The 115,343-nt window shown below is 45.1% G+C and carries 113 protein-coding genes, 3 tRNA genes and 1 pseudogene (2 of these 117 cut by a window edge); 97 read left to right on the top strand and 20 right to left on the bottom strand.

Annotated elements, in window-relative coordinates; all coding sequences use genetic code 11:
• The 3 genes in view from der to DHBDCA_RS04835 are tightly spaced (at most 36 nt apart) and all read left to right on the top strand, a layout consistent with a single transcriptional unit that may run on beyond the window.
• Positions 1 to 1,007 carry the 3' portion of a ribosome biogenesis GTPase Der gene (gene der, locus DHBDCA_RS04845; RefSeq protein WP_015043054.1) on the top strand. 325 nt of this gene lie to the left of the window's left edge, so only the last 1,007 of its 1,332 coding nucleotides appear in the window; the start codon falls outside the window, past its left edge; it ends in the stop codon at positions 1,005 to 1,007.
• Between the two features lie 36 nt (positions 1,008 to 1,043).
• A complete protein-coding gene (gene plsY, locus DHBDCA_RS04840) occupies positions 1,044 to 1,637 on the top strand; it encodes a glycerol-3-phosphate 1-O-acyltransferase PlsY (protein ID WP_015043053.1) in 594 nt (197 codons plus the stop codon).
• A 7-nt stretch (positions 1,638 to 1,644) separates the two neighbouring features.
• Positions 1,645 to 2,655 carry an NAD(P)H-dependent glycerol-3-phosphate dehydrogenase gene (locus tag DHBDCA_RS04835; RefSeq protein ID WP_015043052.1) on the top strand — a complete coding sequence of 337 codons (1,011 nt, stop codon included), beginning with the start codon at positions 1,645 to 1,647 and terminating at the stop codon, positions 2,653 to 2,655.
• A gap of 115 nt (positions 2,656 to 2,770) precedes the next feature.
• Here the strand turns inward: DHBDCA_RS04835 and DHBDCA_RS04830 are convergent, their stop codons facing one another.
• Positions 2,771 to 2,950, bottom strand: a complete 180-nt coding sequence (locus DHBDCA_RS04830) for a hypothetical protein (protein ID WP_015043051.1) — start codon at positions 2,948 to 2,950, stop codon at positions 2,771 to 2,773.
• Between the two features lie 252 nt (positions 2,951 to 3,202).
• On the opposite strand from DHBDCA_RS04830, the gene spoIVA reads away from it, so the two are divergent.
• From spoIVA to DHBDCA_RS04810, 5 genes are all read left to right on the top strand, one after another.
• On the top strand, positions 3,203 to 4,684 hold the full coding sequence (spoIVA, locus tag DHBDCA_RS04825; RefSeq protein ID WP_015043050.1) for a stage IV sporulation protein A: 1,482 nt from the start codon (positions 3,203 to 3,205) through the stop codon (positions 4,682 to 4,684).
• Positions 4,685 to 4,854: 170 nt separating this feature from the next.
• Positions 4,855 to 5,010: a hypothetical protein gene (locus DHBDCA_RS15410; RefSeq protein ID WP_021315529.1), complete on the top strand. Its 156-nt coding sequence runs from the start codon at positions 4,855 to 4,857 to the stop codon at positions 5,008 to 5,010.
• A 184-nt stretch (positions 5,011 to 5,194) separates the two neighbouring features.
• Positions 5,195 to 6,592 (top strand): group II intron reverse transcriptase/maturase, encoded by a 1,398-nt coding sequence (gene ltrA, locus DHBDCA_RS04820; RefSeq protein ID WP_015042619.1) that lies wholly within the window; start codon positions 5,195 to 5,197, stop codon positions 6,590 to 6,592.
• Between the two features lie 145 nt (positions 6,593 to 6,737).
• On the top strand, positions 6,738 to 7,184 hold the full coding sequence (locus DHBDCA_RS04815; protein WP_015043049.1) for an ACT domain-containing protein: 447 nt from the start codon (positions 6,738 to 6,740) through the stop codon (positions 7,182 to 7,184).
• Between the two features lie 111 nt (positions 7,185 to 7,295).
• Positions 7,296 to 7,372 (top strand) — tRNA-Pro (locus DHBDCA_RS04810).
• A gap of 127 nt (positions 7,373 to 7,499) precedes the next feature.
• Here the strand turns inward: DHBDCA_RS04810 and DHBDCA_RS04805 are convergent.
• Entirely contained in the window at positions 7,500 to 9,551 is a 2,052-nt protein-coding gene (locus DHBDCA_RS04805) for a methyl-accepting chemotaxis protein (protein ID WP_015043048.1), read from the bottom strand.
• A 590-nt stretch (positions 9,552 to 10,141) separates the two neighbouring features.
• On the opposite strand from DHBDCA_RS04805, the gene DHBDCA_RS04800 reads away from it, so the two are divergent.
• From DHBDCA_RS04800 to tatA, 10 genes are all read left to right on the top strand, one after another.
• On the top strand, positions 10,142 to 10,492 hold the full coding sequence (locus tag DHBDCA_RS04800; RefSeq protein WP_015043046.1) for a toprim domain-containing protein: 351 nt from the start codon (positions 10,142 to 10,144) through the stop codon (positions 10,490 to 10,492).
• A gap of 370 nt (positions 10,493 to 10,862) precedes the next feature.
• Positions 10,863 to 11,651, top strand: a complete 789-nt coding sequence (locus DHBDCA_RS04795) for an electron transfer flavoprotein subunit beta/FixA family protein (protein ID WP_015045138.1) — start codon at positions 10,863 to 10,865, stop codon at positions 11,649 to 11,651.
• A gap of 14 nt (positions 11,652 to 11,665) precedes the next feature.
• A complete protein-coding gene (locus DHBDCA_RS04790) occupies positions 11,666 to 12,862 on the top strand; it encodes an electron transfer flavoprotein subunit alpha/FixB family protein (RefSeq protein ID WP_015043044.1) in 1,197 nt (398 codons plus the stop codon).
• A gap of 69 nt (positions 12,863 to 12,931) precedes the next feature.
• The gene (locus DHBDCA_RS04785; RefSeq protein WP_193352138.1) at positions 12,932 to 15,004 is read left to right on the top strand and encodes a (Fe-S)-binding protein; all 2,073 of its coding nucleotides are present in this window, start codon (positions 12,932 to 12,934) and stop codon (positions 15,002 to 15,004) included.
• 201 nt (positions 15,005 to 15,205) lie between these two features.
• Positions 15,206 to 15,967, top strand: a complete 762-nt coding sequence (locus DHBDCA_RS04780; protein ID WP_015043042.1) for a polyprenyl synthetase family protein — start codon at positions 15,206 to 15,208, stop codon at positions 15,965 to 15,967.
• 193 nt (positions 15,968 to 16,160) lie between these two features.
• Entirely contained in the window at positions 16,161 to 16,946 is a 786-nt protein-coding gene (gene tatC, locus DHBDCA_RS04775; RefSeq protein WP_015043041.1) for a twin-arginine translocase subunit TatC, read from the top strand.
• Positions 16,943 to 17,281, top strand: a complete 339-nt coding sequence (locus DHBDCA_RS04770) for a Sec-independent protein translocase subunit TatA/TatB (RefSeq protein ID WP_015043040.1) — start codon at positions 16,943 to 16,945, stop codon at positions 17,279 to 17,281. The genes tatC and DHBDCA_RS04770 overlap by 4 nt, the downstream gene beginning before the upstream one ends.
• A 3-nt stretch (positions 17,282 to 17,284) precedes the next feature.
• Positions 17,285 to 18,253: a polyprenyl synthetase family protein gene (locus DHBDCA_RS04765; protein WP_015043039.1), complete on the top strand. Its 969-nt coding sequence runs from the start codon at positions 17,285 to 17,287 to the stop codon at positions 18,251 to 18,253.
• 267 nt (positions 18,254 to 18,520) lie between these two features.
• Positions 18,521 to 19,312, top strand: a complete 792-nt coding sequence (locus DHBDCA_RS04760) for an SDH family Clp fold serine proteinase (RefSeq protein WP_015043038.1) — start codon at positions 18,521 to 18,523, stop codon at positions 19,310 to 19,312.
• Positions 19,313 to 19,380: 68 nt separating this feature from the next.
• Positions 19,381 to 19,584, top strand: a complete 204-nt coding sequence (gene tatA / locus DHBDCA_RS04755; RefSeq protein ID WP_015043037.1) for a twin-arginine translocase TatA/TatE family subunit — start codon at positions 19,381 to 19,383, stop codon at positions 19,582 to 19,584.
• A gap of 102 nt (positions 19,585 to 19,686) precedes the next feature.
• Here the strand turns inward: tatA and DHBDCA_RS04750 are convergent, their stop codons facing one another.
• The 4 genes from DHBDCA_RS04750 to DHBDCA_RS04745 all read right to left on the bottom strand — a co-directional run bounded on the left by DHBDCA_RS04750 (position 19,687) and on the right by DHBDCA_RS04745 (position 21,475).
• Positions 19,687 to 20,112 (bottom strand): CBS domain-containing protein, encoded by a 426-nt coding sequence (locus DHBDCA_RS04750; RefSeq protein WP_015043036.1) that lies wholly within the window; start codon positions 20,110 to 20,112, stop codon positions 19,687 to 19,689.
• Positions 20,113 to 20,322: 210 nt separating this feature from the next.
• Entirely contained in the window at positions 20,323 to 20,460 is a 138-nt protein-coding gene (locus DHBDCA_RS15405) for a hypothetical protein (RefSeq protein ID WP_015043035.1), read from the bottom strand.
• A 49-nt stretch (positions 20,461 to 20,509) separates the two neighbouring features.
• Positions 20,510 to 20,650, bottom strand: coding sequence for a hypothetical protein (locus DHBDCA_RS15400; protein ID WP_015043034.1), 141 nt, complete (start codon positions 20,648 to 20,650; stop codon positions 20,510 to 20,512).
• Positions 20,651 to 20,938: 288 nt separating this feature from the next.
• Positions 20,939 to 21,475 (bottom strand): epoxyqueuosine reductase QueH, encoded by a 537-nt coding sequence (locus tag DHBDCA_RS04745; protein WP_015043033.1) that lies wholly within the window; start codon positions 21,473 to 21,475, stop codon positions 20,939 to 20,941.
• Between the two features lie 143 nt (positions 21,476 to 21,618).
• On the opposite strand from DHBDCA_RS04745, the gene safA reads away from it, so the two are divergent.
• Positions 21,619 to 22,254, top strand: a complete 636-nt coding sequence (gene safA / locus DHBDCA_RS04740) for a SafA/ExsA family spore coat assembly protein (protein ID WP_015045137.1) — start codon at positions 21,619 to 21,621, stop codon at positions 22,252 to 22,254.
• A gap of 157 nt (positions 22,255 to 22,411) precedes the next feature.
• Complete coding sequence (locus DHBDCA_RS04735) at positions 22,412 to 23,470, top strand: acyltransferase family protein (RefSeq protein ID WP_015043030.1); 1,059 nt, start codon at positions 22,412 to 22,414, stop codon at positions 23,468 to 23,470.
• A 28-nt stretch (positions 23,471 to 23,498) separates the two neighbouring features.
• On the opposite strand, the gene DHBDCA_RS04730 is transcribed toward DHBDCA_RS04735, so the two are convergent.
• Positions 23,499 to 24,077: a flavodoxin family protein gene (locus DHBDCA_RS04730; RefSeq protein WP_015043029.1), complete on the bottom strand. Its 579-nt coding sequence runs from the start codon at positions 24,075 to 24,077 to the stop codon at positions 23,499 to 23,501.
• Between the two features lie 215 nt (positions 24,078 to 24,292).
• Between DHBDCA_RS04730 and cax the strand changes: the two genes are divergently transcribed.
• From cax to DHBDCA_RS04700, 6 genes are all read left to right on the top strand, one after another.
• Positions 24,293 to 25,471: a calcium/proton exchanger gene (gene cax / locus DHBDCA_RS04725; RefSeq protein ID WP_081580503.1), complete on the top strand. Its 1,179-nt coding sequence runs from the start codon at positions 24,293 to 24,295 to the stop codon at positions 25,469 to 25,471.
• Between the two features lie 466 nt (positions 25,472 to 25,937).
• Positions 25,938 to 26,504, top strand: coding sequence for a PsbP-related protein (locus DHBDCA_RS04720; protein WP_015043027.1), 567 nt, complete (start codon positions 25,938 to 25,940; stop codon positions 26,502 to 26,504).
• 41 nt (positions 26,505 to 26,545) lie between these two features.
• On the top strand, positions 26,546 to 27,715 hold the full coding sequence (locus tag DHBDCA_RS04715; protein ID WP_015043026.1) for a glycerate kinase: 1,170 nt from the start codon (positions 26,546 to 26,548) through the stop codon (positions 27,713 to 27,715).
• Between the two features lie 27 nt (positions 27,716 to 27,742).
• Positions 27,743 to 28,714 (top strand): D-2-hydroxyacid dehydrogenase, encoded by a 972-nt coding sequence (locus DHBDCA_RS04710; RefSeq protein WP_015043025.1) that lies wholly within the window; start codon positions 27,743 to 27,745, stop codon positions 28,712 to 28,714.
• A gap of 241 nt (positions 28,715 to 28,955) precedes the next feature.
• Positions 28,956 to 29,366, top strand: a complete 411-nt coding sequence (locus tag DHBDCA_RS04705; protein WP_015043024.1) for a hypothetical protein — start codon at positions 28,956 to 28,958, stop codon at positions 29,364 to 29,366.
• Positions 29,363 to 30,199, top strand: a complete 837-nt coding sequence (locus DHBDCA_RS04700; RefSeq protein ID WP_015043023.1) for a hypothetical protein — start codon at positions 29,363 to 29,365, stop codon at positions 30,197 to 30,199. The genes DHBDCA_RS04705 and DHBDCA_RS04700 overlap by 4 nt, the downstream gene beginning before the upstream one ends.
• Positions 30,200 to 30,330: 131 nt before the next feature.
• Here the strand turns inward: DHBDCA_RS04700 and DHBDCA_RS04695 are convergent.
• Positions 30,331 to 30,417 (bottom strand) — tRNA-Leu (locus DHBDCA_RS04695).
• A gap of 472 nt (positions 30,418 to 30,889) precedes the next feature.
• Entirely contained in the window at positions 30,890 to 31,036 is a 147-nt protein-coding gene (locus DHBDCA_RS15395; RefSeq protein ID WP_019226506.1) for a hypothetical protein, read from the bottom strand.
• A 676-nt stretch (positions 31,037 to 31,712) separates the two neighbouring features.
• Here DHBDCA_RS15395 and lepB point away from each other — a divergent pair.
• The 3 genes from lepB (at position 31,713) to DHBDCA_RS04680 (ending at position 34,970) form a co-directional block, all read left to right on the top strand.
• Positions 31,713 to 32,258: a signal peptidase I gene (lepB, locus tag DHBDCA_RS04690; protein ID WP_015043021.1), complete on the top strand. Its 546-nt coding sequence runs from the start codon at positions 31,713 to 31,715 to the stop codon at positions 32,256 to 32,258.
• Between the two features lie 99 nt (positions 32,259 to 32,357).
• Positions 32,358 to 33,704: a DNA recombination protein RmuC gene (gene rmuC, locus DHBDCA_RS04685; protein ID WP_015043020.1), complete on the top strand. Its 1,347-nt coding sequence runs from the start codon at positions 32,358 to 32,360 to the stop codon at positions 33,702 to 33,704.
• 177 nt (positions 33,705 to 33,881) lie between these two features.
• Positions 33,882 to 34,970 (top strand): hypothetical protein, encoded by a 1,089-nt coding sequence (locus tag DHBDCA_RS04680; protein ID WP_015043019.1) that lies wholly within the window; start codon positions 33,882 to 33,884, stop codon positions 34,968 to 34,970.
• A gap of 97 nt (positions 34,971 to 35,067) precedes the next feature.
• Here DHBDCA_RS04680 and DHBDCA_RS04675 read toward each other — a convergent pair whose 3' ends face one another.
• Positions 35,068 to 36,432 (bottom strand): VWA domain-containing protein, encoded by a 1,365-nt coding sequence (locus DHBDCA_RS04675; RefSeq protein WP_015043018.1) that lies wholly within the window; start codon positions 36,430 to 36,432, stop codon positions 35,068 to 35,070.
• Complete coding sequence (locus DHBDCA_RS04670) at positions 36,413 to 37,291, bottom strand: AAA family ATPase (protein ID WP_015043017.1); 879 nt, start codon at positions 37,289 to 37,291, stop codon at positions 36,413 to 36,415. The genes DHBDCA_RS04675 and DHBDCA_RS04670 overlap by 20 nt, the downstream gene beginning before the upstream one ends.
• Positions 37,292 to 37,440: 149 nt before the next feature.
• Here DHBDCA_RS04670 and DHBDCA_RS04665 point away from each other — a divergent pair, with 149 nt between their 5' ends.
• The gene (locus tag DHBDCA_RS04665; RefSeq protein WP_015043016.1) at positions 37,441 to 37,941 is read left to right on the top strand and encodes a DUF1003 domain-containing protein; all 501 of its coding nucleotides are present in this window, start codon (positions 37,441 to 37,443) and stop codon (positions 37,939 to 37,941) included.
• A gap of 55 nt (positions 37,942 to 37,996) precedes the next feature.
• Here DHBDCA_RS04665 and DHBDCA_RS04660 read toward each other — a convergent pair whose 3' ends face one another.
• Positions 37,997 to 38,893 (bottom strand): RluA family pseudouridine synthase, encoded by an 897-nt coding sequence (locus tag DHBDCA_RS04660; RefSeq protein WP_015043015.1) that lies wholly within the window; start codon positions 38,891 to 38,893, stop codon positions 37,997 to 37,999.
• A gap of 213 nt (positions 38,894 to 39,106) precedes the next feature.
• Between DHBDCA_RS04660 and DHBDCA_RS04655 the strand changes: the two genes are divergently transcribed.
• From DHBDCA_RS04655 to DHBDCA_RS04640, 4 genes are all read left to right on the top strand, one after another.
• A complete protein-coding gene (locus tag DHBDCA_RS04655; RefSeq protein WP_015043014.1) occupies positions 39,107 to 40,222 on the top strand; it encodes an aminopeptidase in 1,116 nt (371 codons plus the stop codon).
• A 222-nt stretch (positions 40,223 to 40,444) separates the two neighbouring features.
• Positions 40,445 to 41,383 (top strand): D-2-hydroxyacid dehydrogenase, encoded by a 939-nt coding sequence (locus tag DHBDCA_RS04650; protein WP_242824966.1) that lies wholly within the window; start codon positions 40,445 to 40,447, stop codon positions 41,381 to 41,383.
• A 96-nt stretch (positions 41,384 to 41,479) separates the two neighbouring features.
• A complete protein-coding gene (locus DHBDCA_RS04645; protein ID WP_015043012.1) occupies positions 41,480 to 43,063 on the top strand; it encodes a CCA tRNA nucleotidyltransferase in 1,584 nt (527 codons plus the stop codon).
• A 55-nt stretch (positions 43,064 to 43,118) separates the two neighbouring features.
• Positions 43,119 to 43,781, top strand: a complete 663-nt coding sequence (locus tag DHBDCA_RS04640) for a flavin reductase (RefSeq protein ID WP_015043011.1) — start codon at positions 43,119 to 43,121, stop codon at positions 43,779 to 43,781.
• A gap of 221 nt (positions 43,782 to 44,002) precedes the next feature.
• On the opposite strand, the gene DHBDCA_RS04635 is transcribed toward DHBDCA_RS04640, so the two are convergent.
• On the bottom strand, positions 44,003 to 45,166 hold the full coding sequence (locus DHBDCA_RS04635) for an aminotransferase class I/II-fold pyridoxal phosphate-dependent enzyme (RefSeq protein ID WP_015043010.1): 1,164 nt from the start codon (positions 45,164 to 45,166) through the stop codon (positions 44,003 to 44,005).
• Positions 45,163 to 45,660, bottom strand: coding sequence for an Lrp/AsnC family transcriptional regulator (locus tag DHBDCA_RS04630; RefSeq protein ID WP_015043009.1), 498 nt, complete (start codon positions 45,658 to 45,660; stop codon positions 45,163 to 45,165). Before DHBDCA_RS04630 ends, DHBDCA_RS04635 begins: the two co-directional genes overlap by 4 nt.
• 301 nt (positions 45,661 to 45,961) lie before the next feature.
• Here DHBDCA_RS04630 and DHBDCA_RS04625 point away from each other — a divergent pair, with 301 nt between their 5' ends.
• The 5 genes from DHBDCA_RS04625 (at position 45,962) to DHBDCA_RS04605 (ending at position 48,568) form a co-directional block, all read left to right on the top strand.
• Positions 45,962 to 46,162: a helix-turn-helix transcriptional regulator gene (locus DHBDCA_RS04625; protein WP_015043008.1), complete on the top strand. Its 201-nt coding sequence runs from the start codon at positions 45,962 to 45,964 to the stop codon at positions 46,160 to 46,162.
• 2 nt (positions 46,163 to 46,164) lie between these two features.
• Complete coding sequence (locus tag DHBDCA_RS04620; protein ID WP_041225765.1) at positions 46,165 to 46,596, top strand: hypothetical protein; 432 nt, start codon at positions 46,165 to 46,167, stop codon at positions 46,594 to 46,596.
• Between the two features lie 31 nt (positions 46,597 to 46,627).
• Positions 46,628 to 47,584 (top strand): ComEC/Rec2 family competence protein, encoded by a 957-nt coding sequence (locus tag DHBDCA_RS04615; RefSeq protein WP_015043006.1) that lies wholly within the window; start codon positions 46,628 to 46,630, stop codon positions 47,582 to 47,584.
• Positions 47,585 to 47,626: 42 nt separating this feature from the next.
• Positions 47,627 to 47,839 carry a DUF3006 domain-containing protein gene (locus tag DHBDCA_RS04610; RefSeq protein ID WP_015043005.1) on the top strand — a complete coding sequence of 71 codons (213 nt, stop codon included), beginning with the start codon at positions 47,627 to 47,629 and terminating at the stop codon, positions 47,837 to 47,839.
• A gap of 135 nt (positions 47,840 to 47,974) precedes the next feature.
• Positions 47,975 to 48,568 (top strand): HD domain-containing protein, encoded by a 594-nt coding sequence (locus tag DHBDCA_RS04605; protein WP_015043004.1) that lies wholly within the window; start codon positions 47,975 to 47,977, stop codon positions 48,566 to 48,568.
• A 275-nt stretch (positions 48,569 to 48,843) separates the two neighbouring features.
• Here the strand turns inward: DHBDCA_RS04605 and DHBDCA_RS04600 are convergent, their stop codons facing one another.
• Positions 48,844 to 50,766, bottom strand: coding sequence for an aconitate hydratase (locus DHBDCA_RS04600; protein WP_015043003.1), 1,923 nt, complete (start codon positions 50,764 to 50,766; stop codon positions 48,844 to 48,846).
• 228 nt (positions 50,767 to 50,994) lie between these two features.
• Between DHBDCA_RS04600 and DHBDCA_RS04595 the strand changes: the two genes are divergently transcribed.
• From DHBDCA_RS04595 to DHBDCA_RS04555, 10 genes are all read left to right on the top strand, one after another.
• Entirely contained in the window at positions 50,995 to 51,471 is a 477-nt protein-coding gene (locus tag DHBDCA_RS04595; protein ID WP_015043002.1) for a tRNA (cytidine(34)-2'-O)-methyltransferase, read from the top strand.
• 162 nt (positions 51,472 to 51,633) lie between these two features.
• Complete coding sequence (locus DHBDCA_RS04590; protein WP_015043001.1) at positions 51,634 to 52,809, top strand: glycosyltransferase family 4 protein; 1,176 nt, start codon at positions 51,634 to 51,636, stop codon at positions 52,807 to 52,809.
• Positions 52,806 to 53,501 (top strand): metal-dependent hydrolase, encoded by a 696-nt coding sequence (locus tag DHBDCA_RS04585; protein ID WP_015043000.1) that lies wholly within the window; start codon positions 52,806 to 52,808, stop codon positions 53,499 to 53,501. Before DHBDCA_RS04590 ends, DHBDCA_RS04585 begins: the two co-directional genes overlap by 4 nt.
• Positions 53,502 to 53,691: 190 nt before the next feature.
• Positions 53,692 to 53,826: a hypothetical protein gene (locus DHBDCA_RS15545; protein ID WP_015042999.1), complete on the top strand. Its 135-nt coding sequence runs from the start codon at positions 53,692 to 53,694 to the stop codon at positions 53,824 to 53,826.
• A gap of 16 nt (positions 53,827 to 53,842) precedes the next feature.
• Positions 53,843 to 54,061: a small, acid-soluble spore protein, alpha/beta type gene (locus DHBDCA_RS04580; RefSeq protein WP_015042998.1), complete on the top strand. Its 219-nt coding sequence runs from the start codon at positions 53,843 to 53,845 to the stop codon at positions 54,059 to 54,061.
• Between the two features lie 80 nt (positions 54,062 to 54,141).
• Positions 54,142 to 55,449 (top strand): DRTGG domain-containing protein, encoded by a 1,308-nt coding sequence (locus DHBDCA_RS04575; RefSeq protein WP_015042997.1) that lies wholly within the window; start codon positions 54,142 to 54,144, stop codon positions 55,447 to 55,449.
• Positions 55,450 to 55,452: 3 nt separating this feature from the next.
• Positions 55,453 to 58,866: a DNA polymerase III subunit alpha gene (locus DHBDCA_RS04570; RefSeq protein WP_015042996.1), complete on the top strand. Its 3,414-nt coding sequence runs from the start codon at positions 55,453 to 55,455 to the stop codon at positions 58,864 to 58,866.
• A 98-nt stretch (positions 58,867 to 58,964) separates the two neighbouring features.
• On the top strand, positions 58,965 to 59,450 hold the full coding sequence (gene coaD, locus DHBDCA_RS04565; protein ID WP_015042995.1) for a pantetheine-phosphate adenylyltransferase: 486 nt from the start codon (positions 58,965 to 58,967) through the stop codon (positions 59,448 to 59,450).
• A 21-nt stretch (positions 59,451 to 59,471) separates the two neighbouring features.
• On the top strand, positions 59,472 to 59,669 hold the full coding sequence (locus tag DHBDCA_RS04560; protein ID WP_015042994.1) for a DUF2007 domain-containing protein: 198 nt from the start codon (positions 59,472 to 59,474) through the stop codon (positions 59,667 to 59,669).
• A gap of 110 nt (positions 59,670 to 59,779) precedes the next feature.
• Positions 59,780 to 59,866, top strand: a tRNA-Leu gene (locus DHBDCA_RS04555).
• 166 nt (positions 59,867 to 60,032) lie between these two features.
• On the opposite strand, the gene DHBDCA_RS04550 is transcribed toward DHBDCA_RS04555, so the two are convergent.
• The gene (locus DHBDCA_RS04550) at positions 60,033 to 60,182 is read right to left on the bottom strand and encodes a small, acid-soluble spore protein, alpha/beta type (RefSeq protein ID WP_015045136.1); all 150 of its coding nucleotides are present in this window, start codon (positions 60,180 to 60,182) and stop codon (positions 60,033 to 60,035) included.
• A gap of 307 nt (positions 60,183 to 60,489) precedes the next feature.
• Here DHBDCA_RS04550 and DHBDCA_RS04545 point away from each other — a divergent pair, with 307 nt between their 5' ends.
• From DHBDCA_RS04545 to DHBDCA_RS04475, 15 genes are all read left to right on the top strand, one after another.
• The gene (locus DHBDCA_RS04545) at positions 60,490 to 60,792 is read left to right on the top strand and encodes a hypothetical protein (protein WP_015042992.1); all 303 of its coding nucleotides are present in this window, start codon (positions 60,490 to 60,492) and stop codon (positions 60,790 to 60,792) included.
• A 379-nt stretch (positions 60,793 to 61,171) separates the two neighbouring features.
• Positions 61,172 to 61,837: a nucleotide-binding protein gene (locus DHBDCA_RS04540; RefSeq protein ID WP_015042991.1), complete on the top strand. Its 666-nt coding sequence runs from the start codon at positions 61,172 to 61,174 to the stop codon at positions 61,835 to 61,837.
• Positions 61,825 to 62,049, top strand: a complete 225-nt coding sequence (locus tag DHBDCA_RS04535) for a 4Fe-4S dicluster domain-containing protein (protein ID WP_015042990.1) — start codon at positions 61,825 to 61,827, stop codon at positions 62,047 to 62,049. The genes DHBDCA_RS04540 and DHBDCA_RS04535 overlap by 13 nt, the downstream gene beginning before the upstream one ends.
• A 5-nt stretch (positions 62,050 to 62,054) precedes the next feature.
• Positions 62,055 to 63,119: a 3-methyl-2-oxobutanoate dehydrogenase subunit VorB gene (gene vorB / locus DHBDCA_RS04530; RefSeq protein ID WP_015042989.1), complete on the top strand. Its 1,065-nt coding sequence runs from the start codon at positions 62,055 to 62,057 to the stop codon at positions 63,117 to 63,119.
• 2 nt (positions 63,120 to 63,121) lie between these two features.
• Complete coding sequence (locus DHBDCA_RS04525) at positions 63,122 to 63,865, top strand: thiamine pyrophosphate-dependent enzyme (RefSeq protein WP_015042988.1); 744 nt, start codon at positions 63,122 to 63,124, stop codon at positions 63,863 to 63,865.
• The gene (locus tag DHBDCA_RS04520) at positions 63,865 to 64,404 is read left to right on the top strand and encodes a 2-oxoacid:acceptor oxidoreductase family protein (protein WP_015042987.1); all 540 of its coding nucleotides are present in this window, start codon (positions 63,865 to 63,867) and stop codon (positions 64,402 to 64,404) included. The genes DHBDCA_RS04525 and DHBDCA_RS04520 overlap by 1 nt, the downstream gene beginning before the upstream one ends.
• 280 nt (positions 64,405 to 64,684) lie before the next feature.
• Positions 64,685 to 65,236 (top strand): helix-turn-helix domain-containing protein, encoded by a 552-nt coding sequence (locus DHBDCA_RS04515; protein WP_015042986.1) that lies wholly within the window; start codon positions 64,685 to 64,687, stop codon positions 65,234 to 65,236.
• A 14-nt stretch (positions 65,237 to 65,250) separates the two neighbouring features.
• Positions 65,251 to 66,939 carry an AMP-binding protein gene (locus tag DHBDCA_RS04510; protein WP_015042985.1) on the top strand — a complete coding sequence of 563 codons (1,689 nt, stop codon included), beginning with the start codon at positions 65,251 to 65,253 and terminating at the stop codon, positions 66,937 to 66,939.
• 244 nt (positions 66,940 to 67,183) lie between these two features.
• Positions 67,184 to 67,666, top strand: coding sequence for a bactofilin family protein (locus tag DHBDCA_RS04505; protein ID WP_015042984.1), 483 nt, complete (start codon positions 67,184 to 67,186; stop codon positions 67,664 to 67,666).
• 305 nt (positions 67,667 to 67,971) lie between these two features.
• Complete coding sequence (polA, locus tag DHBDCA_RS04500) at positions 67,972 to 70,773, top strand: DNA polymerase I (protein ID WP_034378554.1); 2,802 nt, start codon at positions 67,972 to 67,974, stop codon at positions 70,771 to 70,773.
• 12 nt (positions 70,774 to 70,785) lie between these two features.
• Positions 70,786 to 71,607 carry a DNA-formamidopyrimidine glycosylase gene (gene mutM / locus DHBDCA_RS04495; protein ID WP_015042982.1) on the top strand — a complete coding sequence of 274 codons (822 nt, stop codon included), beginning with the start codon at positions 70,786 to 70,788 and terminating at the stop codon, positions 71,605 to 71,607.
• Between the two features lie 74 nt (positions 71,608 to 71,681).
• Positions 71,682 to 73,556: an ABC-F family ATP-binding cassette domain-containing protein gene (locus DHBDCA_RS04490; RefSeq protein ID WP_015042981.1), complete on the top strand. Its 1,875-nt coding sequence runs from the start codon at positions 71,682 to 71,684 to the stop codon at positions 73,554 to 73,556.
• Positions 73,557 to 73,664: 108 nt separating this feature from the next.
• Positions 73,665 to 74,327, top strand: coding sequence for a sporulation membrane protein YtaF (ytaF, locus tag DHBDCA_RS04485; protein WP_015042980.1), 663 nt, complete (start codon positions 73,665 to 73,667; stop codon positions 74,325 to 74,327).
• Positions 74,328 to 74,335: 8 nt separating this feature from the next.
• The gene (gene coaE, locus DHBDCA_RS04480) at positions 74,336 to 74,920 is read left to right on the top strand and encodes a dephospho-CoA kinase (protein WP_015042979.1); all 585 of its coding nucleotides are present in this window, start codon (positions 74,336 to 74,338) and stop codon (positions 74,918 to 74,920) included.
• Positions 74,921 to 75,075: 155 nt separating this feature from the next.
• The gene (locus tag DHBDCA_RS04475) at positions 75,076 to 75,660 is read left to right on the top strand and encodes a lytic transglycosylase domain-containing protein (protein WP_015042978.1); all 585 of its coding nucleotides are present in this window, start codon (positions 75,076 to 75,078) and stop codon (positions 75,658 to 75,660) included.
• Here DHBDCA_RS04475 and DHBDCA_RS04470 read toward each other — a convergent pair.
• The 3 genes from DHBDCA_RS04470 to DHBDCA_RS04460 form a co-directional block, all read right to left on the bottom strand.
• Positions 75,632 to 77,182, bottom strand: coding sequence for a hypothetical protein (locus tag DHBDCA_RS04470; RefSeq protein ID WP_015042977.1), 1,551 nt, complete (start codon positions 77,180 to 77,182; stop codon positions 75,632 to 75,634). The genes DHBDCA_RS04475 and DHBDCA_RS04470 overlap by 29 nt on opposite strands.
• A 245-nt stretch (positions 77,183 to 77,427) precedes the next feature.
• Positions 77,428 to 78,327 (bottom strand): homoserine kinase, encoded by a 900-nt coding sequence (gene thrB, locus DHBDCA_RS04465; protein WP_015042976.1) that lies wholly within the window; start codon positions 78,325 to 78,327, stop codon positions 77,428 to 77,430.
• A 265-nt stretch (positions 78,328 to 78,592) separates the two neighbouring features.
• Complete coding sequence (locus DHBDCA_RS04460; protein WP_015042975.1) at positions 78,593 to 79,882, bottom strand: homoserine dehydrogenase; 1,290 nt, start codon at positions 79,880 to 79,882, stop codon at positions 78,593 to 78,595.
• A 381-nt stretch (positions 79,883 to 80,263) separates the two neighbouring features.
• Here DHBDCA_RS04460 and ilvE point away from each other — a divergent pair, with 381 nt between their 5' ends.
• From ilvE to DHBDCA_RS04355, 23 genes are all read left to right on the top strand, one after another.
• On the top strand, positions 80,264 to 81,130 hold the full coding sequence (gene ilvE, locus DHBDCA_RS04455) for a branched-chain-amino-acid transaminase (protein WP_015042974.1): 867 nt from the start codon (positions 80,264 to 80,266) through the stop codon (positions 81,128 to 81,130).
• Between the two features lie 222 nt (positions 81,131 to 81,352).
• Complete coding sequence (gene ilvD / locus DHBDCA_RS04450; RefSeq protein WP_015042973.1) at positions 81,353 to 83,050, top strand: dihydroxy-acid dehydratase; 1,698 nt, start codon at positions 81,353 to 81,355, stop codon at positions 83,048 to 83,050.
• Between the two features lie 4 nt (positions 83,051 to 83,054).
• On the top strand, positions 83,055 to 84,806 hold the full coding sequence (gene ilvB, locus DHBDCA_RS04445) for a biosynthetic-type acetolactate synthase large subunit (protein ID WP_015042972.1): 1,752 nt from the start codon (positions 83,055 to 83,057) through the stop codon (positions 84,804 to 84,806).
• Positions 84,806 to 85,285: an acetolactate synthase small subunit gene (gene ilvN / locus DHBDCA_RS04440; protein WP_015042971.1), complete on the top strand. Its 480-nt coding sequence runs from the start codon at positions 84,806 to 84,808 to the stop codon at positions 85,283 to 85,285. The genes ilvB and ilvN overlap by 1 nt, the downstream gene beginning before the upstream one ends.
• Positions 85,286 to 85,319: 34 nt before the next feature.
• Positions 85,320 to 86,315, top strand: coding sequence for a ketol-acid reductoisomerase (gene ilvC, locus DHBDCA_RS04435; protein WP_015042970.1), 996 nt, complete (start codon positions 85,320 to 85,322; stop codon positions 86,313 to 86,315).
• 405 nt (positions 86,316 to 86,720) lie between these two features.
• Positions 86,721 to 88,256, top strand: coding sequence for a 2-isopropylmalate synthase (locus DHBDCA_RS04430; RefSeq protein WP_015042969.1), 1,536 nt, complete (start codon positions 86,721 to 86,723; stop codon positions 88,254 to 88,256).
• Positions 88,257 to 88,390: 134 nt separating this feature from the next.
• Positions 88,391 to 89,665 carry a 3-isopropylmalate dehydratase large subunit gene (gene leuC, locus DHBDCA_RS04425; RefSeq protein ID WP_015042968.1) on the top strand — a complete coding sequence of 425 codons (1,275 nt, stop codon included), beginning with the start codon at positions 88,391 to 88,393 and terminating at the stop codon, positions 89,663 to 89,665.
• A complete protein-coding gene (locus DHBDCA_RS04420; protein ID WP_015042967.1) occupies positions 89,658 to 90,146 on the top strand; it encodes a 3-isopropylmalate dehydratase small subunit in 489 nt (162 codons plus the stop codon). Before leuC ends, DHBDCA_RS04420 begins: the two co-directional genes overlap by 8 nt.
• A complete protein-coding gene (gene leuB, locus DHBDCA_RS04415; RefSeq protein ID WP_015042966.1) occupies positions 90,139 to 91,197 on the top strand; it encodes a 3-isopropylmalate dehydrogenase in 1,059 nt (352 codons plus the stop codon). The genes DHBDCA_RS04420 and leuB overlap by 8 nt, the downstream gene beginning before the upstream one ends.
• Before the next feature lie 205 nt (positions 91,198 to 91,402).
• Positions 91,403 to 91,834 (top strand): MarR family winged helix-turn-helix transcriptional regulator, encoded by a 432-nt coding sequence (locus DHBDCA_RS04410; protein WP_015042965.1) that lies wholly within the window; start codon positions 91,403 to 91,405, stop codon positions 91,832 to 91,834.
• Positions 91,835 to 91,889: 55 nt separating this feature from the next.
• Entirely contained in the window at positions 91,890 to 92,918 is a 1,029-nt protein-coding gene (locus DHBDCA_RS04405; RefSeq protein WP_015042964.1) for an epoxyqueuosine reductase, read from the top strand.
• A gap of 719 nt (positions 92,919 to 93,637) precedes the next feature.
• The gene (locus DHBDCA_RS04400; protein WP_041225764.1) at positions 93,638 to 93,823 is read left to right on the top strand and encodes a hypothetical protein; all 186 of its coding nucleotides are present in this window, start codon (positions 93,638 to 93,640) and stop codon (positions 93,821 to 93,823) included.
• 237 nt (positions 93,824 to 94,060) lie between these two features.
• Entirely contained in the window at positions 94,061 to 94,225 is a 165-nt protein-coding gene (locus DHBDCA_RS15575; RefSeq protein ID WP_015045134.1) for a hypothetical protein, read from the top strand.
• A gap of 218 nt (positions 94,226 to 94,443) precedes the next feature.
• Positions 94,444 to 95,733, top strand: coding sequence for a group II intron reverse transcriptase/maturase (gene ltrA / locus DHBDCA_RS04395; RefSeq protein WP_015042961.1), 1,290 nt, complete (start codon positions 94,444 to 94,446; stop codon positions 95,731 to 95,733).
• 426 nt (positions 95,734 to 96,159) lie between these two features.
• The gene (locus tag DHBDCA_RS04390) at positions 96,160 to 96,570 is read left to right on the top strand and encodes a hypothetical protein (protein ID WP_041225763.1); all 411 of its coding nucleotides are present in this window, start codon (positions 96,160 to 96,162) and stop codon (positions 96,568 to 96,570) included.
• Between the two features lie 300 nt (positions 96,571 to 96,870).
• Positions 96,871 to 98,169 carry an SIR2 family protein gene (locus tag DHBDCA_RS04385; protein WP_015042960.1) on the top strand — a complete coding sequence of 433 codons (1,299 nt, stop codon included), beginning with the start codon at positions 96,871 to 96,873 and terminating at the stop codon, positions 98,167 to 98,169.
• Complete coding sequence (locus DHBDCA_RS04380; RefSeq protein ID WP_015042959.1) at positions 98,166 to 99,941, top strand: ATP-binding protein; 1,776 nt, start codon at positions 98,166 to 98,168, stop codon at positions 99,939 to 99,941. The genes DHBDCA_RS04385 and DHBDCA_RS04380 overlap by 4 nt, the downstream gene beginning before the upstream one ends.
• Before the next feature lie 11 nt (positions 99,942 to 99,952).
• Complete coding sequence (locus DHBDCA_RS04375; protein WP_015042958.1) at positions 99,953 to 100,174, top strand: KTSC domain-containing protein; 222 nt, start codon at positions 99,953 to 99,955, stop codon at positions 100,172 to 100,174.
• A 283-nt stretch (positions 100,175 to 100,457) separates the two neighbouring features.
• Positions 100,458 to 100,844: a DUF5071 domain-containing protein gene (locus DHBDCA_RS04370; protein ID WP_034378510.1), complete on the top strand. Its 387-nt coding sequence runs from the start codon at positions 100,458 to 100,460 to the stop codon at positions 100,842 to 100,844.
• Positions 100,845 to 101,077: 233 nt separating this feature from the next.
• On the top strand, positions 101,078 to 101,548 hold the full coding sequence (locus DHBDCA_RS04365) for a VOC family protein (protein ID WP_015042956.1): 471 nt from the start codon (positions 101,078 to 101,080) through the stop codon (positions 101,546 to 101,548).
• A gap of 332 nt (positions 101,549 to 101,880) precedes the next feature.
• Complete coding sequence (locus tag DHBDCA_RS14830; RefSeq protein ID WP_081580502.1) at positions 101,881 to 102,075, top strand: hypothetical protein; 195 nt, start codon at positions 101,881 to 101,883, stop codon at positions 102,073 to 102,075.
• A 57-nt stretch (positions 102,076 to 102,132) separates the two neighbouring features.
• Positions 102,133 to 103,479 carry a group II intron reverse transcriptase/maturase gene (ltrA, locus tag DHBDCA_RS04360; RefSeq protein ID WP_015042955.1) on the top strand — a complete coding sequence of 449 codons (1,347 nt, stop codon included), beginning with the start codon at positions 102,133 to 102,135 and terminating at the stop codon, positions 103,477 to 103,479.
• Positions 103,480 to 103,706: 227 nt separating this feature from the next.
• Positions 103,707 to 104,123 carry a formylglycine-generating enzyme family protein gene (locus DHBDCA_RS04355; RefSeq protein WP_015042954.1) on the top strand — a complete coding sequence of 139 codons (417 nt, stop codon included), beginning with the start codon at positions 103,707 to 103,709 and terminating at the stop codon, positions 104,121 to 104,123.
• A 79-nt stretch (positions 104,124 to 104,202) separates the two neighbouring features.
• On the opposite strand, the gene DHBDCA_RS04350 is transcribed toward DHBDCA_RS04355, so the two are convergent.
• On the bottom strand, positions 104,203 to 105,645 hold the full coding sequence (locus tag DHBDCA_RS04350) for an IS4 family transposase (RefSeq protein ID WP_015042633.1): 1,443 nt from the start codon (positions 105,643 to 105,645) through the stop codon (positions 104,203 to 104,205).
• A 62-nt stretch (positions 105,646 to 105,707) separates the two neighbouring features.
• On the opposite strand from DHBDCA_RS04350, the gene DHBDCA_RS04345 reads away from it, so the two are divergent.
• The 10 genes and pseudogenes from DHBDCA_RS04345 to nuoF all read left to right on the top strand — a co-directional run.
• Positions 105,708 to 106,094, top strand: a complete 387-nt coding sequence (locus DHBDCA_RS04345) for a formylglycine-generating enzyme family protein (protein WP_081580501.1) — start codon at positions 105,708 to 105,710, stop codon at positions 106,092 to 106,094.
• Between the two features lie 387 nt (positions 106,095 to 106,481).
• Complete coding sequence (arr, locus tag DHBDCA_RS04340; protein WP_015042952.1) at positions 106,482 to 106,916, top strand: NAD(+)--rifampin ADP-ribosyltransferase; 435 nt, start codon at positions 106,482 to 106,484, stop codon at positions 106,914 to 106,916.
• A gap of 571 nt (positions 106,917 to 107,487) precedes the next feature.
• A complete protein-coding gene (locus DHBDCA_RS04335) occupies positions 107,488 to 108,279 on the top strand; it encodes a DUF3102 domain-containing protein (protein WP_015042950.1) in 792 nt (263 codons plus the stop codon).
• 176 nt (positions 108,280 to 108,455) lie between these two features.
• Positions 108,456 to 108,659 (top strand): annotated as a pseudogene (locus DHBDCA_RS15680) (TfoX/Sxy family protein); the annotation flags it as partial.
• 92 nt (positions 108,660 to 108,751) lie between these two features.
• A complete protein-coding gene (locus DHBDCA_RS04325; protein WP_015042948.1) occupies positions 108,752 to 109,597 on the top strand; it encodes an undecaprenyl-diphosphate phosphatase in 846 nt (281 codons plus the stop codon).
• Between the two features lie 505 nt (positions 109,598 to 110,102).
• Positions 110,103 to 110,903 (top strand): pyrroline-5-carboxylate reductase, encoded by an 801-nt coding sequence (gene proC, locus DHBDCA_RS04320; RefSeq protein ID WP_015042946.1) that lies wholly within the window; start codon positions 110,103 to 110,105, stop codon positions 110,901 to 110,903.
• A complete protein-coding gene (gene proB / locus DHBDCA_RS04315) occupies positions 110,904 to 112,019 on the top strand; it encodes a glutamate 5-kinase (RefSeq protein ID WP_015042945.1) in 1,116 nt (371 codons plus the stop codon).
• Positions 112,020 to 112,150: 131 nt separating this feature from the next.
• On the top strand, positions 112,151 to 113,404 hold the full coding sequence (locus tag DHBDCA_RS04310; RefSeq protein ID WP_015042944.1) for a glutamate-5-semialdehyde dehydrogenase: 1,254 nt from the start codon (positions 112,151 to 112,153) through the stop codon (positions 113,402 to 113,404).
• Positions 113,405 to 114,020: 616 nt separating this feature from the next.
• A complete protein-coding gene (nuoE, locus tag DHBDCA_RS04305; protein ID WP_015042943.1) occupies positions 114,021 to 114,530 on the top strand; it encodes an NADH-quinone oxidoreductase subunit NuoE in 510 nt (169 codons plus the stop codon).
• A 27-nt stretch (positions 114,531 to 114,557) separates the two neighbouring features.
• Positions 114,558 to 115,343 carry the start of an NADH-quinone oxidoreductase subunit NuoF gene (gene nuoF / locus DHBDCA_RS04300; RefSeq protein ID WP_015042942.1) on the top strand. It continues 2,301 nt past the right edge of the window, so the window shows 786 of its 3,087 coding nt (coding positions 1-786); it begins with the start codon at positions 114,558 to 114,560; its stop codon lies beyond the right edge, outside the window.

The following is a 115,343-nucleotide window of genomic DNA, read 5'->3' as shown; positions in this document are numbered from 1 at the left end:
TGCGGAAATCGAGCAAACCGGTATTGCTGGTCGCGAATAAAGTAGAAAAATTTACCCGGTTTGAGGCAGAGGCCCATGAATTTCTGCCGCTGGGTTTCGGTGATCCGATTCCAGTTTCGGCCGTTCACGGTATGAATACCGGGGATCTTCTCGATACGCTTGTTTCGGTCCTGCCGGAAGATGCCGCGGCCGACTATGACCCGGATGTGATCAAAATCGCCGTGATTGGCAGACCGAATGTCGGCAAATCATCGATTGTCAATATACTGCTCGGGGAGGAACGGGTCATTGTCAGTGACATACCCGGAACGACCAGGGATGCGATCGATACTCCGTTTACGTATGAAGACAGAAATTATGTATTAATCGATACGGCCGGCATCAGGCGCAAGAAAAAAATCTCCGAAGTTACGGAGAACTACAGTGTGGTGCGTTCTTTCCGGGCTGTGGACAGGTCGGATGTCGTACTGATGGTGATTAATGCCATCGAAGGCGTAACAGACCAGGACAAGAAAATTGTCGGCTATGCACATGAAGCAGGAAAAGGTCTCATCCTTGTGATCAATAAATGGGATCTTGTGATCAAAGATGAGAAAACCATCAATAAATATGAAAAAGATATCCGGGAAGAACTGGCTTTTGTCCTTTATGCACCCACGCAGTTCGTTTCGGCCAAGACAGGCCAAAGAATCAATAAAATTATGGATCTGGTGGAATTTGTTGCAGAGCAGACCAGCAGACGTATCTCGACCAGCACCTTAAACAACCTGCTCCGGGAATGGGTGCATCTGAATCCGCCGCCATCGGATAAAGGCGTGCGGCTAAAGATTTTATATGCAACACAAAGCAGTGTTCAGCCCCCGACCTTTATATTCTTTGTGAATGATCCGGAGCTTGTTCACTTTTCGTATAAGCGCTATCTGGAAAATCAGCTGCGTAAGAACTTTGGCTTTGAAGGTTCGCCAATCAGAATGATCATGCGAAAAAGAGACGAAGAAAAACAATAATCTGCAAGTAAGAGAAATGAAGGAGAAAGTTTCATTATGTTTGCGTATCTGATTTTTTTGCTTGCTTATCTTCTGGGAGCACTACCATCTGCTTTTCTGGCAGGCAAGATCAAAAATATAGATGTTCGGAAGCATGGAAGCGGCAATATGGGAGCTACAAACACCTTCCGTGTTCTGGGTCCATTGTGGGGAATCGGCGTATTGGCTGCGGATGCGCTTAAAGGCGGCCTTGCAGCTTACCTTTGCTGGCTGGTCTTCGGCCCCTGGGGCGGCATTGCCGGTGGTCTGCTTGCGATGCTCGGGCATAGCTTTAATCCGTATTTTGGTTTTAAGCGAACCGGTAAAGGTGCTGCCTGCGGTTTGGGTGTCATTGTTGTTCTGGTGCCGAAGGTAACGATTGTTGCCCTGGTGGTTTTTATTCTGGTTGTGCTCGTAAGCAGGTACGTTTCGTTGGGATCAATTCTAGCCGCGGTTACCGTGATTATCATGGCTTTTGTTTTTCAGGAGCCGCTCGCTTATAAAGTACTGGCCTTGGCAGGCGCATCAACAGTGATTTTCCTGCATCAGTCCAATATTCAAAGAATCCTTAACGGGACTGAAGCTAAGTTTGGTAAAAATAAAGGGGAGTGAAAACAAAGTGAAAAAAATTGCAGTGTTTGGTTCAGGGAGCTGGGGAACAGCAATTTCTCTTCTGCTGGTCAGGGCAGGACATAAGGTCTCCCTTATCGGGATTTTTTCAGATGAGATAGAGCTGATGAAACGAAAAAAGGAAAATATTCAGTATCTTCCGGGATGCTTTTTGCCGGACGAGATTACCCCGACGACGGACTTAAAAGAGATCGATGCTGAAGCCGTCTTCGTCAGCGTACCTTCCCACGCGGTCAGAGAAAGCGCACGTCTGATCAAGCCATACTTAAGACCTGGCTGCATCATGATTAATACGGCCAAAGGACTCGAAGAGAATACAGGGTTAAGGCTTTCCCAGGTGCTTGAGGAAGAACTGCCGGGTCATCCGATTGCGGTCTTATCCGGCCCGAGTCATGCGGAGGAAGTCGGCAGAGATGTTGTTACAGCCGTCGCCATTGCCGCCAAGGATATCAAAGTGGCCGAAACCGTCCAGGATCTGATCATGACTTCGAAATTCAGAGTGTACACAAATCTTGACATGATCGGCGTTGAGATGGGCGGGTCGCTCAAAAATATTGTTGCGCTCTGTACCGGTATCCTGGATGGGATGAACCCAAAAGATAATACCAAAGCAGCCTTAATGACCAGGGGACTCGCTGAGATGACCCGACTCGGGGTCGCCATGGGCGGTCAGCCTGAGACTTTTTACGGGCTGGCCGGAATAGGAGATCTTATTGTGACTTGCACAAGCCTGCACAGCCGTAACCTGCGGGCAGGAAGGGCACTGGGCGCCGGTAAGCCGCTCGATGAAGTCCTGAGGGAAGTCGGCATGGTCGTGGAAGGCGTTCGCGCGACAAAAGTAGCCTTTGAGCTGAGTAAAAAATATGGTATTTCTATGCCGATCACCGAACAGGCCTACAAAGTACTGTTTGAAGGACTTAGTCCGAGCGAAGCACTTGAGAACCTCATGATGAGAGGCAGAAAACATGAAACAGAGGATATGGGGATATTCGGGCGTTAAGTCTTGGGATATAGTCCTGAGATAAGCTTAGCATGCATTTTAGAGTTGACAAGGTACTAGGCTGCTGACAAATTTGTTAGCAGCTTTTTGCTTTGCTTATTTCTTTTAGTTTAATTTAGTTTGCTTTGACGCGTCCTGAGATCTGATGCGGTTCATCCTCCCAGCTGTTCTTCACAATATATATTTCCAATGCCTTGTGACAAAGAAATCCGAGTTTGATACATAATGCCAGGAAAAAGATCCCGAACATAAGCATGATGATGGTTCCAATAATGATTAACAGTGACGAGATCATATTCAGCACACCTCCGTTTTGTTGTGGATACTGTGTTCTTGCCTATATGTATTGCAAATAGCGGAAGATATTCTTGAGTCCTCAGAAAAAATGGATAAATAATTTAGACATAAATTTGTTATTTCTTCAATATAAATATAATGCTTGAGGTGCTAGTCCTGTTGTTAAGTGTGAGAAGACAAAACAAGCAAAAAAAGTAGATTTCAGGTCCTTGCTGGAAGGACAGCACACTAAAAGGGAGGGAAAAGATCTATGCAAAACTATGATATTTTCAGCGATATTGCTGAAAGGACAGGAGGGGATATTTATTTCGGTGTTGTCGGTCCCGTCAGGACTGGAAAATCTACATTTATTAAACGTTTTATGGAACTCCTGGTCTTACCGAACATAGTCAATGTATTTGAGCGGGAAAGAGCACGGGATGAGCTTCCGCAAAGTGGCGCGGGCCGCCGAATCACAACGACGGAGCCCAAGTTTATTCCTTCTGAGGCGGTTGAAGTTGTTTTGAAGGATACGATTCATATGAATGTCAGAATGGTGGATTGTGTCGGATACGCTGTGAATGGTGCACTTGGTTATGAGGGGGAAGAAGATGAACCGCGAATGGTTCATACCCCCTGGAATGACGAACCGATTCCTTTTGAGGAAGCGGCTGAAATAGGTACCCGCAAAGTGATTACCGACCATTCTACCTTGGGTATCGCCATCACGACAGACGGATCGATATCCGAAATTCCGAGAGAAAACTATCTTGAAGCGGAGCAGCGGGTCGTTTCCGAACTGAAGGAAATAGGCAAACCATTTATTCTGCTGCTGAATACGACCAAACCCTACGCGGAAAGCACCATGGAGCTATGCCGCGGCCTGGAGCAGGAATACCAGGTGCCGGTCATTCCGGTAGACTGCATGGAAATGAACTTAAATGACATTTCTCAGATCCTTGAGGAAATTCTGTATGAGTTCCCTGTTGCCGAAGTCAATATTGAACTCCCCAAATGGGTTGAAGAACTGGACCTTTCCCATCCGATCCGGGCCGAGTTTGAGAACGTCATTCAGAAATCGGTTGGGGATATCAAGCGGATCAGGGATATCGATCATGCCCTGGAGATATTGTCTGAATGTCCGCATTCCAAAGACATTATTCTGAAAGAGACCGATCTCGGAACGGGCCATGCCGAAATTGAGATCACCACCGAAAAAGATCTGTTTAAACAAGTCCTGGAACAGCTGACGGGAATTAATATTGAAGGCGATCATACTCTTTTAAGAATGATTTTGGATTATAGCAAAGCCAAAAAAGAATGGGATAAACTCTCGAAAGCTTTTGAAGAAGTCAAAACAAACGGCTATGGTGTTGTCACACCGCAACTGGACGAAATGTTTCTGGAAGAGCCTGAACTGGTCAAATCCGGAGGTCATTTCGGAATCAAGCTTAAAGCAAGCGCACCGTCCCTGCATATTCTGAGGGCGGATGTCACGACGGAAATAACGCCGCTGATCGGGACCGAAAAGCAGGCCGAAGAACTAGTCAAGTATCTTCTGGAAGAATTTGAATCTGATCCGAAGAAATTATGGGGGTCCAATATTTTCGGTAAGTCCCTGCATGACTTGGTTAGGGAAGGAATTCAGAACAAGCTTTACAAAATGCCGGACAATGTCCAGATCAAACTGCAGGATACGCTGCAGCGTATCGTGAATGAAGGACACGGCGGTCTGATCTGCATCATTATTTAGAGGCGCATGAACAGATTTTATCTTCGTTTTTTTGAAAGAAAGGGAAAGCCCCACATTAGGCTTTCCCTTTCTTTAACTAAGTGCGCCCGGCATGGGCAACAACTCGGCGGTGAGAGTCCGCTGCACGCTTGGTAGTAGGAAGTGCTAGCCGAACGGCAAGGGTGTCCATCGTGAGGTGGAATCTAAAGGAAGCCGTAAGCAAAGTCCTGAACCGACGAACAGAAACCGCATATAAGGCTGAATCAGGGTGGACGAGTTTGCTTAATAAAACAAAGTCCAATACTACCCGAACCCTGTACAGTAAATGCGGCGGTTACATGGGATGAAGGTTGTTGTTCTTACCCGGGGAGATCTCATACCACGCTCCCGACAAGAGGGACGCATTCGACGACCCACAGGAGCAAACCGCGCAGTGATGTGTAGCTGAGGCATGAGAAGTCAGCAGAAGCTATAGTACCGCGGAAACGCGGGAAGGGCTGAACAGTAGTAGTCTTTTGAAGAAGGAAGAAGGTGGACGATGTGAAGAAGGCAGAATACGAGGGAAACCTTGGCTGCCGCCCGGAAGATAGGGTGGAACCCGAAGACAACGGCGGAGCGCGGAGCATCGTTGAACGAGAAACCAAGGAAAAAGACGGTGCAGTCGACCTAATGAAAAGACTTCTGGACAGAGAAAACCTGAACAGGGCTTTCAAAAGGGTTAAGTCAAACGGTGGAGCAGCAGGAGTCGACGGAATGACCGTGGATGAAATGCTGCCCTGGCTCAGGAAACACAGAGAGGAGTTGCTACAGAGTTTAGGAAACGGGATGTACAGGCCTCAACCGGTTAGGAGAGTAGAGATACCCAAACCGGATGGAGGAGTACGAAAACTTGGTGTGCCAACGGTCATTGATCGGATGGTGCAACAGGCATTGGTGCAGATATTGCAACCAATCTTTGAACCGCTGTTTTCGGAGGCAAGCTACGGCTATCGACCGGGGCGCAGCGCACAGCAAGCCATGAAGGAAGCGAAAGAGTACTACGAACAGGGATATACCCGCGCAGCGGATATCGATCTGTCAAAATACTTCGATACGATGAATCATGAACTGCTGATGAATATAATACGCAAAGAAGTAAAAGATAAGCGGATTATAGACCTCATCAAGAAGTTTCTGAAAAGCGGAGTCATGGAGAATGGAGTGAAAAGCAAGACGGAGGAAGGCAGCCCACAGGGAGGCCCGTTATCTCCGTTACTTTCGAATATCTACCTCAATGAATTCGACAAGGAAATGGAAAGACGGGGGCACAAGCATTTGCGATACGCGGATGACATTGCTGTCTACACCAAGAGCCGCAGAGCAGCAGAACGTGTATTAGAAAGCTGTAAGCAGTACCTTGAGAAGAAACTAAAGCTGAAAGTGAACTCGGAAAAGAGTAAAGCGGGATCACCGCTGAAGCTTAAGTTCCTTGGCTTTGCCTTGTACAGGACGGGCAAAGGTACGGGAATACGGGTGCATGAAAAGTCAATGAAGAAATTCAAGGAAAAGCTCAAAGGCATCACAAAACGGAATCGCGGAAGGGCCATTCAACAGATTCTGAAGGAACTGAAGCTATATACAACGGGGTGGCTTAATTATTACGCTATTGCCGGTATGAAGAGCAGAATTCAGGAACTGAACAGGTGGCTGAAACGACGGATACGGATGTATATCTGGAAGCAGTGGAAGAAACCAAAAACCCGAATCGGGAACTTGATAGCACTCGGCATGTCGGTTTACTGGGCACACAAGAATGGGTACACTGGCAAAGGCTACTGGAGAGTAGCCGGGAGCGGGATACTTAATCATACGTTGACTGACAAATACCTCGAATCCCTCGGCTATGATGACATAGCCAAGAAATACGAGGTACTGCACTTAAACTATTGAACCGCCGTACGCGGAACCGCACATACGGTGGTGTGAGAGGCCGGGGGCGAGACGCCCCCTCCTACTCGATTCTGGTTGTCAAAACCGTCAGAAAATGATTATAATAGATGAAACAGCATGCTAAAAAAGTTGGGAGCTGAATTGTGTGAGCAAACAGAAAAAAGATTTTCTGTTGGTAAGCAAGGAGATTCTTCCTGAGGCGATTACGAAAACAGCTCAGGCTAAAGAACTTTTGGCGAAATTTGATGTGCTGACCGTGAATGAAGCCTGTGAGAGGGTCGAAATAAGCCGGAGCGCATTTTATAAATATAAAGACGGAGTTTTTCCGTTTTATGAAGCAAGTAAAGAAAAGATGATTACGCTGTCCTTGCTGCTGATGGACAAAGCAGGGATTTTGTCGAATGTTTTAAACTATGTCGCCTCCGTCTCCGGAAATATCATTACCATCAATCAGGGGATTCCGCTGCAGGGGATTGCCAATGTCTCCATTTCGATCGAAACAGAAAAAATGGAAGAAACTGTGGAAAGCCTGGTGTCAAATCTGGGTGAGCTGGATGGTGTACGTAAAATTGAATTGATTGCTAAAAGTTGAAACGCACAATCAATGTTATTTGTTTTTTGTAATTTGTTTTTTGCCGAATTTTGCTTGATTTTTTACCCCCGGTATGATAGATTGTATTAGTGTTTCGCAAGGGACAGATGTCGGGGCGTAGCTCAGCTTGGTAGAGCGCTACCTTGGGGTGGTAGAGGCCGCACGTTCAAGTCGTGTCGCTCCGACCAGTAATTACATTACAATGTTAAAGGCTAAATAAACATCAAATGCCATAAGAAAAACCCCGGAAAATTTTATAATTTTCCGGGGTTTTTCTTATTCAGGAATGATTAATTTAATTCATTTGCTTTCTTCTTACAAAGAGAACCTTGAAACCAGCTGATTCAACTGATGGGCACTTTCAGCCAGTGTCCCGGAAGACTCGGCAATTTGGGCAATTGAATTTGTCGTGATTTCTGCCCCTTTCGTGATCTCTTGAGCTCCCCTGGCGCTTTCATTCATATTGACTGCCACGGATTCAATTGCTTTGCTGACTTCATTCACGGTCATGAGCACTTGATTGCTCATCTCGGTTATTTTGCTCGTTGTCCGGTAGAAGGTTTTGGCATCTTCAGCATAGCCCGCGCCGATATTGACCAGCGTTTCGTAATCTTTAACGACTTTATTGTTTATGAACTGAAGGACTTCACCGCTGTTATCAATCAGATTGGCGATAGAATTCTGCACATCCTGCGTTGATTCTTTAATTTGCTCAACGGTGGAAGAGGATTCTTCTGCAAGTTTACGAACTTCTTCGGCGACGACCGCGAATCCTTTGCCGTGTTCACCGGCTCTGGCTGCCTCGATGGCTGCATTGAGTGCAAGCAGATTCGTTTGATCGGCAATCGCAGCAATTGTATCCGCCAGTGTGGATATTTGTTTGACGATGCTGGCATCTTCAATCGCTTTGCTGAGCTTAACCTTAATGTCTTTGTACAGATCTGTAGCTTCCTGCTGGGCTTTCTGGGCATTCTGCTGGATCCCTAAAGCTCTGGTCTCTACCTGCTTGGCAGTATCAGAACCTTCTTTGGATTCACTGGCAAGCTTGGTCAGGGCTGTTGTCATTTCTTCTCCGGAAGAATTGATTTCTTCTGTCGAAGCCGATACGGTCTCCATGCCGGCTGAGATTTCTTCCACTGAAGCCAGGATCTCTTCCATCGTCGAGGATACATTCTCGGCGGTGGAGGAGAGTTCTTCACTCGATGCACCTAAGTCTTGGGCACTGGCCGAGATCTGGCCAACCAGCTCTCGTAAATCTTTGACCATCGCATTATTTGCTTCGGCCAGTTTACCGAATTCATCATTGGTTGTAATATCGGCTGTACTTTGTAAATTTCCTGAGGCAATACGCTGCATGGTTTCAACCAATCCATTGACAGGTCTGACGGCAGAAGCGATCAGCCAATAGAGAATCAGAATTATCAAAATAAGCCCAATGACAGCGATGACAAGGGTGATTGCTAGCATAGAGTTAATGCCCGCCAAGGCTTCTGATTTATCGATTAACATCGCTATTGTCCAGTCCGCATTGCTGATTGGCGTGGAAAACAGCCAGCTTTCATTGCCGTTAAATGGATTGGAGACCGTTTTATACATGGTTTCTGATGTTTTCAGGATATCGGAAAAAACTGCCGCCGTCTGGGTATTTTCATTGATGTTTTTGCCGAGGAGTTGCTCATCCGGAGCGGCAATAAAAAGGCCGGAAGGACTGAGCAAGACAAACTGGGCTGATTTATACGGTTTGTATTTTAATAAATTTTCCTGGATGGAAGTCAGGCTTCGGTCAACTCCACCAATACCGGCAAAATTATTATTGATCATAATTGGAGCTGTATACGAGGTCATCAATACACCTTCATAACTAAAGGGCTCGATGATTACTGGTTTTGATGTCTGTTTGGGTAACTGATAGAAATCACTGGCATCCATATCGACAATAGGATCCAGTGCCTGTGTACCGCTCAGCCTATTCCAGTAAGGCGCAAAACGCCCGCTGGAATCACTGCCGGCTTGTCCTTGCCAGGCTTTATCCTGCCCGTCGGCATTTGGTTCATAAGCAACATAGCTGCCGATAATGGTTGCTGCGTTCGTATCTAGAATACGCTTTAGGGCGTTTGTCGTCTCTTTCCTTTTGCCAAAGATTCCTGTTTCCTGCGAGATCACGATATCCTCTGTAATTTGCAGGGCCAAATCATTTTCTCCTGCCAAATCACCGGCAATTTTGTTTACGATCTCTTTGCTGTAGGATATGGCATCATCCATCTGATTGTTTCTGGCATTAATCGCCATATATGTAATGATGCAAGAAGTCACAATGATCACTGCTATACTGGCTCTAATAGATATTTTCTGCTTAATTGTTGTCATTCCATTTCTCCTCTCTCTTCGCAAAAAATAATGGTGTATTCGGCCAGGATTATTAAGTTATCCTGAGTACAAATACTTTCTAATTCTAGAATATTCTAGTTGATTGCATTTTTCAACAATTTTCTATAAACACTTCAGAAAGTAAAAGGCTTTTGCGTAGGACAATAAAGTAGGGAGCTGTATCCATTTTGAGAAGTAAGCATAGACGGGTTGTAGAAGGACATACTACTTAGGGAGTGCGTAATAGCAAACGATGAAAGGACAGCCGGCATGGGTAAACATAAAAAAAATGCAAGAGCCAAATCGTCTCTGACGGTAAGTGATCCACATTTTACAGATTATGATGTTCAAAAGGAACGTAATATCCAACAGACACAAGCCGACAAACCGAGCCATTCCTGAAACGAAGATATCGATCATAATCCGGGGGAACCCGGATTATTTATGTATATGATTTATTTAGGACATTTTTTATGACTTCCATTAATTATTATTCATTGATGATATTAATAAATGATTTATAATAAGAGAAACATATAAAGCAGATCAAGAATACCAGATACGGGATAAAGGATATCAGCAAACAAATCTTGGACAAAAGAAGTGATGAAGTGAATAAAGCCATTATTGTTGAAGGGAAGACAGACAGGGAGCAGCTGCTGAAGGTACTGGATGAACCTGTCGAAATCATCTGTACGTACGGAACCATTAATCAAACGAACCTTGAAAGGCTCATTGACGAAGAGAAATACGATGAGATTTATGTGCTGGTCGATGCGGACGAACCGGGAAATAAGCTCAGGCGGAGCATCAAAAACATTTTCCCGAATGCCCGGCATATGTATACCAGAAGAATATACCGGGAGGTGGCATCAACCCCGCTTGAGGAAATATATGATATCTTGAAAAATGCTCACTTTGATGTGAAAGAAATACTTTAACAAGAGAAATCCAGCCTTGTAACAAAAAACATTAATAATCCCCAAAAAATATCAAAATTCGCTTGTGTTATTCTTCACTTTCTGATATTATTTCGATAAGTAGTATATACAAATATATATATTTGTATGTATAAATATGTTTCTTCCTAAGGTATTCTAAGGGGTTGATCCCTAATAAAAATATCTTTGTTAGCATATTGTAAAATACTAATGTGAAAAATTTCACAAAGACATTATGAGGTAAAACTACCCACAGAATGTACCTGCGATTCATTATTTGGTCAAAAGGGGGACACGAGCACTTTTTATATAAATACTCTCAGTTTTTTTGTATTAATGTAAAAAGCAACGCAAGGAAAGGATGAAGAAAGTGGAAATCGTTGTTTGTATTAAACAAGTACCTGATACTACCGAAGTAAAGATTGATCCAGTTAAAAACACGTTAATCCGTGACGGTGTTCCGAGTATCGTGAATCCGTTTGACGAATATGCGGCTGAAGCTGCTATTAAAATCAAAGAACAATACGGCGGTAAAGTGACCGTCTTAACCATGGGACCGCCACAGGCGGTATCTGCGCTGCGCAAATGTTTGGCAATGGGCGCGGATGAAGCAGTACTGATCAGTGACCGGGCGTTTGCAGGCGCCGATACTTGGGCTACTTCCTATTCGCTGGCTAAAGCCATTGAGAAAATTGGCAAACCGGATATCATCTTCTGCGGAAAAATGGCCATTGATGGAGATACCGCCCAGGTGGGGCCTGGTATTGCCGAGCATTTACATCTTCCCCAAACAACCTATGTTCAAAAAATCAGAGAAGTCCATGAGGATCATCTCGTTGTTGAACGCGCCTTTGAAGGCGGATTTGAAGTAATCAAAGTTCAATTGCCTGCGGTCATCGCAGTCGATAAAGCAATCGGCGAACCAAGGTATCCGAGTGTTAAAGGTTCGATCAAAGCCTCAAGAATGCCGGTATCAACTTGGTCAGCTGCTGATATTGAAGCTCCTGCCGAAAAGACCGGACTGAACGGCTCCTGCACCCAGGTTATGCAGATCTTCACGCCTGAAGTTAAAATTCAGAGTGAAATGCTTAAAGGTGAAACAGACGAACAATTATGCAATTTGCTGATTAAGAAGCTGCAGGCTGCTGAAATCATATAAGGAGGAGCAGGAAAATGAGTGTAAAGATCCTAGAAAATCAATGTAATGGCTGCGGCGCTTGTGTTGATAGATGTCCTTTCGGTGCTATAGAGATCGTAGCCGGCATCGCAAAATTAAAGGAAAATTGTACCGGCTGCGGAGCCTGCGGCAAAGCTTGTCCGAACAATGCCATAGAAGTTACCAAAAAAGCCAAGAGAGCTTCTAAAAACAACGATGAATACAAAGGTGTATGGGTCTTTATCGAACAACGCAACGGCAAGATTGACACCGTAGCGCTCGAGCTGCTTAGCGAAGGCCGCAAGTTGGCCAATGAGCTGAAGGCGGAACTGGCCGGCGTGCTTCTTGGTGAAAATGTTGACGAATTGACTAAAGAGTGTTTTGCTTACGGCGCTGAAAAAGTCTATCTGGTAGACGGCCCTGTGTTTAAGGATTATCGTACCGATTCCTATACGGATGCGATTGTTGAAATTATTAATAAATATAAACCGGAGATTCTGCTGTTTGGCGCGACCAATAACGGACGTGATTTTGCAGCACGTATCGCAGTCAGGATTACCACCGGCCTTACGGCGGATTGCACCGCTCTTTCCATTGATCCGGAAACACGGCTTTTAAGACAGACCCGGCCTGCATTTGGCGGCAATGTTATGGCGACCATTCTTTGCCCGAATCATCGTCCACAGATGGCCACGGTCCGTCCGAAGGTCATGAAAATGGATGAGCCCGATTACAGCCGGACAGGTGAAGTTATCCGCTGTGAAAGCTCCGTCAAAGAAGCGGATATGACCACCAAGATTTTAGATATTATCCAAAGCATATCTCACACCGTCAATCTGCAGGATGCTGAGATTATTGTCTCCGGCGGCAGAGGCATCGGCGGGCCGGAAAATTACCGTTTGATTGAGGAACTTGCTGAAGCTCTTGGAGGCGTAGCCGGTGCATCCCGTGCAGCAGTTGACGCAGGATGGGTTCCGCATTACCGTCAGGTAGGGCAGACCGGAAAAACGGTTGCTCCGAAACTTTATATTGCCTGTGGTATTTCAGGCGCTATTCAGCATCTTGCCGGGATGAATACCTCCGATATCGTTGTTGCAATTAACAATGATCCCGAAGCTCCCATTTTCAACATCGCGACCTATGGTCTTGTTGGGGATCTTCATCAAATTGTGCCGATGCTGACCCAAAAGATCAAAACGTTAAAAAGGGCGTAATAAACGATCTTTAAGGGCATAATGAACGATCTTTAATGATAAGATGATCCGGCTGACGGATAAAATAGGATGAGTAGGAAAAGGAAGGTGTTAGGATTGCTTTCTTTAAAGCTGATTATATTTTTAGTACTGACAGGACTTGCAGTTTATGCGTTTGTTCACGCCTTAAGTAAAAAAATCCGTATTTTGACTTTAGGCGCGAAAGAAAACAGGTTTGACAACCCGGGCAAACGTTTAAAGAATTTTATCGTGAATGTTTTATTGCAGGGCAAAATGCTCAGGGAATTTTACGGCTATATTCACTTGTTTATCTTCTGGGGATTCATATTCATTGCCTTAGGAGAAATCCCGTTTATGATCGAAGGACTGTTCCCATCTGTCCATGTTCCTTTGCTCGGAACAAGTCCCTACTTCTATCTAATTAAAGACATTCTGTCGACACTCGTATTTGTCGGTTTAATTATCGGTGTGATCCGAAGATGGATCGTCAAGCCTAAACGTCTCTATCGAACACCAGAAGCCGCGATCATCGTCATTCTGATCTTCCTGGTTATTATCACCGAATGGCTGACCAGTGGAGCCAAAGTTGTCTTAGATGCAAACTCCGCTTATAACCTGGCCTTCATCTATCATCTGTTTGCCGGACTGTACCAGGGCTACAACGCTGAAACGCTCAGTGTCATCATTGAAATTTGCTGGTGGACCCATGTGCTGATCATTCTCGGGTTCCTGGTCTATATCCCGAACTCCAAGCACATGCATTTGCTGGCCTCGCCGTTCAATGGCTATTTTGCCACGTTGAAACCTGCCGGCGGCCAGATTCCGGCAATGGATCTGCTAGACGAAAAGGTTACGGAGTACGGTATAGGAAGAATCGAAAACTTTACCTGGAAACAGCTGCTGGACTGCTTCTCATGCGGGGAATGCGGCCGTTGTATGGATAACTGTCCGGCCAATATCTCCGGTAAACCGCTGAATCCAAAAAAGCTCTTAAGCAGAGAGCTGAAGGATCATCTTCTGGAAAAAGGCGCTGAGATGACCAAGCTTGGTCTTAAATCCACAGCTGATTTAACAGCTGTGGATTTCAGGAAGATTGCCAAGGAGGACCGCGAGTGTGCGGAAATACTTCAAAAGCATTTAATCGGCGATGTCTTTACACGCGATGAACTCTGGTCCTGTACGACCTGTTCAGCCTGTCAGACTTTATGCCCGGTATCGAACGAACATGTCAACAAGATCATTGATATGCGTCGGTATGAGGTGATGAATGAAAACAACTATGCACCTGAACTGCAGCTGGCTTTCCGTAATGTTGAAAGCAAATACAATCCGTGGGGTGTCAGCTGGAGCGAGCGTGCCGGCTGGGCCAAAGACCTTGATATTCCAGTCATGAAAACAGCAGAAAATCCGGAGTATCTATTCTGGGTCGGCTGTGCCGGTTCTTTCGACAACCGCGCGAAGAAGGTTTCCGTAGCTACTGCCAAGATTCTTAAGGCTGCCGGCGTCAACTTTGCGATCCTTGGCAGAGAAGAGAAATGCTGCGGTGATTTTACCCGCCGTGCCGGCAACGAATATCTCTTCCAGTTCATGGCCAAAGAAAATGTAGGCATCCTGAATAACTATGGCGTGAAGAAGATTATCGCTACCTGTCCACACTGCTTCAATACCCTGAAAAATGAGTATCCGGAACTTGGCGGCAATTATGAAGTGATTCATCATACCCAGTTCATTAACCAGCTTATCAGAGAAGGCAAGCTGAAACTGAATAAAGACATTCAGCTGCCGGAACAAAAAATTGTATACCATGACTCCTGTTATCTCGGGCGCTACCAGCAGGAATATGATGCACCGAGAGCACTCTTCAATAGGATTCCAGGGGTTCAGCTCGTTGAGATGGACCGCAACCATGACAAGAGCTTTTGTTGCGGTGCAGGTGGAGCCAGAATGTGGATGGAAGAAAATCTGGGTGACCGTATCAACAACCTAAGAGTAGAACAAGCACTTTCCAAAGATCCTCAAGCCATTGGCGCCAACTGCCCATTCTGTATTACGATGCTGGAAGACGGCGTCAAAGATAAGGCTAAGCCTGATCAAGATGTTCACGTTGTCGATCCAGCCGAACTCATTGCAAAAATGATCTAACAAAAAAGATAGACCTTTGGCAGTCTCGGGATTGCTAAAGGTCTATTTACTTGATACAATACATACATTATGTATAGAATTATGTCGTTTCTTGAATAATAGACAGAAACAACAGGGCAGGATTTTTATTTTTAATCACGAATAATGTAAAATAACACAGAACTATGTGGAATACTTAGGATTTCTGGAGGGGAATCAAAGGTGATCGAAGTTTATAGCGTTGAATCGGAACTAAAAACAGTTGAAACGGAAATGAATAAAGAAATGCAGTTTAATTCATCAACGCTAGATGATCTGTTGAACCTGCCAATGAATAATCTAGACAGGTATATGAGTCCGGCCTTGGTTTTGTCTGTAAGCTGTATGACCGGAAAAATCAGCAAAACAACTCTTTCCCTTGCAACCGTTTTTCAATATGTTTTCTTGGCGCATCATATTCATAAACTGATTACTGATGAGGATATGTCCGAGCATTCCAGGCAGTTTCCCGTACTGACAGGGGATTTTATGTTTGGACAAACCCTTAAGAAGGTATGTCAGGAAGATATATTCCCATATGCCGGTCAGTTTGTCAAACTAATCAAGACGATCAATGAAGGCATCCTGATGCGCTGGCGGTATAAAAATAAGCGTATCCCTTTCCAGGAATATAACATGATCTTAGGCAATGAAAGAGCTTCTCTGACGGCGCTGGCTGTGAAACTCAGTGCTAAGCTTTCCGGGATTCCCCAAACTTATATCGATAAACTGGAGAACTTTGGGTACTGTATAGGGATGGCCTGGGCAGCTTCGGAAGAACCAGCCTGTGCTTCAATATTACAGGAAAATCTCAGTAAAGCAGAAGAGAACCTGGCTCAAATCCGCGATTATTTACCGATCAAGCCTTTGCAGGAATTAATGGAATTTCTATCCGCGGAAATCGAGCGAAACAAAAAAGCCGGTACAGGGGTCTTACAACAATAAATATCCTGCGTGAAGATCTTGGAGCTCTCAAGCCACTGAGAAACATTTTTATATATCAATCTCAGACCTGAGCTTTTTTTTGTCTGACACGAATAAGAAACTTTCCTAGAATATAGAAAGTATATTTGGTATTCTTTAAATATCGTGATAGAATAATTAATGGCTCGTATTTAGCTGATGGAGGAGCGAAATAGTGCAACGCAGAAAAAAAAGAAACTTAGAAATGAGCCTTGTGGGACATGTTAAAGAATTAAGAAAAGTACTTCTTATTTCTTTGTATGCGATTGCTATTGGAACGGTTATCGGGTATATTTTCAGCGACTATGTATACGGTTTTCTGGCAGAGCCTGTCACGGAGATGGCCGGAGTAAGCTTTATTACCACAACCCCGATGGAGCCGATTATGGTAAAGCTGCAAATATCGGTAGTAACCGGTATCATTATTGCCCTTCCAGTTGTGTTGTGGCAGATATGGAGCTTTATACTTCCAGGTCTCAAAAAAAATGAACGTAAGTATCTTTACTATATCGTTGCGTCATCGTTTATTCTTTTTATTGCCGGCGCCGCTTTTGCCTACTATCTTGTTTTGCCGGTCTGTTTGAAGTTTCTGTTGCTTGCAGGAGGAGGAGCCGTAGATTCTACGCCTTTTGTGACTAAATCCTCTTATTTGAAATTTATTTTAACGTTTATGGGGACTTTCGGAGCAGTATTCCAACTGCCGGTTGTGCTGCTTTTCCTGATGAGAACCGGACATCTGTCTCCAAAAACGCTTGCCAAATTTCGCAAATGGGCTTTCTTTGCCATTATTATACTTACCGTAGTTGTATCCCCGACACCGGATCTCTTAACTCAGCTGCTGATGGCAGGCCCAATATACATGCTTTATGAACTAAGTATATGGCTGGGCTATCTCATTACGAGAAAGAAAAAAGAACTTCAGCCTTCCGAAGCCGAAGAGGGAGGGGGACAGAACCAATGAGTATGACTGAAATTGCGCTGATATTAGTCATCGCTGTCGTTCTATTTGGTCCGGATGATTTGCCCGTTGTGGCGAGGACTTTGGGCAAAATGATATTTAAAGTACGAAAATTCACCGATGAAGTCACCAGAGAATTTAAGAGTACACTTAGTGCTCCCAACGGTCTAATTGAAAATGCTTTTAAAGACTATCCTCCTAAAGACCATCCTTCTGAAGATAAACCGGCTCAGTCTAAAAAAATAGCGGAAGATGAAGAGCTTCTTTCCTATCAGGAAATTGAGGAATCGTCTCCCGATAAACAAGTGAATCAGAAAGACATGCAAGCGGGTGAATAATAGTTGAAACGTCAGAAATTATTTAGAGAAATCAATGCAGATCTGAAAAAAGTAGAAAAGGAACTTGATAGATTTCTTAATGTCGATGATCCTATGTTTTCGCAAACTTGTCTTTACCTTCTACAAGCTGGCGGAAAAAGGCTACGTCCGAGTTTTACGCTTCTTGCCGGAAAATTTTTTGACTACCGGTTTGAGAAGCTTCTTCCTGTTACAATGGCCCTGGAAATTATACATATGGCAACATTGATTCACGACGATGTCGTTGATGCATCCCTTACCCGCCGAGGACGTCCAACCCTGACCGCAGGCTGGGGAAATACCGTATCGATGGCAACAGGGGACTATCTGCTTGCGAAGGCCTTAGAACTGATTGTGAAGATTGATAATCCCGCTGTATCCAGCATCTTGGCTGATGTCTGTATTGAGATGTGTCAGGGTGAAATTCAGCAAATTAAGACTTCCTATGATACAACGCAGACCTTGAAGCAGTATCTCTATCGCATTCAGCGAAAAACAGCGCTGCTGATCGGCTTATGCTGCAAATTAGGCGCCAAAGTATCCAATGCCAGTCCGAGACAGATATGGCTGATGAGCAAGTACGGCAATTACCTCGGTCTTGCGTTTCAAATTGTCGATGATATCCTTGATATAACTGCAAATCCAAAAGAACTGGGAAAACCAGTCGGGGGAGACATCCGCCAGGGGATCATTACCCTGCCGATGATTTTTGCATTGAAGGATTCTCCGCAGAAAGAAAGATTAAAGGAACTTTTGGGTCAGAAGACGAAAACGGATGCTGAAGTAGCCGAGGCAATCCAGCTGATCATCCAGGCAGGCGGAATCGATAAATCAAGAAAAATTGTCGAGCAGTATATAGACAAAGCCAAAGCAAACCTTCAGGAACTTCCCGATGTTCCGGCCAAGGATGCTTTAATCGAGTTGGCTAATTACATGGGTGAGCGAAGTTACTAAGGTGCGAAGTTGTGAAAAATCTGCTCACCTTCAGATGATAATTTTAGGACTCACAAGATACTAAAAAAATATCAAATTAAATTATAATAATATAATGATAGAGACGCTGCAAAACGAAGAAGTTTACTGCAGCTCTTTTTTTGCTTCAAACTACATTAAGAGCCGCCGCAGCGGCTTTGGTTATTTTTTCAAGAGATACAAACACTCATTTGTATGGAAAAAAATACTATATTATACATGAATTACTAAGTGAGGAGCTGTGTATTTTTGAATGACCAAAGAAGGAAAGTGTTATTGGAAGAAATAGAAAAGATACGGCATTCCAAAGTTATTGTCTATTTTTCTTATACACCTCTCGACGATGGAATCCTGGTTCCGTTGTATCAAGAATTGAATAAAATTGGAAGAACCCAAAAAATTGACCTCTTCTTGCACAGCTATGGCGGCGCGGTTGATACACCATATAAGGTTGTCATGCTGATCAGGGAATTTTGTGAAGAGTTTTCAGTCATCGTTCCTTTTTCAGCGAAATCAGCAGCTTCAATGATTGTTCTGGGAGCGGATGAAGTTGTGATGGGCCCAATATCCGAGCTGGGACCGATAGATCCACTGGTCAAGCATCCATTGTATAAGGACTTCTGGATACCGGTGCAGGCCCTGCGCTGCTGCTTCGAATATATTGAAGAACTCATCGAAAACAACTCGAATATGGAGGTCTCTGAGATCATCGTCAATTCGGTTTTGAATAAACTTGATCCGTGGCTGATTGGGGATTATGAGAAAGCCTTAAAGGCTTCCAGACAATATGCCGAATCCCTGCTTTCCAAATATATGCTGAAAAATGATAAGGAAAAGGTGAAAGCGGTCACGCAAAACCTTACAAACGGTTATTTTTCGCACGGTTATCCGATAGGCCGGGCCGAAGCCAAAGAGATGGGCATTTGCGTAACTGAGGCTACAGGAGAACTGTGGGAATTAATCTGGGAATTATATCTTGTCTATCAATCCATGTTTTCTGGCGAAAATGCTTGTAATTTTTCTCTTTCTACGATAGGATGATGTAGGGTAAAGAAATTGGTTTTTTGTAGAGTTCATGATATAGTAATATGAAAAGGAGGGTGACAGAAGTGCAACCTATTTTTGGAATGATTGCTCCCATGACATTAGTCATCGTTTTAGTCGTTGTGTTGATCATTTTTGGCCCGGGGAAACTTCCTGAATTGGGTAAAGCTATGGGCAAAGGCATTAAAGAGTTTAAGTCTGCGACCGATGATCTGGAAGACAGCGTCAAAGGAACCAAGGATTCGTCTGAAGAGAAGAAAGAAGTATAAGAGTCCATCGAACCATCATATGATCCATATAGAAATGTTTAGGACGTTACCGCGTTGCTATAACTGGCAAGGAGCGGCAACGTCCTTAAATTATTTCCTGGTTTATATGATTCTAAGATTATTTTCATTTAGTAGTTTCGCACAATATTCGATAATTTCGCGGCGTCGGACGATCCCGATAAAAATTCCCTGATCGTCAATCACGGGAACAAAATTCTGCTGGATCGCCCTGGAAATAAGATCATTGATCTGTGCATTGATCGAAACGGCTGTATTCTGGGTGCGTTGTTCAATCTCATCGAGGTGTATATTTTCCGTGTTGCTGAACGCCAGATCAGGGGTATTTTTCAGCTTCCAGAGGAGGTCGCCCTCTGTTACAGTTCCCGCGTAATGCCCTTTGGAATCCACCAGAGGGATTGCTGCATATCCGTGGTACTCCATACGCTCAAGCGCCTGACGCATCGTAGCATTTTTTTTAAGAAAGATAACATCTTTTTTCGGGATAAGAAAAAATGCAATATTTTTCATAGCAAAACCTCTGACACTTTTATTATGATGACCGTTTATTTAAATTATTCCATAGAAACTGCGGAATTCCTTCCCGGTTTCAAAAGCTTTTTGACGGTAGATTAAGTATCGCGGCTTAGGGGAACAAAGGGACGTATTATTTATTTCCAATCAAAAAGGGGGACAAAAGATACGTTCCTTTGTCCCTCTTTTATTAGTTTTGCCAATTTTTTAGAAGATTACACCCAGAGCAATAAGGATAAGAATCGCAATAGCGATAATACCTACACCTACACCGCCAGATATCGGAGCCATCGGGGCAACCGGAGCCACCGGGGCAGTTCTGCAGCAGCATCCATAATTGTACATCTATTTTCACCTCTTTTACAGTCAGATCAAATAATAAGATTTTAGATCCTTAAAACAAAATACCCATCGCAATCAAGAGCAGAATAATCACTGTTACAATAGCAATTCCGCAAAAATTAGGCGTACAGCAACAACCACCAACTGCGCCTTCTGTTACAACACCACCGGCAACTGCACCTTCGTAAGCCATAATCGCAAGACACCCCCTGTATAATTGGTATGAATTGGTACTTTATGCAATATATGTAAAGGTACTTGCAATGGTGTATTTTCTGACAGTCAAAAATAATCGAATAAAATAATAGAAGCTCCCGCGTCCGGGAGCTTCTTGCGCAAAGTCCAAAGACAACTGCGGCTAGATTTTATACCTAGACATCAATTATCTAGAGACTCTTCAATAAAAAATTAACATGGAAAAGCCTTAAAGTCAACGATTATAAACAAAAATCTAGTAGTTAAGTTTTGGTTATTTTGTTATTCAACGAACGGAATAAACACAGCCGCAATATTTTTGCCGGTAGAAATTTTGGGATCGGGCGATCTCCATCGTCTTTTTGTAGCCATCCTGTTTCTTGAAATTTCTGGCCAGGAATTTGAGGCAGTTTTCATCAGCAATCTTTTGACCTATCTCCAGAATGTGTTGGCTGCTTTTATGAGGGCTGATGGTCAGAGTGGTTGTAAAGATGCCAATATTATTTCTCGAAGCATACGCGGCCGTTTTTTGAAGTCTCAGAGCAAAGCAGCGGTCACAGCGGAGTCCTTTCTCCGATTCATTCTCCAAACCTTTCACTTGTGCCAGCCACTGCCGGGGGTCATAAGGATCCTCAATAAAAGATATGTTTTGGGCAGCGGCATATTTCTGCAGTTCACTACTCCGGAGCACGTATTCTTCCTCCGGATGAATGTTAGGATTGCAATAGTAGATGACCGGAGTGAAATCCGCAGAAAGCTGCTCCAGGACATAACCTGCACAGGTGGCGCAGCAGGCATGAATCAAGATCTTTTCTTTGGCCATCGTTTCAACCTCCCAATCATGATGCTAAAACATATCTCTAGGGGAATAAGTCTTACTGGCAAAATTATAGGCCTGCTGCAGCCTGAATGCAAGATGGGAAAGTTGTTCAAAATAACTGAAGGACAATGAAGGAGGTAAATTTGATGAAAAAAAATATAGTCAATCGGAATGTTATCATTCCTGCTCTAGGGTCGTTATTTTTGTTGTGTGGCCCTGGACAAGTTTTTGCTCAATCGACCCAGTATAGCGTTCAGGCCGGAGACAGTATGTGGAAAATTGCAGTACGGTATGAAATTGGATTAAGCGAATTAGCCCAGGCCAACCCGCAAATCCAAAATCTGAGACTGATCTACCCCGGACAGAAGGTTATGATCCCGAATATTGACAGCATTAAAGCCCTGGAGACGGAAGTAATCCGGCTTGTCAATGTTGAACGGTCTAAAAAAGGATTGCAGCAACTGAAACAAAATTGGGAAGTATGCAGGGTCGCAAGATACAAATCACAAGATATGATCGACAAAGGATACTTTGCCCACGAGTCTCCGACCTACGGGTCTCCTTTTAAAATGATGGAGTCTTTCGGCATCAGATTTTCAGCTGCGGCGGAGAATATCGCTTATGGTCAGCAAACACCGCAGGAAGTCATGAACAGCTGGATGAATTCTGCCGGCCATCGCAGTAATATCCTAAGCCCGTCCTATCATGAAATAGGTGTTGGAGCTGCAAAGGATAGTGAAGGTAATATTCACTGGACCCAAATGTTTATAAAGCCGCTGTAATAAGCATTGTCGGATATGTACTTTCTTAAAAATGCGGACATGGTAGCCTTTAATAAAATGCTGGTTCATCGTTTAGGACTGTGATAGACTAGTACTGTTGTTAGTCCCAGTCACATATCTGGTGACAAGGGACGATATTCAGCTGAAGGATGATTTGATGACAGTGCAGGGAATTACCGCGGAAAAAAATGATAACCGGATCATTTGGCTGGATGTGATGAAAGGAATCGGAATACTGAGCGTCGTCTGGGGACATGCTGGTCATCCGTATTCTTTTTTGATGTTCTTCTTTCATATGCCTTTGTTTTTCTTTATCAGCGGCTATCTGTATCGATCTGCCGGGGCTAGGACACCATTGCAATATCTCGTCCGGCGGTCAAAACAGCTTCTGGTCCCTTATGTATTCTATATAGTTCTGATTACGGTATTCCTGGCCGTTTTAAGTGCGCTTAAAGGCCAATCGGCCGATATCAGCTGGACAGCCTTGGTTCTGGGCGGAAGCAAGCTGGAAGGCGCTTACGGAACCTTCTGGTTTGTGACCTGCTTATTCTTTGTCCAGATATTTTTTGACTGTGTCATCCGGAAGATTCGTCCAAGGTGGCTTGTCGTGCTGGTGATCGCAGCATGTTTTGTTTTTGCCTTCTGGGAATCACGCTTTCACCAAGATTTCTTTGTTCCCTGGAATATGGATGTAGCCCTTTTTGGAATCGTTTTCTATGCGCTGGGTTTCCTTTTTAAACAAAAAAAATGGCTGGTAAATACCCAGCTAAACAAAATCATTCTTTTATTATCAGCAGTCTTTCTTGTCCTGTTCTTATACGCCTATTTTCAGGATTACCTGAGGTTTGGTCTGGACTTTAAGCACCGTCAGTATTACTTTTTCGGTACGAACATCCTTGTGCCGATGGCTGCAATCCTGTTGATCTCCGGCCTAAGCAGGATGCTAGCCAATTGGACGTTTTGCAGAAGGGTATTAAGTTCCCTGGGCCAAAGCTCGATGGCGATCATGTTTCTTCATTTGTTTGTGAATTCAGTGATAGGCGGTTTTATTACGATTAGTCCTTGGCGTTTTCTTATTATCGGAATATTATTCCCTTGGCTGTGGTTTGAATTTGCTTCGCGAATACCTGGTCTGCGGTTTCTGGCCTTGGGAATAAATCCTAAAAGACCGGCCATTGGTATTGGAATCTCAGGCAGATCGGATAGAAGCATCTGAGAAACTGCAGTAACATTGTTGTTTATGACTATTCCTGATTGATCTTCTTTAGAAGCCAGGCCATATTTTTGCCAAGTGTCTGAAATGTCCGGATGCCTTCCTCGTCCTGCTGCACATTCCCGGGTTTATGGGCAAGTGTCATATTCCAGTAGCTGGAACCTACGGTGATCATTTCGGTGATGCCAAAGAATAGATTGATCGAAGAAAAAACGAAATTTGTACCAGCTCTCCGGGCAGCCACAACGGTGGCACCAACTTTTCTGGTCAATAAACGGCCATTGGCCCCGTTAACGATGCCGCAGCGGTCAATAAAGGCTTTGACTTCGGGGGTCATGTTGCTGAAATAGCTTGGGGAACCGATCAGAATGCCGTCAGCTTCAAAGACTCTTTGTAGAATCGGATTCAATTCGTCGTCATGGCCCGGGCAGCTTCTGTCTGTGCTTTGAGCGCATTTTCCGCAGACCTTACAGCCGAAAATCGGTTTTCCCCCTAATTGCAGCAGTTCGGTCTGAATGCCCTCCTTTTCTAATTCCTGAAGAACGATTTTAAGACTTTGAGCCGTATTTCCATTGGGTTTTGGGCTCCCATTAAGTGCAACAACCAACATGGCATGTTCCTCCTGATTTTGGGTGTTTTTTTGATTATTCAGATTCTTTTTATGTAATATAATTGTAATGAATAATTCGAGATCAACAGTGGTGTTTCCTGCAGCGGATTTTAGAGACGATCAGTACCTGGGGAAACCCGCTAAAGCTATAATGCTGATGGTAGAGGGGACATTCAGAATCTTTGTCTGACACTACTTTTGTTTAAGAATTGAAAATGTATCTCATTTTGTATATAATGGCAGTTAGCGCTTTGGGTCTTGTACAATCAAAACCAGCTGGAACTTATATTCGCGGAACTGCAGCCCGGAGGGACTATAATATTCTAGCATATTCGAAAGGAACGAAAAAAGTGAAGATTTTACGTTACATGCTTATATTTGTGCCGATCACTTTTGTAGGTGAATTTTTGCACTGGACACCAACCCTGATGTTTGTCTTGACAGCACTGGCCATTATCCCTTTGGCTGCGCTGATGGGCGAAGCGACAGAGGAAATTTCCTTCTATTCAGGGGCCAAGATAGGTGGGTTTCTGAATGCAACGTTTGGCAATGCGACAGAACTGATTATTTCTTTCTTTGCGTTAAAAGCAGGTCTTTTTGAGGTTGTCAAAGCATCCATTGCCGGATCAGTCATCGGTAATATTTTACTCGTGCTGGGTGCCAGCATGCTCTTGGGCGGAATCAAATACAAGTCCCAGCGTTTTAACCAAAAGGTTATTGACAACAGTGCCAGCATGCTGTTATTTGCGGTTATTGGTTTAACGATTCCAGCTATTTTCATGCATACGCTGGATCCGGCACTCCTGAGTACGCGTTATGAGGGACTCAGTGTCATTGTCGCAGTCATCATGATTCTCATCTACATTTTGAGCTTAGTCTTTTCTTTTTACACGCACAAAGATATTTATTCGGTCGACCACTCCCAGGAAAGCTCTCCAAAGTGGTCCATCAAAAAAGCAGTTGCCGTTTTGGTCGGAGCCACTGTGCTGATCGGGCTGGAGAGCGAGTTCCTGGTCAGTGCTGTTGAGCCAATGTCGGAAGCGATCGGGCTAAGCGAATTTTTCGTCGGTATTATCCTTATTCCGATTATTGGTAATGCTGCTGAACACAGCACGGCGATTGTCATGGCAATGAAAAATAAAATGGATGTCGCTGTTGAGATTGCAATCGGGTCAAGCCTGCAGATCATCTTGTTTGTAACGCCTGTATTGATTTTCCTGAGTTTGCTGTTTACACCGATGAGTATTGTTTTTAATGAATTTGAACTTGTAGCCCTTATCTTTTCGGTTCTGATTGCCAACAGGGTAGCGACAGATGGTGAATCAAACTGGATGGAAGGGGTTCAGCTGCTAGCAGTATATTTGATTATTGCTGTGGCGTTCTTTGTTTTGTAGGATCCAGCTTCTTGATCCTATGATTTAGGTTTGCAGATTCTGTGAGGGTACGTAATGTGCCCTCATTTTTTGTGGGCTTATACTGCTTAATTGCTTAAGTGCGTGCTAAAAGGCTTTTGGGCTTGTCTGCGTGCCACAATACCACTTTCGGCCGTTGCGTCCTCCTTGACGCAAAAGGCCGCGCTACGCAATCCTTGCTCCGCTTGTCGTGGAACTGTGCCACGCAGACTAATCGATAGTAATTGGGGCTTGTCTGCATGAAAAACTTGTACTCCATATATATTTTCACAATGAAATCTTGTGTTATCGTTAAGAATAATTTATTAAAATTAAAAAATGCAGACATTGATAATAAGCGCTAACGGGTTAAAGGTGATTCGTATATTTCATCCTCGTTTGATATTGTATCAGGGAATAAAATAATGCTATGATAAAGCTGATTCCGGAAGGAAGGGGAGGGGTAGCTATGAAACGGTTTGGTTTCTATTTAATAACTTTGGTTTTGGGACTGGGAATTTTGACGGCTGGCTGTGCAAACAACGATCAAATGAATGGTACGAATCAGGAAACAAATCAGACAGGTCAGACAAACGGCTCAAACGAGGCAAACGAAGACAACAATCTGGTGATCTATCAGAACACGGTGTATGGCTTTAATTTTACGTTGCCGGACAGTTGGAAGGGCTACTCAATTGTAACTGAGCAATGGGAAGGTATTGCTGTGGATGGTCCGCAAAGCGGTCAAGTGATTGAAATGGGTCAGCTCATTCGGATTCGTCATCCGCTATGGACTTCGGAGCAGTCTCGTCAGGATATTCCGATTATGATATTTACACTGGACCAATGGACAGACTTACTGAATGAAAAATTCAGTGTTGGTGCGGCACCAATGCCGCCAAGCGAGCTCGGCCGAAATTCCAGATATGTATTGGCGCTTCCTGCGCGTTACAATTATGCTTTCCCCGAAGGATTCGAGGAAGTGGAGGATATTCTCGCAAACAGTCCTTTGGAAGCAACTGAAAACTTTAAGTAGGGAATGTCGGATTTCTTGCTTGAATTTTTTGGGAGGGTATCATGAAAATTGTTGTTGCACCTGACTCTTATAAAGGCAGTATGAATGCGCTGAGCGCTGCCAGGGCAATCGAAAGAGGCATTCGGAACGTTGAACGGGATATTGCTGTAAAATTGATCCCGATGGCTGATGGCGGCGAAGGTACCGTAGAGGCGATAATTGCGGCTTTGGGTGGTGAGATCATACCTGCCAGAGTGAAAGGGCCTCTGGGTGAAACGACGGATGCTTTTTTTGGTTTGTTAGAAGACCGAACAACAGCTGTGATTGAACTGGCAGCGGCGGCAGGCTTAAATTTAATTCCTGCAAAGCTTAGAAACCCTCTGCTGACGACATCCTATGGTGTTGGAGAGCTAATAAAGCATGCCTTGGACACTGGAGCTAAAAAGTTAATTTTGGGTATCGGCGGGAGCGGCACGAATGACGGAGGAGCCGGAATGGCCACGGCCTTAGGGGTAAGACTCCTGGACCGGCATGGTCAGGAGATTCGTTTTGGAGGCGGCCATCTGACTGAAATAACGGATATAGATTTTTCTGGCTTTGACCCCAGACTGAACGATATGGAAATAATGGCTGCATGTGACGTGACCAATCCGCTATGCGGACCGCAGGGGGCCTCGGCAGTCTATGGCCCGCAAAAAGGAGCAACACCGGAGATGGCTGCCCTATTGGACAAGAATCTCCGGCATTATGCTGAAATCATTCAGAAAAGAACCGGCCTTCAGGTGCGGGATATACCCGGTGCCGGAGCTGCAGGAGGTGTTGGAGCGGCTCTGATTGCTTTTCTGAAGGCGGATCTGCAACCCGGTGCGCAGCTCATAATGAGGGCGGCAGATATGGATAAAGTTCTGACCGATGCGGATTTAGTCATAACAGGTGAGGGTTTGACCGATTACCAGACGCTCTTTGGCAAAGTGCCGCTGGCCGTAGCTGAAAAAGCTGTAAAACATCAAGTCCCAGTCGTCTGTTTGTCCGGCGGGCTGACGGAAGATGCCCAACAGCTTTACAAACATGGTTTTTCCGGTGTATTTAGCATTACGGAAGGGCCTGTTAGCCTGGCAGACGCAATCCGGAATGCGGAAGCGCTGCTGGAGAGGGCTGCTGAAAGGATCCTGCGTCTGTACCTGGCTGGACGATCATTCCAGCATAGAGGGTCATACTCAAAAGATCATTAACGCTCAAAATCGTACAGGGAGGACACTATGAAGATCGTCGTTTTGGATGGATATACGCTTAATCCCGGAGATATATCATGGAGCGGGCTGGAAAGGCTTGGGGAGCTTACCGTCTATGACCGCACCGCCTATCATGCCGGCAATGAAGATTTGATCATGGAAAGGATTGACAGGGCGAAGATTGTCTTTACCAATAAAACACCTTTATCCAGAACAGTGCTGGAAAACGCACCTGATTTAAAATTTATCGGGGTTCTCGCAACAGGCTATAATATTGTCGATGTTGAGGCAGCCAAAGAAAGAGGAATTGTCGTAACGAATATTCCAGCCTACGGGACGAATTTTGTCGCGCAGATGGCAATTGCGCTGCTACTTGAAATGTGCTGCCATGTCTGGCCGCACAGCGAATCGGTTCGGAGAGGAGAATGGTCCGGCAATCCGGACTGGTGTTACTGGAACTACCCGCTCATAGAACTGGCGGGAAAGACCATGGGAATCATCGGTTACGGCAGAATTGGCCAGGCAACTGGAAGAATAGCTCAGGCTTTGGGGATGAGGATCCTGGCTGTTGACAGTAATCCCGATCCGTCCTTGGAAAGCCCTGATATGAAATATGCCGATATGGATACACTACTTGCTAAATCCGACGCAATCATGCTGCACTGCCCGTTGTTTGAAAATACTAAAGGAATCATCAACAAGCAGAGTATTGCTAAAATGAAGCCCGGTGTGATGATCGTGAACAATGCAAGAGGACCTTTAATTGTTGAGGAGGATTTAGCCGAGGCCCTGAACAGCGGAAAGGTTGCCGGAGCCGCGTTGGATGTTGTGTCGACAGAACCGATTCAAATGGATAATCTGCTGCTTCAGGCCAAAAACTGCATTATTACACCGCATATTTCCTGGGCCTCGCTGGAGGCAAGAATCCGGCTGATGGATTTGGCTGTGCGCAATCTGGAACAGTTTCTGGCAGGGTTTCCCGAAAATGTGGTCAGTTGAACCGGTAATCGTTTAATCATATAGTCACACAATTGTCACAATTGAATTGTATAGTAACGATGTAAACTTTTTCGTTTCATTTTTCTATCCCATTATTGGCCCGGCTTTGGTCGGGTTATTTTTTTAGATGATAAGCGGAAAAAGATTTTACATTTTACTGGAAAATTAATGACAAACTTGATTAATTCCTTTATTATGTAAGATATGTAAAATATTCTATGGTTTAAGGTGGATACATCGTATGGCTAGAGTAAACGTTCCATATATTATGGCGTGTGAAGATGTCATTAATGAAAATGAATCCTTAACTTACAAAAACATTCTTTTCACAAAAACAATCAAAGCTTTGTTTGAAAAAATATCTCTTAATATTGTCGTCGGAGTTCAAGTTTTTGAGTCGGAAGACGCTGAAGAAAATGAGGGTGATATCATACTTGAAATGACAGTAAAAGATGATAAAGATGAGTATGTCACCAAACTGCCGTTAAAAATTGAAATACCAACAGGAACAAAGGATATTTCGGTAAAGATCTTATTTAACGATATGCTCATAAAATCACTCGGATCATACAAGTTTGTTGTCAGTAAAGGGAGGAAGAAGCTCAACGAATATCGAATATTAATAACGATGGAAGAAGGAGAAAAAGAATGAATACGCTCACAATGGATGTAGACTTTAATAAAATATCAAAAGCTAAAGCTTCCCCTGAGAGTAATCATTCGGATTTTATATCTGCTATAAAAAGCTTCACTTCACCAAATAATATAGAATTAATATCTAGCGCGGGAATTCATGGGCTGAATGTTGATGCTTATGAAAAACATGAAGTTTTATTTGCCGAATATACAGTGATTTTTACGGATGAAAAAAGTTTTGAAATAAGGTCAGGGTATAAAGAACCAAAGTCATTGAATAAACATAATAGTGTTCTATCAAGGATTGGTGGTGCTATTATGGGATGGCTTGCTTGTTCTCCAATTGAATCTTTCGCTGAAGAGATTAAAAATTCTTATACGCAGCATGTCGGCTTAATTGCCTCTCTAGCGGCTCTAGGTTCTGCTTTTGCGGCTTGGACTGGTATTCCTATTTTTAGTATTATTGGAGGGTTTATTGGACTTGCCGTTTTTGACGCAGTAATAAGCTTAATACCTGGAGCGGTTAAAGAAGGGAAGGAGAAAGATCATAGCTTACAGGCCAAGCTATGTGCTTTTTGTGTAAACTTAGCAGCAATTATGGTTGGTGTTATTGCCCATAATTACTTTGTCGACTTGACTTCCGGGCTAAGTAGCATTGAATACTATCCCGCCAAAGTCGTATCCAATGTCCATTATTTAATTGTCTTTTGGGTAGGGATGATTTATGTTACAAGAGTCATCGGATATGTAGCAAAAATAAATAAGGTACCGCTTCCATGGTTTGCCAATACACTGAAAGGAATTGGCTCAAATAAAGAAAAAGGAAAAAAGGCAAATAAAGATCTATAATCCCGGCAGACCATCGTCAGGCGGGAATAGATACCACTGAATTTAATAAAGATAGGATAATAAGAAAAAGACCCGATCAAGGGTCTTTTTTTATCTGGTGTATATCTTGGTGTATATGATTGATTTCAAACTGGTGCGGCCGAGAGGACTTGAACCTCCACGAGCGTTAGCCCACTAGTACCTGAAACTAGCGCGTCTGCCAGTTCCGCCACGGCCGCATCGACAGATTACATTATATTTGATGGTTCTATGCTTTGTCAACACAAAAGCGTAAAATACGTAATTGTTCGTTTTTCTGAAACCATTAGTTATAATTAAATCCCCCTGAGTGACTATTTTGTACTGAAAAGATGATTTAGCTTAATGTTAGTTATATCTTTTTTATAGTCCGAATAAGTAAATTAAGCATATAATACATTACATATATTACCAACAGCTTAGAAAGGAGTGTTAAGAAATGTTCTTCTTCCCATTATTTGCTGGATTTGCTCTTGGAAGGTTATGGTCTCGTAACTACTATTGGTAAAATTTCTTATAAAGGGGCTAAGAGGTTAATTCCCTTAGCCATAAACATATAATGAATTAACCATGAAACTTAATGGAGCTTACGGTGCATATGGATTGCTATAACCAAAGAAAAGAAGGGCATTGAAACCCCACTTTTCTTATTTCATTGAAATTTTTTAGAATTTAGAAGATAACTCCTAAAGCAATTAAAATTAATATTGCAATGGCAATGATCCCGACTCCAGCTCCGCCATAAATAGGAGCTACGGGAGCAACCGGAGCTACAGGTGCCATAGGTCTGCAACAACATCCACCGCCGTATCTAAACATAATATTCTCCTCCTTTCAAAATTGATTAAAATTAGAAAACAATACCCAAAGCGATTAACAGAAGAATAATTACAACAACGATTGCAATACCACAACCACAACCACCGAGACCTCCTGCTGCGCCCCCAACTACTCCATCATAAGCCATTTTGGATGCCCCCTTTCCTCATAAAGAATAAACAGCTAGAGAATATAGCTCATAAGAATATCATAAGAACTTTATAGGCCAACCGATCTAATTTTATTTAGAGCCATTAACGTGTAAGTTAAATAAGTTTATTCTCTAGTGTCCTTACACTATATGAGACACGGCTAAGAAATGGCACTATATGGAAAAATGATAATGACTGCTAAAATGTTCGGGGCATATACGTTTGGAGTTTTACTAGGATTTTTATTAAGGAAGCTTAAATAGGCTGAGTAACTGGTATTAGTTTCTTTATCAATAAAAAATGGAATTTTTGATCCTTGAAAACATGTGTATAGCGCGACGGGATAAGGCTTTTGTTCGAGCCTTGCTTTTCATTATGGTTTTTGTTATCCTTTTCCATTGGGGGCATTTTGTTCTTTTCAGATAGTTATAGGCAGGAATATATAGATTAATAGAGAAAGTAACTTAGGTTTGGGCTAACCTTTGAAATTTGAGATATTGAAGAAATGTGGAAGGTGATTTGTGTTGAAGGGTTTTATGAAATCGTTGTTTGAATGGGTCGTCATCGTTGCAATTGCTTTTGTTCTCTCTATGGTGATCCGAAATTATTTGATTGATACCCGAATCGTCCCGACCGGCTCGATGCTGCCTACGATTCAGCTTCAGGATCGTTTAATCGTGGATCGGTTCTTTTATAAATGCGGTGATATCAAGCGCGGAGATGTTATTGTTTTTGAAGCTCCCGAATCCATAATGAAGGATGAGGATCTCGTCAAAAGAGTGATCGGTTTGCCCGGTGAAAAACTTGAAGTCAAAAACGGAAAAGTCTATATCAATGACCAGGCCCTGGATGAGCCTTATGTCGAATATCCGGCCGATTATGAGTTTGGGCCTGAGACCGTGCCGGATGATTCTTATTTCATGATGGGGGATAACCGTCCCGCCAGTTACGACAGTCATCGTTGGGGGGCCTTGCCCGAGGATAAGATATTGGGAAGGGTCTGGATCAGGTACTGGCCTTTGGACGGATTTGGAACCCTGACCAAACTGCCTGAAGACTATTTGAAGTAGGATGCGTAGATGATACAGCACTTGGCATAAATAGATTACGATTATCAAACCGCAAAAACGATAACGCCAATAATAATATGGATTTGCGAGGGATGCCGGATGGATCCAGTCTTCCTTTATGTCATCAGCGCAGTCATGGTCGGGATCATTCTCGGATTTGGGACAGGATTCAGTATCCGTGGAGGCCAAGCCAGAGGACTACTGGAAAAAGCACGGACGCTTGAACAGGAGAATGAAAGGCTGCATGCGGAACTGAATCAGGAATATGAAAGAAGAATGCAAAATTCCGCTGTCATTTCTGAACTGCGTACCCGGCTTGAGATGGAGCAGACAGCGTCTGAAGAGAAATTAACGCTTCTCAGTCATGCAAGGGAGGAGCTCAGTAACGGCTTCAAGGCCTTATCCGCTGAAGCGCTTAAGAATAACAATCAGTCCTTTCTCGAATTGGCAAAAGTTGTGCTTGAGAAGACCCAGGTCCAGGCTTCGGCTGATCTGGAAAAAAGGCAGACTTCTATCGATGAACTCGTAAAGCCTTTGCGGGAGTCGCTCGACAAAGTTGATCTGAAGATTAACGAACTGGAACAAAAAAGAGCAGGGGCTTATGAAGGACTGCTTAAGCAAGTCGAAAATATGGCGTTCGGGCAGGAAAAGCTACAGCGGGAGACCTTGAAGCTGACTTCTGCTTTGAAATCGCCGACTGTCAGAGGCCGCTGGGGAGAAATCCAGCTGCAGCGGGTTGTAGAACTGGCCGGCATGGTGGAGTACTGTGATTTTTACCAGCAGGAGGAAGTCAGCGGGGAGTCCGGTAGGCAGCGCCCAGATATGATTATTAGGCTTCCGGGGAATAAAACGATCGTCGTCGATTCCAAGGCTCCGCTCGCGGATTATCTCGAAGCTGTGGAAGCCCTCGATGAAGACCAGAAGAGAACAAAGTTGTCGGGTCATGCCCGGCAGGTCAAAAATCATATTACCAAACTTGCCGCGAAGTCTTACTGGAACCAGTTCGATTTTACGCCGGAATTTGTTGTCATGTTTCTGCCGGGTGAAACCTTTTTCAGTGCCGCGCTGCAGTCAGATCCGGAGCTAATCGAATACGGCGCCGGGCAAAGGGTTATCCTGGCGACCCCGACAACGCTGATTGCGCTGCTTAAAGCCGTGGCTTACGGCTGGAGCCAGGAACAGATCAACGAAAATGCCCGCCATATCAGCGAGCTCGGTAAACAGCTCTATGACAGGATCAGCGTTTTGACCGAGCATTTGTTGGACATCCGCAAAGGACTCGTTCAGGCCACTCAGGCTTACAATCGGGCCGTCGGCTCCTATGAGAACCGGGTACTCGTGACCGCCAGGAAATTCAAAGAGCTTGGGGTTGCCGGAGATAATGAGATCGGTGAGATGGAGATCATCGAGACCGGGCTTCGGGAGATTGCGGCAGGAGATAATTAATATTTGGGAAAACAGTCCGACTTCTCAGTCGAATGCTACGTGATTATTAAAAAGATGTATGATTGCATCTTTTTTTGATTCCAAGAAAATTTCAAAATAATGTCTCCATGGGTCTTAAGAAAACTAAAGATCTCTACGATAATAATAAGGAAGTCTAATATCCATGGAGGGATGAAGATGAAGGTTTTAAGTTCAGCTGTTGATCTTTATTCGGACTACAAGCTGGAACAGCAAAAGACCGTTAATGAAAGGCTGAAAGCCTGGGTTGACGGACAGGGCACGGATGCAAACGATGAAACAGAGCCAACTGTGGATTCGCTGACACTTTCGGGTGACGCTTTGGCTAAATTACAGGAAGATCCCGCAGTGAGCAGCTCAGAAACAACTGCTGAGTCGGAAGATGAATTTTTTGAACTCAGCCCTAGGGAGAAAGAAATTATCTCCCTGTTAGAAAAATTTCTTTCCAAACTGTCCGGGAAGAAGGTAACGATTGATGTACCGGACAAACTAACTCTTTCAGGTCCGGGTAACAGTGATTTTGGTCACCTAATGGCAGCAAAGAACGACGGCAACAATAATGGGAACGGAAGTCAGAGGGTTGGCTGGGGCATTAATTACCACTATGAAGAGTCCTATACAGAAAAAGAATCCATGAACTTTTCAGCCCAGGGCACAATTCTTACCGAAGATGGCAGTGAAATAAAATTTAAGCTGAATATCGCTACAAGCCGCGAGTATACAGCCTATCAGCGTATCGATATCAAAGCTGGAGATGCTTTGATCGATCCGTTAGTGGTTAATTACGGTGCAGGCGGCGCAAGCCTGTCAGGATTTAAAACGGATTTTGACCTTAATGCCGACGGAACGCAGGATACAATGTCTTTCCTGGCTGAAGGCAGTGGGTTCCTTGCTTTGGATGAGAACAGCGATGGAGTCATCAATGACGGCAGCGAGCTCTTCGGACCGACAAGCGGAGATGGTTTCGGGGAATTAGCTGAATATGATAACGATCAAAACGGTTGGGTCGATGAAAACGATTCCATCTACAAAGAACTTAGCCTTTGGATTAAGGATGCCGCCGGCAACGACCAGCTACTAGCCTTAAGTCAGGTTGGAATTGGCGCAATCTATTTAGGCAATGTCGATTCGCTATTTTCACTGAAAGATACGGATAATCATTTAGACGCGCAGATCAAGGAAACTGGCATATTTCTGAAAGAGAACGGAGAAGCTGGGACAATCCAGCACGTAGACTTTGCGGTATAGCGAGAGGATAAGCTAATACAAAGGGACGAATTTTTTATTCCCTCAATTAAATAATGGGGATAAAGATTCGTCCCTTTCATTTCGCGGTTGTCTTAACCTAAAGAGAGTTCAGAAATTGTTCCAGTTCTTCAATATTCGCTACAGAAAATGCACCGGTACAATACTCCCGGTATTTCGTCATCAGACAGTCGCCCTTGTCCCACTGATCCTTGCTTAGGGGGTTCAGCCAGTACAAGGCTGCGGCTTTTTCTTTTATCTGGGCCAGGACTTCACTGCCATCCAGTCTGTTCCGGTTGTTTTTGCCGTCCCCTAAAATTAGTACCGTGGTTTTCTTCGGCAGGAAAGGCAGATAGAGGTCGAGAAACTGCAGCAGCACATTACCATAATGGGAATAGCCTGTACGGTTATAGCCGCTAACCTTGCGTAGATTGCTGAGTGATCCTGTCCAGTCCTGCTCCTGAAAATAATCTGTAGCTTCCACGAGCTGATCCACGAATAGAAACGAGCGGATGTTGGCATAGCGCTGCTGGGTCGCAAAGACAAACATCAGCATGAAGTAAATAAATTTGCTAACGGAATTGGACATGTCACAGAGCAGCCAGAGGTCGGGTTTAGATCGCTTTCGCTGCATCTTTATCAGGTTCAGCGGGATACCACAGGTTTTTAGGGAATGTTTGATGCTTCGGTTCAGATTGATAGTGCCGTTTGGACCTACTTTGCGGCGCCTTCCTTTGCGGACGGCCAGTTTTCGACCTATCTTCTGGATTTCCTGCGACATTTGAGTGATCTGCGCGTCGTCGCAGTCCAGAAACGAAACCGTTCGTGGATTTCGTTTTTTCATTTCCTGGACCAAATGTTCCATACTCATATTTCTAGCCAGCTGGCGTTCAGTTTCATCTTTGAGTAAATGGTTCCATTCTTCAAGGGTTGCCCGTGCCGCCTGATATTCCGCTTCAGATAGTTCATCCTGTTGGTAAGCCTTTTCAATATGGTTGGCTGCTTCATTCCAACCGCTCTGGGTCCGAAAAATAGCCAGGCCTTTCTCGCGGTCCTCGATGCTGAGTTCAAGATTCAGGTTCAGGCCCTGCAGGACAGCATAAATCAGATCGATTTCATTGTTCAGCACAGCCTCAATCAATAGCTCTAGCGGGACAGTTTTGCCGGCACTTCCTCCGTGGCCTTCTTCCTGGGAAAAGCAGCCCTGGCTTTTCAGAATCCCCAGATGGTCCGACGACATTTCCAGGTCAGGGCCAAAATACAGCTCGATCAGCCATAAAGCATAATCAGGGCCCCAAGGAAATTTGATCAGCGTCGTATTAATGAGCTGATAAAAGGTATATTTATCCATTTTATCAAGATCGAGCATTTTCAGCAGTCGGATGCAGTCGGATATTTCATCTGAATTTACGTTAATGCCGGACTCTCTGAGCAGCCTGGCTATTTTAAGAATGAAGTATTCCATCAAACCAATCCTTTTGGTTCACCTTTTCTAGGACATGCTGGCAGTCATCCTGGTATTTGAAAAGGATGTTCAGCGTGCTGGAAGCTACCTCCGCCGTTAGTTCTTCGACCTGTAGCTGTTCCAGTATGTTGACCCAATCGATCACTTCGCTGATGCTGGGGTGTTTTTTGAACTTTTCAAGCCGCAATTTGCGGATGAAAGTAACCGCCTGTTTGCCAAGGCTCTCCTTCAGATTCGGGAAGTGGATCTGAAGAATCTCGAGTTCTCTCTGCTCGTTCGGGTAATCCAGATGAAGGTACAGACATCTTCTTCTTAGCGCCTGACTTAAGTTTCGCGTGCTGTTGCTGGTCAGCAGAACGGAAGGGATGCTCACAGCAGGAATCGTCCCAATCTCAGGTATGGAAATCTGCCAGTCCGAGAGGATCTCCAGCAGAAAGCTTTCAAATTCCTCGTCGCTTTTATCGATTTCATCAATCAACAAAACGGAAGAGGTTTCGCCTGTTATGGCCTTCAACAAAGGCCTTTTCAGCAAAAATTCATTTGTATAAATATTCTCACTCGTATCAGACCACTCGTTGGTTCCCGGTCCTTTAGTCTGAATATAGAGCAGCTGTTTCTGGTAGTCCCATTCATAAAGAGCTTTGCTTTCATCGATGCCTTCATAGCACTGAAGGCGGATCAACTCTCTATCAAGGTCCTGGCTCCAGGCCTTGGCAAGTTCGGTTTTTCCGGCTCCGGCCGGACCTTCAATTAACAGGGGTTTATTCAGCAGTAAGGAATATAGCAGGATCATGGCGGTACTGTCATCGGCTATGTAGCCGTGTTGGCGTAATCCTTGCTTGATGTCATCTGCGTTCATGGTATCCAGTTCCTTTCTTGCTTAATATTATCATTATAATTTGAATGTGAATTTTATCAATGGCTTATACCATAAAAACTTGTTTTGGTTATAGAAATAGATTATCATTGGAAAAGAAGCTTTTCAGTTAATTTGAAGAGGGTGAATTCGTGAAAAACATTGAAAATAAAACCATTGAGGAACTTGCCGAAGCCCGTCATTCAAAAAATATCTTTGAAGCACATGAGGAAGGTCTTTCTTTTGGTGAAAGGCTGGCGGATAAGCTTGCAGACTTCGCAGGCAGCTGGACCTTTATCATCATCTTTATTTCCGTCCTTTTAACCTGGATCGTGGTCAATTCCGTACTTCTCTTCGGTTATGCATTTGACCAGTACCCTTTTATTCTGTTAAATCTTGTGCTATCCTGTATCGCTGCAATGCAAGCACCGGTTATTATGATGAGTCAAAACAGGCAGGAGAACAGGGATCGACTAAGAGCAGAGCATGATTATGAGGTTAACCTGAAATCGGAGATCCTGATTGAGGAAGTACTGAAACGTTTAGATGTAATTGAGAAAAAACAGGAAGACATACTTCAAACGTTACAGCGGAAGTCAGGAATCACACAAAAAAATCCTGAAAATGAGTACGAAATAAATCATCAGATTTAGCTGTTTTTTTGAACGCAGAAACGAATACCGCGCTGCCAGATGGCAAGGAGCGGTATTATTTTTTGCTTTGGATAAGCATAGCGATATCCTCCGGTACCGGAGCCTGGATTTGAAGAGGCTGCATAGTTAAGGGATGCATGAAACCATAGCGATAACAGTGCAGGGCTTGCCTTTGCATATATTTCATACTGCCGCCATACAAATCATCTCCTAAAAGGGGATGGCCGGCGGCTTGAGCGTGTACTCTGATCTGGTGCGTCCGACCGGTGACTAGGGTGAATTCCATCAGGGTATAGTCCGGGTAATGCTGCAACGTTCGAAACAGCGTCAGCGCCGACTGTCCGTCCGGATGAGCTTCCCGTATAATCTTGCTGCCCGGTTTAAGCCGGATTGGGAGGGGCCATTCGCCCTGCTCCAAAGGAAAATTCCCTTCCACAATACCGAGATATTTCTTTTCAACTTTGTTTCTGATAGCAAGGGCGGCCAGCTGCTGGTGGGCATAGCGGGATTTGGCGATCAGCACAACGCCGGACGTATTGCGGTCGATCCGCGAGACTGGCCGGAAAGGCCTGGTTTCACCTTTGCTTTCCCAGTAACCGACTACCGCGTTCGCGAGCGTTCCGGTCCGATACCTCGAGTTGGGGTGGATGACTTGGCCGGGTGGTTTGTTGACCGCGAGGAAGATTTCATCTTCAAAGAGAATCTCAATAGGCAGCGTTTCTCCGGAGACCGTTGCCGGCTCTTCTTCCAGGATATTCACGACCAGGGTCTGTCCGGTTTTGCCCCGGGCAGTCAGGTAGGTGAATTTGCCATCAATCCAGACATTTTCACCGACTTTCAGCTTTTGCAGCACCTTGCGGGAAAAATGGAAGCGTCTTAGAAGTATGTCCTGGTATTTCCTGCCGTCATCTTCGGGCGTTAAAGTGTATGTGAATAATTTATTTGCATTCATATTCTTCTCCTAATAGAATAAGCATCATCTGATAGACATATATTATGATTTAATAGAATAATTTAGCAAGATGTTGCGTAAAGAAACCAAAAATATATTATAATAATGACAGTAAAAATTAACCAATATAAGTCAGTTCTATAAAACAAGCAGGATTTCCAAGAATTATCCCCGAAGGCAAAACGAACAAGCAGAAAAGAGGTTAACTACAGCATGAATGATCAAAGAATAGACATATTGGCGAAAAATTTAATCCATTATTCCATTGAGTTAAAGGAAGACGAACATATCCTGATTGAGCTGTCAGGGCTGGAAATTCCTTTGGCCCGGGCGCTGGTCAGAGAGGCTTATGAAGCTGGCGCGCAGCCTTTTCTTAATATTACTCATCATACCCTGCAACGTGAAATATTAAAAGGACTTTCAGTCGATCAGGCTCAAAGCCAGGCAAAGTGGGAAGTCGCCAGAATGAAGGACATGCAGGCTTATATCGGAATACGCTCTGGAGAAAATATTAACGAGCTGGCCGATGTTCCAGCGGATAAAATGCAAATCTACATGAGCCATTACTCGAAACCACTCCATTCAGAGCAAAGAGTCAAGCATACCCGCTGGTGTGTACTCCGCTATCCGAATCCGTCAATGGCGCAGCTTGCTGAAATGAGTACGGAAGCTTTTGAAGATTTTTACTTTAAAGTCTGCAATCTGGATTATTCCAAAATGTCCAGAGCGATGGATCCACTGAAAGAACGGATGGAAAAGACAGACATTGTAAGGATTACAGGTCCCGGAACGGATCTTTCGTTTTCAATCAAGGGGCTGCCAGCGATCAAATGCGACGGTAAGATGAATATCCCCGACGGGGAGCTTTTCACAGCGCCGGTCAGAGATTCGGTCAACGGTGTCATCGCCTATAACACCCCGGCTGTTTATCAGGGATTTACGTATGAATCAATCGTACTGGAATTCAAAGACGGCAAAATCATCAAGGCTTCAGCCAACGATACCGAAAGAATTAATAAGATTCTCGATACCGATGAAGGCGCGAGGTATATCGGTGAGTTTTCATTCGGCTTTAACCCTTACATTCAGAAGCCGATGAAAGATACATTGTTTGATGAGAAGATCGACGGAAGTTTTCATTTCACCCCAGGCTCGGCCTATGACGAATGCGACAATGGCAACCAGTCCGCAGTCCATTGGGATCTGGTATGTATCCAGAGACCGGAATACGGCGGAGGAGAGGTCTATTTTGACGGGGAACTGATCAGGAAAGATGGCAGGTTTATGCCGCCGGGGCTGCAGGTCCTGAATCCTGAAAACCTCAGATAACGTATCTAGTACAACATTCTTAAATTCTCTACTCAAATAATTTCATACAATCCTGATTACCCCATATTGGGTCTGGGTGCCACAAGTTCCGGCGTCAAGCGGAGCATGGATGCGAAGCGCGGCAGTTTATGCCATGGAGGGCATAATCTGCCGAAAGCGGAATTGTGGCGCACAGACCAGACCCAAATAAATATATTTGTCAAACAAGAGGAGAAAAATACAATGAAGATCCTGAGCAGTATAAAAATATCGGATGATCTTTTGAAAAAACTATTGGCGATTCGACCGGGTGCTCAGATCGTTCAGGTGAGAGACTTTACGGAGGCAGACCCGGAAGCGGATGTACTGCTTACGTATGGCTGGGATATTAAAAAGGATACAATTGATCTGTATCCGAGTCTCAAATGGATTCAAACCTTAAGCGCAGGGGTCGATATGCTGCCTCTGGACCGGCTTGTTTCGAGAGGCGTCATGCTTGCGAATGTCAAAGGCGCCCATAAGATCCAGATGGCCGAGCACGTCATCTGGAGTATCCTGATGCTCTTAAGACAGGGCAATACATTTGTGTCACAGCAGGAACAGAAGATATTCAGCGTAAACCCGAAGATTTCCGAAATGTACGGCAAATCGGTCTGCATCGTTGGGGCAGGCACCATTGGCAAAGAGATTGCCAAACGGTGCGGGGCTTTTGGGATGACAGTATATGGCGTGTCACTCCATGGCGGTCAAGACCAGGCTTTTGCGAGGATTGTGACCCCGGAGGAAATGCCCGGGATTCTGTCGGTCAGTGATGTAGTCGTAATCGTCCTGCCGCTGACATCAGAAACGAAAGATTTTGTCAATGCAGACTTTATCCATCAGATGAAGGACGGAGCACGATTTGTCAATGTGGCAAGAGGACAGGTCGTTGACGAGGATGCCCTGATCGAAGCACTTAAAAGTAAGAAGATAGCCGCGGCGGCGCTTGATGTATTCAGGAAAGAGCCGCTGCCGGAAGACAGCCCGTTCTGGGAACTGGATAATGTCTTCCTTACGCCGCATATCGGCGGCAGGACCATTCAAACCTCTGAACGCATGTGGGAAGTGTTCCAGACAAATCTGGTCAAATATCCTGACCCCGGTCAAATGATCAATATTATAGACTATATGGCAGGGTATTAAAAAAACACATACTTGAATATAGAACGCTTAACTAAGTAGGAACTCAGAATATTGAAACGTGAGAAACAGGCATAAAAAGAGAGCCGGAGGAGTCCTATGAATGACTTCCAGAAAAGTGTTATCGAACAATTGTCCCGCCATACCCGCATCTGGATCGTAGGAGGAGCGGTACGTAACCAGGTTCTGGGACTGGAGTCTCCGGACATGGATTTGGTGTGTGGGCTCAGCCCTGAAAAGGTCCAAGATATCCTCCGCGAGCAAGGCTTCTCCGTTCAGATCATTGGCAGGCGGTTCTCGACAGCCAGCATTTTTACGGAAGGTTCCAAAGTGGATGTCGTGCAGGCCGAAGAACTAGAGAAAGATGCCCAGCGTCGGGACTTCACCATTAATGCGATTTATCAGGATCCGGTGTCGGGGGAATTTTATGACCCGATGGAAGGCAGAAAGGATCTGGAAGCCAAAATTCTTAAAGCCTGCGGTAAGCCTGATGAACGGTTCCGGGAAGATCCTGTCCGTATTTTACGGATGGTTAAATTCGCGGTGAAGTTCTCGTTGGAAATCGATCCCGATACCTGGGAGCAGGCAACGGACCATCTTTCTTTTCTGAGCAGCACATCCCGGGAAAGAATTACGGCGGAACTTGCCGGGATTCTTGTTTTGGCCGAGGCTGAAAAGGCTGTGCGGATGTTGGACAGGATCGGTTATTGGAATATGTATTTACCTGAGTTGGCCAGGCTGAAAGGCCTTGAACAGAATCAGTACCATTCCCTGGATGTCTGGGAACATACCATGGCCGTATTTCGGAATACCCCTGAAGATCTTTATCTGCGTCTGGCAGGCCTGTTTCATGATTCCGGCAAGTGGGAAGTAGCTAGCCGGGAATGCCATGTATCCGGGACGCTAAAGTTTGCCGACCAGAACTACTTGCTTGAGGGATTTAAAATCGTCGGGACAAGAGGACCCCGGGAACTGGAATATAAGCTGAAGTCTTTAATTGGAAAAAAGATCCGGATCCTTGGGGCAAGACTGGACCAATACCCGGAAATTGTGCAGTTTAAAAAGGTAATAGACGGTGAACCGACCAATTTTGGTCTTATGTACGTCGAAAACGGAAAACGACATTTCCTGATGCATGAAGCGGCAAGCGCCAGGCTTCTGGCCGATGTCCTCAAACGCTATACGTTTTCGATGGTTTTTGACGGGATCGGCAAAAAACAGGAACAAAGGCTTATAAAACTTGTTGAGAATCATATGCAGGCAACACTCGTATTCATGCCGGAGTTCAGAGGAGAATTTGCCAAGCGGTCTTTCAAGAACAGAGCGGCGGAGCTCGTTTGGAAAGTCTGTTGGGACGGCAGAAACTTTGAATTAAAGAACATCCATGATTTCTTGATTTTATGGAAAGCAGATTATCAGGCCGGAAAACTTCATACCACTACTCAGAACAATATTTTTGAAAGAATTTTTGCCGAATTGATCGCGGTGGCTTTGTGGCAGAAAGAAAACCTGATGCAGCTTGACTGGAAACTATTCCGGCAGTATGCGATACAGCAGGGATTAAGCGGCTCGAGTCTCGGAACCTTTAAGGATCTTGTCCGCGAAAAAGCCATGAAAGAAATGAAGCAGGAATTAAATCATGCTTTTCTAAAAAAAGTATATTGGGAGTTTAAAAATCTGTAAAAGTAAGTTACAATGATTATAAATAAATTATTGTTATAAAAAGGAGTGTGGAGATATGAAATGGCGCTGTGTTGTTTGTGGCTACATACATGAAGGAGATAATCCTCCGGAAGCCTGTCCGGTCTGCGGTGTTGATTCCAGCAACTTTGTCAGGGTGGAGGAGGAAACGAAGCAGAACGAAAACAGCAAGAACGATTCCGTCAAGAATGACGAAGCTGCCCTGACGAGTCCAGCTCAGACCGGATTAAGCCCCGAGGAGAAGATTGTTAAAGCGGTGCAGTCCATTTCCTACGGTTTGTTTATTATTACGGCGGCCTACAATGGCAAAGACAACGGGCAGGCAGCCAATACTTGTTTCCAGATTACTTCCGATCCCGTGCAGATTGCGATTGGTATTAATAAGAAAAACTACACGCATGAACTGATCATGCAAAGCGGCAAATTCGGCATATCCGTCCTGGATCAGAATGGACATGATCTCGTTAGAAGATTCGGCTACAGGTCCGGCAGGGATGCCGATAAATTCGAAGGAATCAAAGCGCACCGCGGGCCGTCCGGCATTATGCTCCCCAACGAAGTGCTGACCACCATGGATGCAGAAGTTGTGAATTCGATGGATACCGGCACGCACACCCTGTTTTTGGGCAGAGTCACAGCAGCCGAAGTCCGTGGCAGCGGTGAGCCGATGACATATGCTTATTTCAGAAAGACGAAGTAAGGGTGTCGTCAAGTTTTCTGGTGTTATTCTTCGTTGTGAGATAATTCCCGGATTCTAAGAAACCTTACACGTGTAAGGTCTCAAATTCGCAACCGGTTGCGAATTTGAGATGACGTTCATGTCTTCTTTAGGTCGGGAATCTTCACTATCAAATAGTTTTCAAATGAAAGGAAACCTTACACGTGTAAGGTTTCTTCGATCAGCGAATCAAATACTCTAGTTTAGTTTATCCTTTTCTTAACAAATCGGGCCATTCTTGTTAAGGCTTCCTGCAGCTGCTGCGTTGAGTAGGCGTAGGAACAGCGGACATGTCCTTCGCCGGCCGGACCGAAAGCCGTACCCGGAACAACGGCGACTTTTTCTTCCTTCAACAGCTGTTCAGCAAATTCTTCGGAGTTTAATCCGGTAGCTGTGATGTCGGGGAAGACATAGAAAGCGCCTAAGGGTTCAAAGCAGGTAAGGCCCATTTCTCTGAGACCGTGGACCATAATCCGGCGGCGGCGGTCATATTCCATCACCATTTCCTGTTTGGCCGTTTCTCCAGATTTCAGTCCTTCCAGTGCAGCAACCTGCGCCATAATCGGGGCGCACATAATCGTGTACTGATGGATTTTCAGCATGGCCTGGATCAGGTCAGGATGGCCGGCAACATAGCCGATCCGCCAGCCTGTCATCGCATAGGCCTTCGAGAAACCGCTGACATGAAGCGTGCGGTTCCACATATAAGGCAACGATGCAAACGGCGTATGCTCTCCGCCGTAGTTTAGATCTGAATAAATTTCGTCGGAAATGACGATGAGGTCGTTTTCGGATGCAAACCGGGCAATCGGCAGCAAATCCTCTCTGGTCATGACTGCGCCGGTGGGGTTATTTGGATAAGACAGAACCAAAATCTTGCAGTTTGGCGTATAAGCCATCTGAAGGTCTTCAACCTGCAGACGAAAATCGTGTTCTGCACTTGTTGTAACATAATGAACCTCTGCGCCGCTGATTTCCGCACAGGCGGCGTAGGCCACAAAGGAAGGATCCGGAATCAGTACACCGTCGCCCGGCACGATCAAAGCGCGCATCGCCAGGTCGATCGCTTCGCTGGCACCGACGGTGATCAGGATTTCCTCGTCGGGATTATAATTTAAGCCTTGATGTTTGGCCATATATTTGGATAATTCTCTGCGAAGTTCGATCAGACCCGCGTTGCTGGTATACATGGTCTGACCCTGTTCCAGAGAAAAGATAGCGGCTTCTGTCATGACCCAGGGAGTCGCAAAATCAGGCTCTCCGACACCGAGGGAGATTACGTCTTCCACAGTGGCGGCCAGGTCAAAAAACTTTCGTATTCCTGACGGCTTCAGATTTAAAGCCAGTGGTGATAAGTATTGCTTCATGGCGTTATCATGAGACGCTGCGGTCTCTCTTCCTCTCCGTGAAATTCTATGCCATCCTGCTTATACCTGCGCAGAATAAAGCGAGTCGAAGTTGACTGAATCACATCCAGCGGGGATAGTTTATCGGAAACAAACTGGGCGATTTCATGCATATTATGGCCTTCAATGATTAAACACAGGTCAAAATCTCCCGACATCAGATAGACTGATTTGATCTCATTGAATTTTTGGAACCGCTGGGCAATTTTATCGTAGCCATTGCCGCGCTGGGGCAGGACTTTGACATCGATTAATGCAGTAACCCTGTCTTCTTCCAGCTGGTCGTAATTGATCAGTACACCGTATTTAGCGATGACCTTATCATCTTCCCACTGCTTGATCTTCTTTTTAATATAATCCGCTGTCAGGCCAGTCTGAACGGCTAAGTCTTCCGCAGTCAGACGGCAGTCCTGGGATAGGATATGAAGGAGGCGCCGATCATCTTCGGACAACATTCTCTAAAACTCCTTTCTGCGCTTCTGAATTGATATTATTAAATCATAATAGCATAAGAAGATAGCAGATAACAACCTCATCTTATGATTTTCCTCAGACTTTTCCTCAGAATATTCCACATATGCAACCTCTGCAATTCATTAAACTTTGCGGATTTGGATAAATTTCTTGGATTTTCTGATTTTTTTTACCTCTTTTTTTGTAAGATATTTATTTTTATGGAAAGTTGACTTTACATCCTATCTGGAATATGTTATATATATGGAAAGCGGACTTTCCATAAACGTTAGGAGTGACTCTATGAAAAACAGATTAGAAGAAATACGCAGGCAGCGGGGAATAAAGCAGGAAGAGCTCGCCGCGGCTTTGGAAGTATCTAGACAAACCATAGGTTCACTTGAAAATGGACGGTATAATCCATCCATCATCTTAGCATTCAAAATTGCACGCTTCTTTGGGATGAATGTTGAAGAAATATTTATTTATGAGGGGGAAGAATAAATATGACAAAGAATATTAAAGCAATTGGCTTTTCCATTTTAGGAGTACTATTAATCATAATAGGGTTCGTTTTGATAAAGGCCATTCATGAACCACAAAGGAGTATGCAAGTCTTGCCATACGTCTGTGTTGGTATTGGATGCGGACTATTTGGTCACCATTTAGGAAAAATCATTAGCAGTATGGCGCTGAAAAATTATCCGGATGAGGTTAGGAAAATAGAAATTGAGCAAAATGATGAAAGAAATCTAACAATTACCAATAAGGCCAAAGCTAAGGCTTATGATAAAATGATCTATGTATATGGCGCGATAATCCTGGCATTTGGTTTAATGCAGATTGATTTGATGGCGATTATCATATTGGTTATTTCATATTTATTTGTAGTATTCTCAGGTATCTATTACAGATCAAAATATGAAAAAGAAATGTGAAACGATCATCATTATATGAAAAGGAAGTTCAATGAAAAAGCAAAAAAGATTACTTCTAACCATTCTTTGTCTAACCGTGCTAGTTTTACTTGGTTACAGCTCACTGAACGGCAGCTCACCGGCTTTTACGGATCAGTCGCAGCAGACAGCGACTGTGGTCGAAGATCAAAAAGGTACGCTGCCGTCAAATCCGAATGCCTCCAATACCGGCACCCTTCAAGTCCATTTCATTGATGTCGGGCAGGCGGATTGCATTCTAATCAAAGCCCCTTCGGGGAAAACCATGCTGATCGATGCAGGGAATAATGAAGATGCAGAAGCGGTTACCTCGTACATAGAAAAACAAAAAATAAGTAAACTGGATATTGTCATTGGCACCCATCCTCATGAGGACCATATCGGGGGTCTTGATGCCGTAATCGACACCTTTAAAGTCGGGCAAGTCATCATGCCGGGCAAAACACATACGACTGAAACGTTCAAGGATGTACTTAGCGCGGTGAAAAATAAAGGCCTCAAAATAACATCGGCGAAAACAGGTGTTAAGCTGGACTTAGGGGACGGTGTGACTGCCGTTGTACTCGCTCCGAACGGTTCAGATTATGAAGATCTGAACAATTACAGCGCTGTGATCAGGATAGCATTCGGCAGCACGTCTTTTTTATTCACCGGTGATGCCGGAAAAGTGTCAGAGTCAGAAATGCTGCGGAATGTGAGCATGTATGCTCTGAAGTCGACAGTCCTAAAAGTTGGGCATCATGGCAGCGGCGACGCAACATCCGAGCCCTTTCTGGATTTGGTAGACCCCGAATATGCAATGATTTGTGTCGGGAAAGAAAATGATTATGATCATCCTGCACAGGCAACACTGGATAAGCTAAGGGATAGGGGAGTCAAGGTATTCAGGACTGACCTGGATGGGACGAGTGTTGCGGTATCCGACGGATCAGAAGTGACATTTCATACGCTGGAGATTACATCAAAATAATGGGACTGATGGGTTTGATTATCCCAAAAAGGTGGCATCAAAATGAACGGTGTTATTGATCGTTTCGAAGGCAGCGTCGCCGTGGTGGAGTTTGACGGCAACAACAGAAAGAATATTAACCTCACTGATCTTCCTGCGGGGATTAAGGAAGGCGATATCGTCGTATTTAATGATGGTAAATGGCAGCTTGATCAAAATCAAACAGCCAGACTGAAAGCGGAAATTGATATACTGGCCCGTGATGTGTTTGAGTAGTTGTCTGATCGTTGTCTAATCGTTGTCGGGATAATGGTTAAAAAACAGGAAATCCTACATTCTTGACTGGACAGGATTTCAAAAAAGCGTTAAATTGATAGTTGATTATTTTGGGGTTAACCTTTAGGAGGAAGAATGAACAAAGTATTCGCCGCAATAGACATCGCAGCAAATGCCCATAAGAATCAGTTCAGGAAAGGGACCAATACGCCCTATATTACACACCCGTATGCAGTTGGAATGATCCTGCAGAAAGAAGGATGTGCGGAAGACATTGTTGTTGCTGGTATCCTGCATGATACCGTTGAGGATACCATCATTAATCTGGAATATCTCCGCAATAAATTTGGCAACAAGGTTGCCCTGATCGTAGAAGGATGTTCGGAACCGGACAAATCGTTACCGTGGGAAGAACGCAAAGAACATACCATTGAATACCTGAAAACGGCGATACCGGTGATCAAGGCCGTAGCCTGCGCCGACAAGCTGCATAATGTTCTGACGATGCTGGAAGACTATCAAAAAGAAGGCGAGAAGCTTTGGACGCGGTTTAACCGGGGCAGGGAGAAGCAGGAATGGTATTACCGTAATCTCGTGCAAAGCTTTATGCATCCTCCGGTGGATGATGATTTTAAGAAGCTTTATCTTACATTTGCGAAAGCCGTCAGCGATCTTTTCGATCCCAAACCGGACAGGCAGGAAGAGGACCAGACTTTTTCTATCAGCTGAAAAAGACGAGATGCCCCATTAGAATTATATCTTTTATTTGAACAAGATTAGTATTCAAACAAGAAGAGTATCAAGAAGAGTATTGGATCCAGATAAAAACCCGAAGTTCAAGGAGTTATGATTCCTTGGCCTTCGGGCTTTCTATCGCATGCAATAAGATTACTTTACAGTGTCATGGCTAATTTTCTCTCTGCTTTCTCTTCCTGAGCAGCATCTTTTGGCCATGCTAGGATTCAGAGCTCCACAAGCGGGACAGTTTTTCTTGGATAAAAAATTTATTTACCGGCTTCTTTGGTATAGTTCAGCAAGCCTCCGGCCAGGATGATACCAATCTGGCGTTCAGTCAGGTTATGGCTGACCCTGATGGAAGCATTTTTTTCGCTTAACAATATATCAAATTCTTCGGAGTTTGATAGGGCTTCAGTCAGATTTGTAAAGATAAGCTTGCTGTCGTCCTTAATCAGGTCATAGTCACTCTCATTGACAAAAGCAAGCGGAAGAATACCAAAATTAATCAGGTTGGCTTTATGAATCCGGGCAAAGCTCTTGGCTAGGACAACTCTGACACCGAGGTACATCGGAACCAGTGCGGCATGTTCACGGCTGGAGCCCTGACCATAGTTCTGACCAGCCACAATGATGCTTTGACCGAGCTGTCTGGCTCTGGCTGAGAATCCGGCATCAATCTTGCTGTAAACATATTCGGAAAGGGCAGGAATATTGGATCTGAGCGGCAGGATTTTGGCGCCTGCAGGCATGATATCGTCTGTGGTAATATTGTCATTCAGCTTGATTACGACAGGAAGCTCCAGATCCGGCTTAAGCTTCGGAGCAATCGGCAGTGCTTTGATATTTGGGCCGCGCACGATGGCAGTATCCGGAGAACCGGGCGGAATAATCAGCGAATCGTCGACCCGGAAATTTTCCGGCATTGGGATTTCAGCAGCAGGACCCAACGTGCGGGGATCGGTAAAGTAACCTGTCAGCGCACTCGCAGCAGCGACCTCCGGGCTGACCAGATATACACCCGCGTCCGCAGTTCCGCTACGCCCTTCAAAGTTGCGGTTAAAGGTTCTTAAAGAGACGGCACCTGAGGAAGGGGACTGGCCCATGCCAATACAGGGTCCGCAGGCCGATTCCAGAATTCTGGCTCCGGAATCGAGCAGATCGGTCAGCGCGCCGTTATTGGCCAGCATGGTCAGGACCTGACGGGAGCCCGGGGCGATCACCAGGCTGACGCTCGGATCGACCACTTTACCTTTTAAGATGGCAGCGGCGGTCATCAGGTCGCGGTAGGAAGAATTCGTACAGCTGCCGATCGCTACCTGATTGACTTTGATATTCGTTAACGTACTTACGGCAGCGACGTTGTCAGGCATGTGCGGCTGAGCTGCAAGCGGTTCCAAGGCAGAAAGGTCGATGCAGATTTCCTCATCATATACCGCATCGGCGTCGGCTTCAAGCAGAATCCAGTCGTTTTCGCGGCCCTGAGCTTTCAGGAAGATCCGGGTCTGTTCATCGCTTGGGAAGACAGATGTGGTTGCGCCGAGTTCGGCACCCATGTTGGTGATGGTTGCTCTTTCAGGGACACTTAAGGTGGATACGCCGGAACCGGCATATTCAAAGATCTTGCCGACGCCGCCTTTTACGGATAGGCGGCGCAGGATTTCCAGTATGACATCTTTGGCGGATACCCACGGAGCTAATTTCCCGGTTAAATTGACTTTGATGACTTTGGGGTCAGGCAGATAGAATTCTCCGCCGCCCATGGCTACGGCAACATCAAGGCCGCCGGCACCCATGGCTAGCATGCCGATTCCACCGCCGGTAGGGGTGTGACTATCCGAGCCTAACAGGGTTTTACCAGGTTTTCCGAAACGCTCAAGATGGACCTGGTGGCAGATCCCGTTGCCGGGACGCGAAAAATAAACCCCGAAGCGGGAAGCACAGCTTTGGAGAAAAGCATGGTCGTCAGCATTTTCAAAACCCGTCTGCAGTGTGTTGTGATCGATGTAGCTGACAGATAATTCTGTTTTGACTCTTGGAATGCCAACAGCTTCAAACTGAAGATAAGCCATAGTTCCTGTGGCGTCCTGTGTTAAAGTCTGATCTATCTTGATGCCGATTTCTCCTCCGGCCCCAAGTTCACCGGAGATGAGATGGGCGGATAATATTTTTTGTGTTAAATTTTGTTTCATATTTCTTACCCCTTTATTTAATTTATGATCCAACTTTATAATATAACAGAATGAGCCTGATTCATCCAGTATAACAAAAAAGTATACATAATATTGCAGATTTTTTTAAGGTATGGGTAGATTTTTTGCAGTGTGAATATTTCAAACGTTCATTTTTCGTTGTTTTCGGGTTATAATATAGCTGTTGTGTTTACTACTTGGATTTAAGAGCAGTTTTTGGAGAAAATGATGATGACAGACAACAGGTTAAACATCGTACTGGTTGAACCCGAGATACCTCCCAATACAGGAAATATTGCCAGATTGTGCGCAGCGGTTCAGGCCGACCTGCATTTAGTGAAGCCTCTCGGCTTCAGTATTGACGACAAGCATTTAAAAAGGGCAGGGCTCGATTACTGGCATCTCTTAAAGGTACATGTTTATGAAAATTTTAACGAATTTGAAACCCAGAACGCTGAAGGTCAGTTTTTTTTGGCCACGACCAAAGCGTCTAAGTTCTATACAGATGTGGAGTTTCCAGACCGCTGCTATCTGCTTTTCGGACGGGAAACGAAGGGGCTGGCGCCGGAAATCCTACAGCGCTATCCTGACCGGCAGATCCGCCTGCCGATGAGAAAGGATGCGAGGTCCTTAAATCTGTCCAATTCAGTCGCGGTGATTGCGTATGAGGTCCTGCGTCAATGGGGTTTCCCAGGCCAGGTGTGACGGCCACGGATGGCCTAATGTCGCGGTGCCATGGATGGCGAAGAGCGACAAGGCCACGGACGACGGCACACGATGTGCCTAGTGTCGAATGCGTCAGGACGACAAAGCATTCGACGGGCCTAATGTCGCGGTGCCATTTAACTCACGATATCCGGAGGTAGTATGCTTTCTTATTTATCAACGTTTTTGCTGGCAGTTCTATTTGCTTTGATTTTAACACCGGTCTCCATTATCCTGGCCAGAAAATGGGGGGTTATGGATTATCCGGGCGAGCGGAGAATACATAAGGCCCCGATTCCGCGTCTCGGCGGCGCTGCTATTTATCTGGCTTTTTGGCTGGCTGTTTTTCTGACGGTAGCCGTGAATAAAATGCTGATGGGACTTTTCCTCGGCAGCACAATTATTTTTGCGGTCGGCATCTATGATGATGTAAAAGGAATGCGGCCTCTGATCAAACTGCTCTGGCAGATCCTAGCCGCGGTAATACTGATTTTTTTCGGCATGGCAGTCCCGCATATCACGCTGCCTCTATATGGTGTTGTCCAACTTGGCTTGATCGGCAATATTTTTGCCGTGCTATGGATTGTCGGTTTGGTCAATGCTGTGAATATATCCGACGGTATGGATGGCCTCGCTTCGGGTATTTGCTTTATTGCGGCGATCACATTATTCTGGTCCGCAACGATCCGTTCAGCCTATCCGGGGGCCGATCTTCTGATGCTGGCCCTGAGCGGCGTAACGCTGGGCTTTTTGTTCTATAACTTTAATCCTGCTAAAATCATTATGGGTGATTCCGGGAGCATGTTTCTCGGCTATATGATCGGATCAGTCTCCATTTGGGGTTTGCTGAAAACCGCTACGGTACTCGGTTTGGTTTTCCCGTTGCTGGTGCTCGGCATGCCTTTGATGGACATGCTGTTTGCGATCATCCGGAGGAAGTGGAAAGGACATTCGATCGTCCGGGCAGATAGGGGACACCTTCATCACCGTTTGCTTGATACTGGCCTGAACCAGCGCCAGGCAGTGTTTGTTCTATATGGAATCAGCCTTTGTTTCGGGCTGGCGGCAATTTTCTCCGCCTATGGACACTGGTACATCGCGGCGATTCTGGTGGTCATTGACCTCGGCATTATTTTGCGGATTATGTTCAGAAAGTTTCGCCTGCATAACTGGTACACGGTGACAAGACCGGTTTCTGCAGACATGGAAGATAAGAAGGACGTGGAGAAGGATGACGCGGGAATGCAGCAAAAAACGGAAGAGCAGAGTCAGGCAGAAACGCAGAATCCAGAAGAGCAGAATCAAGAAGAAAAGATCAAAATGAGGAATAAAGTATGAATATTATCTTTCACGGCCATGCCTGTTTTGAAATCCAGTCTGACGCAGGTCGGCTGATGATAGATCCATATTTACGGAAGAATCCGAAAGCAAAGGTCAAACCGCCTGATTTTAAAGCGCTTGATGCAATTCTGGTCACGCATGGTCACAGCGATCATTTGGGAGATGCGGTCGAACTGGCCAGATTGACCGGGGCAGTTCTGATCTCCAATTTTGAATTATGCCGGTATGCGGAGGCCTTTGGGGTGAGGGTTCATCCGATGCATATCGGGGGTAAGCACGTCTTTCCGTTTGGAACTGTAAAGCTGACTCAGGCCGTTCATGGTTCCGGGATCGAGCAGGCTGACGGAACCTGTCTGTATGGTGGTTTGGCCTGTGGTTTTCTGCTTCAGCTCGAAGGCAAGCGGCTTTACCATGCCGGGGATACCGGTTTGTTCGGGGATATGAAGCTTATTGGCAGCCTGACGGAAATCGATCTGGCTATGCTGCCGATCGGGGATAATTTTGTGATGGGGCCGGAAGATGCGGCCGAAGCAGCTCAGATGCTCCAGGCCAAAGTCGTGGTTCCGATGCATTACAATACATTTGAGGAAGAACAGCAGGATGCCAAGGCCTTTCTCGCGCTGCTAAGCAGAAAAGCGCCGGAGAGCAAGGGAATGATTCTTGAGCCGGGACAGTATATGAAGTTATAGAATCGAAAGGACATTAATGCAGTGCTAAATCATATCAAGAAAGCTGGAAGACAAAGCAAATTTATGATATAAAAACGATATTGATCATAAGATTAGACAGATAGATGTGTTTTAAAGAAAATCCTGTAACCCTTACAGGATATTTTTTGCTTTTCAGGGCAAAAATAGACTGTAAGGAGATGAAAACAGAATGAGAACCAAAGATTGCGCGAAAGAATGCATTTATGCTGTGGACGGCGTCTGCCGTCTGGAAAACAACCATGGGCTGAAAACCCCCGAATGCCCTAACCGGGACGGTTCACTGGCCGCAGTCTCCATACTCTGAACAGGAGCGTTAAAGCATGAGAGAAAACATCACCAAGAAAAACACAGGCAATACGAAAAAAAAGGATAACAGGAAGAAGAAACCAGACTTCATTGAGGAAATGAAAATGGAGATTGCTTCGGAACTTGGCATCATCAAGCAGGTCCAAAACGAGGGCTGGGATTCCCTGTCTCCGAGAATTTCCGGGAAAATAGGCGGAAAGTTGTCTCAGAGATTAAAACGGATCAATAAATAAAAACTACGATATAACAACAATTAGTTCAAAGCCTCACCATGTGATATAATTAATGAAAAAAACAGGTGAGGCGTTTTTATTTGACAAAGACAAAGCATCAGCAGATTCTTAATTTTATTGAGGATCTCGACATAGGGAGCAAGGTATCAGTCCGGTTTATTGCCAAAGAGCTTGATGTCAGCGAAGGGACTGCTTACCGTGCAATTAAAGAAGCGGAGAACAAAGGGTTTGTCCGTTCGATCCCGAAGGTTGGGACGCTGCGGATTGAAGGCGTCAAAGAAAAACAGATTGAAGATCTTACGCTTCAGGAAGTAGCCCAAATCGTGGAAGGGCTTGTTATCTGCGGAGAGAACAGGCTGACGGAATGTCCGAATAAGTTTATTATTGCGGCGATGGAACTGAAAGATTTAGCGCGTTATCTGGAAGAAGGCGCGCTTTGTATCGTTGGCAACAGGACAGATGCCCAGCTCCTTGCCTTGAAAAATAATGTTCCTTTGCTTATTTCCGGAGGCCCGGGACCTACGGAAGAGGTCGTGGCGCTGGCCAAGAGCCTGAATTCGGTGATTATCATTTCCCCGTATGATACCTTCGTAGTTACGACGATGATCAACCGGGCGCTTTTTGACAGGCTCATCGGCAAGGAACTATTGCTCATTGAAGATATCATGGTCAAGGATGCGAAGGTTCTGGAAGACAGTGCTACGATCGGAGACTGGTATAAGCTTTCGCAAAAGACCGGACACAGCCGCTTCCCGGTCATCGATAGCCAGCATAACTTGCTCGGTACTGTGACCGCGGTCGATGTCGCCGGCGAAGGCGTCGAGGTCAAGATCACCAAAGTCATGAACAGGAATCCACTGACCGTCGGAAGAGACGATCCGGTTACCCATATCTCCCGCAAAATGGTCTGGGAGGGCTGGGAGATTGCGCCCGTACTTGAAAACGGCAAGCTGATCGGAATCATAAGCTTGCAGGATGTACTCGAGGCTTTTCAGCAGATCCAAAAGCAGCCTCAGTTCGGCGAGACCGTGGATAATCTGGTTTTAAGCGGCTTTGGTTATGTGGAAGAGTCTGAATACCTGACCATTCGGGGCGAAATCACGCAGTTTATGGTTAATGAATTTGGTTCAGCCAGCTGCGGTGTTCTGGTAACCCTGATGAATACGGCGGGTTACATTGCGCTCCGAAAAAAATACCGCTTGGATGCGATCACGGAAAATTTCAGCTTTTATCAATTCCATCCGGTTCCGGCCGGAACAGTCGTCAGCATTTCGGCCAGGCTGTTGCTAGTAACAAAAAAGAACTGCAATATTGAAATTGAAGTTTTTAACGATAACGGAGTCCTGGCTAAAGGGATGATGACAGCCCGGATGGGGGATAAAAGATAGGCTATGTTCACACATCTTCATGTTCATACCGAATACAGCCTTCTGGACGGCGCGGCCAGAATCAATGACCTTGTGCATTCTGCTGCTGAGCTGGAAATGCCGGCGCTCGCGATCACCGATCACGGCGTGATGTACGGCGTGCTGGATTTTTATAAAGCCTGCGGCAAACAGGGAATTAAGCCTATCATCGGCTGTGAGATCTATATGGCTCCCGGAAAAAGAACGGAACGGGTCCTAGGCAAAGATGACAAGAACTATCATCTGGTCCTTCTTGCCGAAACGAACGAGGGCTATCAGAACCTGGTGAAAATTGTCTCGCAGGCCAATGTGGACGGCTTTTATTACAAACCCAGGGCCGACAAGGAACTGTTGCAGCAGCACAGTAAAGGTTTAATTGCATTGAGCGCCTGTCTGGGCGGAGAGATCCCGGAGTACCTGATGCAGGACAATCCAGCCAGAGCCAGAGCGGCGGCGATGGAGTATCTCGATATTTTTGGTCCGGAACACTTTTATTTGGAGCTGCAGGATCATGGCATCACCGATCAGAGAAAAGTCAATGCCGGCCTCTGGGACCTGCACCGGGAGACACGGATTCCGCTGCTAGCGACCAACGATGTCCATTATATTCGGAAAGAAGATGCGTCGGTTCAGGATATCCTGCTGTGCATCCAGACAGGAAAGACGCTGGCTGACAGCTCCAGGATGAGCTTTGAGGGCAGGGAGTATTATCTGAAAAGCAAGCAGGAGATGAATTTGCTTTTTGGGGAGACGCCCGAGGTTTTACGCCAGACGAATGAGATTGCGGAGCGCTGCAACGTCAGCTTTTCGTTTGGCCAGCATTATCTGCCGGTCTACGAGGTTCCGGAAGGCTGCACCCTGGACGAGTACCTGCGGGAATTATGCTGGAAGGCGTTCCCGGTATTCTACCCCGATGCAACGCCGGAACAGCGTGAGCGGCTGGAATATGAGCTTGGGATTATTACCCAGACTGGTTTTTCCGGGTATTTTCTGATTGTGTCCGATTTCTGCCGGTATGCCCGGGAGCATGATGTTGCGGTCGGTCCGGGGCGTGGTTCGGCAGCTGCGAGTATGGTTGCGTACTTGCTCGGCATCACCTCCGTGGAGCCGCTGCGGCATGATCTTCTTTTTGAACGTTTTTTAAATCCGGAAAGGATATCCATGCCGGATATTGATATCGACTTTGACCCGGAAGGCCGGGAAAAAGTTATTAAATATGTAACAGAAAAGTATGGGGAAGAGAAAGTTTGCCAGATCATTACGTTTGGTACCATGGGCGCCAAGGGCGTGCTGAGGGATGTCGGAAGAGTCCTGAATATACCGCTCAGCAAAGTCGATAAAGTCGCCAAAGCAGTGCCGTATGAATTGGGCATGACGCTAGAAAGAGCGCTGGCCGTTTCTCCTGAACTGCAGAAAATGGTTAGGGAAGAAGAGGAAATCAAAAAGTTGTATGAGATTTCCAAGTCCCTGGAGGGAATGCCGAGACATGCTTCCACGCATGCTGCCGGCGTCGTGATTGCCAGGGACGAATTGACCAGTTACCTTCCGCTTCAGAAAACCTCCGACGGGCTCTTGATGACGCAGTTTCCGATGAAAACGGTTGAGGAGATCGGACTGCTGAAGATGGATTTCCTGGGCCTGCGGAACCTGACGATCCTGACCAAAGCGCTTGCGAATATTGAACAGGCCCGCGATATCCGGCTTGACCTGAACCATTTACCGCTCGACGACCAAGCAACGTATCAGCTGCTTTCCGATGGGAACAGTACAGGTGTATTTCAGCTGGAAAGCGGTGGCATGCGGGCCATCTTAAAAGATTTGAAGCCCAGTTGTTTTGAAGATATTATTGCGGTAAACGCGCTGTACCGGCCCGGTCCGATGGAACAGATTCCGGAGTTCGTGCGCCGGAAGCATGGCGGGCTGATCAAAGTCCTGCATTCAAAAATAGAAGAGATTTTAAGACCGACCTACGGGATTATCGTCTACCAGGAACAGGTCATGCAGATTGCTCAGAATCTTGGCGGATACTCTCTTGGACGAGCAGATCTTCTGCGCAGGGCCATGGGGAAAAAAGACAAGAAGATCATGGCCGAAGAAAAGCAGAACTTTATCTACGGCCTGCAAGACAGCGACGGTGAATGGATTGTGCCGGGAGCGCTCCGTCTGGGTATAGGCGAAAAGGATGCTGAAGAGATTTTCGATCTGATGGCCAAATTTGCCGAGTACGGATTCAACAAGGGGCATGCCACGGCTTATGCGATGATCTCATATCAGACAGCGTATCTGAAGGCGAATTATCCGCTCGAATACACTGCAGCGCTGCTGAGTTCCGTAATCGGCGCATCAGATAAAGTCACTTTTTACATTCAGGAAGCCAGGAGCAGCGGCATAGAGATTCTGCCACCCGATGTCCAGTACAGTTACCGGGATTTTACCATAGAACACGGAGCGATACGTTTTGGGCTCGAGGCGATCCGCAATGTCGGGACACAGGTGGTTGACAGGATCATCGCCGAAAGAGCGAACGGCCCGTTTGCGTCGTTTTATGATTTTATTGTACGCATGGATGCTAAAGTTCTAAACAAACGAACCCTGGAAAGTCTGATTAAGGCCGGCGCGTTTCAGTCACTGTGCAGCCGCGCTCAAGCTATGAAAGTCCTGGATCAGGCCCTGGAGCTGGCCCAGAACCGGCAAAAGGACAGCGAATCCGGCCAGATGTCTTTGTTTGATCTCGATCAGGACCTCGATGAAGGGTTGAGTATGCCCGAAATACCGGAATTCAGCGAGAGCGAGATCCTGAAGATGGAGAGGGAGTATATCGGTATTTATCTCACAGCCCATCCACTTTATTCCGTGAATGACCTGTTCAGGAAAATCACGAGTTCAGAAATCGCGGCCTGTCTCGAAAGTGCGGAAGAAAAAAAGGTCATTCTGGGTGGGATAATAAATGCTTATCGGCAAACAATAACGAAAAAAGGGGAAATGATGGCTACCTTCTTACTGGAGGATCTGACCGGAACGATTGAGGTTTTGGTATTTCCCAGATTGTTTCCGGAAGTTGTCAGGATGGATAACGACCATATTGTGGTTGTTCACGGCCGTTATTATGTGAATGAAGATGAGAAGAAAATATTTGCTGAAAAAGTTCTGCCGATCGAGGAATACAGCGTCAAACCGGATAAATTGTTTCTGAAGATTCCAAGCAATCAGGATACGGAGCTGACCGATAAGATCCTGGCGGTCCTTGGGGCATTTCGCGGAACGCATCCTGTCTATTTCTTTTGCCAGGATAATAAGAAGACCTTTGAGATAAGTCCAAATTATTTTGTCAGGCCATCTGAAGAGCTTGACAGGGCGCTTATTGCGCTTTTGGGAAAAGATCAGGTAAGATGGCAATAATAATTTGTTGGAAGAGGCAGGATATTGCTACTTTGAGGCGAATCCCATAAATAGATTTTATGACACTAAGATATTTTCTAGACTGAAGGAGATTTTTTGTGCGAACTGCAATATACCCGGGGACATTCGATCCAGTAACCAATGGACACCTTGATATCCTGCATAGAGCCATTTATCTTTTTGACCGTGTCATTGTGGCGGTAGCTTCCGAAAGTAACAAACAGACGCTTTTTTCCTTGGAAGAAAGACAGAAGCTGTTGAGATGCGAAACCAGCGATATGGAAAATGTTGAAGTCATGTCTTTTGGCGGTCTGACTGTGGATTTTGCGCGTGAATGCGAAGCTATTGCGCTGATCAGAGGCTTGCGGGCCATGACTGATTTCGAATACGAATTTCAGCTGGCTTTGATGAATAAAAAGCTGGCTCCCGACATCGAGACCGTCTTTTTAATGACAAAAAGCGAGTATTCGTTCATCAGTTCCAGCTCGATCAAATCGGCGGCAAGTCTGCAAGGAGATGTTTCAGGATTAGTTCCGCCGAATGTGGAGAAAGCAATGATTCAAAAGTATAATAAGATGGTCTAAACGCTTATTGGAGGATAGAATATGTGGACAGTCATTTATATAGCGCCAAATAAAGCAGTTGCTGAAAAATATCAAAAAGCATTTGCAGACGAAGGTATTTTAGTCCAGCTAAAAGCAGTTGGTTCACAGGAATCCACCGACGTAAGCGTCGAAATACTCGTGCCGGAGTCGGAGGCTGAGGAAGCCAACGAGATTCTGACCGGTATTATGCGTTCATAATCCAAGTTGTCTTTATCGGAGTAAAAAATAATATGAAAATAGCCGTAAAAAAAGTGGCAATGTACTTGCGTTTTTGACGCTGATACTATAAAATAGCAAAAGTAAGGCGTGCCGAAGTGGCGGAATTGGCAGACGCGTCGGTCTCAAAAACCGATATCTGTGAGGATGTGCCGGTTCGACCCCGGCCTTCGGCACCAGTAATTTAAAGGCTTTTGGGCCTTTTTATTTTTTGTCTTTTTACAAGATCATCAATGTTCTGGCGTGTGCAGCCAAGAATTTCTATAAACAGGCAGTGAAAGATATAGAACATCGAAGCCCCGAGGGAGTGATCCTTCGGGGCTTTCGCTGTCATGGCTGGATGATTTAGATTTTACCGTTAATGTATTCAAAGGTTTTCTTAACCATGCTACCTCCAACAGAGCCGTTTTGTCTTGCGGAGGTGTCTGGACCTAAGTTAACATTAAGCTCGCTGGCAACGCTTTGTTTGTTAACCGGCAGTTTATACTTAGCCATTAGATATCCCTCCTTTTTGTTTATTTATCTGTAGTATCTGCATATAGGAATAAAATACACAGGTAGTTTATTTTAATTCAGTAAGTTTTTAACATTTAGACCGGGGATTTCCTTGGTTTTGTCGTTTTGTTTTGGCTGTATCCGATGAGCGGGATTGCCAAAAAGAAGCTTATTATGCTTGCAAGCAGTACCTATATATAATTGTATATACCTGTATAAAATCAAGGATTTTAGCCAAATTTTGAGTTTTGGGGCAGGAAATGAAATCTTCATAGCGAAGTAATAAAACCGGAAAGGGGGGATTGAAATGGAAAACCAATTTGCTGAACTGTATCATGACTTTGAGATGTATCAACACTGCCAGCTTATCTTTTCAGAACAGGCTCCGGATGGCATAAAAATCCAGCAAATCTCTTATGATACGTTTAAACCAATTAAAGATGATAACGGGATATTATACTTCCCAATGAACGAACTAGGTTTCGGGTATTTTATAACCAATAATTTTAATATTGTGAAAATGCCTTCGAAACAGAAAAAAGTAATGTATAGGATTGAAAAAGATGGAGAAGAATACTTTTCCATTTATTTATTTGGTCCAAAGAAGTAATTGCGTGCCTTTCCGTAACCCTCACAATTACTTTAAGTTTTTTGAGTTCTATTGCCATGAAGAATTTAGAAAACTGCAAGTAAATTGGCAGGTTTTACATTGTTCCAGTGTAAAACGGTTACATACTAAAAGGTAGAACAAATTTGCAATCGGCAATTCACGAATACGGGTGTTTATGATTCGGATCTGAGTCTAAACACCCGTATTTGCTGTTTCGCTTTGAAATTAAAGGATTTATTTGGATTATAAAAAACAACGAAGTAACCATTAAATAAGCCGAAAATTGAGTATTTAATATGTATTGAAGTTGATATCAAACGTGAATTTGTGGTATTATTAATTTTAATTGTCTTATAATTCTTACTTTAGGAGGTCTCGTGTGCAGAGTGCAAGGGTTACCATTTTTGCCGGTCACTATGGCAGCGGCAAGACGAGTGTTGCTGTAAACTACGCCTTGTGGCTGAAAAAAAGTCATAAGAAAGTCACCATTGCCGATCTGGATATTGTTAACCCTTATTTCAGAACCAAAGATAGCGCGCAGGTGCTGAAAAGGTCAGGGATTAAGCTGATTTCCTCGGATTATGCGAATTCGAATGTTGATATTCCTGCTGTTCCGGGAGAAATCAATGCGATATTTGACGAACGCGATGCCTATGCGGTGATTGACGTTGGCGGAGACGACAGAGGCGCCTATGCTCTCGGCCGCTATTACGAACAGCTCCACCGTACAGATGCTGCTGCCTACATTGTTGTAAATATGTACCGGCCTTTAAGCCGCGATGCCGAAGCGACGATTAAAATTAAATACGAAATTGAAGCGGCAGCGCGAATCAAATTTTCCGGAATTATTAATAATTCTAACCTGGGTAATGCTACTACCGCCTCCGATGTTATGAATTCGCTTCCTTACGCAGAGCAAATCTCTGAAAGGACGGGACTGCCGATTGTGATGACAACCGTGCAGAGAAGTCTGGCAGCGGAACTGGCAAGTAATATTCAAAATATATTTCCAATAGATTTGGAGGAGTATGAATGGCAAAAGTGACGAAACTAACAATCGAGGCAGACAGATGCAAAGGCTGCTCTCTTTGTGTAAACGCTTGTCCTAAGAATTTGCTCAGACTTTCGCCCGAAACCCTTAACAGCAAAGGATTTCATCCTGCGGAAATGACAGATCAGCAAGCGTGCACGGCCTGTGGATTCTGCGCGATCATGTGTCCGGATGTTTGTATTCAGATTGAAAAAGAGGTGAATTAAAGAAAATGGCGGAGAAAGTATTAATGAAGGGAAATGAAGCAATTGCCGAAGCCGCAATTATGGCCGGCTGCCGTCATTTCTTCGGTTATCCGATAACGCCTCAGACCGAGGTTGCAGCTTATATGGCCAAACGTATGCCGAAAATCGGAGGAACTTATTTGCAGGCGGAAAGTGAAATTGCGGCCATCAACATGGTTTACGGAGCGTCCTCAGCGGGAGTCCGAGCGATGACGTCTTCATCGAGCCCGGGAATTTCCCTGAAAAGCGAAGGCTTATCCTATATGGCAGGAAGCGATCTGCCTGCAGTGCTGGTCAATATTCAACGCGGCGGTCCTGGACTTGGCGGAATCCGTCCGTCCCAGTCCGACTATTTCCAGGCAACACGTTCTTCCGGTCACGGAGATTTTCATATGATTGTGCTTGCACCGAATAACGTTCAGGAAATGTTCGACCTGACGGTAGAAGCTTTTGAACTGGCTGACCAGTACCGGATGACCGCGATGATTTTAGGCGACGGGATGCTTGGACAGGTGATGGAGCCTGTGGACATCAGCCGCGGCGAAGCGGCGTCGAACGTTACCAAGGATTGGGCGCTGACTGGAACAAAAGGTCAGAGAAAAAGAAATGTCATTAATTCGCTTTATCTCGAAGCCGAAGAGCTCGAGATGCTTAACTTGAAACGTTTTGAAAAATACGCGGAAGTTGAAAAAATTGCCAGAACGGACAATTGCCTGACCGAGGATGCGGAAGTAATTATCGTTGCTTATGGTATCTGCGCCAGAATAGCCCGAAATGCGATTAACGAAGCCCGTAAAAAAGGCATAAAAGCAGGGTTGATTCGTCCGGTTACTTTATGGCCGTTCCCGAAAAACCAGCTGAAAGCCGCAGCGGAAAAAGCAAAGGCTTTTGTGGTGGTTGAAATGAGTATGGGACAAATGATCCAGGATGTGGAGCTGAGCATCCGCTGCAGCCGCCCGGTGCATCTCTGCAGCCGTACCGGCGGGATGGTTCCGACTCCAGAAGCTGTCTTGGAAGCAATAGAAAACGCTGCGCAGGCGGAAAGGAGTTAATTATGGAAATTGTTTTTCAAAGACCGAAAGCACTTTCAGATGTATCCAGTCATTATTGCCCCGGCTGTACCCATGGGATTATTCACAGGCTGGTGGCAGAAGTTCTTGACGAACTTGATCTTACCGGAAAAACAGTCGGTGTCGCCCCTGTTGGCTGCGCTGTACTTGCTTATAACTATTTTGAATGTGATATGGCGCAGGCAGCGCACGGCCGGGCTCCGGCAGTTGCGACAGGCCTTAAGCGCGCCAATCCGTCCAATATCGTATTTACGTACCAGGGGGACGGAGACCTGGCAGCTATTGGGACGGCTGAGACCGTTCATGCAGCAGCCCGAGGTGAAAATATTACCATTATCTTCGTCAACAATGCCATTTATGGCATGACCGGCGGACAGATGGCCCCTACGACCATCCCGGGGCAGATCACGCAGACCTCTCCTTACGGGAGGGATCCGAAGTATGCAGGCTTCCCCTTGAAAGTCTGCGAAACGCTTTCCACGATTGACGGGACGGCCTACGCCGAGCGCGTATCTGTCGATAGTGTTAAAAATGTGATCAACGCCAAGAAGGCGATCAAAAAGGCTTTTGAATACCAGATCGCCGGGAAAGGCTTTACGATTGTCGAGGTTCTGTCGACCTGCTCGACCAACTGGGGGCTAGAGCCTGTTGAAGCGCTCACCTGGCTGCGCGAGAACCTGATTCCTTACTACCCGCTGGGTGTCTATAAGGATAAGGAGGTTTTTTAATGAGCACGACACTTGAACTTATGATTGCAGGTTTCGGCGGACAGGGTGTGCTTTTCGCCGGCAAGATTCTTGTCTATGCCGGGCTGCTGGCGGGTAAGGAAGTCAGCTGGCTTCCGTCCTACGGGCCGGAAATGCGCGGCGGCACAGCGAATATTAACGTGATTGTCAGCGATACGCCGATCGGATCACCAATTATTACCTATCCCGGGATGTTGGTTGCGATGAACCAGCCATCCCTCGAAAAATTTGAAAGTGACGTCCAGCAAAACGGGACAATCATCATTGATTCCTCCCTGATCCCGATCCAGGTACAGCGTACCGATGTTCAGACCTTTTATATACCGGCCACGAAGCTGGCTGAAGACGCCGGCCTGAAAGGACTCGCGAATATGGTCATGGTTGGGAAAATTGCCAAGCAAGCCGATATTTTTGATCTGGAGATGCTGAATAAAGCAGTATCCAAGTCGATTCCGGAGAGAAAGAAAGATCTTCTGGCATCCAATATCAAAGCGATAGAAATCGGGTATAAATTTAACTAAAGTCGTAGCGTCTTAACTTAAGTAATACAGTTTTGACTTAAGTATTTTAAAAAAGTCTTGTAAAAGTATTGCCGTATTGTATTACAGCATAGTATTATAATACTATTGAAACATAGTGTTATAGTATAGTAGTATGATTCGGCAATTATTTTAGTATAGCAGGAAGGCTCTAAACGCTTTCTGCTTTACATAAGTGCAGCTAAGGCTGTAGCCTTAGCCAAGGCTTGGCTTCAGCCAAGTTTTACTTAAAACAGGCAAATTATAAGGAGGTGCCATTAACTTGACTGATCAACTAAAGGATATGGGTGCACGTCTCTTGATGCTGCGCGAGTCAACGGGCTTCACGCCGGAAAAAATTGCTGAGATACTCGATGTTCCGGTTGCGGATTATCTTCAATATGAAGCAGGAGAAAAAGATTTTTCGTTTAGTTTTCTGTACAATGTTGCAGGTATTTTAGGGGTTGACGTACTGGATATCATCAGTGGCGAGTCACCGAAGCTATCCACCTGCTGCGTGGTCAGAGCCGGCGGCGGGTATGAGATCAACCGCCGAAAAGCTTACGATTACAAGCACCTGGCCTTCACCTTCCGCAATAAGAAAGCTGAACCATTTATGGTGACAGTAGAACCGAACAATGCGATACCGGAACGTCATTCCCATGACGGGCAAGAATTCAATTACCTGGTTTCAGGATCCATGGACTTTTTTATCGGTGAGATGGTTTACGAACTCGGTGAGGGTGACAGCGTTTACTTCGATTCGTCCGTTCCCCACGCGATGAAGACCCATGGCGATGCTCCGGCAAAATTCCTGGCCATCGTCATGAAATAAAGGAGGACGCGCACATGATCATGTATGAGAAGTATATTGGCAGACACCGGGACGACTATGTCACGCTGGAAGATTTATATAAGAATTTTAAGGTGACCTGTCCGGATGATTTTAACTTTGCCTACGATGTCCTTGATAAATTGGCTGAGGAGAAACCCGATCAGCTGGCGATGCTCTGGGTAAGCAATAGCGGTGAAGAAAAAAGGATTACTTTTGCTGAAATGAAACGCTGGTCTGATAAGACGGCGAATTATTTTAAGTCACTTGGCATTAAAAAAGGAGATCTTGTCCTACTGGTTTTAAAAAGAAGCTATTTGTTCTGGTATGCCATGATGGCCCTGCATAAAATTGGCGCAGTGGCCGTTCAAGCAACGAACCTGCTGACGGCTAAAGATTATATCTATCGCTGCCAGGCGGCAGGTATCAAGATGGCCGTGATTACCGCAGACGGTGATTGTACCCGGCATTTTGACGAGGCTGCTCCAGAATGTAAAACGGTTCAGATGAAAGCGGTTACGAAACATAAGGAGGCAGGAGAGGGCTGGCTCGATTTTGAAGCCGGGGTTGAAGCTGCGTCTGACAAATGGGAACGCCCTACCGGCGAAGAAGCGACCAAAGTCACGGATATGCTGATTATGGCCTTTTCCTCCGGCACGACCGGCTATCCCAAGATGGTCTCGCATGATCATGCTTATCCCTTAGGACATATTATGACGGGCATTTTCTGGCACAGGGTAGAGCCTGGCGGTCTGCATTTCACAATCTCCGACACTGGATGGTTGAAATCCCTCTGGGGCAAAATGTATGGCCAGTGGTTAGGTGAATCAGCGATATTCACATATGACTTTGATACCTTTAACGGCGCGGATATTTTGCAGAAACTGGAGAAATACCAAATAACCACTTTCTGTGCACCGCCGACCATGTACCGCTTTATGCTGCGGGAAGATGTTAAGAACTTCAACCTGTCGGCGCTGAAACACTGCTGTACCGCAGGAGAGGCCTTAAATCCGGAAGTGTTCAATCAATGGCGGCAGGCTACCGGACTGCGTATCTTTGAAGGCTTTGGGCAGTCGGAGACAACCGTTTGCTGCTCGATCCTGTACCCATGGGTGCAGCCGCGACCCGGTTCGATGGGGATGCCCACACCGGGTTATCAGATGGTTGTTGCGGATGAAGACGGCAAAGAGGTTGACCCTGGTGTAACCGGGGAAATCTGCATCAAAGCTCCGGATTACGCGACCAAGACGAAAGGTCTTTTCATGGGCTATTACCGGGACGAAGTGAATACGCAGCGTTCCTGGCATGACGGCCTGTATCATACCGGCGATCTGGCCTACCGTGATGAGCTTGGTTTCCTGTGGTATATCGGCAGGAATGACGACATTATTAAATCATCCGGTTACCGCATCGGGCCTTTCGAAGTCGAGTCGGCGCTCGCAGAGCATCCCGCTGTTCTGGAATCAGCGGTAACGGGCGTTCCGGATCCTATCAGAGGATTTAACGTCAAGGCGACGATCGTACTGAACAAAGGTTACGAACCTTCGGAAGACATGATTAAGGAATTGCAGGATCATGTCAAAAAGGTAACCGCACCCTATAAATATCCGAGGGTGATTGAGTTTGTGACCGAGCTTCCCAAAACCATCAGCGGCAAAATCCGCAGGGTTGAAATCAGGGAAAAGGACTCACGGTCCGAATAAACGTACAGGATAATTGACATAAGAAAAGAGGATGCAACTTTTGCTGTGTCCTCTTTCTATTTTCCACTATATGCCCAATCCTATATATTTCGGCTGATTACCCTAAATTATTGTAGATTTACATATCACTGTTTGTAACTATTGTATAAAAATAGGACTAATGGCCTATATAATATTTGGCTCCGTTGTCATATCCTAAATTTAAATATACTGTTTAATAATGGAAGAGTGAAAGGAAAAGAAGATGGAAGCTGTCGAATTTGGTAAAAAAACGGATAATGACGTGTACGTTGCCAAAGAATGCAAAATAACAGGGAAAATAAACTCCAGAACCAATGTGATAATTGACGGGGAGCTTGAAGGTACAGTCGAAACAAAAGCAGATCTGCTTGTGGGTCCGCACGGAAAAGTAGAAGCAGAAATTTTTGCTGTAAACGCCCGGATACAGGGAGAAGTACATGGAAATATTACAGCTGAAAACTTATTGGTAATAGCTTCAACTGCCGTAGTCTATGGTGATATAAAAACAAAAGGACTTCAGATTGAACAGGGCGCAAGGTTCATAGGGAAGAGTCAAAATCATGATCAGGCAGACGGTATAATTGAACTAGAAACTAAGCCTGAGACTGAATATGAAAGTGAGCCTTCTGACAATCCCGAATTTTTAGAAGGAAAGAAGAAGTCGAAACTTTCCTTTAAGCCTATTGTCTATAACAGGATGTCTTAGAGAGGTGGGAACTGTCTACCCTCGGAGGTCAATGCCAGTATCCAGGAGCTCTCCGATACTTTTCAGAGAATAGCATGATGAATGATCGAAATCAATGATGCAGCGGACAAAGAAGTGTGAATGACTGAAATCAGCGGATATTAAACGGCTTGCAGTAATGCAGCCGTTTATTTTTCTGTGCTGTGTACTTGTTGTACTTGATTCCAGAAAAGGTTATGATATAGAAAGGTATATTCAAAGGAATTGTTTTGACGAATGATTCCGAGGGAGATTCTGAAGAAACGGTTCTTGAAAGGAGTATTACGATGCCCCGAATGCTGATCTTAGACGGTAACAGTCTTATATATAGAGCTTTCTATGCGCTTCCACCGCTTAATTCCGACGAAGGGCTTCCCACGAATGCCGTGCACGGCTTTCTGACGATGCTGTTCAGGCTCCAGAAAGAGCAGAAGCCTGACTATTGGGTCGTAGCTTTTGACAAGACGAAAGCAACGGTCCGCATCGAGCAGTTTGCAGGCTACAAAGCGCACCGGAAAGAGACACCGGAGACTTTGCGGCCGCAGTTTAATTATCTGAAAGAGATTCTGCGGGTGATGGCCGTTCCGATGCTGGAACTGGAAGGTTACGAAGCGGATGATATCATAGCGACAGTAAACGATCTGGCGATTGCCCAGCAAATAGAAGTTTTAATCTTCACCGGAGACAGGGACGCTCTTCAGCTGATTTCACCGCATAGCTCTGTGCTGCTGACAATGAAAGGGATTTCGGAAGTTGAGTGTTATAACGAACAACGGCTGGAAGAAAGATATCTGCTGAAGCCTGCCCAGATTATCGATCTGAAAGGCCTGATGGGGGACGCTTCGGACAATATCCCCGGGATTCCCGGTGTGGGGGAAAAGACCGCACTGAAACTGCTTCACGAATACGGGTCCGTCGAAAATGTGCTGCAGAACAAGGATGAGGTCAAAGGCAATAAATTAAAGGAACTGCTGAATCAATACGCTGATCAGGCACTCTTAAGCAAAAAGCTCGCAGCAATGATTCACGATGTGCCGGTTACGTTTTCTCTTGACGACTTAAGATGGATGGAGCCGGACAAAGTTGCCTGCAAAAAGATCCTCCATGGCTACAGCTTATATAAAGTCGCATCGCTGTTTGAACAGAGCCTCACTGCGGTAACGGGTCCTGAGCAAATGATCGAAAAAGGCAAGAAGCAAAAAGCATCAGGTAACAGAAATCAGGAAATTAAGACTCACGGGATAGCTTCTTCTAAGCCAGATTTAATTGATGACCTATATGGAGATTTATTTAAAGATTTAGATGGAGAGCCGAATATAGATCAGTATAAAGGCGGCATGAAAGATCACAAGGCAGAGATCATTGATACGGTCCAGCAAGAAAAGAACATGGACGGAGAAGGCTGGCTGGAGCTGCTGAATACTTGGCTTGAGCAGAAACCGGTCCTCGCACTCAGTTATCGTTTTGAGGGCAGGAATATTCATCAGGGGCTCTGGACTGAAATGGGGATCTGCGATGAACATCATACGTATTCGCTAAACCGGTATGCTGCTGCTCCAAGTGTGCTGCGTCTCTGGGAAGAAATCCTGGCTGACGACGGTGTCCGCAAAGTGGTTGCAGACAGCAAGGGGCTGTATTCACTGCTTCTCAATGAGAATAAGACATTCGCCGGCGTTGATCTGGACCTAAGCCTGGCCGCTTATTTGCTGAATCCGAATCGGTCCAATTTTAGCGCTTCGGAGCTGCTCAGGGATTATGCGACAGATTTGTTTTCGTTTACTCCGGCCCGTGAGGCCGCGTTGCTACGGAAACTTGCCGCTTCCTATATGGAAAAACTGGCGGAAGACGATCTTGAAAAGCTCTTGCATGAGGTTGAAGAGCCTTTAAGCCTCATATTGGCCAGGATGGAAAAGACCGGAATTGCCCTGGACAAGGTGAAACTCCAGGAATATGGTCAGGAACTTGAGGTTAAGATCAGCCGATTGGAAAGTGAGATTTACAATCTGGCCGGTGAAAACTTTAATATCAATTCGCCGCAGCAGCTTGGCAGGATTCTATTTGAGAATTTAGGGCTTCCGCCACTCAAAAAAACTAAAACGGGTTATTCAACGGATGCGGAAACGCTGGAAGAATTGCGGACGGAGCACGCTGTCGTGGAGAAACTACTGGAATACCGGCAGCTGGTCAAACTGAATTCCACCTATGTCAAGGGCCTGTTGGCCCAGTGTTGTGACGGCAAAATTCATACCACGTTTCAGCAGACGGTTACAGCTACCGGCAGACTTTCCAGTACAGAACCGAATCTGCAAAACATTCCAATCCGTCTGGAAGAAGGCCGGAAACTTAGGAAGGTTTTCCAGGCAACTCAGGAAGACTGGCTTTTGTTATCCGCGGATTATTCTCAGATTGAATTAAGAATTCTGGCGCATTATTCGAAAGATCCAATACTTTGTGAGTCCTTCCTGATTGGGGAAGACGTGCACAGACGTACAGCTGCCGAGGTGTTTGACGTAGTGCTGAACGAAGTCAATTCAGATATGCGGCGCAAGGCCAAAGCGGTTAACTTTGGTTTAATGTATGGTCTGACGGACTTTGGACTGGCCAGGGATCTGACCATTTCCAGAAAAGAGGCAAAATACTATATCAGTCAGTATTTTGAAAGATACAGCGGTGTTCACCGTTATCTTGAGGAGGCCGTCGCTGAAGCCAAAGAAAAGGGAGAGGTTCGTACGATGCTGAACCGGCTGCGGAAAATCCCCGAATTGTCTCATCCAAACAGAATGACGCGGCAGTTTGGCGAACGGATTGCCAAGAATACCCCGATCCAGGGAACCGCGGCTGATATTATGAAAATTGCGATGATTAAAGTAGCTGAAGCGCTTGGGGGCCTGCAGGCAGAAATTCTGCTTCAGGTTCACGACGAACTGGTAGTCCAAGTCGAACCGTCAGCGCTTCCCAAGGTCGCAGCAATTGTCAAGAAAGAGATGGAGCAGGCTTTCCCGATTTCTGTTCCATTGCTGGTAGACTGCAAAGTCGGAAGCAACTGGTATGATATGGTCCCTTATCAGGTAGGTGCGCTGTTGTTTTAGGAGGTCGATCCGATGCCTGAACTTCCCGAAGTAGAAAGTATCCGGCTGTCCCTGGCTGCAAGGATCTTGGGAAAGACAATTGAAGATGTCGAAGTCCGATGGCTTCCGGCAGCAGTTTCTCTGGCGGATGAGGATTTCAGCGCTTTGGTCAGGAACCGGACGATTGAAAGCCTTGACAGACGTGGCAAGTATCTGCTCATGAACCTGAGTCACGGCCTTACGATGATCATTCATTTCAGGATGACCGGGCGTTTGATCTATTATCCTGAGCAGCACGAGCCGGATAAACATACGCATGTTGTGTTTAGGCTCGATCAGGGAGAACTTCATTACTCCGATATCCGGAAATTTGGCAGAATACAGCTGGTGTCTTTTAAAATGGCATTTAAGGCTGCCTGCTTGGCTAAACTTGGGCCGGAACCGCTGGACGAGTCATTTGCATTTGATCAGCTCGGGATGCGACTGGCCAGGAAAAAGAGTACGATCAAGGCTGCGCTGCTGGATCAGACCGTCGTAGCCGGTATCGGAAATATTTATGCGGACGAGGCCCTGTTCCGCGCAGGTATTTTGCCGGATAGGAATACGGCTTCGTTAAAGGTGTCGGAGATTATTCTGCTTTACGATGCGATCTGTGAGGTTCTGCAGGAAGGAATCACGGCTGGCGGAACATCATTTCGTGATTATCGTGATGCAGACGGCAAGAAGGGTGCATTTCAGGAAAATCTGATGGTTTACGGACGCAGCGGTCAGGAGTGTAAATATTGTGGAGGCCAATTGGCCAAAATCAAAGTAGCCGGAAGGACAACGGTGTACTGTCCGAACTGCCAGAAATAGATGAAATTTGTTTTGAAGAAGGAATAACTTTTCATGCAGGAAGAAAGAATCCAGGAGGAGTATTTCACAGAAGGATGAGCATACTTTATTGCAATGGACTTGAAATTGAAGTAGCAGGGAGCACCCTGCTGGATCATATAACGCTGCGTTTGGAAAAGGGTCAAAAAGCCGGCCTGGTCGGAGCCAATGGGGCAGGTAAAACAACACTGATCAGGGCTGTCATGGGAGAAATTGCTCATGAAAACGGAGATATCAACTGGCAGGGTACTGTCGGCTATCTGCCGCAGACGACTGCATCCACAGCAGAACACGGTACAGTATTTGAACAAATGCTGGCGGAACGCCGGGATATTCTTGATATGCGGGACAGCCTCAGATCCTTGGAAAACAAAATGGCGGAGCAGGCCGATGAGAAAACGCTCGAAAGGTACAGTCTGCTTACGGAACAGTATGAAAGGGCGGGTGGTTATGCGCTCGAAGCCAGGATCCGCAAGATCCTGACCGGACTCGGGATGGACCGGCATCAGACGACTGAAGCTAATCATTTAAGCGGTGGTCAGAAAACCCGTCTGGCGCTTGGTAAGCTTCTGCTGCGTGATCCGGACGTTCTGATTCTTGACGAGCCTACGAACCATCTCGATATTGAGGCACTGGAATGGCTCGAAAATTACCTGGGAGATTATGCTGGAGCTGTGCTTGTCGTTTCCCATGACAGGTACTTCCTGGACAGAGTCGTGGACAGCACCTTCCTGATTGAGGATGGGTTCCTGAAAGCTTACAACGGCAACTATTCGGAATTTGAACTGCAGCGGAATATTGAAAGAATATCGCTGACCAGAGAAGCGGAACGGATCAATAAAAAAATTGCGGACCTGGAGGAGTATATCCGGCGTCATGGTGCCGGAATCAAGGCCAAACAGGCCCGGGGCAGGGAATCCATGCTGAAAAAAATTACGCCGGTGAATGCGCCGAAAGATTCGAAAAAACTCAGCATAAGCCTCCAGGCCAAGACCCGCTCAGGTGACCGGGTTCTCGAGATAGACGATCTGGCCGTTAAGTACGGGCAGAAGACCATATTTGAACATGTAGGTTTGGAATTGCGCCGTGGTGATAAGATTGCCCTGCTCGGCAGAAACGGGGTCGGAAAGACGACGCTGTTAAGAGCTGTTACAGGACAAATTCCGTATGACGGTACGATCCGGACCGGGGCGAATGTCTCCGTCAGCTACTATTCCCAGGAGCATGAGAATATTGGATTAAGAGAAATTGTCATGGACGAAATCCGTTATTCATCAACGCTTGATGACCCGGAAATACGCAATGTTTTGGCCCGGTTTGGCTTCCGGGGAGAGGACGTTTTCAAACCTGTTGCTGGTTTAAGCGGGGGAGAGAAAAGCAGGCTGGCGCTTTGCAAGCTTTTTCTGAATCAGGGAAACCTGCTTTTGCTTGATGAGCCGACCAACCATCTCGATATGGAGACGAGAGAAGTCCTGGAGGAAGTGTTGCAGGATTACAACGGGACAATTTTGACCGTATCCCATGACCGGTACTTTCTGAACCGAATCGTGAATAAGATTGCATTGCTTACAGTGAATGGTCTGAAGGTATTTGAGGGAGACTACACAGCCTATCGTGAGATGAGCGAGAAGAGTGAAAATGAAGAAATGGAATCTGTTCAAGCCACTGAAGATCAGACCTGTAAAAATGAAGAGGCTCAAAAAGCCAGAGATTACAGGGAAGAGTCCAAGAATACCAAACGGATAGAAAAAAAGATCAAGCAAATCGAGGAAAAAATTGCGGATACAGAATTATTGCTTCAAGAAATTGAGGATAAGCTCGATGCCGCAGCCAGTGATTATGAACTGACATTGTCACTGCACCAGTCGTATGAGAAAGTGCAGGCAGAGCTCGATTATCTGATGGAGGAGTGGCTGGTTTACCAGGATTAATACGGGAAACCCGACAGACCGACGACCACAGATGAGCCGGCGCGGCACACCAAAACGAGGTTACAGCCATATATTATCCCGAAGGAAATACTTAAGGGGTAAAAGAATATGGGAATGGCAATGATCCTTGCTTTGGCTTTGAGTCTTGACGGTTTTGGGGTAGGGATGGCCTACGGTCTGAAGAGGATTCGGATACCGCTCAGTTCCATGATGATTATTGGCTTTTGTACGGCACTCGCCATGACAGTCTCGATGTACTGCGGACATCTGATCACGTCTCAGCTTACGGTGATCCATCCCGGTATTCTGGGAGCAGTCGTTCTTATTGCAATCGGCTTGTATCAATTGATTCAGACTTTGAGAAACAGAGCGGAACTGCCTGAAGCTGTCCCGGTAATGGTAGCTTCAGTCGGGCAGAGAGATGACAATCCGTATCGTACTTTGTTCAGTATTAATTTGAATTTCTTTGGTCTGGTCATTCAGGTTTTGCAGACACCGGATGCGGCAGACATTGACGGCTCCGGAGTCATTACGCTGAATGAAAGTCTGCTTCTCGGCGTGGCATTGTCCCTGGATGCGTTTGCTTCGGGTGTAGCCGCTGCACTGACAGGAATTTTCTGGTATGTCATCGGGATGGTGACGCTGATGCAGGTTCTGATGATCTTTACCGGTCAGGTATTGACAGGCAGGCTTCCGGCGAGCGTTATGGCGAGAGTCAGGTATCTGCCGGGGATCGTCCTGATACTCATCGGGTCATTAAAAATAATTTGAGGTTAAACATGATCAAAATTGGACTTACAGGAGGAATAGCAAGCGGCAAGACGCGTGTTGCCAGCTGGTTTGCGCAGAAGGGCATCCCAATTTTTGACGCGGATGACGCAGTTCATAGGTTGTATGACGGGCCGTTGATCCCTTTGATCGGAAAAGAGTTTGGATCTGAATGCGTCCGAGATGGGAAGATTGACCGGGCGGAGCTAGGCAAAATCATATTTGCCGATCCTGAGGCCAGGCAAAGGCTTGAGGAACTTGTTCATCCTTTGATCCGGCAGCAGATGCAGGATCAATGCCTGAAGGCAGAAATCCAAAGTGAAAAGCTGATTATCCTGGATATTCCGCTGCTTCTGGAAACGGGATGGGGGAAATTTGTCGACGAGGTTTGGGTCGTTTATGTCCCTGCTGAAATACAAATCACCAGGCTGATGGAACGAAACAGCTTAACTAGGGAAGAGGCTGAGCGGCGGCTTGCTGCGCAAATGCCGCTGGAGGACAAAAAAAGGAAAGCCGACCGGGTCATTGATAATTCCAGGAACTGGAGAGAAACTGAAAAACAACTTGAAATGATCTGGAAAGAACTGTTTTCCTGAAATCTCCATTCCATAGATTTATCTGTAATTCAAGGTCTCGGCTTGCATTGAAGCAGCTTTGTCGTATATAATGTTTCAGAATTAAATCATATCTTTGCTCAGATCAACATACTGATAATCAAAAGGTTAGAATATTGAAATAGGATGGGTGCATTTTGTTTATCGCAAAGAAGAAAATTGTTAAGACCATAACAATTATTTTTTTATTATTTATGATCCTGGCTGTATACCAGTCAAACTTTGTCGGCAGAATGATGTATCCTTTTCCATACAAACAGACCGTTGAAAAATATGCTGCACAGTATGATACGGATCCTTTGCTGGTGATTGCCGTAATCAGGGAAGAGAGCAGGTTCATCACCAAATCGAAATCATCCAAAGGGGCGGTCGGATTGATGCAACTGATGCCAGGGACAGCTAAAGAGGTAGCTGTCTGGCTGAAAGAGGATTACGCGAAGACTGATTTACTTGATCCAGAAACCAATATTCGTTACGGAACCTGGTATCTTGCTTCTTTGAGCAAGGAGTTTTCCGGCAATACGGTTCTTACCCTGGCAGCTTATAACGCCGGGATTGGCAGGGTGCAAAGCTGGCTGGATGATTGGCCGAAGGACCCGAATGCGTACCGTATTGAGGAAATTCCAATTACAGAGACCAGGGAATATGTCGAGAAGGTTTACAGAAGTTATGAAAAATATTTGGCCCTTTATGCTACTCAACATTCCGGAGGGCGTGAATAAATGCTTTTAATTTAGCAATCGTAAGCTGTCTGTCGTTTTTGCTTTTTTGTTTGACTGCAACACTACGGAGAGAGTCCCAAAAAGCCGAGGTCATATTGCTTTCATTGACTTCAAATACAACAAAAGGCAGGGCGGTCTTCGCAATCATCACGCCGACCGCGTCTTTGGCATAGATCAGATAGTCCTTCTTTTCTTCCTCGGAAACAAGACGCAGATGATAATTCTCATGATTTTCGAGCAGAAAGATAAGGTGCTGGAGATGAGCCGTGTATTCTTCCTGCGTATAGTATAGTTCCTGATCGTGGATGATGAAGGAAGAGAAACCGATGCGCAGTTCACCTTTTTTCATAAGGATAGGATCGGGGAGAGCCGCAATTTCATAGTACTGATGTAGGAGAAGGTTTTTCTCAAAAGTTTTGATCCGGCTTTTATGGTAAGACAGGATGTTTCTTTTTTCCGTGCTGCCGATCCGGGTCAAAATATGTTCGAAGGTTGCAGAAGGCATGGTTACCATGGAAAGTGATTCTGTTTTCAGGATTGTATCAGCTTCCGCACTGTCAAAATGGGCCAGCGCCAGTGAATATCTTTTCTGATATTCCTGTTGATTTCCGAGGGTATAGATGTTCATCAGTGGACGACAGACGGACAGATAATCGTTGAATTCATCGGTCAAAGCGCTGACCGTTTTTTTATCTGTCACCAGAAAATTAGCGGCATTCGCTGTCTTGTTTTCTACAGAAGTTGAAGTTAAGGCGGCGGTTTGGGGGGCAATGAACAAAGTCCGTCCGAAAATCCCATCCCGTTTTCTTGGGCAATAATAGGGTTCCACGGCTCCGGTCATATAGATGGGCATCCACTGGGTGATTGCCGAGAGCATTTCATCCAAATCCCTGCTGAGCGTGTGGATGATTTTGATCCTATTTCCAGCCAGAATCGCCTTTCTGAGCAAGGCCGACCATTTCTTCGTAAAGGAATAATCCCCGGTTAACCAGTCTATCCGCTCGTCACTATATAAAAGAAGCGTTTGGGGAATCTTGCCGGATAGCAGCATGGTCAGAAATGTACTCACAGCTTCCCGTTTACCTTCCTCACCAAAGAAGACGGCACCATCCATCTTCAGCTCCATGACAAGTTCCGGTTCCTCGCTGCTTTCCAACAGAGACAGGTTTTTGAACTTAAAATTGGACAGTCCGTTTAAAAATTCGCTGACTGTTTCGGTATCATTGCCGATTTCACCTGAAAGCCACTGATGGACCAGGATTTTAAACTGCTCGATCTGAGATTCTGCGGTTGGCATCATGTTGAGCTGTTCAAATACAGCAGTGATTTGATACGCTTTGGTACAGCGCTGCGCCAAATAGGAAGACATTGTCTTCAGATAGTTGGCGTTGCGGGAAGGCTGGCGTTCTCCGCGCCGAAAACGGCTGATCAAAGACGCATCTACGGAGATCTGCTGAGCCAGAGCGCTATTACTTGTTTTCGTAATATTCATTAAGAAATCTAATTTTTCTGCAAAAGTCATTAATAATCCCACCTCAGGATTAATTATGAAGTGATTTCAAAGCAATAGCAAGAATTTTGTCATGTTCTTTGACTTTTTGACGGTCATGAATGGCAAAGGAGCGACTCGCCAAGGATGGTGCAATAGCCGAAGAGCGGTTAGGGTACATGACGTAAGCCCTAAGTTAAAAAAATACTGCCAATAGTATAAACGATTAACAGTATCTTATAGGTTCATTTACGCTTGTTTAGGGCTTACCCAAAATATCAAATTTCAGTCAGCACGGCTCCCTCAGAATCAATATCCAGGGTCAGGGCTGCAGAAGACAAACCATTCTCCTGGAGTACGTTCTTCATCGTCATGGCTATCTGATCTTCTTTTCCATAGGGGCAAAAAGCAATCAGAGTCGGTCCGGAACCACTCAGGGCTGCGCCGTACGCGCCAGCGCGGACAGCAGATTTTAAGGCTTCGGGCATACCGGGGATCAGAGAAGCTCGCTGATTTTGATGGATCCTGTCCTGAGTGGCAATCGCCAATAAATCGTATTCCTCTTTAACAAACGCATCAACTAAAAGGCCGACGCGGGAAGCATTAAAGATCACATCAGTCCTGGAAACAGAAGCAGGCAGTATCCCGCGCGCTTTTTCAGTTTTAACGAGAATATCCGGGATCACGACGACGGCTTTGAATTTTGGAGACTTCGCCAGCGTCCTCGGAATAAGCTTGTTTTCATCCATGACTGTCAAGGTGATCCCGCCGCAAAGAGCAGGCGAGACATTATCCGGGTGGCCTTCGATTTCAGAAGCGATTTCAAGCAATTGAAGCTTGTTTAAGGGGCTTCCGGCTACCGCGTTTGCGATAATCAACCCGCCGACAACGGCGGTGGAACTGCTTCCCAGTCCGCGGGCAGGCGGAACATGGCTTTCCAGGGTGATTTTTAAGAATCTAGGCTGGAAACCAATTTTCTGCCACAGCCTGCAGGCTGTTTTCCATAAAAGGTTTGTTTCATCTGCCGGAATATTGCTCGTATAGGTGCCTTTAAGGATAATCTCCAGTTTTTCACTTTCTTCAGCCTGGATATAGTTATATAGCCTTAAAGCCAGTCCCATACAGTCAAAACCTGGTCCGAGATTTGCTGAAGTTGCTGGTACTTTTACTTGGAACATCGTTTCCTCCATTTTTGCTGATAATATCGATTTGTGTCTGAACTTCGTATAAATTCTATAACAATTACTGGGCGAAGTAAACAGCTAGCAGTTCAATCTCAAATAACGTTAATTTCATCAGTTCCAGACTACGTCTCCATAATGGATGGACTAATGTCGCGATGCTATGCAATAGCAAGGAGCGACAAGCCAAGGAGGGCACTATCTGCCGAAAGCGGTTATCCATTATGGAGACTAACCCGAGCAAAGCAAAAGTATTACGATATTAGACTCCGCTTGTCTCCAACCGGATAACATTATAAATCTTATCCAATTTGCTGTAGGAATTTAGGGACTGGATGGCCTGACGGAGCTGTCCTTCCCGGCAGGGGTGGGTCACCAGTGCGATTTCGGCGCTTTTATCCGGCCGCGGTTTCTGGATGATGGAATTAAAGCTAATATCAGCTTCAGCAAAGAATAACGCCAGTGTTGCAAAGACTTTTGGCTCGTCTTTAACTTTAAGCCGGATGTAATAAGCGGTTGTAAAATCATCCGTTGAGATGATCGGATAGTTGCGGTAACAGCCGCAATTCAGGAGTCCTTCGGATCCGGCGGACATATTGCGTACAATCTGGATAATGTCGGCTACAACGGAACTGCCTGTCGGCAAGGCTCCGGCGCCTTTCCCGTAAAACATTGTTTCTCCGATAGCATCACCGGTGACATAAATCGCGTTGTACACACCGCTGATATTGGCCAGCGGATGTTTTTTGGAAATCAGGGCGGGATGCACCCTGACTTCGATCCCTTCTTCCTGATTTTTGGCAATGGCCAGCAGCTTAATCACGCAGCCGAGCTCATCGGCATAGTGGATATCTTCCGGAGAAACGTTGGAAATTCCTTCGGCATAAACATCGTTAAACGTCACGCGCGTATTAAAAGCCAGGGAAGAAAGAATCGCAAGTTTGCGGGCGGCATCAAGCCCTTCTACGTCGGAGACCGGATCTGCTTCAGCATAGCCGAGCTCTTGGGCTTCTTTCAGGACATCAGCAAAATTGCGTCCCTGTTCGGTCATAGCAGACAAAATATAATTGGTCGTACCGTTAATAATCCCAAGCAGTGAGGAGATCCGGTTGGCGGTCAGGGATTGCCTTAAGGCAGCGATAATCGGGATACCGCCAGCGACACTGGCTTCAAAATACAAATCTCGGCCGTTCTTTTTCGCAGCCTCAAGCAGTTCTTCTCCATTTTGAGCTAAAAGATCTTTATTGGCGGTAACTACATTTTTGCCGTTTGCCATTGCAGTCAGGATAAGCGTGCGGGCTGGCTCGATACCGCCCATTACTTCGACAACAATGTCAATTTCCGGATCATCCGTGATCTCCCTGGGATCGTCTGTCAAAATAATGCCGCGGCAATCCGGCCGAGGTTTATGGATATCATGGACTAAAGCCTTCTTTATAGTTATATCTGCGTTGGTACGGGTACTGATGTCATACCGGTTATTTTCCAGTATGGCGGCTGTACCTGATCCCACAGTTCCAAAACCCAGTAAACCAATTACAATTTTCTTCATAAATATTTCCTCCCTATCCCCTCTGAATGAACAAGTGTTTCTGTACAGTGGACATTATACCAAGCTATCCCGAAATTGGCAAGGATATTTTTGATCGGCCCACTGCAGGATGAAAAGTATATTCCAAATATATTGACACAGTTAACTGTATCATATACACTTAGATAAAATAATTATATGTGCTATAACACAGCGTTAACGAGATAATGATGGTTCAGAAAGTCCGTAGAGTTTTTCTCATATATGAATATGCACGTTAGGAAGTGTAGCAATTAGACTCCCTGTTTTTTTTTATTAAGGTATATTTTACATGTTGATTGTGTTTCGTTACAATATAGATAGTGTTGAAATCAAAATTGATTTTCGGAAAGGAGTATTCACATGATTATCTATTGCGATGGTAAATTTGTTGACAGCCAGGAGGCGAAAATTTCTGTATTTGATCATGGCTTTCTTTACGGAGACGGTGTATTTGAAGGGATCCGGGCCTATAACGGCCGGGTATTCAAATTAAAGGAACATATTGACAGACTGTATGAGTCCGCTAATGCGATTCTGTTAAACGTTGAGGTAAGCCGTCGGGAAATGATGGATATCGTTGTAGAAACTGTAAGAAAAAACAACCTTACAGATGCTTATATCCGCCTGATTATTTCCAGAGGGGTCGGAGATATGGGCTTAGACCCAAGGAAATGCCCTAAATCGGAAATTATTTGTATTGCCGGCAATATTTCATTGTATCCGCAGAGCATGTACGAAAACGGGATGGAGATCATTACGGCTGCAACCCGACGGAACAGTTCAGATGCGTTAAGCCCGAGAATCAAATCCCTGAACTATTTAAACAATATTATGGCCAAGATTGAAGCCAACAGGGCAGGTCTGATGGAAGCATTGATGTTGAATCAGGAAGGGTATGTCAGTGAAGCCACCGGCGATAACATTTTCATTATCAAAGACGGAGTTATAACCACACCTCCAGTTTATGCCGGGATTTTAAAAGGCGTCACCCGTGATTCGGTTATTGATTTAGCCCGCCAGGAAGGGATCACCGTTCAAGAAGAGCTGTTTCATCTGATTGATGTCTACAGTGCCGATGAGTGCTTCCTGACCGGTACGGCGGCTGAGCTGATTCCGATTATTATGCTGGATTCCAGAAAGATCGGGGACGGTAAACCAGGACCCGTATTTAAAAAGCTGCTGGCTAAATTCCACGAATATGTCAAAACAGAAGGCGAGCCTATCTAGTAAGCATTTCTAAATAACTTAAACCTTCATAGCCGGGTCTGTGTGCCACAGTTCCAGCGTAAGCGGAGCATGGATGCGGAGCGCGGCTGTTAGCGCCATGGAGGGCGCTATCTGCCGAGAGCGGAATGTGGCGCGCAGACCAGACCCAAATGATTATATTAATAGATTGAAGACAAACGATAGATTAAAGACGGAAATTTTTTCAGGAAAGGAAGCGATCCCATGAACAGTGATGCAGTAAAAGTCGGAGTTGACAGGGCGCCTCACCGGTCTCTATTTAAAGCTCTCGGACTTACCGACCGGGAAATCAATAAACCCTTGATCGGTATCGTAAACTCCTTTAATGAATTTGTGCCCGGGCATATGCATCTGCGTCAAATTGCCGAAGCAGTCAAAACCGGAGTCAGAGAAAATGGCGGTACGCCGCTCGAATTTTCGACGATTGGTGTATGTGACGGCATTGCCATGGGACACGTCGGGATGCATTTTTCCCTCGCGAGCAGGGAGCTGATTACCGACTCCATTGAGATTATGGCCAGAGCACATGCTGTCGATGCCCTGGTATTTATTCCGAGCTGTGACAAAATTGTCCCTGGAATGCTGATGGCTGCGATGCGGCTGAATCTGCCGTCCATCGTCGTGAGCGGCGGGCCGATGCTGCCGGGTCGTCACGAGGGAAAAAATGTTGATTTTATCACCGTCTACGAAGGCGTCGGTAAAGTCTACAGCGGCCAGGAAAGCCAGGAGTGGCTTCAGGGCCTCGAACAGAATGCGTGCCCGACCTGCGGTTCCTGCGCCGGGATGTTTACGGCAAACTCCATGAATTGCCTGACAGAGGTGATCGGCATGGCGCTACCCGGCAATGGTACGATACCGGCTGTCTATTCCGAGAGAATACGCTTGGCCAAAGAAACCGGTTATCAGGTTATGAACCTGCTGCGGGACAATATCCGGCCGCGTGATATTGTAACGAGCACTTCAATCAGGAACAGCATTGCCGCCGATATGGCGTTAGGGTGTTCAACCAATACCATCCTTCATCTGCCCGCGATCGCGTTTGAAGGAGAAATCGAATTTGATTTGGCCGAGATCAATGCAATCAGTGACCGGACCCCTCAGATCTGTAAACTGAGTCCGGCGGTGAACGGGCATTATCTCGTCGAAGTCAATGAAGCAGGCGGGATCAGTGCCGTTTTGAAGAGCTTGCTGGATGCCGGTTTGATTGATGGTTCCGGGATGACAGTTTCCGGCAGTACCATGGCGGAAAGACTAAGCAGCGCGGCTGTCAAAAATCCGAGTGTGATTCGGCCGCTAACTGATCCGTACTCCGCCAAAGGCGGACTCTGTGTCCTGTTTGGCAACCTGGCACCGGAAGGAGCCGTGATCAAAGTAGGTGCGCTGGCGAACAGAGATATTGTCTTCGAGGGCGCGGCCAAGGTTTACGACGGAGAAGACCTGGCGGCGGAAGCGATCCGCAGCGGCGTGATCAAAGAAGGCGATGTCGTGATTATCCGCTATGAAGGACCGAAAGGCGGACCTGGTATGAGAGAGATGCTCGGACCAACAGCAACCCTAGCAGGAATGGGCCTTGATTCTTCCGTGGCGCTGCTCACCGACGGACGTTTTTCCGGAGGCAGCCGGGGACTTTCGATCGGGCACATTTCTCCGGAAGCAGCGCTCGGCGGGGAGATTGCGTTCGTCGAGAACGGCGATATAATTCGGATTGATTTAGAAAAACGGACCATTGACTGGCTTCTGCCCGAATCTGAAAAAGCAGAAAGAAGAAACAGCTTTGACCCCAAAAAAGGGTTGGAGAAAGTGTATAAAGTAGCAGGCCGGACAGGATATCTGGGACGTTACGTCCAATTTGCCCAGTCGGCCAATAAAGGAGCAGCTTTCCGGACAGTTAAGGAGGAATGAATGAATGGATAAGTCCAAAGAAGACGCCTTAATAGCCAGAGACCCTGAAATTACCTGGGAAGACGAAGAAAGTCTTGCTTTGGATAATTATAATGGCGCCAAAGCGCTGCTCGACGTACTGGACCAGGAGGGGGTAGAGCTGATATTCGGGTATCCCGGCGGATCTTTGCTCGCACTGTATGATGCGCTTCTGGACAGCTCGATCCGTCATATCCTGCCAAGACATGAGCAGAGTGCTGTTCATGCTGCCGATGCCTACGCACGGGTCAGCGGCAAGGTTGGTGTCTGTCTGGCCACCTCAGGTCCGGGAGCCGCCAATATGGTCACAGGAATTGCGAATGCGTATATGGATTCCATTCCGCTTGTGATCTTAACCGGTCAGGTATCGACCCATTTGTTGGGGACGGATTCTTTTCAGGAAGTTGACATTACGGGAATCACGATGCCGATTACGAAGCATTCCTATCTGGTCAAAGATGCCAGAGACATTCCGCGTATCGTGAAAGAAGCGTTTTACATTGCGAGTACAGGACGTCCGGGTCCGGTCCTGATCGATCTGCCGAAGAATATTATGGCAGCAGAGGTCACTGAGCCTTATCCATCCAAAGTAGCGCTGAAAAGCTATAAATTTTTTACCAAGGGAAACCCCGGTCAGATTTCTGAAGCAGCCAGAGTACTGGCCCAAAGCAAAAAACCGGTTGTTTATGCCGGGGGAGGCGTCATAACCTCCGGAGCCGGCAAGATTCTTCAGGAAGTACTCGAAAAAACCAATCTTCCTGTGGTCACGACGCTGATGGGCATTGGCAGTGTCCCATCTAAACATCCGAATCATTTAGGGATGGTCGGAATGCATGGAACCATTACGGCAAATCTTGCCGTAGATGCGTGTGATTTACTGATTGCGATCGGTGTCCGCTTTGACGACAGGGTCACGAGCGGGCTGAAACACCGTTTTGCTACGAAGGCAAAAATCATTCATATCGATATCGACCCTGCCGAGATCGGCAAAGTCATCCGGGCACATATCCCGATTGTCGGAGATGCCAGACTTGTGCTGGAAGAGTTCCTTACCAAAATCAATCCGCCGGCTATTCAGGATTGGTGGAACGAACTCAGGAGCTGGCAAAAGGAATACCCGTTAAGCTATGAGCAGGATGGCCGCCTCAATCCGCAGACGATTTTGGAAGCGATGGGGAAAATCAGCGGGGAAGAAGTAATCGTGGTGACGGATGTCGGTCAGCACCAGATGTGGGCGGCCCAATTCTGTCCGATTAATCAAGAAAGACATTTTATTACCAGTGCGGGTCTGGGAACGATGGGTTTTGGTCTTCCGGGTGCAATTGGCGCCCAGTTTGCGAAACCGGACAGTCTGGTCTTTCTGGTTACCGGAGACGGTTCTTTACAAATGAGCATCCATGAGCTCGCCACCGCGGTCCAATATCACCTTCCCATAAAAATAGTCCTGATGAATAACGGGGTTTTAGGCATGGTTAGGCAGATGCAAAAAATGCTCTTTAACGAGCGTTTCAGCCAAATCCAGCTGGATGCCAATCCTGATTTTGTGAAACTCGCTGACGCCTACGGGATCAAAGGGCGCAGAGTCGAGCAGACCGACCAGGTTGAAGACGCCTTGAAGGAAGCTGTTGCAACCCCCGGACCTTTTTTGTTGGATTTCACGATCTCACCGGATGAAGTTGTACTTCCTTTTGTCCCTGCCGGGCAGGGAATTACAGAGATACTGGAGGGGAAGGAATAATGCTGCATACACTCGCTGTAATGGTTGAAAATGATCCGGGGGTCCTGGCCCGGGTATCAAGCCTGTTTTCCCGGCGGGGCTACAATATCTACAGCCTGACGGTATGTCAGACTGAAAATCCGGGCCTTTCCATGATGACGATCGTGGTCGAGGGTGACAGCCAGGTCATTGAACAGGTCACCAAGCAGCTGCATAAACTGGTTGTCGTTCATAAGGTGACCAACCTGAGTCAGGAGTCCGTGGTGAACAGGGAGCTGGCCCTGATCCGGGTCAAGGTTAAATCGGATACACGGCTCGAAGTACTCCAGACGGTAGACATCTTCAGGGGCAGAGTCGTTGATATGGGCAAAAATAACCTAACGATCGAGCTTACTGGAGATGAAGATAAGATCGATGCGTTTGTCAGAACGATGCGATCTTACGGCATTCTCGAACTTGTCAGAACCGGTAAAATTGCAATTGCCCGATCCGATAATTAAAATGAAGAAATAATAAATGAGGAGAGTAAATAACATGGCTAAAATGTATTATGATCAAGATGCTGATATGGGACTGCTGAAAGGAAAAACGATTGCGGTAATGGGTTGGGGAAGCCAGGGTCATGCCCAATCACAGAACCTTAAAGATTCCGGTTTAAACGTCATTGTGGGCTTGCGCAAAAACAGCCCAAGATGGAAAGAAGCCGAAGAAGCCGGTCTGACGGTGATGACGGTTGCTGAAGCAGCAGCCAAAGCAGACTTAATCCAAATCCTTCTGCCTGATGAGACCCAGAGCAGGATCTACCGGGAAGAAATCGAACCGTCGCTCACTGCCGGAAAAGTACTTTGCTTTTCACACGGTTTTAACATTCATTTCGGTCAGATCGTGCCGCCGGCTAATGTCGATGTGATCATGATCGCTCCGAAGAGCCCGGGACATCTCGTACGTCGAACCTACACTGAAGGTGCAGGGACACCGGGACTGATCGCCGTCTATCAGGACGCTACCGGCAACGCCCACCAGATTGGTCTTGCTTATGCCAAAGGGATTGGCTGCACCCGTACAGGGCTGATTGAAACTACGTTTGCTGAAGAGACCGAAACCGATTTATTCGGTGAACAGGCAGTACTTTGCGGCGGCGCTTCAGAATTGGTCCGCGCCGGTTTTGATACACTTGTAGAAGCCGGTTATCAGCCGGAAATTGCTTACTTTGAGTGTCTGCATGAACTGAAATTAATTGTCGACCTGATGTATGAAGGTGGAATCAGCCGGATGCGCTACTCCGTTTCCGATACTGCCCAGTACGGAGACCTGATGGTCGGCAGACGGATCATTACGGAAGAAACCCGCAAAGAAATGAAGAAAGTTCTTTCTGAAATCCAGAACGGGGAGTTTGCCCGCAAATGGCTCTCCGAAAATCAGGTTGGACGTCCGGTATTCAATGCCATAACTCGCAGGGATGCCGAACACAAAATTGAAAAAGTTGGCCAGGAGCTTCGTTCCATGATGCCTTGGCTTAAGAAGAAATAAGTCACCAATAAATATTTTGTTTTTTTGAGCGGGTCTGGGGCTCACAATACCGCTTTTCGGCTGTTGTGCCCTCCATGGCACAAACAGCCGCGCTCCGCATCCGTGCTCCGCTTATCGCGAAACTGTGAGCCCCAGACTGATCTTAAGTAAGATACAGTAGTTATTTATATCTAGAATGTTATACTTGCATGTTGATTTCAAAGTGTATTTCTTAGAATAATTTAACGTATATCTTCAGAGATCAGTCTCCGTAATATATAGCCAGCGTAAGCGGAGCAAGGAGTGCGCAGCGCGGCTTTTTGAGCCAGGAGGGCTCAATTGCCGTAAGCGGCTATATATTACGGAGACCTACCCGGAAAAAATCTTTATGTATAAAATTGATTCGAAGCGCAGGGGGTGGATAAGGTGAGACGGATTGAATTTTTTGATACGACACTGCGGGACGGGGAACAGTCTCCCGGCGTTGCGCTGAATATGGAGGAGAAGCTGCAGATTGCACGTCAGCTGGAAAAGCTGGGCGTGGATATCATTGAAGCAGGTTTTCCAATCACTTCTCCGGGCGATTTTGAGGCCGTATCTTTGATCGCCGAAAAGGTTAGAAATACGACCATTGCTGCGCTTGCCAGGGCAGAAGCCAAGGATATTGAAAGAGCCTGGGAGGCAATTCATATTGCAGAAAGCCCACGAATCCATACGTTTATTGCGACATCTCCGATTCATATGCAGTACAAACTCAGAAAAACACCAGATGAGGTGTTGGAACGCGCTGTCTATGGGGTCAAACTGGCAAAATCCAAAGTTAGTGATGTAGAATTCAGTGCTGAAGATGCTTCGCGCAGCGACATAGATTTTTTGGCCAAAGTATTCTCACTGGTCATTAAGGCTGGAGCTACTGTGATCAACATCCCGGATACCGTCGGGTATGCGATGCCCGCAGAATTCGCTCAGTTTGTCAAAGCGATCATGGACAAAACCGATGGCATTGAAAAAGTCAAAGTAAGCGTCCACTGCCATAATGATCTCGGACTGGCCGTCGCGAATTCCCTGGCCGCGGTTAAGGCAGGCATTCATCAGATTGAATGTGCGGTCAACGGCCTCGGAGAACGGGCCGGGAATGCTGCGCTGGAAGAATTGGCCATGGCGCTGCATACCCGGAAAGACCTTTATGAGGCCGAGACAGGTATCATCACTCGGGAGATTTCCCGGACCAGCAGTCTGGTCAGCAGACTGTCCGGTATGAGGGTCCAGCCAAATAAAGCGATCGTAGGTAAGAACGCTTTTGCGCACGAATCAGGCATTCATCAGGACGGGGTTCTCAAAGAACGCAGTACGTATGAAATTATGTCCCCGGATGCCATCGGACTGGACATGAATACGATTGTCCTCGGCAAACATTCCGGGAGGCATGCGGTCAAACAGTCTCTGGACGACCTGAGCATAGAAGTCAGTGAGGAACGCTTTGAGAAGCTTTTTGAAGACTTCAAAACCCTTGCTGAAAAGAAAAAGATTATCACGGAAGCTGATCTTTATGCGCTTGCTGAAACGCAGGAGGCAGAGGAAACGCTGGCCTTAAATTACTGGCAGATTCTAAGCGGCAATAACTTGAAGCCTACGGCAACGATCGGCTTAGAGCTGAAAGATGGGAAAGAGCATCATGGTGAGCTGGTGAAAGCTGCTTATGGCGACGGTCCTGTAGCGGCTGCCTATAAGGCGATCGATAAGATCGTCGGGATTGAAGGAAAACTGCAGAATTTCTCGTTACAGGCGATTGACGTCGGTGAAGATTCTCAGGGTGAAGTGACCGTAACGGTTTCATTCGGTGATCACACTGTTGCCGGCCGGGGTGTCAGTCCGGATATTATTGAGGCCAGCGTCAAAGCGTATGTCCAGGCTGTCAACAGGGCACTCAGCAAAGGCTGGATCAGCCTGAAGCAAAGATAACAGCAGAAGACAAAACAGGCCGCGATGATGCATGATTGAGGATACTTATCATCTCATCTCGCACGTACTGAATGTTCACGCAGATGAGATAATATCATATGAACAGGAGCATAGGCAAAAGGAGGGTATTGCCCATGGGTATGACGATAAGCGAAAAAATTCTGGCAGCCCATGCCGGAGTAGATAAAGTTGTTCCCGGAGAAATCATCAATGCCAAATTGGATATAGTCTTATCCAATGACGTTACGGCTCCGGTGGCGATCAAGGAGTTTGAAAAGTTAGGAATTGAAAAGGTATTTGACAAGGAAAAAGTAGCGTTGGTACCCGACCATTTCACCCCGAACAAGGATATTGCCTCCGCGGAACAATGCAAAACTGTCAGGGAATTTGCTCGGAAACATGAGATTAAACATTACTGGGATACCGGAAGAGTCGGCATCGAGCACTGTCTGCTCCCGGAACAGGGCGTGGTTCTACCCGGTGACCTGATTATCGGCGCCGACTCCCACACCTGCACGTATGGCGCACTCGGCGCTTTTGCGACCGGCGTCGGCAGTACCGATTGCGCAGCAGGGATGGCCACAGGTGAGGCTTGGTTCAGAGTCCCCGAAACTTTAAAATTTGTTTTTCACGGTACTAAGTTTCAGCCCTATGTCGGCGGCAAGGATTTGATTCTGTATATCATCGGCAAAATCGGCGTTGACGGTGCCCGCTATAAAGCGATGGAATTTGCCGGAAACGGCATCAAAGCACTCTCTATGGACAACAGGCTGACGATGTGCAATATGGCAATCGAGGCCGGCGGCAAGGCCGGGATCATTGAACCGGACGAGATTACGCTCGAGTACGTCAAAGCAAGAGCAAAAAGAGATTATAAAGTCTATCATAGCGACCCGGATGCCGTATACGAGAAAGTCTACGAATTTAACACAGAAGATATTCCGCTGCAAATCGCTTTCCCGCATCTCCCGGAAAACACAAAATCCGTGGATGAAGCAAAGGGTTTGAAAATAGACCAGGTTGTGATCGGCTCGTGCACGAACGGTCGCCTTGAGGATCTCGAAATTACAGCCAGAATCATGAAAGGGAAGAAGATCCATCCGAATATCCGCTGCCTGATTTTCCCGGGCACCCAGGATATCCTGCTTGAAGCGATGAGCCGCGGCTGGATTCAGACCATGATCGAAGCCGGAGCAGCAGTCAGTACGCCGACCTGCGGGCCATGTCTGGGCGGCCATATGGGGATTCTGGCCAAAGGTGAGCGGGCACTGTCCACCACAAACAGGAACTTTGTAGGCCGGATGGGTCATCCCGAAAGCGAAGTATACCTGTGCAATCCGGCAGTCGCTGCGGCTTCAGCCATATGCGGACAAATCGTTCATCCGAGGGAGGTCGTTGATAATGGGTAAAGCTTGGAAATTCGGCAATGATATTGATACGGATGTCATCATCCCGGCCCGCTATCTGAACCGCTTTGAACCGGAACATCTCGCCGCCCACTGTATGGAAGATGCGGATGCTTCTTTTGCGGCCAACGTGAAGCCAGGGGATATTATGCTTGGCGGCAAAAACTTTGGCTGCGGATCTTCCAGGGAACATGCTCCGCTGGCGATTAAAGCTGCCGGTGTCAAAGCCATCATCGCAGAATCCTATGCGCGGATATTTTACCGGAATGCGCTGAACATCGGGATGCCGATTCTGGAGTGTCCGGAAGCTGTCAAAGGCATTGAGTCCGGTGACGAGATTGAGGTCGATCTTCAGAACAGCACGATTCGAAACGTCAGCAAGGGAACAAGTTTTCAGGCAACTCCCTTTCCGCCATTTATGCAGGAACTGATCAAAGCCGGTGGGCTGGTTCCGTACGTAAAGGAGAAAAGAAAGAATGCCTAAAATTGCCGTATTACCCGGTGACGGGATTGGAAGAGAGATCATCCCTGAAGCACTGAAAGTGCTTCAGGCAGTATTAAAAGACTGCCCGGTCAAGTTCGAATTCGACAGTTATCTGATCGGCGGAGCCGCAATCGATGAAGTCGGCAAAGCGCTGCCCGCCGAAACACTGGATGCCTGCAAGAAGGCCGACGCGGTGCTTTTAGGCGCGATCGGCGGACCAAAATGGGATACACTGCCGGCTAAGGAAAGGCCTGAACTCGGCGCGCTTTTGCCGATCAGAAAAGAACTCGGTCTCTTCGCAAATATCCGTCCAGTCAAAATGATTCCTTCGCTCATTTCAGCTTCCACCTTAAGGGAAGAAGTTGTCAGGAATGTGGATATGGTTGTGATCCGTGAGCTGACCGGTGGGATCTACTTCGGCGAAAAGGGAAGAAACGAAAACCCAAAGGCCGCATATGATGTTCTGCTTTATAATGAAGAAGAAGTCCGACGGATCATTGAGCTTGGTTTTGAAACTGCCAGAGGCAGACGGAAAAAGCTTTGTTCGGTCGATAAGGCCAATGTGCTCGAGTCTTCTCGTTTCTGGCGGGAGATTGCTGAAGAAGTGGCCAAGGAATATCCGGATGTCGAACTGACGCATATGTATGTTGATAATGCTGCGATGCAGCTCGTGCGTTATCCGGAACAGTTCGATGTCATCGTGACGGAGAACATGTTCGGAGATATCCTGACCGACCTGGCTTCGATGCTCGGCGGCTCGATTGGGATGCTTGCTTCAGCCAGCCTGAGTGGCAAAAAAGGACTGTATGAGCCAGCTCACGGTTCCGCGCCGGACATTGCCGGCCAGAATAAGGCAAATCCGCTGGCGACCATCCTTTCGGCTGCGATGATGCTGTGCTATACGTTTGACCTGAACGATGAAGCCGGCAGAATTGAAAATGCTGTGGCCAAAGTGCTGGATCAGGGTTACCGGACGGCTGACCTGGCCAAACCCGGCGATAAAGTGCTTGGGACCAAAGAAATGGGAGACGCAGTGGTGGCTGCGCTGTAAGGCTTAACGATGATTAAGAATAAGACCGCTATGATTGTTGAAATCATTGCGGTCTTTGATTTTCTTTTGTGTCATCCGTGACAAAAGGCCGTGTAATTTGAAAATTTCAAAGCAAATAAGGTTCTTTAATGTAATGTTGACAACATAATCATTTTATAGTAGCATGCATATAGTGTATATACACTACATAGAGGTGACTTACTATATGAAGAACAATGAAAAGAAGCCGTCAATCTGTAATTGTCTGAATTTACGTAGGGCTGCTTCGGCAATTACAAAAATATATGATGAAAAGCTGGGCCCAAGCGGATTGACAGTCAGCCAGTATTCAATTTTGAAGCATCTAAAGTTTTTTGGTCCCATCAGTGTCAGTGACCTGGCTATAAAAATCAGGTTGGACAGGACGACTTTAGTCCGTAGCTTTAAACCTCTGGAAGCTGCATCCTTAATTATTGATGTTTCTCAAAAAGGCACCCGAAACCGTCAGCTTCAATTAACCCAAAAAGGGATTGAGAAATACATTGAGGCGAAATACCTGTGGAACGATGCGCAGAATTTCATTGAACAGGAACTTGGAAAAGAAAATATTGAAAAATTAACATCTCTCCTTTCCGTGATTGAGAGGTTGGGATCTTAATTTGCCTTATTCGTGTATATACACATAAACTATGTTATATAAGGAGAGCAAAATCATGCGTGTAGAGAATTTGATTCAGGATAAGGCTTATGAATTCGGTTATGAAAAGTGTGGGATTGTCCGTATTCAGGATTTAGAAGGTTATGATAAATGTCTAAGGGAACGTATCGATAAAGTCCCCGCCTCGAAGATGTTCTATCGGAGCCAAAGCCGTTTGACGGATCTGCAAGGGCGGTACCCCTGGGCAAAATCTGTTATCGTCGCTGTTTCTCATTTCGGACATTATAAAGCACCTGAGCAGTTAAAAGGTCATATCGCTAAACACTATCTATTTGACGGACGTGTCAATACGGAATCTAAGGAATTCAAGAGAAGCGTTGCGATGGAACAATTTCTGCAGGACCTGGGACTCAAAACAGCCTCAAACCGGAATTTTGGCATCGTCGGATTGCGCTGGGCGGCCATGAAGGCCGGGCTTGGAATCATCCGCAAAAATAATTTCTTTTATACGGAATCCGGTTCCTGGGTAGGACTAGAAGCGTGGATTACCGACAGGGATATGGAACTGGTTGAATCAACCAATTTACCGATTTGTCCTGAAGGCTGCTCCAATTGTATCAAAGCCTGCCCCACCTGTTCTCTTTCATCGCCTTATACAATGAATCCGCTCAGCTGTGTCTCCTTTCTTACCACTTTTGGCGGCCGTGATTTGGCAAACGATCCTCTCGGCAAGAGTATTGGAACCTGGATCTACGGGTGCGATGCCTGCCAGGACGCATGCCCGATGAACAGTGGCAAATGGACGGAGAAGGATGAATTCCCCGGTGTCTTAGAAATATCGCTTTGTCTTACACCAGAAAATATAATGAAAATGGAAGAAGAATTTTATAAGCATAACATACAGCCAAAATTCTTTTACCTTTCTCCGGACGAATTATGGAAATGGAAAGTAAACGTATTGAATTTCATGCGGAATAATTATCAGGAAAGCTACAAGCAATATATCTTGGAGGCATGCAATAATGAAAATGAAAAGATTCGCGATATAGCACAGATGATCTGCAAAGATATCTTCAATAGATAATCAATTAAACGGGCTTAAACAAAGAGAATAAGGAAGACCAATGCAAAGAGACTGTAACGATGGTTGAAATCGTTACGGTCTTTTGATTTTGGGAAAACACCTTAAAGCCATTGCCAATTGCTTCACTTTGCGAAAAGTAAGATTTAGTTAAGCTTTATTAGCCTTATAAGGCCTTTACTTTTCTTTTCGGCTACTGTCCTTCCAAAAATATTCTGGGCTTCACAGGGCAAATACTCAAATAGACCTCTAGTTGAGGTTGAGAGGCAATAATACTATAGCAAGTGGACTAAATTTTCAGACTTTTGGGGGGATTGCCTTTGCCGCCCGGTCCGATGATTTGAAAAGCTGTGATTATTTGTTATTTGTTCTTTTCAATATTTAGAAGGTAAAGAGAATAAATATAAAGGAAATTAAGGGATAATGTGGAATTAACGTTAAGAAATGGGTCTAAGATCAGTGATATTTATTTATATAATGTCCGTAATGATAGTCGACTTTTTGATGATTGATTACACTTAAAGGAAATATTCCCGAACCATGTTCGGAAATACCACCAAATATAGATATAATACGAAACTAGTTCGGAAAAAAACGTTCTACGACATATCGTGCAAAGGCCGCGCCATCCTTGGCGCGGACGAAAGGAATTTGTAGTATTTCTTTGCAGTAGTAGGATTATGTGCAATTACACATTCTTAATAAATATATAAAAGGAGAGTTTGATAAAGGTTATATGGGTTAGAAGTAATGGAAAAATGATAGGTGCAAAAGAAGATGACGGTTTGGATATCGTAAACAGGTATTTAGAAGAAGGCTGGAAAGTTAAGCATATATCTGCATGTGCTTTAGGCGAAAGCATAAACACAGGACAGGCATATATTGTTATTGAAAAAGATGTTGATTAGTGTAATTTTTAAATATTAATGTGCATCATTCTAATTTTGCGCATTAGAGGCATTACGGGTGAATTCAAGGCAGCGCCGTCCGTGGCGCTGCCTGAGTCTGAGGGGCGTGCCCAGCTAAGCACGCATTATCTAACTGGTGGAAGTCCAGTCGGGGTAAGTGCCAAGGCGCCCCGTAGCTAGGATGCCTGCGTAGAGAGAAATCTGTGCGTAGAGGCGCATCGACAGAAGTACCTTTCAATGAAAGGGCGAGCAAGTCACCAGACCGTAACATCAAGTGAATCTTGCCGCGTCGTCAATCAGGCCTCGCAAGGGGAAAAAGAGGAGCCGAGTCTCGCCCTCATGGACGAAGGCCATGGAAGATGCAAAGAACTTGGAGCAGCATCGAAGAACCTCTCGGCGTAGAGAGAGCGGTATGGTAACAAAGATAATGCAGTGAACTGGGGAGACCCTACTCTGCACAAGGGAACTTGTAAAGAGAGAACCTATAAGCCAAAAGGTGAAATGGTAATTTGCAGGAAGGGAGTCGGAGGAGGCCATAGTACCCAGGAACAGCAGGACAACACAACCTGCTGGAGGGAAGGGCCTCTGCTTTGTTCAAGCAATTCGAGGAGGTAAGAATAGTGAATGCCGTAAGGCTAACTACACCCAAAGAAAAAGTTCAAGAACTCCAAGAAAAGCTAGGTTATGCAGCCAAGGAGAGCAAGAAAAGAAGATTTCACGCACTGTATGACAAGGTTTACCGGTGGGATGTACTGGAAGAAGCATGGCGTAAAGTAAGAGCCAACAAAGGAGCAGCCGGCATCGACAAGCAGACATTAAGTGACATCGAAGAAATGGGAGTAGAGAAATTTCTCCTAACATGCCAGCGCAGCCTAAAAGAAAACAACTATCGACCTATGCCGGTACGCAGACAGTATATTCCCAAGAAAGACGGAAAAATGAGACCCTTAGGAATCCCAGTCATCCGAGACAGAGTCATTCAGATGGCGGTCAAACTGGTAATCGAGCCAATCTTTGAAGCAGATTTCCACGAATCATCCTACGGCTTTAGGCCAAAACGCAGTGCCAAACAAGCCCTAGACCGAGTGAGAAAAGCCTGTAACCGTAAAGGTAACTGGGTATGCGACGTTGATATCCAGTCTTACTTTGACAACATTAACCAGGAAAAACTGATGAAGCTAGTCGAGATGCGGATCAGCGATAAGAAAGTATTGAAACTCATAAGGAAATGGTTTAAGGCAGGCGTTATGGAAGAAGGGGTAATTACCCGAACAGACATCGGAACCCCGCAAGGTGGAGTCATTTCGCCGCTATTATCCAATATCTACTTAAACGTACTTGACCTATTATGGGAAAAGCATGGTAAAGAGAGTGGAGAACTAACAAGGTACGCTGATGACTTTGTGATTATCTGCAAAACCAAAAAGGACGCAGACAAAGCAATGGTTATCGTGCAGGCCATCATGAAAAGACTGGATTTAACCTTACATCCCACGAAAACAAGACTTGTTGGGATGTGGACCGGGGAAGAAGGCTTTGACTTTTTAGGGATGCACCATCGGAAAACCAAAGCAGAAACATCAAAAGCGCAGGTATATTACACGACTCAGCAATGGCTGAGTAAGAAGGCAGAACAACATATACGGGATGAGATTAAACAAAGACTGGCTCCACCGTCAGCACGAATGCTCTCAGTCGAAGACCATGTAGAATATCTCAACCCCAAAATCCGTGGATGGAAGAATTATTATGCCACGCCATACAGCCATGATAAAATGGCGAAACTGGATTGGTACGTTCTTGAGCGATTCTGCCGTTACTATACCAAGAAAACAAAAAGACGCCGCACAAGCGTATGGCGTCAAGTGGGTGCGATGTTAAAACAGCATAATCTTTTAAAACTTGCATAACCGAAAGCTCATAAATGACGAACATCGGAAAGCCGTATGAGGGAAAACCTCACGTACGGTTTGATGAGGAGGGGCTGATAACTCAGCCTTTCACTCTACCACGATACGTCGCAGAACAGCGAATTTGCAAAATCTGAGAGGATATGAATGTAATAACCAGACTTCGCAAATTCGCAGGACGTTAGGCGACAGACCATGCGGAAGGCCGCGCATCCATGCGCGGATTTGGAAAGACTGTAGATGGATTTTTCATTAATGAACACTCGTTAGATAATGTGATAATATCGTAAAAACTGATTTAAGAAATAAATGGATTTAATCATTTTTTAATTTTATACAAATCGTAGGTGCATAAAAGAGAATTAAATATTTTATAGAATAATTAATTTAATTTTAAGGTTAAATTTATGGATGGAGGGTATTTAAATGTCTAAGATAAATCGAAAAATAAGCATTCAATGGGCAAAAAGAGGAGTTCTTATATCTGTTATAATAATTTTGATTCTTACCGTATTAGAGTTTCCACCTCCGATTGGCTTTGAAACTAGACCACAAGGTGATGTCTCAATGTTTTGGCTAGTATTTTTTATTCTTATTTTAGTCACCGAAATAGCAACCATTCCATTGATTTTCAAACGTCCAAAACTTGGAGTAAAATTTGCCATCGTTGCAGCAGTCCTCAACATCCTCCAGATTTTCGCTGACCAACTACACCTTATGCAACCTGAGGTTGCACCCCTTGCATATTCAATACTTGAGTATTCAGTTGGAGTGGTCGCTTTGGCACTTATTTATTTTGCCTGGAATGTAAAAGGTGATAGAGAAGAAATGAAATAGTAAAATGGTTTAGTTGAGTCGTATTATTCTTATTTATTACATCAATATAGTGCGAGGGAACGTTTAAGGGACTCCCGTCCATGGTCGTCTCTGAACTTGGGGGCATGGTCCATCGCCTAACAGCGAACTCCCAAAATCTGAGAGAATATGAATGTAATATGCAGACTTCGGGAGTTCGCAAGCCGTTATCGGAAAGATGAGGCAAGGCCGCAGCGTCCTGCGGCGGTTATTAACATTTAGTGTTGTTGGCTGGCAGTGAATAGAGTGTGTTGAAAAACGACAGTTGAGGAGGAAAAGGAAATGAAAATGAATGAAATAACGCATGATCCATCAGAGTATATCAGAGGGTTACAACAACTGTTAATATCAGACAAGAAGAAAATTGCATTTTTGTTTGGAGCAGGAACTTCCTTAGCAAAGAAAAATGAAACATCTTTAGTTGTTCCTGCTATTGGGAAGATGACTAAAATGATTGAAACAGAGCTAAGCAAAACGGAAAAATACAAATCTGCTATATCCGAAATAAAACAAGAAATAGGTGAAAAAGAATTTAACATTGAAACATTTCTTTCTAACATAGAAGAGAAAAAACATATTATTGGAAATGGAATTTTAAATGGTCTCAAATTGGGTGACTTTGATTCTTTAATAGTTGAAACAAAGAATCAAATTAGAGAAATTGTTTGTGTTCATGAGAAAATACTAGAGAAAAAAGAACTAAGCAACCTAATACATGTTGATTTTGCAGAGTGGATTGGTCGTGCTGATAGGAAGTGTGCTGTAGAAATTTTTACAACAAATTACGACTATTTTTTAGAATTAGGTATGGAAGAGAAAAATATTCCATATTTTGATGGGTTTTCAGGGAGTTATAAGCCCTTTTTCTTTCCTGAATCAGTTGATGATTTATCCTATTTACCCAAGCAAACAAAACTTTGGAAATTACATGGCTCTTTAGGCTGGCATTTAGATAGTGATATTGACAAAAATATTGAAAAGGTTTGGAGAAGGGATTCTGATTGTCAAGATATTTTGATTTATCCATCTACGCTAAAATATGCTGATTCTAAAAAGCAACCTTATATAGCATTGATGGATAGGTTGACAAATTTTCTTAAACAACCGGATACGATCCTTATTATTTGTGGATATTCATTTGGAGACTTACATATTAACGAAAGAATTTTAACAGCATTAAAATCTAATACAGCTGCCCACGTATATGTTTTATACTATGATATTCTTTGGAAAGATGGAAAAAGAAACGGTTATACATTATTAGAAGATTCAAATCTAGCAAAACTAGGTAAAGCAAACGGTAAAATCTCTGTCTTAGGTTGTCGTAATGCCGTAATTGGTTGTCAGTATGGAAAATGGAGATTAAAGAGAGAACCAGATAAAGAAGATACAATTAATGTTAATCTATATTTCGATGAAGATGGCCCGTTAAATGTTGATGATCCGAAAGAAGAAGTCAAAAAAGGAGGTCAAAATTGGACGGGAGAAGGAGAAGTGATACTATCTGATTTTGCGAAATTTGTGACTTTTCTCCAATCCATGATCTTACAAAATAAGCCATATGGGGGACAACATGAATGAATGATATACAAACAGAAATTGGAGAAATTGTCAGTGTTAGTGGAAATGTGATTACAGTTCAACTCTCTGACAATATGAAATCAAATATGCCTGTTATAGAGGGGATTGTATACCGTATTGGGCAGATAGGATCATTCCTGAAAGTTCCTCTTGGTTATGCAAATCTTTATGGGATAGTAACGCAAATTGGTGCTGCAGCTATTCCAGATCGGATTAAGGAAGCTATTATCGAAGATTATACGCAAATGGATAATAGACAATGGCTTAATATGGTTTTAGTTGGAGAACAAATCGGTAACAAATTTGCACGAGGGGTCTCTCAATCCCCTACGACGGGCGACGCAGTTCATTTAGTAACCATTAAAGATTTAGATGTTATTTATGGTGGCTATGATGAGAAAAACTCAATTAATATTGGTAATATTAGTATCTCTGAGAGCCTAAACGCAAAACTTGATCTTGATAAACTGATCGCTCGCCACTTCGCGGTTCTTGGCTCGACAGGTAGTGGAAAATCAAACTCAGTTGGAGTAATTTTAAATGCAATTGCCAATAAGGATTATAAGAGTTGTAGAATTCTTGTTATTGACCCTCATGGTGAATATAATAGCGTTTTAAAAGGCAAAAGTAATGTCTATAAAATTAGAGCTGATAGTGAAAAGGAGCTGTATATTCCTTTTTGGGCTTTACCTTTCAATGAATTAATGAGCATCTTTTCTGGAAATCTGACTGATCAAAATCGTGATTATATAAGAACAAAAATTGTTGAATCAAAATTAGATTCCGTTGAAAAGAATGCAATCGAGATAGAAAAGGAACTTGTTACTGCAGATTCTCCAATACCATTTAGTATTAAACAATTGTGGTTTGAATTAGATGATTTTGAGAGACAAACTTTTCAAGAAAGAGCAAATCCTGAAAAGAAGACAGCAAAAAAAATTGAAGGTAATGCGGAAAATTTAATGTCTAATGAGTATCAACCTGCAAGTGCTGGAGGGGGTGCGCCTTTCTTAAATAATCAAGCAAAGGGAATTTTAAGTTTTCTTGATAGTGTAAGATTGAAATTGAAAGATTCGACATATAATTTCTTGTTTCAACCAGGTGATTATACGCCCAACTTAAAGGGTGAAGTCAATAAAGATTTGAGTGATTTATTGTTTAATTGGCTTGGCAGTGAAGAACCTATTACAATTTTAGACCTATCGGGGATTCCCAGCGAAATAATGACATCAATTTCGGGGACATTATTGAAAATAATTTATGATGCTTTATTTTGGGGACAGAATCTTAAAATAGGAGGAAAAGAACAACCGTTACTTATTGTATTAGAAGAAGCTCATAATTATCTTCAAGCCGGAGAAAAATCAATATCATCTAAGACAGTACAAACTATTGCTAAAGAAGGTAGAAAATACGGCGTTGGATTAGGCTTAGTAACACAAAGGCCTTCGGAATTAGATGAAACGGTATTAAGTCAATGTGGTACAATTATAGCTTTACGCATGAATAATTCAAAAGATAGAGGACATATTCGTGCAGCAATTCAAGATGAACTTCAAACAATGATTGATTTGTTGCCAAGTTTAAGAACTGGTGAAGGAATAATTTCGGGTGAAGGAGTTAGAATTCCCTCGAGGATTCAGTTTTACAAACTTCCCAATGCTCATAAAAGTTCAGACCCGAAAGTTTCAGAGAAATGGATGGAAGAAAAAGAACCAAAAATAGATGATTATAAAGAATTGATATCTCTTTGGAGAAATCAAAAATTATAGGGGGAAGCAAAATGATAGATGTTGAAATGGTTCCTGTAAGTTCTTCTAATATAGAAAGTGTAGGTTATGATAAGGAAAATGAAATTACTTATGTTCGTTTTCTCAATGGGACACTTTATAGCTATAAAGGAGTACCTATGCATGAATTTGAAGGCTTGTTAAATGCACCTTCAATTGGCTCTTATTTACACAGGAACTTTAAGAATATTTATCCCTATGAGAGGATAGAATAGGTCTTCTTATTATAGTTTCATAAAAAAGAGGTTTATAGAGCAGAAACCATTTTTGCCTATAGGCATTTTTAAGGGTGCGACGTCCTGTCGCACTCTGGCTTCGGGGGGCCTCATCCATCCGATAACACGGTATTACCGTAACTTTGCAAAGATGCATGTTATTAGGACACTACGGTAATACCGGGCACGTTCTACGACATATCGTGCAAAAACGCGCCATCCATGGCGCGGTGAAGACTGGGTAATTATTTTCAAATCAAGCAAATCAATGAGGAGCGGTTAAGTGAATAAGGATTATTTAATACCAAGAGATAAGTTCGATATAGAATCTGTCGAGCGAATAAAGAATGCTGATATTGAGAGTATTGAACCAGTTTTATCTCAAATTTTTGAATGGGTTGAGGATATTAACTGGCCAGTTGCTAGAGAATTAGTTAAAGTTTTGGTTAAGTTTGATGATTTAATAATACCTTACCTAAAAGATTTAATACAGAGACCAGATGGGTTGAGGGAATACTCAGTTTATTATCATATGATGCCTTTGTTAAATGAAAGACAGTTACTTTTATTAAGAGATGAGTTGGAAAGGGTAGCAAACAGCCCATCAAGATTTGAAAAAGAAGAAGAATATGATGAGATTGCACTTCAATATTTGCAAAAATTATTGTGATGTTTTATATATTCGTTGACGCAGCGGAAATTGCTGTAATTGTTTAAGGCATCGCCATCCGTGGCGCTGCTGAGTCTGGAGGCACGATACGTCGTAGAACAGAGAATTTACGTAACTTTGCAAATGATGCATGTGGAAAGACGCTACGTAAATTCTCGAGACGTTATATAAAATTGGACGGGGTGCGCGACATCGTGTCGCGCGTTTTGAAAGAAAGGATTTGGAGTAAGGAAATGAAATACGTTTGTTCTCTGATTGTCGTGAAAGATGTACAAAGATCAAGGTATTTTTATGAGAAGTTAGGCCAAAAAGTAAAATATGATTTTGGCGAAAACATAGAGTTTGATGGGGGTTTTGCTATTCATCTGGAAGAACATTATGAAAAACTACTAGGGATAGGGCAAAATAATATCCAGAATAAATCTAATAACTTTGAATTATATTTTGAAACAGAAGAAATTGGCAGAGTATTTGATGAAATGAAAGAAGTAGGAGTAGAATTTATCCATGAGGTAAGAGAGCAGCCATGGGGGCAAAGGGTAATGCGGTTTTATGATACGGATTATCACATTATCGAAGTAGGGGAATCAATGGAATCTGTAGCAATTCGATACTTTCAATCTGGAATGACGGTAGAGGATATTTGTAAGAGAACTTCATTGCCTGGAGAGTTTGTTCGGAAAGCAATAGATTTGGGGGAATAGTAAATGTTTATGGGCCTCCCATCCGTGGTCGGCTCTGAATTTCGGGCCGTCCAACTTTACATAACAGCGTGTTTACGACACTTTGCCAATATGAATGTGGTTGGGGCGCGTCGTAAACACGCGAAACGTTAGTGCGCCAAGCAAAGCTTGGTACTTCTTGCAAGGTGAAAGTCCTTGCTGGGTAAGGTCTAGCCAACCACCCATATCGAGTGTTGCGCCGAAACTGGCAACAGTAAGGCGAAGCGTACACAGAGAACTATATAGGCCATAGGGGGAACCGTAACTCCTGAAGCAAATTCAGCCTCGTAAACGTGATAAATGCAGATGGCGACGTGTTTAACGTCACGGAAGCCAACACAGAGGGATCGAAAAGGCAAGATTCCCGAGGGTCTGCCGGGGTCAGAGAACATGGCATGTATGGAGAGAAGGATCAGGAACTTGGGAGACCCTGTTTGTTCCGGCGAAAGCCGGTAGGACTTACCAATCGAAAAAGAGGAAGGTTGATGACAGACAGGGAGTCGGATTAACCCATACTACTCTGAGGTCGGGAAAGCCGGCTACATGGGGAAGGGGTTAACGAGAGTATGCAGCTTGCAAAGGAAACATCAACCGGACAAGCAGGATCGGAGAAATTGATGCGAACTTCCCTGCAAGGAATAGCACAGAAAGCAAAAAGACTTAAAAGCTATCGATTTCGCAACTTATACCGGATGCTCAACTACAGCTCACTCACAGAAGCCTGGAAAACGAACAACAAAAAGGCAGCTGCCGGAGTGGACAAAGTAACAGCCAAGGAATTTGCAGAAGAGCTTAAGCAAAACATAGAAAACCTGGCAGAGCATCTGGAAAAGAAAAGATATCGGGCAAAGTTGTTACGAAGGGTAGACATACCGAAAGGGGAAGGAAAAACAAGACCGCTGGGAATACCAGCCATAGCGGATAAGCTCGTGCAGAGCGCAGCGGCAAAGATATTGGAAGCCATCTATGAGCAGGATTTCCTTGCAAGTAGTTATGGATACCGGCCAAAAATCAGTGCTCACACAGCAATCAAAGACTTAAGCAAAGAACTCAACTATGGCGACTACAGCTACATCGTAGAAGCAGACATCAAAGGATTCTTTCAAAACATAGACCACGCTTGGCTAATAAGAATGCTAGAGCAACGAATAGATGACAAGGCATTTCTGGGACTCATCAAAAAGTGGCTCAAAGCAGGAATCTTAAAGCAGGATGGAGAAGTGGAACATCCAATAACAGGAAGTCCGCAAGGCGGAATCATTAGTCCAATACTAGCGAATACTTATCTGCACTATGTACTTGACCTATGGTTTGAGAAGATAGTAAAACCAAACTGCGAAGGAGAAGCGTATCTATGCAGGTACTGCGATGATTTTGTATGTGCGTTCCAATATAAAGGAGATGCCGACAAATTCTACAGGTCGCTACCTAAACGGTTAGAGAAATTCGGACTGGAACTGGCAGTGGATAAGACCCAAATCATCCAATTCAATCGATGGTTGAGAAAACAAAGCAGCAGCTTTGAATACTTGGGGTTCGAATTTCGATGGGGAGTATCTCGCCGGGGGAAAACAATAATCACCAGGAGAACAGCCAGGAAAAGGTTAAGGAAGTCCCTGGCAAACTTCAAAGAATGGTGCAGAGAGAACCGGAACAAAAGACTAAGACGATTGTTCCCGGAGCTAAACAGCAAATTAAGGGGCTATTACAACTACTATGGGCTGATAGGAAACTCTGGAAGGCTGAGAGAATTCTACGAACAGGCAATGAAAACCCTGTACAAATGGCTGAATAGAAGGAGTCAAAGGAAAAGCTTTGATTGGAGCGAGTTTAATAGGGTATTAAAAAGGTATGGAGTACTAACCCCAAGGATAGTCGAAACAAACCAGAAGCAGCTTAGCTTTGGGTTTTAAGCTTTATTACGGAAGCGAATACTCTTGAAGAGCCCGGTGCGGTAGTTCCGCACGCCGGGATCTGTGCGGGGGGTGTCGGGCGACCGGCATCTCTACCGTGACGACGAAAGACCATGCGGGACGCCGCGCATCCATGCGCGGATTGGAAAAGAACGAATTAATGATCGGATTATACATATTTGTTGGATATAGCGAAACAAACAGAATATGGCTTAGAGGGAGATAGAATGAATAGAGGACTAAAGAACCTTTTTAATGATGAAATGGTAAGAATTCCATATGGAGAAATAGAATTGAGAGACGATAGAATAAAACATACATGGAAGGTTGAAATACAGCCCTTTCTCTTATCAAAATATCCGGTAACGCAAGATGTATATTTTGCTATTACCCAAAAATCTCCTTTTGCTTTCAAAGGAGATCGAAACCCTGTCGAGAATATTTCTTGGAGTGAAGCGATAGAGTTTTGCAATCTGCTATCTCAAAATGAAGGATTGTCAGAATACTACTCAATAAGCAGTGAAGGAAATATAGTCACATGTAATAAAGAAGAAGACGGCTATCGACTCCCGACCGAAGCAGAATGGCAATATGCATGTCAAGGTGGAAAAAAAGAAGTTAGATACGGAGATATTAATAACTGAAGTTTCGCACCCCTCAAAACCCTTGTATCTCTAATTTAAAGGTATCCTAATGCCAGTGGTTCCTTCTGATTATTACCGATTAACTGGCATTTTTAAGGGCTATAAGCTGATTACTAAGAAAAGAATTCTCAAATAGTTCTTTCAAATGTTCATATTCACTGGAATTCCTAAATTCCAAAATGTCCACTAAACCAGACTTGGCGATGCTGGTGATCACCACTTGCAGCAAATCATCAAATAATTCCCAGAGCCGCTCCGCTACATTCTTCTCTATGAGTTCGTCCTTGATTTCCGCAAATAATCCTTCTAAGGATTCGTAGGCGTTTACTCGTCGAAAATAGGCTAGGAGTGTATAGAGGAGATAGCAGGTCGTGATATGGGCAATCTGCGCATCGAAATCCCTCGATTGACAAGTCCCGAGCTTCAAATGCTGCTTGGCTTCCTTAAAAAAGACTTCGATGGTCCAACGGATACTGTAAATCTCCAACATACTCAATAAACTAAGAGATATATCCGTCGAGAGGAACAGTCTAAATTTCTTTTGATAGGGAAACCGGCAAAAATACAGTTTGATTTGTCCGATTCCTTCATAATCAACAAGGACTTCGAAATAACGGATATTCCGTTTCCTACAGCGTTTTTCGTTTCCCTCACTTTTGAGGACCGATTTTAATTGGCTGGCATTAAGGGAAGTCTCTTTGTAGCGATACTTCCTCGTATCTTGCCGAACACCACAGACCAAATGCATCGATTTTTTGTCTAATCCTCGAATCGTTTGAATGAACTCGTAACTGCTGAACCAGCTGTCAACCAGGACATATTTAGCCTTAAACCCCTGTTTTACCGCCCGTTTTATCATATCCAGACCGTTCGAAATTTTGCTAACATGGCATTCTCTGATCCGTTTAGCCCCAGCAGATTTGGGGTCTCGTTGCTTTTTGAACCGTTCTTTACGGTGCCTTGCCTTTTTTAAGGGCTTTTCCACTTGTAAAGTGAAGTCTATAGGCGTGAGGCTTTTACCATCGAAGAAACCAAGGGTTAAATTTTTAAAGCCTAATTTGCTACCTTTCTTCCCTGCAACATGGTCAAACACCTGGGTCATTTGTTCAATTCTTCGACCTGTCTTAGCAAGAGTTGTATCATCTAGAATGAAAGCGGACTTTTCATCCACTTCGTTCGTAGGATTAACCAATCGTTGAAACTGTTTGGATATACCGATCAGCAATGCTCTCCAAGGCATTTTTTCATTGTTCTTCAGTCGATATATGGAATCTTTCTTCATAGTAGTAACCTTTTGGAAATCGCTTTTATATAACGCGTGGACACTTTTCAGTAACATTAGGGGCAACATCAACATTAGTGAGAGGATTTCCGCGGAACTGTAACCATCCTGTTTCAGAAAACCAACTTTGCGGCAAAGCGTTTTAAGCTTGAACGTCTTCATAACTTCACATATAATATTGTTAATCGAATAGCCGTGATTTTGGAGTACGTTTTCAATTTCTTTGACAGGTTTCCGCATGATAACACCTCATTTTTGGTTGATTTGGAGTAGCATCTTATTATACCAAAAACCTAGTGTTCATGCGGATTTTTATCGTTTTTTCGTCTTATTCTAAGCCGAATTTTCGGCTGTTTTATGGGTGCGAAACTTCAGTTAATAAGATTGCATGGTATAAAGAAAATTCTGAAGGTAGAACACATGAAGTAGGGACAAAAGAGCCGAATGCATGGGGATTGTATGATATGTTAGGAAATGTCTGGGAATGGTGTTGGGATATCTATGATGAGAAAGTATATGGTCCTTATCGAATTTTTCGTGGTGGCGGTTGGTTTGACCCTGAAAGAGGTTGTTTAGCAACAAATCGTCGTCGGGGTCATCCAACATTTCGAATAGATGACCTTGGATTTCGACTTGCCAAATCACTAAAACAAGGGACCAAAATCCAATTGAACAAAGAGTTGATATAGAGTTCTTCGCATTATTCTTATTGAGTACATCAAATATAGTTAGATGGGACGTTTAAGGGACTCCCGTCCTGGTCGTCTCTGAATTTGGGGGCATGGTCCATCGTCTAACAGCGAAGTTCCGCAACTTAGAATAGATGAATGTATTAAGACGCTGCGGAACTTCGCGAGACGTTCTACGAAATATCATGCAAAGACGCGCCATCCTCAGATTGTGTAAAAACACAGGAGATAATGAACAAATATGTATAATTAAGTAGAAGCTTGGTGTTATAAGGAGAAAAATTATGCCATATAAAAACGGAATAAATCGTGATCAAATTAAAAAATGATATTCGAGGAGTAGGTAATGGAAACAACCTGTTTACCACGGGGAGGTAAGGATAGGAAATGAATATACAGAACGAACGGACACCGTCTAAAACAATGGATCACGGACCTTTCTACCACGGCACCAAAGCCGACCTGAAGGCGAGAGACATGCTGGAACCTGGCTATAGCTCTAATTATGGCGAGAGAAAGAAGGCCAACTACGTCTATCTGACTGCGACATTGGATGCGGCAACGTGGGGAGCGGAACTGGCAGTGGGCGACGGACCCGGTCGAATCTATCGTGTAGAGCCCACAGGTCCCATCGAGGATGATCCTAATCTGACAGACAAGAAGTTTCCAGGGAATCCAACGAGATCCTACCGAACCCAACGCCCACTACGAGTAATGGGCGAGGTTTTAGACTGGAAGGGGCACTCTCCGGAGGAGCTCAAAAACATGCGATATCACCTTGACAAGCTTAAACGGCTCGGAATCGAGGCAATCGACGAATAAAAGATTGATGATGTCAAAAATACTGATAAATTCATAAGTCAATTACAAATAAGAAATTGCTTAGAGGCCAATAACAATGGATAAATCGGCATTTTTTGTGGATTTCCTTATAAGGTGAGCAAATTCCCAAAGACATATGTACCTTAATTATCTCAAACTAACCTTCCTTTTTCCTTTCAGAGTAACATAATAAAAAACGAGCTCCTAATTTTTAATCAGGAACTCGTTTTTACTCACTTAAGGTTTGGCTATATGAAATTAGCATCATTTTTCATCACGCCCCTTTTTAGGAGATTTTTTTGAGGACATTCTTTGACTCAGAAGCTTTTAAAGATTCAAGCCCAACTGAAGCGAGAATTTCTTCAATTATATTAATTTGTTTCTTGCTCAAATGCACACCACCTTTCATAAAATCTAATGATATCATAGAATATATAATTTGACAAGGTAAATTTATTCGGTATTTATTCGGTATGTAAATTCATTCGCTAGCGTTTATACTCAAGCCTTCACCATCCGAAGCCCGTCTACGTATGCTGTAATTAAAGCTACCAAAAAGGCGGGAATCAAAATGAATGAACCAATCACTGAACGTACGCCGCTTGTTATCGCGGCTGAGATTAATAGGATCAAACAACAGACATGTAAAATCATGCTTACCAATGCCATTGAGGTTGGCAAGCGCCTGAAGGAGGCCAAGGCCCTGCTTCCGCATGGAGAATGGGGAAAATGGTTGATCGAATCGGTGAGCTATTCCCAGCGCACAGCCAACAGACTAATGCAGCTCTTTGAAGAATATGGAGATAAACTGTTCGTTTCCGTCGATGACGGGGGGAACTCAAATTCGTCAGCGCTGACGAATTTGACCTACTATCAGGCCCTCCTTCTTCTGGGGATTCCGGAAGATGAGCGGGAGAAATTTATCCTGCAGCATGATGTTAAAGATATGACTTCCCGGGAGCTTGGTCAGACTCTCAAAGAACGGAACCAAACTGCTCCGGAGAAAGTGCAGGCTCAAGTCACCCCCATACCAAATAATCCTCAGGATATCAAAATAGAATATATAACCGTCAAAAAAACCGACAAACCAAAAAGTGGGCCAAAAACTGCAGTCCCCTCAACCTTTACCACAAAGTATGAAGAAAAATGCGCCGCTTGCTGCAAAACTATCGCCGATACATTCTACGAACTGCTGACAGCGCTCGGCCAACTGGCCAGACTTGATCCGGCGGTAAAGGAAAAATGCAATAAAGACGCGAGCCGGCTTGCAGAAAATATGGTCGAAAGGCTTAAAGAGTGGCCGCCTGTTATCAAGACGAATATGACGACGGTTGAAACGTACGCCACTCATGAAAGGTGGTAAAATGCCAACACCTTTATCCGGGAGTCGCTTTGGCCTGCTTCACCATCGGATATGCATTTCCGGACCGTAACGAAATAACAGCTGGAACACCTTTGATTGTGTTCCGGCTGTTTCCATATACCACTATTTATGATTATAGTAGGAAATGGTTCAGATTAATTTGCACAAATTGATAGGTAGAGGATACATTAAATGAAGTTGGCATAAGAACAATTAAACAATTGCTTGAAGCTGGTAGTAAGCAAGCTTGGCTGAGAATAGAAGAAATTGATGACGCTGCATGTATCAATAGGTTATATGCTTTAGAAGGAGCAATACAGGGAATTAGATGGTATGATCTTTCAGAAGCTGTAAAAGGTGAGTTAAAGGAGTTTTATAACCTAAGGTTGACAGACAGCCTGTACAAGTGCCAAAATAGACCAGGTAAGAAAAAAGGGAATACATCGATCAAAATGACAGATAAGGAGACCGTATGGCAACAATTCAATTTATTCTTCAATCCATTATTTTAGGCATCGTGGAAGGGATCACGGAGTTCCTGCCGGTCTCATCGACAGGCCATTTGATTATTTTTCAAAATTTAATCAACTTTCAGGGTACCAATCCGCATTATGTGGAAATGTATACCTATGTCATTCAGCTTGGAGCGATTTTGGCGGTCATTGTACTCTATTGGAAGAAGATCAAACAGACGCTGGTGGATTTCTTCCCGTCCAAAGTCGGCTACCAGGAATCCGGACTGAAATTCTGGCTGATGATTGTGCTGGCGTGCATTCCGGGCGCTACAATCGGGATTCTGTTTGACGATACCGCGGAAAAATACCTGTTTTCCCCGATTCCTGTGGCAATAACGCTTTTCCTCGGTGCAATCTTGATGATCTACGCCGAGAATAGGCTTAGAAAGAATGCCCCGGTCGGACGGGACTTGAATGTTTCTCCAAGACAGGCGGTCATGATTGGTTTATTTCAATGTTTGGCCGTTATTCCAGGAATGTCCCGTTCGGCATCGACGATTATTGGCGGATGGGTAGCCGGGCTGCCGACTGTGGCCGCCACGGAATTTTCGTTCTTCCTGGCGATTCCGGTGATGATTGGGATGAGCCTGCTGAAGGTTGTTAAAATTGGCGGTCTGGCTATACTTACTTCGCAGGAAATTTTGTCTTTGGCTGTCGGCTTCATTGTATCCTTCCTGGTTGCAGTGATTGTCATCCAGAAATTCATTTCGTATTTACAAAGAAAACCGATGCGGATTTTTGCGATCTACAGAATGATATTTGCCGCGTTCGTACTGGCAGCCGGGGTAGCTGGTTTATTCTAAATCAGCTTGTTTTATCCGAATATCAGTTCTGAAGTTTATCTGACCTTCAAATATTCAGCCGGTTTTTTTGGGACATTTGTCATTGAATATTCAAGTTGTTTCCGGGTATTTTTTGTGCTAGAATAAATAGGAATTGGAAAATTAAAGCTGATGACCAACCCAGTATGTTAACGGGTCATACAGAGAGGGGAACTGCGTACACGTGTGTACAAAGCTGGAAGTTCTCTTGATAGTTAACAGAAACCCAGTTGTGAAGTGAGAATGAATAATCCTACGGCTATCTCACCGTTATCTGAGCTTGAAGCGGCGTATTCGCAATTAAGGTGGTACCGCGGAAGATATACTTCTTTCGTCCTTAGATGGACAGAGAAGTATTTATTTTTTTCTGCAGAAAGTATTCTTTAATGAATCAAAATGATTTGGAAGATATCAAGGGAAAAACTTACAGGAAAAAATGGGTAAAATATTAAAATAAGAAATTTAGGATAGAATGGGGCGTGTAAATATGCAAACGATCGGATTTATTGGAACAGGCAATCTGGCTTCGTCCGTGATTAAGGGGTTATCTCAGCAGGACACAGATTTCAGGATCATGGCCTATGATGTATTTCAGGAAAAAGCAGCAGCGCTGGCCAAAGCATATGCCGTTACAAGCGCTTCTTTTGCCGAAACCATTCAGGGATCAGATGTTATATTTCTGGCGGTAAAGCCTAAAGATATCAAAGGTCTTCTTGACCAGCTCGCTCAGTTCAATCTTACAGGAAAGCTTATGATTACGGTAGTAGCAGGAATAGGATTGTCTGTTTACGAACAGGCGCTTCCGGGCATTGCCGTGATCAGGGTCATGCCCAACACGTCCAGTGCGGTTCTGCAGGCTGTATCCGGGTTGGCCAGAGGACGCTGTGTCACGGACGGACAGGTAAAAATGGCTGAAACGATCTTTGCTGTTTTGGGAAAATTCCTGTGGATTGACGACAGTAAAATGAATGCGCTGACTGCCGTCAGCGGCAGTGGCCCGGCCTATTTCTATTTCTTTACGGAACTGATGGCGCTGGCCGGTGAAAAGCTTGGCCTGACGAGAGACGAAGCTGAATTTCTGGCCGCGGAGACCATGGTTGGCGCAGGGAAAATGCTTGCGGAGAGCGGCAAAACTTCGCTGGAATTAAGAGAAGCTGTTACATCGCCGAACGGAACGACCTACGCGGCACTGGAGAGCTTCCGGCAAGCCGGGCTGGCGGATATCGTCGGTCAGGCTATGGAGGCCTGTGCTAAACGGGCTGAAGAGATGGAAGGAGAGTATGTTTGAATGAATACCCTGAAAAGGGCAGTTTTAAAAATAGGCAGCAATAGCTTAAGCCTCGCGGAAGGCGGCATTAATGAAACGGTCATCGATCAACTAGCCTGGGTCATTGCTGAGCTGAGAAAGCAGGGAACAGACTGCATTCTGGTTACCTCTGGCGCTGTTGCTGCCGGGATGGCCAAGATGAAGCTGAAGGAACGTCCGAAGGATATTGTCGGCAAGCAGGCCACAGCGGCTGTTGGGCAGGGAATATTGATTGAAAGGTATTCGTACTATTTTGAGAAATATAGTATGAGCTGTGCCCAGGTCCTTCTTTCCCGGATCGACTTGGTTGAAGCTGAACATTACCGGAATGCCAAGAATACCTTGGAAAAACTGCTGAACTTCGGAGTTGTTCCGATCATCAATGAAAATGATACCGTGGTCTTCGAAGAATTATGTTTCGGGGATAACGATAGGTTATCCGCGCTGGTGGCGGGAATGGTCAACGCTGATCTATTGGTCCTGCTGACGGACGTGGACGGTTTGTTTACAGCGAACCCTGTGCATCATCCTGACGCCGTTTTGATTACGAAAGTAGAAAACGTGGCGGAGGTTAAAGGTTTGGCCGATAGCACAGGTTCCGAGATTGGAACCGGCGGTATGGTCACCAAATTAAAGGCTGCTGAAATGGCAACCCGGTTCGGCACGCCGACATTTCTGATGAATGCGGCAAGAATTGCCCAAATCAAAGACATTGCCGAAGGAAGCTATCCATTAGGGACCTATTTCCCGCCGTTGAAGCATAAGCTTAATGGAAAAAAACGCTGGATGGCTTATGCAGCGTTATCGATGGGGACGGTTATTATTGACGCTGGTGCCGAGAAAGCCCTGCTTCATGACGGCAAGAGCCTGCTCGCTTCCGGAGTAACCGGGATCGAAGGATTTTGGGAGCGCAAAGACCTGATTAAAATTGTGAATAACCGCGGAGAAGAAATTGCCCGCGGGATTGTGGAATTCAGCAGTGAAGAGACGGAGAAAGTCAAAGGACGTCATTCTGAGGAAATACGCAGGCTGATTCCGGGTATTAAAGCTGAGGAACTGGTTCACAGGGATAACTTGACGATTACGCAGGAATACTGATCAGGAATATTCGATAGTTCTTTGTTATGACAGAAAAAGATATTATCAAATTTACGAGAAGATCATAAAAATATGTTTAGCAATCGAGTAATGATTAATTATTCGAGAGATTGACGGGAGGTTGTTAAATCATGGATTTTGCTAAAGACCTTATCATGATTGGCCAGCGGGCCAAAAATGCGGCACGCAAACTGGCTTTCACCGGCACGGAAACAAAGAATAAAGCCTTACTCGCAATGGCCCAGGCGCTTCTTGACAACGAGGATGCAATTCTGGAAGCCAATGTGCTGGATGTTGCGGCAGCAGAGAACAAAGGACTTAAAAAAAGCTTGATCAACCGTCTTCGTCTTAGCAGCGCCGGGATTTCAGATATCAGCAATGCGATCAAGGAAGTGGTCGGACTGCCCGACCCTGTCGGCGGCGGAGAACTGTGGAAAAGGCCGAACGGTCTGGTTATTCAGAAGACGATGGTTCCGCTCGGTGTCGTGGCGATGATTTATGAAGCCCGGCCGAATGTGACGGTGGACGCAGCGGCGCTGTGTTTAAAATCCGGCAATGCCTGCATCTTACGCGGAGGCTCAGAAGCGATTGAAAGCAATAAAGTACTGGCCAGGGTGATCGCTGAAGCCGCTGAACAAAGTGGGATTCCGGAAGGTGCGATTCAGCTTATACCGAAGACGGATAGAGAGTATGCCCTGCAGCTGATGCGCATGAATAAATATATCGATGTGATCATTCCGCGGGGCGGGGCAGGACTGATCCAGACAGTGGTTGAAAATTCCACCGTTCCGGTGATTGAGACGGGTACAGGGGTCTGTCATGCTTATGTTGATCTCGATGCTGATTATGAAAAGGCAGTATCGGTAGTCTTTAACGCCAAAACTCAGAAACCCGGCGTCTGCAATGCGCTGGAAACCTTGCTCGTTCATGAGGCGGTGGCGGAAGAGTACCTGCCGATGATTGGAAGGAAATTTAAAGCGTACGGTGTTGAGATCCGCGGCTGTGAAAGAGTCAGAAAGATTTTGGATTATGCTGTTCCGGCAACGGAAGAAGATTGGTCGACGGAGTACCTTGATTTGATCATCAGCGTTAAGGTCGTCAACAGTATTGACGAAGCGCTGGATCATATTTATACGTATAGCACGAAGCATTCTGAGACGATCATTACCGAAAATTACACGGCCTCCCAGCGTTTTTTAAATGAAATCGATGCAGCCGCGGTTTATGTCAACACTTCAACGCGTTTTACCGATGGCGGAAGATTCGGCTTTGGCGCCGAGATCGGCATCAGCACGCAAAAGCTGCATGCCCGCGGTCCGATGGCTTTGCCGGAACTGACGACGATCAAATATATTGTTTATGGAAACGGCCATATTGTGGAATAGCATCCATGATGCAAAAGGCCGCGCTTCGCACTCCATGCTCCGCTTGACGCTGGATTTGTGGCACGCAGACCAAATAGGGAATAATATATAGATGTTTTCAAGTTCTGGTACGAATGCTTATAGAATTCTCCGTAACATCTTTGTATTGCGGTCAAATCTGGCGGGTGCTATAATTTTTCAAGAGATATTTTATATTTATTCTGATGAACATTTAAGATTCTAAAATAAATATTGACGGTTGTTTTTAAATATTTGTGTTATCGCTGCATACTTTTTAATGTACCGGAAAGGCTTTGAGATATTTCTTTTTACCCGTTTGATGATCCGTGCGTGAAGGATGAGACCTGAACGATTCCATTGGAGGGTTAGCACAGTGTGTTAATACCATAGATAAGTTTCTATATAGGGGGCGATATTTTTTATTCTTTAGCTTGTGATCGTTAGTACTTGGAACAAATTTGTATGGATATATTAAAAGTTATACGTACTTTTTGATATATCTAGACCGCCAAAGGCTCGACGTCAACCAAGTTTTCTTTAAAATGTAGGGAGGGATTCTTTTTTTTGGACACTGGTTGTGAATCTGAACACAAAAAGTTACCTAAGGAGGTAAACAATGAGCAACAAAGTTGAGAATTGTCAATGTTGCTGTAGCGAAGAAACTGACCAACAAAAATTGGACATGATTGCTGAAGTAATAGAAAAATACAAGAATAGAGAAGGAAGCCTGATTCAAGTTCTTCATATGGCTCAGAATATTTATGGATATTTGCCTCTGGAAATCCAGAGATTTATTGCAGAAAGCTTGAACAAGCCTTTGTCGGAGGTATCGGGCGTTGTTACTTTTTACTCTTTCTTTTCGACCCAGCCCAGAGGAAAGCACATTATCCGTGTTTGCCTTGGTACGGCTTGCTACGTCAGGGGCGGCAAGAAAATTATCGACCGTCTGGAACAGATCCTGGACATAGAAGTTGGCGGAACAACGAAAGACAGGCTCTTCACTTTTGAGGTAGCCCGTTGTATCGGCGCCTGCGGACTGGCTCCAGCCATGATGATTGACGATGTCGTGTATAAGCAGGTTAACCCGGATAAGCTTGATAGTATCCTGAATAAATATAGAAATTAGGGTAGGGCTGGAGGTGAAATAAAGCGTATGAAAGTCAATAGTGTTGCTGATTTGGATCAAATTAAAAAGGAATACAGTGAAAAACTGTCCAAGTATAATTATCAAATCCTTGTATGCGGAGGCGCAGGTTGTGTATCCTCCAACTGCGGTGAAGTATCCGCTGCGCTTGTGAAATATCTGGAAGAATACGAGCTTCAGGACAAGGTTGCAGTTAGTGAAACAGGCTGTATGGGGACTTGTGCGGTCGGTCCTGTCCTTCTTATTCTACCTGATGAAACTTTTTATACGGATGTTAATCCCGAAAAAATGGCCGAGATCGTAAAATCTCACATTATCAACGGTACGGTGCTGGAAAAGTATACATTCTACGATCAGACGCTTGGCAAACACGTTCCAAATATTAAGGATATTGGTTTTTTCAAAGACCAGGTCAAAATTGCGCTCAGAAACTGCGGTCAGATCGAATACGCTTCGATTGACGCTTATATAGCCAAAGACGGTTATTATGCGATTGCCAAAGCTGTGGGTGGCATGAAGCAGCAGGATGTTGTCGATGAAGTTAAAAAGTCCGGCATCAGAGGCCGCGGCGGTGCAGGTTTCCCGACAGGCATCAAATGGGAAGCTGGAATGAAATCAACGAGCGATCAGAAATTCATGGTCTGCAATGCTGACGAAGGAGACCCTGGTGCGTTCATGGACAGAAGCGTCATCGAAGGTGACCCGCACAGTGTCATTGAAGGGATGATGCTCGGTGGTTATGCGATTGGTGCAAGCATGGGCTATGTTTATATCCGGGCGGAGTATCCGATTGCC

This window comes from Dehalobacter sp. DCA, assembly GCF_000305775.1.
In the GTDB taxonomy this organism is placed as follows: Bacteria; Bacillota; Desulfitobacteriia; order Desulfitobacteriales; family Syntrophobotulaceae; genus Dehalobacter; species Dehalobacter alkaniphilus.
This window is presented reverse-complemented; position numbering and strand designations above follow the sequence as displayed.

What these genes read in the sequence shown, in the direction of transcription:
- ilvN (WP_015042971.1), top strand. Translation starts at nt 84,806, where the DNA reads ATGCTGCATACACTCGCTGTAATGGTTGAAAATGATCCGGGGGTCCTG.
- DHBDCA_RS04505 (WP_015042984.1), top strand. Translation starts at nt 67,184, where the DNA reads ATGGAAGCTGTCGAATTTGGTAAAAAAACGGATAATGACGTGTACGTT.
- DHBDCA_RS04645 (WP_015043012.1), top strand. Translation starts at nt 41,480, where the DNA reads ATGAATGACTTCCAGAAAAGTGTTATCGAACAATTGTCCCGCCATACC.
- DHBDCA_RS04675 (WP_015043018.1), bottom strand. Translation starts at nt 36,432, where the DNA reads ATGGAATACTTCATTCTTAAAATAGCCAGGCTGCTCAGAGAGTCCGGC.
- DHBDCA_RS04830 (WP_015043051.1), bottom strand. Translation starts at nt 2,950, where the DNA reads ATGATCTCGTCACTGTTAATCATTATTGGAACCATCATCATGCTTATG.
- DHBDCA_RS15575 (WP_015045134.1), top strand. Translation starts at nt 94,061, where the DNA reads ATGAAAGGGCGAGCAAGTCACCAGACCGTAACATCAAGTGAATCTTGC.
- coaE (WP_015042979.1), top strand. Translation starts at nt 74,336, where the DNA reads ATGATCAAAATTGGACTTACAGGAGGAATAGCAAGCGGCAAGACGCGT.
- DHBDCA_RS04615 (WP_015043006.1), top strand. Translation starts at nt 46,628, where the DNA reads ATGAAAAAGCAAAAAAGATTACTTCTAACCATTCTTTGTCTAACCGTG.
- DHBDCA_RS04390 (WP_041225763.1), top strand. Translation starts at nt 96,160, where the DNA reads ATGTCTAAGATAAATCGAAAAATAAGCATTCAATGGGCAAAAAGAGGA.
- DHBDCA_RS04745 (WP_015043033.1), bottom strand. Translation starts at nt 21,475, where the DNA reads ATGGCCAAAGAAAAGATCTTGATTCATGCCTGCTGCGCCACCTGTGCA.
- ltrA (WP_015042955.1), top strand. Translation starts at nt 102,133, where the DNA reads ATGCAGCTTGCAAAGGAAACATCAACCGGACAAGCAGGATCGGAGAAA.
- DHBDCA_RS04650 (WP_242824966.1), top strand. Translation starts at nt 40,445, where the DNA reads ATGAAGATCCTGAGCAGTATAAAAATATCGGATGATCTTTTGAAAAAA.
- DHBDCA_RS04570 (WP_015042996.1), top strand. Translation starts at nt 55,453, where the DNA reads ATGTTCACACATCTTCATGTTCATACCGAATACAGCCTTCTGGACGGC.
- proB (WP_015042945.1), top strand. Translation starts at nt 110,904, where the DNA reads ATGAATACCCTGAAAAGGGCAGTTTTAAAAATAGGCAGCAATAGCTTA.
- DHBDCA_RS04715 (WP_015043026.1), top strand. Translation starts at nt 26,546, where the DNA reads ATGAAAATTGTTGTTGCACCTGACTCTTATAAAGGCAGTATGAATGCG.
- DHBDCA_RS04600 (WP_015043003.1), bottom strand. Translation starts at nt 50,766, where the DNA reads ATGAAACAAAATTTAACACAAAAAATATTATCCGCCCATCTCATCTCC.
- DHBDCA_RS04605 (WP_015043004.1), top strand. Translation starts at nt 47,975, where the DNA reads ATGAACAAAGTATTCGCCGCAATAGACATCGCAGCAAATGCCCATAAG.
- DHBDCA_RS04640 (WP_015043011.1), top strand. Translation starts at nt 43,119, where the DNA reads ATGAAATGGCGCTGTGTTGTTTGTGGCTACATACATGAAGGAGATAAT.
- DHBDCA_RS04735 (WP_015043030.1), top strand. Translation starts at nt 22,412, where the DNA reads ATGACAGTGCAGGGAATTACCGCGGAAAAAAATGATAACCGGATCATT.
- DHBDCA_RS04630 (WP_015043009.1), bottom strand. Translation starts at nt 45,660, where the DNA reads ATGTTGTCCGAAGATGATCGGCGCCTCCTTCATATCCTATCCCAGGAC.
- DHBDCA_RS04660 (WP_015043015.1), bottom strand. Translation starts at nt 38,893, where the DNA reads ATGAATGCAAATAAATTATTCACATACACTTTAACGCCCGAAGATGAC.
- DHBDCA_RS04325 (WP_015042948.1), top strand. Translation starts at nt 108,752, where the DNA reads ATGGCAACAATTCAATTTATTCTTCAATCCATTATTTTAGGCATCGTG.
- proC (WP_015042946.1), top strand. Translation starts at nt 110,103, where the DNA reads ATGCAAACGATCGGATTTATTGGAACAGGCAATCTGGCTTCGTCCGTG.
- DHBDCA_RS04635 (WP_015043010.1), bottom strand. Translation starts at nt 45,166, where the DNA reads ATGAAGCAATACTTATCACCACTGGCTTTAAATCTGAAGCCGTCAGGA.
- ilvD (WP_015042973.1), top strand. Translation starts at nt 81,353, where the DNA reads ATGAACAGTGATGCAGTAAAAGTCGGAGTTGACAGGGCGCCTCACCGG.
- nuoE (WP_015042943.1), top strand. Translation starts at nt 114,021, where the DNA reads ATGAGCAACAAAGTTGAGAATTGTCAATGTTGCTGTAGCGAAGAAACT.
- DHBDCA_RS04510 (WP_015042985.1), top strand. Translation starts at nt 65,251, where the DNA reads ATGATCATGTATGAGAAGTATATTGGCAGACACCGGGACGACTATGTC.
- DHBDCA_RS04790 (WP_015043044.1), top strand. Translation starts at nt 11,666, where the DNA reads ATGAGTGTAAAGATCCTAGAAAATCAATGTAATGGCTGCGGCGCTTGT.
- DHBDCA_RS04335 (WP_015042950.1), top strand. Translation starts at nt 107,488, where the DNA reads ATGAATGAACCAATCACTGAACGTACGCCGCTTGTTATCGCGGCTGAG.
- DHBDCA_RS04490 (WP_015042981.1), top strand. Translation starts at nt 71,682, where the DNA reads ATGAGCATACTTTATTGCAATGGACTTGAAATTGAAGTAGCAGGGAGC.
- DHBDCA_RS04460 (WP_015042975.1), bottom strand. Translation starts at nt 79,882, where the DNA reads ATGAAGAAAATTGTAATTGGTTTACTGGGTTTTGGAACTGTGGGATCA.
- DHBDCA_RS04680 (WP_015043019.1), top strand. Translation starts at nt 33,882, where the DNA reads ATGAAGGTTTTAAGTTCAGCTGTTGATCTTTATTCGGACTACAAGCTG.
- DHBDCA_RS04750 (WP_015043036.1), bottom strand. Translation starts at nt 20,112, where the DNA reads ATGAAAAATATTGCATTTTTTCTTATCCCGAAAAAAGATGTTATCTTT.
- DHBDCA_RS15405 (WP_015043035.1), bottom strand. Translation starts at nt 20,460, where the DNA reads ATGTACAATTATGGATGCTGCTGCAGAACTGCCCCGGTGGCTCCGGTT.
- vorB (WP_015042989.1), top strand. Translation starts at nt 62,055, where the DNA reads ATGGCGGAGAAAGTATTAATGAAGGGAAATGAAGCAATTGCCGAAGCC.
- DHBDCA_RS04345 (WP_081580501.1), top strand. Translation starts at nt 105,708, where the DNA reads ATGCGGATTTTTATCGTTTTTTCGTCTTATTCTAAGCCGAATTTTCGG.
- DHBDCA_RS04535 (WP_015042990.1), top strand. Translation starts at nt 61,825, where the DNA reads ATGGCAAAAGTGACGAAACTAACAATCGAGGCAGACAGATGCAAAGGC.
- DHBDCA_RS04385 (WP_015042960.1), top strand. Translation starts at nt 96,871, where the DNA reads ATGAAAATGAATGAAATAACGCATGATCCATCAGAGTATATCAGAGGG.
- plsY (WP_015043053.1), top strand. Translation starts at nt 1,044, where the DNA reads ATGTTTGCGTATCTGATTTTTTTGCTTGCTTATCTTCTGGGAGCACTA.
- DHBDCA_RS04470 (WP_015042977.1), bottom strand. Translation starts at nt 77,182, where the DNA reads ATGACTTTTGCAGAAAAATTAGATTTCTTAATGAATATTACGAAAACA.
- ilvB (WP_015042972.1), top strand. Translation starts at nt 83,055, where the DNA reads ATGGATAAGTCCAAAGAAGACGCCTTAATAGCCAGAGACCCTGAAATT.
- DHBDCA_RS04595 (WP_015043002.1), top strand. Translation starts at nt 50,995, where the DNA reads ATGATGACAGACAACAGGTTAAACATCGTACTGGTTGAACCCGAGATA.
- cax (WP_081580503.1), top strand. Translation starts at nt 24,293, where the DNA reads ATGTATCTCATTTTGTATATAATGGCAGTTAGCGCTTTGGGTCTTGTA.
- leuB (WP_015042966.1), top strand. Translation starts at nt 90,139, where the DNA reads ATGCCTAAAATTGCCGTATTACCCGGTGACGGGATTGGAAGAGAGATC.
- DHBDCA_RS04585 (WP_015043000.1), top strand. Translation starts at nt 52,806, where the DNA reads ATGAATATTATCTTTCACGGCCATGCCTGTTTTGAAATCCAGTCTGAC.
- DHBDCA_RS04785 (WP_193352138.1), top strand. Translation starts at nt 12,932, where the DNA reads ATGAGTAGGAAAAGGAAGGTGTTAGGATTGCTTTCTTTAAAGCTGATT.
- DHBDCA_RS04560 (WP_015042994.1), top strand. Translation starts at nt 59,472, where the DNA reads ATGTGGACAGTCATTTATATAGCGCCAAATAAAGCAGTTGCTGAAAAA.
- DHBDCA_RS15400 (WP_015043034.1), bottom strand. Translation starts at nt 20,650, where the DNA reads ATGGCTTACGAAGGTGCAGTTGCCGGTGGTGTTGTAACAGAAGGCGCA.
- DHBDCA_RS04655 (WP_015043014.1), top strand. Translation starts at nt 39,107, where the DNA reads ATGAATGATCAAAGAATAGACATATTGGCGAAAAATTTAATCCATTAT.
- DHBDCA_RS04610 (WP_015043005.1), top strand. Translation starts at nt 47,627, where the DNA reads ATGAACGGTGTTATTGATCGTTTCGAAGGCAGCGTCGCCGTGGTGGAG.
- DHBDCA_RS04590 (WP_015043001.1), top strand. Translation starts at nt 51,634, where the DNA reads ATGCTTTCTTATTTATCAACGTTTTTGCTGGCAGTTCTATTTGCTTTG.
- arr (WP_015042952.1), top strand. Translation starts at nt 106,482, where the DNA reads ATGAATATACAGAACGAACGGACACCGTCTAAAACAATGGATCACGGA.
- DHBDCA_RS15395 (WP_019226506.1), bottom strand. Translation starts at nt 31,036, where the DNA reads ATGTTTAGATACGGCGGTGGATGTTGTTGCAGACCTATGGCACCTGTA.
- ilvE (WP_015042974.1), top strand. Translation starts at nt 80,264, where the DNA reads ATGATTATCTATTGCGATGGTAAATTTGTTGACAGCCAGGAGGCGAAA.
- thrB (WP_015042976.1), bottom strand. Translation starts at nt 78,327, where the DNA reads ATGTTCCAAGTAAAAGTACCAGCAACTTCAGCAAATCTCGGACCAGGT.
- DHBDCA_RS04705 (WP_015043024.1), top strand. Translation starts at nt 28,956, where the DNA reads ATGGCTAGAGTAAACGTTCCATATATTATGGCGTGTGAAGATGTCATT.
- DHBDCA_RS04805 (WP_015043048.1), bottom strand. Translation starts at nt 9,551, where the DNA reads ATGACAACAATTAAGCAGAAAATATCTATTAGAGCCAGTATAGCAGTG.
- DHBDCA_RS04365 (WP_015042956.1), top strand. Translation starts at nt 101,078, where the DNA reads ATGAAATACGTTTGTTCTCTGATTGTCGTGAAAGATGTACAAAGATCA.
- leuC (WP_015042968.1), top strand. Translation starts at nt 88,391, where the DNA reads ATGGGTATGACGATAAGCGAAAAAATTCTGGCAGCCCATGCCGGAGTA.
- DHBDCA_RS04420 (WP_015042967.1), top strand. Translation starts at nt 89,658, where the DNA reads ATGGGTAAAGCTTGGAAATTCGGCAATGATATTGATACGGATGTCATC.
- ytaF (WP_015042980.1), top strand. Translation starts at nt 73,665, where the DNA reads ATGGGAATGGCAATGATCCTTGCTTTGGCTTTGAGTCTTGACGGTTTT.
- DHBDCA_RS04520 (WP_015042987.1), top strand. Translation starts at nt 63,865, where the DNA reads ATGAGCACGACACTTGAACTTATGATTGCAGGTTTCGGCGGACAGGGT.
- safA (WP_015045137.1), top strand. Translation starts at nt 21,619, where the DNA reads ATGAAAAAAAATATAGTCAATCGGAATGTTATCATTCCTGCTCTAGGG.
- DHBDCA_RS04730 (WP_015043029.1), bottom strand. Translation starts at nt 24,077, where the DNA reads ATGTTGGTTGTTGCACTTAATGGGAGCCCAAAACCCAATGGAAATACG.
- DHBDCA_RS04380 (WP_015042959.1), top strand. Translation starts at nt 98,166, where the DNA reads ATGAATGATATACAAACAGAAATTGGAGAAATTGTCAGTGTTAGTGGA.
- DHBDCA_RS04620 (WP_041225765.1), top strand. Translation starts at nt 46,165, where the DNA reads ATGACAAAGAATATTAAAGCAATTGGCTTTTCCATTTTAGGAGTACTA.
- DHBDCA_RS04580 (WP_015042998.1), top strand. Translation starts at nt 53,843, where the DNA reads ATGAGAGAAAACATCACCAAGAAAAACACAGGCAATACGAAAAAAAAG.
- DHBDCA_RS04770 (WP_015043040.1), top strand. Translation starts at nt 16,943, where the DNA reads ATGAGTATGACTGAAATTGCGCTGATATTAGTCATCGCTGTCGTTCTA.
- DHBDCA_RS04625 (WP_015043008.1), top strand. Translation starts at nt 45,962, where the DNA reads ATGAAAAACAGATTAGAAGAAATACGCAGGCAGCGGGGAATAAAGCAG.
- DHBDCA_RS04550 (WP_015045136.1), bottom strand. Translation starts at nt 60,182, where the DNA reads ATGGCTAAGTATAAACTGCCGGTTAACAAACAAAGCGTTGCCAGCGAG.
- DHBDCA_RS04710 (WP_015043025.1), top strand. Translation starts at nt 27,743, where the DNA reads ATGAAGATCGTCGTTTTGGATGGATATACGCTTAATCCCGGAGATATA.
- DHBDCA_RS04355 (WP_015042954.1), top strand. Translation starts at nt 103,707, where the DNA reads ATGAATAGAGGACTAAAGAACCTTTTTAATGATGAAATGGTAAGAATT.
- ilvC (WP_015042970.1), top strand. Translation starts at nt 85,320, where the DNA reads ATGGCTAAAATGTATTATGATCAAGATGCTGATATGGGACTGCTGAAA.
- DHBDCA_RS04410 (WP_015042965.1), top strand. Translation starts at nt 91,403, where the DNA reads ATGAAGAACAATGAAAAGAAGCCGTCAATCTGTAATTGTCTGAATTTA.
- DHBDCA_RS04405 (WP_015042964.1), top strand. Translation starts at nt 91,890, where the DNA reads ATGCGTGTAGAGAATTTGATTCAGGATAAGGCTTATGAATTCGGTTAT.
- DHBDCA_RS04375 (WP_015042958.1), top strand. Translation starts at nt 99,953, where the DNA reads ATGATAGATGTTGAAATGGTTCCTGTAAGTTCTTCTAATATAGAAAGT.
- polA (WP_034378554.1), top strand. Translation starts at nt 67,972, where the DNA reads ATGCCCCGAATGCTGATCTTAGACGGTAACAGTCTTATATATAGAGCT.
- DHBDCA_RS04525 (WP_015042988.1), top strand. Translation starts at nt 63,122, where the DNA reads ATGGAAATTGTTTTTCAAAGACCGAAAGCACTTTCAGATGTATCCAGT.
- DHBDCA_RS15545 (WP_015042999.1), top strand. Translation starts at nt 53,692, where the DNA reads ATGAGAACCAAAGATTGCGCGAAAGAATGCATTTATGCTGTGGACGGC.
- mutM (WP_015042982.1), top strand. Translation starts at nt 70,786, where the DNA reads ATGCCTGAACTTCCCGAAGTAGAAAGTATCCGGCTGTCCCTGGCTGCA.
- DHBDCA_RS04670 (WP_015043017.1), bottom strand. Translation starts at nt 37,291, where the DNA reads ATGAACGCAGATGACATCAAGCAAGGATTACGCCAACACGGCTACATA.
- DHBDCA_RS04700 (WP_015043023.1), top strand. Translation starts at nt 29,363, where the DNA reads ATGAATACGCTCACAATGGATGTAGACTTTAATAAAATATCAAAAGCT.
- DHBDCA_RS04545 (WP_015042992.1), top strand. Translation starts at nt 60,490, where the DNA reads ATGGAAAACCAATTTGCTGAACTGTATCATGACTTTGAGATGTATCAA.
- DHBDCA_RS04310 (WP_015042944.1), top strand. Translation starts at nt 112,151, where the DNA reads ATGGATTTTGCTAAAGACCTTATCATGATTGGCCAGCGGGCCAAAAAT.
- spoIVA (WP_015043050.1), top strand. Translation starts at nt 3,203, where the DNA reads ATGCAAAACTATGATATTTTCAGCGATATTGCTGAAAGGACAGGAGGG.
- rmuC (WP_015043020.1), top strand. Translation starts at nt 32,358, where the DNA reads ATGGATCCAGTCTTCCTTTATGTCATCAGCGCAGTCATGGTCGGGATC.
- DHBDCA_RS04350 (WP_015042633.1), bottom strand. Translation starts at nt 105,645, where the DNA reads ATGCGGAAACCTGTCAAAGAAATTGAAAACGTACTCCAAAATCACGGC.
- DHBDCA_RS04720 (WP_015043027.1), top strand. Translation starts at nt 25,938, where the DNA reads ATGAAACGGTTTGGTTTCTATTTAATAACTTTGGTTTTGGGACTGGGA.